Origin of the sequence: Burkholderia sp. RS01 (genome assembly GCF_039748055.1) — a bacterium.
Lineage (GTDB): Bacteria > Actinomycetota > Actinomycetes > Actinomycetales > Micrococcaceae > Arthrobacter.
On sequence record NZ_JBDLAK010000006.1, the window covers coordinates 55,525 to 169,920 of the forward strand.

Sequence of the window (114,396 nt, forward strand, 5' to 3'; positions counted from 1 at the left end):
TTGCCTGGGCCGACGGGGACCTCGACCGGCGGATGCCCGCCGGCCCCGACGGAAACGAGTTCTTTGAGCGCTACGACGCCGCCATCGCCAAGGTGGCAGCCGGGTCCCCGGACGCGGGCGCAGTCGCCGTCGTCAGCCACGGCGCCGCCATCCGCGTCTGGGCAGCCCGCCGGGCAGGGAACATCGACATGGAGTTTGCCGCCAAGCACATTTTGGCCAACACCGGCATCGTGGCGCTGGAGGGCGATCCCGACGCCGGCTGGCAGCTGATCCACTGGGACGCCAGCCCGGTGGGCGGCCTGGCCCTGGCCGACCCCACGGCGGAGGATCCGATGGGCCGGTCCGCCGGCTAGCTGCACGGCACTGGACGTCCCCCGAGAGGGCGGCCATGATGAAAGCAGGCGTGGGGACCGGACCGGCAACCGCGACCCGCGGTGGCATCCCCCGCACTGGAGGCGTACAGGCATGTCACGCGAAACCGTGCCGCGGGGTCAAGCCGCTGCCGCCGGATCCTTCAAGCCCGGAGACACGTTCCTGGCGGACTACTACGAGCACGTAGCGCCCGAGGACCTTCAGAGCTACAGTCCCGAGGACCTGGAGCAGAGGGCCATGTTCCATGCGGGACTGGCGAACACCCGTCCGGCAGGCACAGCGGGCGTCGACGTCTTGAACGAAAGCGATGCCAGCGTCCTGCTGGTGGTTGCAGACGCCATGCCGCACCTGCTCCATTCCCTCACGGCCGAGCTGACCCGCGAAAACGAGTCCATCCGGTTGCTGGTCCATCCCACTTTCCTGGTGCGGCGGGATCCGGGGACTCACGTGTTGCTGGAGGCCCGGCGTGCGTCGTCGCAGTCCGGACCTACGGCGGGAATGGCGGGTACGGCAGGCAACACTGCGTCCGCCGAGGACCCACCGGGGTGGCTGTCCGAAACCTGGGTGGCGGCAGAGATCGGCCGGCTGCCGGGGACACGCGCCATCAAGGAACTCATGGATAATGTGCGGCGGGTCCTGGCTGACGTTCAGGTGGTCGCCGATGACGCTCCCGCCATCCACGCCCGGCTCGGGCATGCGATCGGCTCGCTGGACCGGTTGCCTGCCGGTTCGGCTCCGACTCCGGAGCAGCTCGGTGAGCTCCTGGGCTGGCTGGACCGCGGAAACTTCATGCTTTTGGGCTACACCGAATATGAATACCCGACGGCGGGCGGTCCGGACAGCGTAAAGCTGCGGCCCGGCACGGGGCTTGGACTGCTCAGGGACGACCGGCCCGAAGCCAGCCAGCCGGTCACCGGGCTTCCGCATTCGCAGGTTCTCACGCTCGCCACGTCGGACGTGAGATCGTCCGTCCCCCGCCCGGCGTACCTGGATGAAATCCTCGTTCGGACCTTCGACAGCGAAGGGCAGCCCACGGGTGAGATTCGCTTCGTGGGACTGTTCGCCCCGGGGGCCACCGGCCGGTCCGTGCGGCGCATCCCTGTCATCCGGGACAAGGTGCGTGCAGTTCAGGAACGCTTCGGCTTCACCGAGGTCTCCCATCCCGGCAGGCAGCTGCTGGCCGTCCTCGAGTCCTTCCCCTTGGACGAGCTGTTCCACCTGAGCCTGGACGAACTGGCCCGGCTCTCCCGTGAGATCCTGCTCCTGCAGGCCCACCACCAGACGCGCGTGTTCCTGCGCTCTGACAGCTACGGCCGCTTCGTGTCCGCCTTGGTGTTCCTGCCCCGGCACAGGTACAGCACCGTCGTCCGGCTCCGCATCGAACAGGAGCTCAAGCAGGCCTTCAGGTCCTCCTCGCTCGAATTCGAAGTCCGGCTGAGTGAATCCCCCATGGCCCGCGTTTTCTTCCGGATCCTGCTGCCCGCCGGCGGGATGCCCGACGTCGATCCCGCTTCGCTCGAGCGGAGCATCGTCAGCGCAACGCGTACCTGGGCCGAAGGCCTGGACGAAGCGCTTCGTGACAGGCTGCCCCCCGCCGAGGCCAGCCGGCTGTCGGCGCTGTGGTCCGCCGCGTTCCCCGCCAGCTACCGGGCCGACTTCGAAGTCGAGGACGCGGTGGAAGACATCAGGCGGTTTGAGCAGTTCGACCTGGACGGCACGGGCGGACGGCCGCTGAACGATCCGCAGCTGGCTGTTTACTTCCGGACCGACACGTCCCCGACTTTGGCCGAAGACGCCCGGATCCGGCTCTACCTCACAAGCGCCCAGAGCCTGACGCAGATCCTGCCGTTCTTCCACAACCTCGGCCTGGAGGTGCTGAACCAACGGCCCTTCGACGTGATCCGCGGGAACGGCCGGCAGTTGTTCCTGTACGACCTCGGCGTCAGGTATCCCGCCGGGGTTGACCCGGCCGGGACCAGTGCGCTGCTGGGGGAAGCCTTCAGCGCCGCCGTCCGGGGGGACGAAGAGTCTGACCGCTTCGACGCCCTGGTGCTCCAGGAGGAGCTCACGTGGCGGAAGGTGGTCATCCTGCGCAGCTACGCCAAGTACTTGAGGCAACTGGGAACCATCTACACCTACGGCTTCATCGCCGACACCCTGCTGGCCAACGTGCCCGCCACCCACGCACTAATCAGCCTGTTCCATGCCCGGTTCGATCCCGAACTCGGTCACTCCCGGCGGCTCCAGGATACGGCTGCCGCCCGCTCCGCAGTGGCCGACGCGATCGACGCCGTCCCGTCCTTGGATGCGGACCGATTGTTGCGGACCTTCCTGAACCTGATAGAGGCGACAACCCGCACCAACTTCTTCCGCTACCGGCCCTACCTGAGCTTCAAGCTCCGGCCGTCCGACATTCCCGGAGCACCCTACCCCCGGCCAAAATTTGAGATCTGGGTCTATTCACCCCGCGTGGAAGGCGTGCACCTGCGGTTCGGACCCGTGGCGCGGGGCGGGCTGAGATGGTCGGACAGGCGTGAGGATTTCCGCACCGAGATCCTTGGCCTCGTCAAAGCCCAGACGGTCAAAAACTCGGTGATTGTCCCCACCGGCGCCAAGGGCGGTTTCTATCCCAAAAGGCTGCCCAGTCCAGTCTCTGACCGTACCGCATGGCTCACTGAAGGGGAGGAAAGCTACAAGGACTTTGCCCGCGGGCTGCTGGACATCACGGATAACCTGGACACGTCCGACGTCGGAACGGTGCCATCACGCGGGACCCCCGGGCGGGTCATTTCACCGGAGAATGTGGTGAAGCACGACGACGACGATTACTACCTCGTGGTGGCCGCTGACAAAGGAACCGCCGCGTTCTCCGATACGGCCAACGCCGTGGCATTCGAGTACGGCTTCTGGCTCGGCGATGCCTTCGCCTCAGGCGGTTCCGCAGGCTACGACCATAAGCAGATGGGCATCACGGCCCGCGGCGCCTGGGAGTCCGTCAAGCACCACTTCAGCGAACTCGGCATCGACTCGCAGCAGGAAGATTTCACGGTTGCCGGCATCGGCGACATGAGCGGCGACGTGTTCGGCAACGGAATGCTCCTGTCAGACCACATCCGGCTCGTGGCAGCCTTCGACCACCGGCACATCTTCCTGGACCCGACTCCGGACGCGGCCGCCTCGCTGGCGGAACGCCGCCGCCTGTTCATGCTTCCACGATCGTCCTGGGCGGACTACGACGCCTCGCTGATCAGCCCGGGCGGCGGCGTGTATTCACGCCACGCAAAGTCCATCCCCATCACCGCCCCGGTAATTTCGGCGCTCGGGCTCCAGGGCACGACGTCGATGATGACTCCGCCCGAGCTGCTGCAGGCCATCCTGCGCGCGCCCGTGGACCTTATCTACAACGGCGGCATCGGAACCTACATCAAGGCGTCCTCCGAAACGCACGGCGATGTGGGCGACAAGGCAAACGACCCCATCAGGATTAACGGCAACGAGGTCCGGGCCAAGATCATTGCCGAGGGCGGCAATCTCGGCGTCACCCAGCTCGGCCGGATTGAAGCCGCCTTGGGCGGCGTCCTGCTCAACACCGATGCGATCGACAATTCGGCCGGCGTGGACTGCTCGGACCATGAGGTTAACATCAAGATCTTCATCGACCGCATGATCGCCACAGGCAGGATGGGAGCGTCCGAACGAACCGCGTTCCTGCACTCGCTCACGGACGAAGTGGCACGGCTTGTGCTGAAAAACAACCACGACCAGAACACCCTGCTGCTCAACGACCGGGCCCTGGTCCTGAATTGGAGCCCCGGTTTCGAGCGAACCATGGACTGGCTGGAGAACGCTTCCGACCTCGACCGGCGCCTGGAAGGACTGCCCGGCACAGAACAGCTCCATGCGCGGCTACTGACCGGCAAAGGCCTCACCACACCCGAACTGTCGGTGCTGGCGGCCTACGCGAAGATCGAACTAGCCAAGGAACTGAACGAAAGCAACGTCACCGAGGACCCCTGGTTCGAACGGGTGCTCCGCAGCTACTTCCCGCATCAGCTCGCGGACCGCTTCGGCCCGGAACTCAATGCCCACCCGCTGCGCCGGCAGATCATATGCACCGTCCTGGCCAACGACATGATCAACCTCGGCGGAATCACCTTCGCCTTCCGGACCATCGAGGAAACCACCGCCACCGCCGCGGCTGTTGCCCGGGCATTCGTTGCAACCCGTGAAGCCTACGACCTGCAGTGGTTCGTGGACCGGGTGGCCGAGCTGCCCCCGGTGTTACCCAGCGAACACGCCGCAGAGCTGACCCTGCACATGCGCCGGATCCTCGACCGGTCAATCCGCTGGTACGTCACCCACGACCATCGCGACCAGCCCGTTGCCGAGGCCCTCGCCCGGATTATGCCCACGCTGGAGCTGCTGCGGAACAGGACCCGGGACTTCCTGCGCGGTGACAGCATCGACCTCGTCGAGGAACGGCAGGCACATTGGGACGGCATCGGGCTGCCCCCTGACCTGGTACGCCGCGCCGGCGCCCTCCTCGAAAGCTTCGGGCTGCTGGACATTTCCCTGATATCGGAACACATCGATGAACCCATCGAACGGATCATGGACCTGTACTGGACAGTGTTTGCGCGGATCGGCGCACTCAAGTTGCTGCTGCGCATCACGGCTCTTCCCCGGGAGAACCGGTGGGAGGCACTCGCCCGGGCAGCACTGCGGGACGACGTCTATTCAGCCGTTGCCGACATGACGATTTCGGTGATGGAGATGACGAAAGGCGCTGACTCCGAAAGTGCTGATTCCATCGAGCGGATCGTTGCCTGGGAGCGCGGGCACCAGGAGCAGCTGGCGCGGATCAAGGACACGTTCGCGGAGGCCACCAGGCCCGGGCAGACTGACATCCACTCGATCTCCGTGGCCCTGAAGCTGCTGCGGACCCTCGTGCGGCGGTAGGTCCGGGGCGCACGCCGTGTAACGTGCACTGTTCTCCAGTCCCTTACCCGCAGGAAACACCGCGGTAACGGCGCGATTCTAGGCTTGACCTGCATAACCCTTCGGCGAATCGAGGCAGCGATGCAGACCAACCCCAGGCTCAACATCAGGAAAGTCAGCTGGTCCAACCCCGTGGGTGCGGATCTGCGGGCGGCGCAGCAGGCGGAACTCGATGCCCGATTCGGCCGGGCCGACCACGAGCCCGGTCCAAAGCCGTCAGAAGTGGACACCGCAGTGTTCCTGGTGGCGTACGACAAGGGGTCCGGGCAGCCGGTGGGCTGCGGCGGGCTGCGGCTGCTCGATTCGCAGACTGCCGAGATCAAACGCCTGTACGTTCTGCCCTACACCCGCGGCTCGGGCGTGGCCAGCTCGATCCTGGCGGCCCTCGAGGCGGAGGCGTTCGCGCAGGGCATCACCCGCGTCACGGCCGAGGCCGGTTCCGCCCAGCCTGACGGCCGCAACTTCTACCAGAACTCCGGCTTCGAGCAGGTGCCCAACTTCGGCCCGTACATCGGCGTTGAGCACTCGTACTGCTACGCCAAGAGCATCGATTCCCATAGCGCGGCGCACACGGCCATGGCCTGAGTCAGGGCCGGTGGTGCGGGGCAGGGCCGGTGGGTGCGGGAATGGCGCAGCGCCGTCACACTCAGAGCCGGGCCGCCGCCGTCGGCTAATCTCGCGGTATGGAAACTGCAGACATCACCTTCCGCACCCGCAAGTGGGTCCGCCCTGAGGATCTCAACGCCAACGGCACGCTGTTCGGCGGAAGCCTGCTGAAGTGGATCGACGAGGAAGCCGCGATCTACGCCATCCTCCAACTCGGCAACGGCCGCGCCGTCACCAAGTACATTTCCGAAATCAACTTCGTCAGCTCCGCCGTCCAGGGCGACCTGATCGAGATGGGCCTAACCGCCACCCGCTTTGGCCGCACGTCGCTGACCATGCGGGCCGAGGTGCGCAACATGATCACCCGCCAGAGCATCCTCACCATCGAGGAGATCGTCTTCGTGAACCTCAGCCCCCACGGCAAGCCGGAACCTCACGGCTACACGGAGATCACCTACGACCGCGACCGCATCCCCACGCACCACCTCACCGAGACGCTCGAGCAGGACTGACGGGCCGCCGTCGTCCGTCTCCCGCCCCGCCTGACCGGCCCCGCCCCGCCTGACCGGCCCGCCCCGCTTGACCGGCTCCGGCCAAGGCCGGTTGAGCGGCGGAGGGCCGCTCGTGCGTTCGACGGCGGCTGCCGGACTCTAGCGGGCGGCGAGCGTGAGGAGGCGGTCGCGGAGCGGCTGGGCGCGTTCGGCGAGCGCCAGGCCAGCCATGGCCGAAGAAGCAACCCGTAGCAGCTGCGTCCGGAGAATCCTCTGCCGGTTGTAGGACCTGAGTGCCTCGGCCACCGGCTGCGCGTTCAGCAGTTCGGCCAGCGCCGCGGCGTCCACGAGTGCCTCGCAGGCCCCGCGTCCAAGGTTGGGAGTCATGCCGTGCGCGGCGTCGCCGATCAGCACAGCGCCGGGCCGGACAAAGCTGGCGAGGGTGGGAACGGTCCAGATCCGCTGGGCGAGGGTTGTTTCCGGCGTGGCTGCTTCCAAAACCCGTCTGACGGCGGGGGCGCTTCCGGCGAATCGCTCCCGGGTCCGCCGCAGCGCCTCGGCGGCGTCAACTCCGGCGGGCCCCAGACCCGAACGGAACGACGCGTACCAGTAGGTCCCCCCGCCCGACGCCGGCGTGATGCCGAACAGCTGCCCGCGGCCCCAGTATTCGCCGCCAGTCTCCGGGGCGACGGGCTCGGCGAGGACACCCCTCAAAGCGAGGTACGGCGTCAGCTTCGCCGCGGCCCGCCTGCCCCAGAACGCGCTGCGGACCACGCTGTGGACACCGTCGGCGCCCACCAGCAGCCCTGCCGCCAGCGGGCCCGACGCCGGAACGTCGTCCACCCGGCCCGCCGCCCGGCGCACGGCGCGGGGCACGGCCGCCTCGAGGATCCTGAGCAGATCGGCCCGGGACACCCCGAGCACGCCGCGCACCGCCGGCGCAGCCCACGAATGTCCGGCGCTGTCCCGCAGGGCCATGCCGCCGAGCCCGGTGCCGGCCGAGCGGATCTCCGGCAGGACGCCGAGTACCGCCAGGGCAGCCTGCGCTTCAGGCCACATGGCCAGTGAGGTCTCCACCGGCGGCACGCCCGGTCGCTGTTCGTGGAGCGTGACGTCGAAGCGCATCGGGTCAAGGCTGGCGACGAGCGCCAGGCCGGCGATGCCGCCGCCGACGATGGTGATGGCGTTCATGGACCGATGTTAAGCCCGACGGCGGCCGGCCGCTTGGGCGGCTTGGGCGGCTTCGTGCGGTTTCATTCGGTTTCCCCAGGACCGGTCCTCCCCCCGCTTAACCGGCCCGGACCAAGGCCGGTCGTGCGGGGCGGGGCCGGTCGTGCGGGGCGGGGCCGGTCGTGCGGGGCGGGGCCGGTCGTGCGGGGCGGGGCCGGTCCTGCGGGGCGGGCGGGGGCGCTGACAGCCTAGGCCGCGGGCCAGCCCGTGTAGGCCTCGGCCAGGTAGGCCTTCCCGTGCCGGGAGGAGACCACCGAGTTGAGCTCGCCGAGCTGGCGTGCCCGGGAGAAATCATCGGCGTCCGCCGGGGTATGCAGCATGGAGGTCATCCAGTAGGAGAACTGCTGCGCCTTCCACACCCGCTCGAGCGCGCGGTCGCTGTACGAATCGAGGAGCGCCGACGAACCGGTCTTGTAGAAGCTGTCCAGGCCCTCGAACAGCACCTTGACGTCGTGGATGGCGAGGTTCAGGCCTTTGGCGCCGGTAGGCGGGACGGTGTGGGCGGCGTCCCCGGCCAGGAACAGTTTGCCGTGGCGCATGGGCGTGTGCACGAAGCTGCGGAATTTCAGCACCATCTTGTCGATGACCGGCCCCTCCTTCAGCTCGAAACCGTTGCCATTGACCCGGCTGCGGAACGCGTCCCAGATCCGCTCCTCGCTCCAGTTGTTCACGTCCTCGTTCGGGTCGCACTGGAAGTACATCCGCTGCACGGTTTCGGTGCGCTGACTGATCAGGGCGAAGCCGTTTGCCGAGTTGGCGTAGATGAGCTCGTCCGAGCTGCGGGGCGCCTCGGCCAGGATGCCGAACCAGGCGAAGGGGTACTCGTGGAAGTACCACTTGCGGTGCGCTTCGGGGATCTGGAAGCGGCAGTGGCTGCGGGAGCCGTCGGCGCCGGCGACGAAGTCGGCTTGCAGTTCGTACTCCGTGCCGTCGGCGTCCGTGAACCAGACTTTGGGCTTGCCCTCGATGTCGTGGACGGTGGTGTCCGTGACGCTGTAGCGGACGTCGCCGCCGTCGGCTTCCCGGCGTGCGGCAAGGTCCATGAAGACGTCAGTCTGCGGATACAGCCAAACCGACTCACCCACGAGGTCCTTGAAGTCGATGCGGTGGCTTTCGCCGTTGAAGCGCAGTTCGATGCCGTCGTGCCGGTCGCCTTCGCGCAACACACGGTCGGAGACGCCGCTGTCCACCAGCATGTTGACGGTTCCGTGTTCCAGGATGCCCGCCCGGACGGTTTCGGAGATCTCCTGGCGGCTTCGGATTTCGATCACCGTGGACTCGACGCCGGCCTGAGCCAGCAGGTGGGACAGCATGAGTCCCGCCGGGCCGGCGCCCACGATGGCGACCTGGGTGGTGATGATCTTGCGTGCTGCCATGATGTTCCTCGCTTCGTCGCGGGGCCCCTCGGCTTGGTGGCCGGGGCCGGAAGGTTGTTCTGGCTAACAGTGTGCGCCGGGGCATGTGTCCGGCGTTACAAAGATTCCATTCATCGGAAATCCGGATCGTCGGCCGACTCCCTGAGCCTTCGTCCGATGCCCCGGGCCGCGGTCTGCAATGCCGGCACCAGCGCCTGCATGCGCATTTCCCGCAGGGGAACGACGACGCCGAGGGCAGCAACCGCCTGTTTCTGGCCGTCCAGCACGGGTACGGCAATCCCCCAGGTATCCTGATCGATCACGCCTGCCAGCTGCGCGTAGCCCTGGCGGGCCGCCTCTCCCAGCAGGGCGCGCAGGTCCTCCGGGGTCACCTTTCCGGCGGGATCGGCAAACTGGTTCAGGTATTTGGCCTGGACGGACCGCGGCTGGTGGGACATCAGGGCCAGCCCGGCCGACGACACGTGCACGGCCATGCGGCCGGCGATCTGCGCCCGGTTGGCCACCGAGCCGCGGCGGGAGAGCCGCTCCACGAAGAGCGCCTCCCAGCCGTCCAGCACCGCCAGGTTCACATTCTGGTTGAGCACGTGCTGGATGTCCTCCATGAACGGCATCGCCGCCTGGCGCAGCGCGAGGGTCGGCGAATTGCGGTTGACGAGCTCCCACAGACGCAGCCCCAGCCGCACGGAACCTCCGGCTCCGGCTTCGAGGAGGCCGTGGTGAGCCAGCTGCCGGACCAGCCGGTGGGCTGTGGTCAGGGGGAGGCCTGCCCGGTCTGCCAGCTCCGAAAGCTGCAGGACAGTGACGCCCTCCGGAAAGGCCGCAATAAGGCGCACCACCCTGTCCACCACGGAGTCGCCGGACGCTGAATTGGCCACGAAGTCCTGCTTCCGTTCAATGGTTTTGGCTGTCCCAGATTACACCCGCGAGTGATACAACTCTCATGTCGCACAGTCCCGGCGGTCCGCTTGGCTACCGGCTGCTGGCTGGTTCCGCTTCCGGAGCGACTCCGGCCGTCCGGCCGCAGCGGCCTCCAATCATAAACAGTTCTCAATCCCGAACAATGAGGTTCCCATGTCAACGCTTTCAGTAGCCCGCCGTTCTCAGTGGCCCGTATGGCTTTGCTGGCTGGCTATGGTGCTGGACGGATTCGATTTGGTGGTGCTGGGCACCGTCATTCCCACCCTGATCAAGACCCAGGAGCTCGGCTTCGACGCTGTGGGCGCGACGTATGCCGCCACCATCTCCCTGGTGGGCGTGGGCATCGGGGCGCTCTTCATCGCACCGCTCTCGGACCGCTTCGGACGCCGCCGGCTGCTTGTTGCCTGCGTGGCCTGGTTCTCCCTGTTCACCATCGCCGTGGTGTTTGCGCCTAACGTTGCCATGTTCGGCATCTTCCGGCTCCTCGCGGGTGTGGGACTCGGCGCCTGCCTGCCCGCAGCCCTTGCCTACATGAACGATTACGCCCCTACGGGCACGGCGGGAAGGTCCACCACCCGGACCATGACCGGCTATCACGTGGGCGCCGTCGCCACCGCCTTCCTCGCCATCCTGGTGGTGCCGGACTGGCGCATCATGTTCGTGGTGGGAGGAATCGCCGGCCTGGTGCTGGTGCCGCTCCTGTGGTTCCGGCTGCCGGAGACCCTCCCGCCTGTCCATGCCGAGCACGGTGCCGACACCGACGGCGCCGACGTCAGCCGCGCCGAAGTCGAACCAGCAGAGATCCGCCGCGCCGGGGCGGCCCGGGCACACCGCCCCTTCGCGGTCCCGGCAGCGGAGCCCGAGGCCGCGCCGGCGTCGCTGCTGGCCACCGACCAGTCCGGCGGGCGCGCCGGCTTCCGCGACCTCACACGCAAGCCGTATCCGCTCGTCGCCCTGGGAATTGCGGTGGCATCATTCATGGGGCTCCTGCTGGTCTACGGCCTGAACACCTGGCTGCCGCAGCTCATGTCCTCCGCCGGGTACACCGTCAGCACGGGCCTGGTGCTGCTGCTGGTGCTCAACGTGGGCGCCGTGGTGGGTCTGATCGTGGCCGGCATCCTGGCTGACCGGCACGGCACCAAGAAAATCGTGCTCCTCTGGTTCGGCCTGTCCGCGCTCTTCCTGGCGGTCCTCAGCGTCAAGATCCAGAGCGAATTCCTGCTCAATGCCGCCGTATTCGTGACCGGCGTCTTCGTCTTCAGCTCGCAGGTGCTCGTCTACGCCTGGGTCAGCCAGCTCTTCCCGGCCCGGCTCCGCGGTACAGCACTCGGCTTCGCGGCCGGAGTGGGGCGTCTGGGCGCCATCATGGGTCCGGCCGTTACCGGCACGCTCGTGGCGGCCGGCATCGCCTACCCGTGGGGCTTCTACGTTTTCGCCGCCGCAGCCGTTCTGGCCGTGCTGGCTTTGGTGACCGTCCCCCACGCGATCGCGCCGGCACCCGGCCAGGCATCCGACGTCGGGCGTTCCTAGGCCGCGCCGGCCGGTCAGGCGGGCCTCGGGCGGCACGGCCGGCCGGAACCGATCCGCTCCCGGGCCGCCAATCCGCCAAGGACGGCGAGTACGCTGTGAACACTAAGCGCACTTACCTTTTGGAGGGTGATCCGATGACGGACCGCATTGCTGACATCTGGGGCGAACGAACACCGTACGGAGCCGGCCAGGCGTGGCCGGAGCGCGTGGACCAGGCCCTTGCCGAGGGGCTGGCCGCGGACGACGTGGACCGGTGGGTGCAGTCGGCCTGCGTCCTGTGCAGCAATGGCTGCGGCTGCGACATCGCGGTCAAGGACGGCCGCATGGTAGGCATCCGCGGCCGGAAAGAAGACCGGGTGAACCGCGGCAGGCTGGGGCCGAAGGGGCTGTACGGCAGCTGGCAGGGCGAGACGCACAAGGACCGCCTGACCCGGCCGCTGATACGGGTGGACGGCCAGCTCGTGGAAACGGATTGGGACACGGCAATGGCCCGCATCGTGGACCGGAGCAGGGACCTGCTCGCCGCCAAGGGACCGCTCAGCCACGGCTTCTACACCAGCGGCCAGCTGTTTCTGGAGGAGTACTACGCCCTGGGAATCCTGGGCAAGGCCGGGATCGGCACGCCGCACATGGACGGCAACACGCGGCTGTGCACGGCCACGGCGGCGGCAGCCCTGAAGGAATCCTTCGGCGCCGACGGCCAGCCTGGCAGCTACACCGACGTCGACGAGTGCAGCGCCATCTTCCTGTACGGCCACAACATGGCCGAGACACAGACGGTTCTCTGGTCCCGCGTGCTGGACCGCCTGGACGGCCCCAACCCTCCGCGGCTCGTCTGCGTCGATCCGCGCGACACGGAGGTGGCCCGCCGGGCCGAGGTGCACCTGCCCGTCCATCCGGGCACCAACCTGGCCCTCATGAACGGGCTGGTTCGCGAGCTGTTCACACACGGCTGGATCGATGAGGACTACATCGCAGGGCACACCGCCAACGTGGAGCAGCTCCGCAGCGTGGTGGATCCGTGGACCCCGGAGAAGGTGGCGGAAACCTGCGGCGTGAAGGCCGCGGACGTCCGCCGCGCCGCCGAGATCTTCGGCACCGAAGACAGGATCCTCTCCACCGTCCTGCAGGGCTTCTATCAGTCGGCCCACGCCACGGCGTCCGCGTGCCAGGTGAACAACCTGCACCTGCTCCGCGGGATGCTGGGCTCGCCCGGCCGCGGAATCCTGCAGATGAACGGCCAGCCGACGGCCCAGAACAACCGGGAATGCGGGGCCGACGGCGATCTGCCGGCCTTCCGCAATTGGGAGAACCCCGAGCACGTCCAGGATCTGGCCCGCATCTGGAACGTGGATCCCGCCATCATCCCGCACTGGGCTCCGCCCACCCACGCGCTGCAGATCTTCCGCTACGCCGAGCAGGGCTCGATCGGGCTGCTCTGGATCTCGGCCACGAATCCGGCGGTGTCGATGCCCCAGTTGAGCCGGATCAGGGACATCCTGCGCCAGGACAGCCTGTTCCTGGTGGTGCAGGACATCTACCTGTCCGAAACTGCGCAGTACGCCGACGTCGTGCTTCCCTGCGCGGCCTGGGGCGAAAAGACCGGGACCTTCACGAACGTGGACCGCACCGTCCATCTGTCCGAGAAGGCCGTGGATCCCCCCGGCGAGGCGAGGAGCGATCTTGACGTCTTCCTCGACTACGCGCGCCGGATGGACTTCAGGGACAAGGACGGCCGCCCGCTGCTGGACTGGAAGGGCCCGGAGGACGGCTTTGAGGCCTGGAAGGAGTGCTCGCGAGGCAGGCCGTGCGACTACACCGGCCTGAGCTACGCAAAGCTGCGCGGCGGCAGCGGCATCCAGTGGCCATGCACCGATGAGCGCCCTGACGGGACCGAGCGCCTGTACACCGACGGCGAATTTCCCACCGCCCCGCAGTACTGCGAGTCCTACGGGCACGATCTTCTCACCGGCGCCACGACCGGCGAGACCGTCTACAAGGCAACCGTCCAGCCGGGAAGGGCCTGGCTCAAGGCCCTCGACTACAGTCCCCCGCACGAGGAGCCCGATGCCGACTACCCGCTGCGGTACACCACCGGCCGGACGGTCTACCACTTCCACACTCGCACCAAGACCGGGCGCAGCCGCCGGCTGAATGACGCCGCGCCCGAGCCGTGGGTTGAAATGTCCGTCGAGGACGCGGCGCGCGCGGGCTGCCGGGAGGGGGACATCGTCCGGGTGACCTCGCGCCGCGGCCGGCTCGAAGTGCCGGTCCGCGTCGGCGACATCCGCCCCGGCACCGTTTTCGCGCCGTTCCATTACGGGTACTGGGACGCTCCCGACGTCGGCGCACCGGGCGGCGATTCAGCCTCCCCTGGTGCGGCTGCTTCGCCCGCCGGGCCCACCCGGGCAGCGAACGAACTCACGATCACCGAATGGGATCCGGTGTCCAAGCAGCCGGTTTTCAAGAATGCGGCCGTCCGGGTGGAAAGGCTGCGGGCCGGCGACGGACCGTCGAAGGCGCCGGACACCGCGGCATCACGCCCCGCCACAGGAGGACAGCCATGAAATTGCCGGTTTACATTGGCCTGCTGGACGAGGCGGAGGCGACACTCGCCGCGTCGTTCCGGGTGGTCGCGGACGGCCATGGGGACGAGCCCGACGTCCATTTCATCCTGCAGACGCTTGCCCAGCAGTGCGACGCCCACCGGGAGGCCCTGCAGCCGGTCATCGACCGCTACGGCGAGGAGGTGGAGGGTGAAGAGGAGCACCGCCTCACGGCCAACGGTGTGACGGGGGTCCGCTCGGGACCGTTGGCCCTGATGCTGGACCTGCAGGACCTCTACGTGCTGGTTCACCACATCGACGTCACCTGGATGATGGTGGGCCAGGCTGCCCAGGGGGACAGGGACAAGGAACTGCAGGCCGTGGTGAAACAGTGCGAGGGGGACTCGGAACTGCAGATCAGATGGCTCAAGACGAGGATGAAGCAGGCCGCGCCGCAGGCCCTCCTGGTGGCGGAGTGAGCACCGCGGGATGACCGGGCCGGGCCCGGCCCCGCCGGGGTCCGCTAGGGCTGCAGCCGCCGGAGCCGCGCCCAGGCTGACGGCGCGAGCACCACCGCAATGCCCACCGCCGCGCCGATCACGGTTTCCACGATCCGGTCCCGCAGCAGGATGCCTGGGGCGGCGGGTGCGACCAGCAGCGTGGAAACGAGTGCCAGCGGCGTCACGAAGACCTGGGCAACGACGTAGTTGCGGGCGATGAAGAGCTCGGCCCCCAACTGGCAGATGGCCACCACCAGCACCATCTGCCACGGCGCCGGGTTGAGCGCGATGATCCCCGCCAGCAGTACCAGGCCCAGCACCGTGCCGATGATTCTCTGGACGCCGCGGCTGATCCGGTGCCGGGTGGTGCGGCCCACGAGCGGCACCACCGCGGCCACCATCGCCCAGTAGTTGTGCCCGAAGCCGAGCCACTGGCCGGCAAGGGTTGCCAGCGTCCCGGCAAGGCCCGCCGCAGCGAGGTAGCCCACGGCTTCGAGCCGGGCAGCCTGTTTCTCCTTCGCGGTGAGCCTGGCAGGCTCCGGCATCTCCCACGGCGTCCGGCGGCTCCGGAGCACACGCGAGGACAGCCCCACCAGGAGGCAGAAGACGGTGGTCACGACGGCCGCCAGCATGCACTGCCACAGCGGCGGCTGGTGGGGGATCGACGCAATCGCGGCAAAGGCGAAGATGTGGAACAGCGAGCCGGCCGGCCGCTGGCGCCAGCGCGCAATGACCAGCGAGCAGGCACCGGCGACGATCGTGGTGGCCAGCACCAGGAGCCACGTGCTGGCCGCGCCGGAGAGCCCACCGGCCTGGACCGCACGGGCCACAAGGCTAGCCAGCAGGATCACCACGAGCATGAGCGAACCGGCCCGGACCTGGATGAAAAGCCGCTTCCGGTGCATCTCGCCGCGGCCGTAGATTCCCGTGAACGCGCCGAAGGAAGCGAAGATTGCGAGATCGAGGCGGCCCAGCAGCACCAGGGTGATCAGCGGGACGAAGACTCCGATTGCGCAACGGGCAGCAACGTGATGATCCTTGTTTGCCGGGGCAATGGTGAACATCTCGGCCAGCATCTTCACGGTCGATTCGCGCCTTTCGTTTGCAGTCTGGAACTGACGACGGCGGCGCTGGCGTGCGCTTTACAGCTTACGTTGGCGGGCACTCCCCTCTGAATGAAAGGGCTGTTACCTGTGTCTCCGGCTAGTGGTGCGGGTGCGCGTCCACCACAACCGCTTCGAACGTGGTGGCATTGGCGACGCCGAATTTCGCGTTCACCACGGCCAGGGAGTCATGGAAGAGGGCGGCCGTGGTCGGGACGTTGAAGTCCGGGCTGGTGATGACCTCCCGCACCGTCCCGGTGGACTCATGGAAGTTGACGCGGATGCGGCTCACCTGGTTGCTCTGGTTCTGCACCACCCACACGACGCTGTCCTTCACCACAACACCGTCGGCGTTGGGCACGGTGATGCCGTCGATCTTCGTGCTTTCCCCGGTCCGCGGGCTGACCGTGTACAGGGCCGCGTTGGCGGAGTGGGCCACGACCAGCCTGCGTGCGTCACGGGAATAGGCGATGCCGTTGAGGTTGAAGGCGCCGGAGAGGTCGGCCGCGGGGCCCTTGAGCGCGAGCGTCCGGACGTCGCCGAGGTCGCCGTCGTCGTCCACCGGTACGAAGTACAGCTCGGCCCGGCGGGAGTTGGTGAACCAGGCGCCGTCGTCGGTCAGTGCGACGTCGTTGATGAACGCCGCTTTGTCCGTCAGCTGGTAGGTCTTGACCGTCTTCTTGGTGTGCGTGTCATAGACGTAGGCCTGGCCCGTGGGTCCGCCGGCAACGAACAGCAGGTCGTTGCGCGTATCGGCCTTGAGGCCAACGGCAACCCGGCCGTCGGGTGCATCGATGAACTTCTTCGCCGTGTCCTTGTGGATGTCGCCACGGTAAATGTCCCCCGTGGCGAGGTCGCCCGCGTAGAACGTGCTGCCCTCGCCGGCCGCGATGCCTTCGGCGCCCTTGGCTCCGTCCAGCAGGATGACTGAGGATTCGTCCCCGGACTGTACCTGCCCGGCGGACGCCATGGGGGCCGGGACCAGGAGTGCGGCGAGGGCGGCTAACCCTGCGGCCGCACGGCGTGTTTTTCCTGAAACTATGCTGAGGGGCATGATGCTCTCCGGAATCGACTTTTCCGTGCGAGCTGGCCGTTGTACGGAGCTCCGCACGCTGGTCTTTTCAGTGTAGGTACGGGGGTAAGCGGCTGGCCATAGCGCCGCGGACCGGGCCTCAGGCGCCGGTCCGGAAATCTTCCCGAGATCGGAACGCGGGGGCAATGCGCCCGTAACAGCTGCCCGGCAGGCTGGCATCATGAAGCCTCACGCACCCATCCCTGCCACGGCTGAACTAAGCTGCGAGGTCTGCGGCCAGATGCCCGAACCTCCCAAAACCCGCCTCACGGTGGCGAACGTCGCCGTCATGCTCCCTATCGAACTGCTGGTGCACGCCCTCGTGGTCCAGACCCACCTGCCGTATCTGGCCAAGGTCCTGGTGCTCACGCTCACCGCCACCGTCCTGGTGATCTGGGTGGCTGAACCGTCCGCGGCGCGGATCCTGCGGCGCTGGCTCCACGCGCCCGCACTGAGGCACCGCCGGCGGCTCGGTGCGGCCCCCGCCCTGTGGCGGGCCCGGACCGTGCTGCGCGACCAGCCCGGTTCCCTGAAGAAAATCACCCGGTCGCTCGCGCTGCTGGACACCAACATCCTCAGCATCCACGTCCATCCGGTCCGGGGCGGCGTCATGGACGAATTCGTGCTGTCCGCACCCGGCGAGCTGACCGAACGCCAGCTCCTTGAGGCATTGAAGGACGGCGGCGGCAGGCACGCCCACGTCTGGCCCACCACGGCGCTGGCCATGGCCGACGGGCAGACGAAGGCGCTGAGCCTGGCGGCACGGATCGCCGCGAGCCCCCAGGAACTTCCGCTCGCCGTCGCGGAACTGCTGTCCGCCCGGATCCTAACGGAGGACGGGGAAACCGCCCGCCAGACGGCCGAAACGAACGACGCCGGCACCCTCCTGAAAATTCCCACCGCCTGGCACGGACCCATCACCTTCTACCGCCCCGGCGAACCGTTCACGCCCGCCGAATCAGCCAGGGCCCACCGGCTCGCGGAGCTCGCTGAGATCCTCGCGCACGTGCCCGACGGACCCGGGGGCACCAGGGAATCGGCCGCGGCGGGCAGCTAACCGCCCGAAAGCCGAAACCCGCCGAAAGCCCGCCTCCTCGCGATATTCCGGCCCGACGCCTCCCACGGACCGCCCGCCCCGCCTCCGGCACCGCCGGATGACGGGGCGGGCGGCCGTCTGTCCGCAGCACAACAGTCACAATCGGTGGTTTCGGCGGCAAAGGGCGTCTTTCCGGAAATTCCTTGACAGTGGCGCCCGTCACTCTTACCTTTGATTTTGGGATCCCAAAACGGGATCCCAAAAGTCCAAGCTTAGACGGACCCGTACAGAGCGGCCTGGCGCTTCCGGAACGCCGCCGCAGGCCATCGCTCACAGATTCCCGCCGCCCAACCCGCGGCCGCACACTCCGCACCACCCAAGATCGTTTCCCCGTCCGCAAACTTCCCCGTGAAGGAGAAGCTGTGTCTCTCCCCAATACTGAAACCGTGACAACCGAAGCCCAGACCACAGATGCCGCCGCCGGCGGCAAAACCGGCAAGGACGGCGTGCAACGGCGCACCAACGTCCGCTGGAAGCTCTTCCTGCTGCTGCTGGTACTCGTTGCCGTCAACTACATCGACCGCGGCTCCATCTCCGTGGCACTGCCCATCATCCAAAAGGAATTCAATATGGCCCCGGAGCTCGTGGGCCTCCTGCTCTCCGCGTTCTTCTGGACCTACGCCCTGATGCAGATCCCGGTGGGCCTGCTCATCGACAAGTTCGGCCCGCGCAAGGTCATGACAGCCTCCTGCGCCGGCTGGGGTGTGGCAACGGCGGCCTCGGGCATGGCCGGCGGCTTCCTGAGCATGTTCATCGCCCGGCTCGGGATCGGTGTCACCGAAGCCGGTGTCATGCCGGCCGGCGGCAAGCTGAACGCCATCTGGATGCACAAGTCGGAGCGCGGCCGCGGTGCCACCATCCTGGACGCCGGGGCTCCCCTCGGCGCCGGACTCGGCGGCATCCTCATCGCCGGCCTCATCGCAGCCACCGGCAGCTGGCGCAGTTCGTTTGTCATCGCCGGTGCCGCCACCGTGCTCATGGGACTCGCAGTCTGGTGGTACGTCCGCGACAATCCGCGCCAGCACCGCGCAGTCAACGCCGCCGAGGCCGACTACATCGAGGCTTCCCACGCCGCCGAAGACGCCGAAGCCGAACTCGACGGCAGCAAGGGCAAGCGCGCCCTGCTCCCCTACCTGAAGTTCCGTTCCTTCTGGGCCATGTGCTTCGGCTGGCTGGGCTTCAACGGCGTGTTCTACGGCCTGCTCACCTGGGGCCCGCTCTACCTCGCCCAGGCCAAGGGCTTCGACCTGAAGACCATCGGCTGGTCCACCTTCGTGATCTTCGGCGCCGGCTTCGTCGGGGAAATCCTGGGCGGCACCCTCGCGGACAAATGGCGGGCCGCCGGCGCCTCGGCCAACCGCGTCATGCGCACCCTCCTGGGAATCTCCTCGGTCGTGGTGATCGGTGGCCTGGTGGGCGTCACCGTGGTGGCGGACCCCACCACGGCTGTTGTCCTGCTCTCCGTGGTCATGTTCTTCCTCCGCTGGGTGGGCCTGTTCTGGAGCATCCCCTCCATCCTCGGCGGCCGGACCAACGCCGGCGTCCTGGGCGGCGCCATGAACTTCAGCGGCAACATCTCCGGCTTCGTCACGCCGATCGCCGTCGGCCTGATCGTCGGGGCCACCGGCTCCTACACGTGGGCGCTGCTGTACTTCGTGGGATCCGCCATCATCATGGGCGTGTCCGTCCTGACCCTGGACTACAACAAGCGGCTTCCCGTCTAGGCCAGCCGTTCAGGCCAGCCACCCAGGCCGGCCGCCCTAAGCTAGGCCTCAAGCACCATCTCCCGCCCGCCGGGAGCGCAATGTCACCGAAGAATCCGAATGGAGCACCATGCTTACCGCCGAAGAGACCCAGGACAAGGAACGCCCCCTCCGCGAGGCCGTCCGGGACACCCTCCGCACCCGGATATTTGAAGGACACTACGCTCCCGGCACCCGGCTAGTGGAACGCGACCTCGCCGCAGAATTCAACGTGTCGCGCCTCCCCGTCAGGGAAGCGCTGCGAATGCTCCGCATGGAAGGCCTCATCAGCGACCGCGGCGCACGCGGCGCCGAGGTCAGCACCCTCAGCCCCAAGGACGTGGAGGACCTCTTCGACGTCCGGCAGTCACTCGAGGTGCTGGCCTGCCGGCTCGCCGCCACCCGCGCCACCGCGGATGACCTGGCCCGCCTGGAAGGCCTGCTCGACGAGGCGGACCGCTGCCTCGCCAAGGGCGCCGTCATGGAGGCCCACCGTGCCAACAGCGAATTCCACGACGCCATCACCGCCATCGCCGACAACAACTTTCTCAAATCCGCGCTGGAACCCCTCCAGGGCCGTATGCACTGGCTGTTCCGCCACGTCAGCGACCTGCCGGAACTGATCCAGGAACACCGCGAGCTGTACGCCGCCATCGCCAGCGGCGATCCCGACCGCGCCGCCGCCCAGTCGGCGTCGCACATCGGCAAGTACCGCGAGCAGTTCCCGGACGACTTCCGGAAAACGGAACCAGCCCTGCACCGGAAGTAATCATGAAACTGCTCGTCATCAACCCCAACATCAGCGACGACGTCACGGCCCTCATCGAGTCGGAGGCCCTGCGCTCAGCCTCCCCGGGCACGGAACTGGTGGTCCGCACGGCCGGCCACGGCGTGGAATACATCGAAACCCGGTTCGAATCACTTATCGCGGCCGGCGCCGTCGCCGAGATCATGGCCGAATACACCGCGGAAGCCGCCGGCAGCCCCGCGGCCTCCGCAAAGATCGACGGCGTCGTGGTGGCGGCTTTCGGGGACCCCGGCATGCCGGCCCTGAAAGAGCTGGCCGACGTTCCCGTCATCGGCATCACCGAGGCGGCATTGTGCGCCGCGGCCCTGCAGGGGCACCGGTTCTCCATCATCGCCATCTCGGACCGGATCCGGCCGTGGTACCTCGACTGCGTCGAACGGTTCGGCCTCGGCGGCCGGCTGGCCTCCATCCGCTCCATCAATGAAAGCCTCAACGCCATCGGCTCCGTGCAGCAGGACTTCAAGGAAACGCTCCTGGCGCTCAGCCGGCAGGCCGTCACCGAGGACGGGGCCGACGTCGTGATCCTTGCCGGCGCCCCGCTGGCGGGACTGGCGCGCGAACTGCGCGGCCAGATTCCGGTCCCCGTGGTGGACGGCATCTCCGCCGGCATCCGCATGGCGGAGGCCGTGGTGGGCCTCCAGTCCGGGCCGCACCGTGCCGGCGCGTTCGCACCCCCGCCGGTCAAGGCCCGCACGGGCCTCTCGGAAAACCTCGACGCCGCCCTCGCGGCCGCCCAGGGCACGCAGACGGCCGCCGCGGCCCAGTCGCGCTAACCCCGCCCCCTAGCCACTTCGCACCAGTCCCACCGGCTATATCCCTTAGGAGGACACCGATGTCCAACACCCCAGACCTTGTCATTGCCAACGCCACGGTGGTCAACAGCTTCGGCCGCCAGAACTCCCACATCGTGATCCGCGACGGCCGCATCGAACAGCTCATCGACGCCGCTGAACCGGTCCCCGCGGCCGCGCGCACCGTGGACGCAACGGGCCGGCTGGTGATTCCCGGCGGCGTGGACGGCCACTGCCACGTCGCGCAGGTGACCGGACGCTTCCGCACCCTGGACGACTACCGCACCACCTCCACGGCAGCGCTGTGGGGCGGCACCACCACCATCATCGACTTCGGCATCCCGCGGGACGCCCAGGAGACACCGCTTGCGGCCGTCCTGCACAAGAAGGAGCTGGCGCAGGAGTCCCGCTGCGACGTCGCCCTGCACGGCGCCGTCGTCAGCTGGGACGAGACCGTGCCCTGGCAGCTGGAGCAGCTGGCCGCGGAGGGCGTGCGGTCGGTCAAGATGTACACCACCAACCGGGGCACCACCATGGCGGACGGGGACACCATCCTCAAGGTCATGCGCGAGATGGTCCGCCTGGACGGCCTCACCTACATCCACGCCGAACACGATCCCATCATCAGCGACTGCACGCAGCAGCACGCCGACGACGGCAGGATCGGAATCGAGCACCTGCACCGGACGCGCCCGGAGCTTGCCGAGGAAGTCTCGGTCAAGGAAACCCTGGCCATGGCCGAGTACACCAAGGCACCCGTGTACTTCGTCCACCAGTCCACTCCGGGGGCGGTTGACCTGGTCGCTGAGGCCCGGGCCCGCGGCCAGGAGGCCTACTCCGAGACCTGCCCGCATTACCTCACCCTGGACGACACAGTGTACGGCTCGGCATTTCCCGAGTGGTACGCCTGCTGCCCGCCCATGCGCAGCCCCGAGACCGTGGCCGCCCTCAAGGAGCGGCTGGCGGACGGCGCAATCCACACCGTCTCATCGGACCACTCCTGCTACGACCTGTCGCAGAAACGGGAGCGCTCGGATGACATCCGCGCCATGCCGCACGGCCTGCCGGGCGTGGAAACGCGGATGCCCGTCACGTTCACGGCCATGGCGTCCGCGGGCGGTTCCGTGGAGGACTTCGTGGAGGTGTTCTGCACCGGCCCGGCCCGCATCAACGCCCTTCCCGGCAAGGGGACCATCGCCGCCGGCTTCGACGCCGACCTCGTGGTTTTCGATCCCGCCGAACAGCGCACGGTCGACGGCGGTGCACTGCACATGGGCACCGATTTCTCGCCGTTCGACGGCCGGACGCTGACCGGCTGGCCCGCCGTCGTCGTCTCCGCCGGGCGGGTGGTGCTGGACGCTGACGGCTTCCACGACCCCGGCCCCGCGGGCCGCTTCGTGGCCCGGAACGGATTCCGGGAGCACCTCGCGGCCGCCCCGCTGCCGTCCAGCGCCACCCCCATCACTCCCGCAACCTTCGCAGCAAAGTAGGAGCAGCCATGCCATCCGCAACACCCAGGACCCGCATCGGCATGATCGTGCCGTCGTCCAACACCTGCCTGGAACCGCAGAGCTACCGCATCCTCGGCGACCGGGAGGATGTCACCATCCATTTCACCCGGATTCCGGTGACCCGGATCGCCCTGGACGACTCGTCGGACAGGCAGTTCGACCCCGCCGTCATGCGGGCGGCGGCCCAGCTGCTCGCGACGGCGGACGTGGACGTCATCGCCTGGAACGGCACCTCGGGATCATGGCTCGGGGCGGACCACGACCGCGAACTCGTCCGGGAAATCCGGGACGCCACCGGCATCCCGGCCACCACGTCCACGCTCGCGTACATGGAGGCGTTCAAGGCGTTCGGCACCGAGCGGATCGGGCTGTTCACCCCGTACACGGAGGACGTCAACCAGGCCATCATGGCGTCCTACGAGCGAGACGGCATCAAGACGGTCGCCCACACCTGCCTGGGCCTGAGCGACAACGAGTCCTTCGGCCGGGTCACCGACGACGAGATGCGCCCGGGCTCGCTCGAAGTGGCGGCGGCCGCACCGGATGCCCTGATCTACCTCTGCACCAACCTGTACGGCGCCAACATAGCCGCGGAGATCGAGGGAGGCACCGGCGTTCCGGTGCTGGACTCGGTGGCCGTGACCCTGTGGCATTGCCTGAAACTTGCCGGGTCCCCCTTGCTCGCACCGAGGTGGGGCAGGCTGCTCGCGGACTGATCCAGTCCGCTGCCCTTGCCACCCCCAGGCGAGGCCGCAGCCCGGGCAAGCAGACGGCGGCGGCCCGCCCACTGGGAGCCGGCCGCCGCCGTCGAACGTTTGCGTCGGGCTTTCCAGGCCCGCGGTCCCTACATCAGGAGCTTGAGCGCCCCGGGATCCACCCTGACGCTCATGTGCCTTCCGGACCCCACGTGGTCGCCGTCGAGCTGGAACTCCTGGTCGTGGTGAAGGGTCACCTCGGCCGACTTGCCCTGGAAGTACTCGGCGGATTCGGTCCTGTTCTTGCGGCGGCCGAAGATGCCCTTCACCACCCCGAGCCAGCCGAGCCGGCCGCGGGGCGCGAGGATGAGGACGTCCAGGACGCCGTCGTCCACCTTCGCCTCGGGAAATATTTCGATGCCGCCCATGATCTGCCCGCAGTTGCCGATCATCACGCTGCGGATCCTGCGCTTCACCGGGTCCCGGCCGTCAACCGTGATGGTGGCCCTCACCGGCTTGCCCGGCAGCTTGCGGATTCCTGCCTCCACGTACGCGAGCCAGCCCATGCGGTCCTTGAGGATGTCCACGGTGTCGGCCATGATCGCGGCGTCATAGCCCACGCCGGCCATGACCAGGAAGACGTTCTCGTCCTCGGACTCGTCAAACCTGCTCCTGACCACGTCCACGGTGCGTTCCGTGCCGTTCAGGACGTCGTACGCGGCGGAGACGGGGTCTGTGATCTCCACGCCCATGTTGCGGGCCAGCAGGTTGCCGGTCCCCAGCGGCACCAGGCCCAGCGGCGTGTCCGTTCCGGCGAGGACCTCCGCGACGCACCGCACGGTTCCGTCGCCGCCGGCGGCAATAACGACGTCGACCCCCGCCTCAAGCGCCTCGCGCGCCTGGCCGGTGCCTGGGTCCTCTTCCGTCGTTTCCAGCCACAGCGGCTCGGCCCAGCCCTGGGTATCACACAGCCTGACCAGCGACGCGCGGAGGCCGGAACCCGCGGCCTTGACAGGGTTGATGACCACAGCGGCCCGTTTCGGCGAGGAGGCGTTATTGGCTGGCATGGTGTCCTTCGACTGCAGAGGGGGCGGATAACCGGGGAATTCACATCGTAGCGGGGTTCGCCGGCTACCCGTAGGGGTCCGGCACCGGCCCGGCGGGGCCGGGCAGTTGCGGCCTCAAAGTGCCTTTACGGCCCCGAGCACCTTGGTCAAGGACTCCTTCGCGTCGCCGAACAGCAGCGTGGTCTGCGGCTCGTACATGAGTTCGTTCTCGATCCCGGCGAATCCGGGCCGGAGGGAGCGCTTGAGGAACACGACCTGCCGTGCGTCCGCCACCTCGAGGATGGGCATGCCGAAGATCGGCGAGCCGGCGGACGTCTTGGCCGCCGGGTTGACCACATCGTTGGCGCCCACCACGAGGGCGACGTCGGCGGTGCGGAATTCAGAGTTGATCTCGCTCATCTCCTTGAGCGATTCGTAGGGCACGTTGGCCTCGGCCAGCAGCACGTTCATGTGCCCCGGCATTCGACCCGCCACGGGATGGATGGCGAAGTCGACCCGGATGCCGCGGGCCTCGAGCGCCAGCGCCAGTTCGGCCGCGGTGTGCTGGCCCTGCGCTACGGCGAGGCCGTAGCCGGGCACGATGATCACCCGCTGCGCGTAGCCCAGGAGCACCGCCACGTCCTCCGCGCTGGACGAGCGCACGGGCCGGTCGCTCACGGCTGTGGATCCCGCCGTCGAATTTCCCCGGAACGCCCCGAACAGGATGCCCGCAACACTGCGGCCCATGGCCGCCGCCATGGCGCGGGTGAGGATGGTGCCCGAGGCTCCCACCAGCGTGCCCGCCACCACCAGGAGGACGTTGCCCAGCACCAGGCCGGAAGCCGCGACCGCCAGGCCGGTGAACGCGTTCAGCAGGGAGATGACGATCGGCACGTCCGCGCCGCCGACGGGCAGCACCAGCAGCACGCCAGCCAGAATTCCCAGCACCAGGAGCACCAGGGCCAGGGCGAGCGAACCGCCAAGAACGACGGCGGCGCCGGAGCCCACCGCCGCGAGCAGCACGGCGCCCATGAGCACGGGCAGCCCGGGGAACACCACGGGCCGGGTGGTCATCAGCTCCTGCAGCTTGGCGAAGGTGATGGCGGAGCCGGCGAAGGACACCGCGCCCACCAGGAGCGTGAAGACGACGGCGAGACGCAGCCAGCCGTCGTCGGCATGCGGCAGCTCGAGCAGCGCCACGAGCGCCGCGGCGCCGCCGCCCACGCCGTTGAAGAGGGCCACGAGCTGCGGCATCTGGGTCATCCTCACCCGCCGGGCCACGGGCGCGGCCACGCCGGACCCCACCGCCATGGCCCCGAGGATCCACGGGACGTTGTCCAGCCTGGCCGAGAAGAACACGGTCACCACGGCCAGGAGCGCGCCGAAGGCCCCGATCAGGTTGCCGCGGCGGGCCGTGCGGGGTGAGTTGAGGCCCTTGAGGGCCAGGATGAAGAAAACGGCGGCGGCGAGGTACAGCAGCGAGGTCAGAGTGGGATCGAGGAGGGTCACCGGACGCTCCCCTCTCCCTCAGGCGACTTGCTGCCTGACGCTTTGCCGTCAGGCGCTTTGCTGTCTGCCGGCCCGCCCCTGGACGATTTCCGCGGCGGTTTTTCCGCCGCGCCCCGGCGGCCCCGGAACATCTCCAGCATGCGGTCCGTCACCACGAAGCCGCCCACCAGGTTGGCGGTGGCGAGGACCACGGCGAGGAGCGCCACGGCGAGGACCCACGGGTGCGCGGCCTGGCCGGCCACGATGATGGCACCCACCAGGATGATGCCGTGGATGGCATTTGCGCCCGACATCAGCGGGGTGTGCAGCGTGCTGGAGACCTTGGAGACCACTTCGAAGCCGACGAAGACCGCCAGCACGGTGATGGTCAGGAGGCTGATGCCGTCCATCACGCCACCCCCTCGTTCTCGGACGCCTTCTCCCCGGAAAGCTCGCCCTCCGGAGGCTCCGACTCCCCGGTGAGCGCCGCGAGGGCCTCCGCGGTCGGCGCGTGCCGCACCACGCCGTCGTGCGTCAGGCACGCACCCGCCACGACGTCGTCGTCGAAGTCGGGAGCGACGGTGCCGTCGCGGGTCATCAGCGCGAGCAGGTTGGCCACGTTCTTGGCGTACAGGCGCGAGGCGTCGGCAGGCATGGCGGACGGGGCGTCCTTCAGCCCCACCAGCGTGACGGTGCCGTGGCCGTCGGCGGTGGGGATGTGGATGTCACGTCCCGGCATGGAGCCCTCCACGTTGCCGCCGGATTCCGCGGCGAGGTCGACGACGACCGATCCGGGGCGCATGCCCTGCACCGTGGCGCGGGTCACCAGGAGCGGGGCGCGCCTGCCCGGGACGGCCGCCGTCGTGATCAGCACGTCAGCGTCGGCGACGTGCGGCGCCAGGAGCTCCCGCTGCAGGGCGCCGCGGTCCGCGCTGAGTTCACGGGCGTAGCCGCCGGAGGCCTCCGCCGTCTCAAGATCCAGTTTGATGAACGTACCGCCCATCGAGGTGACCTCTTCGGCCGAGGAAGGCCGGATGTCGTTGGCCGAGACCCGGGCGCCGAGCCTTTTGGCGGTGCCGATGGCCTGCAGCCCGGCCACGCCGACGCCGAGCACCAGCACCCGCGCGGGCGGGACGGTTCCGGCGGCCGTCATGTAGAGGGGAAAGAAGCGCGGCAGCCGGATGGCGGCCTCGAGCACGCAGCGGTAACCGGCCACCAGCGCCTGCGAGGACAGCGCATCCATGGACTGTGCGCGGGAGATGCGCGGCACCAGCTCAAGGGCGAAGGACGTCACGCCGCCCTCGACGAACGCCTGGACGGCGGCCAGCTCGGTGGACGGCGAGGCCAGTCCGACCGTGACGGCGCCCCGTTTGAGGGAGCGGGCGGTTGCGGGCTCGATCGGGCGGACGTGGGCCAGGACGTCCAGTTCCGCCGGGTCAAGGTCCGGGACGATCCGGGCGCCGGCCTGCCGGTAGTCCTCGTCGCCGTGCCCGGCGGCGGACCCTGCCCTCGACTCGACCAGCACCTCCAAGCCCAGCCCGGCCAGCTGCTTCACGGTTTCCGGCGTCGCGGCCACCCGCCGCTCACCTTCCCGGCGCTCCCTCGGTATTCCTAGCCTCACCCGCCACTCCCCTTCCGGACGAATGCAGCTTCGCTGCTGCACATGGTTGGCTTGAGTCTATGACCCAGCGCGGCTGCGCGGCAGTAGGGCGGCTGCAACCGGCCGGCTACGATCCGCTGCGGTACCTCACGGTGCTGTTGCGGCCGTACCGTTTGGCCCGGTAGAGGGCCTGGTCGGCACGGTCCATCAGGTGCGCCTTTCCGGCGTCGGCCAGCTCGCAGACTCCGGCGGAGACGGTGACCGCGCCCACGACCGCGAACGGCGCGGCGGCGATCGACCGCCGGGCCCGCTCCGCCGCCTGGACGGCGTCCTCGCCGTCGGTCCCGGGGAGCATCCAGACGAATTCCTCACCGCCGAGGCGGGCGAGTACCTCACCCTTCCTGGATGTCTCCCGCAGCCTTGCGGCCACTTCGATGAGTACTTCGTCGCCCGCCGGATGGCCGAACGAATCGTTGACGTTCTTGAAACGGTCGATATCCAGGAGAACCAGGCTCAGCGGGGCCCCGCTGGTGTCGGCGGCCTCAAGCTCCCGCGCCAGGCGGGACTCGAAGGCGCGCCGGTTGAAGAGCCCGGTCAGGGCATCGGTGCTGGCCCTGTGTTCCAGCAGTTCCCACGCCTCGGTGTTTCCGATGGCGATTTCCACGAGTTCCGCGAACTCCGCCAGCCTGTCCAGCATCGAGCCGGACACGCCGTCCTTGGTGCGGGAGGTCAGCACGATGGCGCCCCACAGCTCCCCGTGCACCCGGATGGGGGCGGCTGCGCCGGTCCGGAAACCGCCGGCGAAAAGCTGCTCCCCGACCTGGCCTCCCTCGGGTGAGTACGCCACAATCGCGGGTTTGCCGGTGAACGCGACGGCGGCCGCGGCCGACCTGTCGCCCGGCTCAAATGTCTGGTTTCTGTCCACTTCCGCCGGCAGGCGCGGTGCCATGGCGATGATTCTGGCTGACCTGGAACCGGTGAAACGGACTACAGCCGCTGAGTCCACGGCGAACAGGCGCTGCAGGATCGCGGCAACCCTCGCGGAAATGTCCAGCGGGGCGGCGCTCCGTGCGACGGCGGTCGCGATCTCGTGCAGGGCTGCCCAGGTCTGTTCGCGCTGCAGCCGGTCGGTGATGTCCACCGCCACAACCATCCCGGCCGAGATCCCGTCTTCCGAGTCCACCGGCCTGGCGGTGAGGCGGAACGTCCGCTGCCCGATCTTCCGCTTCCACTGCACTTCCTCCCCCGCCAGCGCGGCGCGGTAGCGCGGCTCAAGCTCGGCGGCGAGTTCCGGGCTGAGCACCTCGTGGATGGTCCGGCCCTCCAGGTCGGCGGGCGTGTGGCCGAAGGCAGCGAGCTCCTGGCCCTCGGCAATGATGTACCGGAGATCTGCGTCGAAAAGCAGGACGAAGACGCTGGGAACGCCGCTTGCGAGTGCCCGGTAGCGTGAAACGTCGCGATGCTCCCGGCGTTCAGCGAGCACCCTGTCAGTGATGTCGGTGACCAGGACGAAGAAGCCCTGGTCGCTGCCATCCTTCACGTCCGGCATGTAGGAAATCTGGGCCTGGCGGGTTTGGCCGGACGCGTTGACAATCGTCTTGCCGAACAGCTGCGGCCTGCCCTCCAGGACGCCGGCGAGGTACGGCAGGTTCGCCCGGTAGGCGTCCTCGCCCACGACGTCGCGCATGTGGAGTCCGCGGACCTGCTCCGGCGTCCGCCCGACCCAGCCCACATAGGCGTCGTTGGCAAGCCTGTTCCGCAGCTCCCGGTCCCAGTAGCCCACCATGGCAGGAAGCCCGTTGAGGACCGCCGAAATATGCCGGTCCGTCGCGGCAACCGGGGCGGGCGGCTCGCCGTCGGTACGTTCTGATTGCCGGTTTTCCATTTGACCAATAGTCACAGCCGGGGCGCCGCCCTACAATCCCCCACACCGGAGGACGGCAGCCCGATCTGCTGCTCCCGCCTAGCGTCCCGTGGAAAAGTCCGAAGAAATCCGCTCCGCGGCGGCCACGATTTCCTTGCGCACCGAGTCCAGGTAGGCCCCGGGGTCCGGCCGGGCCGCCACGCTCTGCGCCTGCAGGGAGACGTTGACGGCGGCCACCACCTTCGGGCCGTGGTAAACCGGCGCCGCGACGGACATGAGCCCCAGTTCCAGCTCCTGGTCCAGGAGGCACCAGCCCTGGGCGCGGACGGTGTCCAGGACGGCCAGGAGCTCCTGGACCGTGCCGACCGCCCGCGGCGTGAGCGGCCTGATCTCCGCCGCGGCCAGATATTCCTTGAGCTTGGCGGGCGGAAGGGCGGCGAGCAGCACCCTGCCCATCGACGTCGCGTAGGCCGGGAACCGGGTGCCCACCGTGATGCCGACGTTCATGATCCGGCGCGTGGTCACGCGGGCAATGTAGGCGATGTCCGTGCCGTCCAGCACCGCGGCCGACGTCGATTCGCCGAGCTTGAGCGACAGCTCCTCAAGGTGCGGCTGGGCAAGCTGGGGCAGGGACAGGCCGGACAGGTAGGCGTACCCGAGCTGCAGCACCTGGGCGGTGAGCGCGAAGGTCTTGCCGTCCGTCCGCACGTAGCCGAGTTCGACGAGCGTGTGCAGGAAGCGGCGGGCCGTGGCGCGGGTCAGGTCGGTGCGCCCGGCCACCTCGGTCAGGGTCATGACGGCGTGGTCGGTGTCGAAGGCGCGGATTACGGCCAGCCCCCGCGCCAGCGACTGCACATACTGGTCACTCGCCGCGGGCGCGTCGGTTTTCGGCGGGCGGCCGGCCCTCGATGCGGTCCCTGCTGCTGCGTCGGTCATGGTTACCAATCCTATTCGCGCGAACGGACGCTTAAGCCCCCGCCCCGAAGCGCGAACTGGCAGCTAATGACCTCAGATCGGGGATTTGAGGGCATAGGCTGCCAGTTCGCGCCGGAGGGTGGTGGTTAGCGTTCGACCGCGGGGGCTGCTGTGAGGGGGACCGGCACCAGGGCCTGGAGCTCCTCGAGGGTGCAGCCGAACGTCTCGCGCACCTGGACGCCGTCCGGGCCGGTGAGGAACACTGCCTTGTCCGTGTACACGCGGGTTACGCAGCCCACCCCGGTGAGCGGGTAGGTGCAGGCGTCCACGATCTTGGAGGCGCCGTCCCGGGTCAGGAGCGTCATCATCACGAACACGTCCTTGGCGCCTGTGGCCAGGTCCATCGCCCCGCCCACGGCAGGAATGGCGTCCGGTGCTCCGGTGTGCCAGTTCGCGAGGTCACCGGTCGCGGAGACCTGGAAAGCGCCCAGAACGCAGATGTCCAGGTGCCCGCCGCGCATGATCGCGAACGAGTCGGCGTGGTGGAAGTAGGACGCGCCCGGGAGCTCGGTGACGGGGATCTTGCCGGCGTTGATGAGGTCGCCGTCGATCTGGTCCCCCTCGGCGACGGGGCCCATGCCCAGCATCCCGTTCTCGGTGTGGAGCGTGATGTCCTGCTCCGGCTCGAGGTAGTTGGACACCAGGGTGGGCTGGCCGATCCCGAGGTTCACGAACGAGCCGGGCTTGATGTCCCGTGCCACCAGCCGGGCGAGGTCGTCGCGGCCCAGGGGCGTCTCGCTGGTCTGAAGGGATGCTGTCTGGATGCTCATTTCAGGCCACCTGTTCTGTCTTGCCGGCGGCGGTGTTCACGCGGACAACGCTGTTGACGTAAATGCCGGGGGTCACGACGTTCTCCGGATCCAGGCCGCCGGTGGGGACGATCTCGGAGACCTGGACAATCGTGTGCCTGGCGGCGGCGGCCATGATCGGACCGAAGTTCCGGGCCGTCTTGCGGTACACCAGGTTGCCCTTGCCGTCGGCCTTGAGTGCCTTGATGAGGGCGACGTCGGCGTGGATGGGGGTCTCGAAGACCTGTCCGCGGCCGTCGATGATCCGGGTTTCCTTGCCCTCGGCCAGCATGGTGCCGTAGCCGGTGGGGGTGAAGAAGCCGCCGATTCCGGCGCCTGCGGCCCTGATGCGCTCGGCCAGGTTGCCCTGCGGCACGAGCTCCAGCTCGATTTCGCCGGCCTTGTACTTGGCGTCGAAGTGCCATGAATCGGACTGCCGCGGGAAGGAGCAGATCATCTTGCGGACGCGCCCTTCCTTGATCAGCAGCGCCAGGCCCTGGTCGCCCTGGCCGGCATTGTTGTTCACCACGGTCAGATCCGTGGCGCCGCAGTCGAGCAGCGCGTCGATCAGCTCGAACGGCTGCCCGGCGTTGCCGAACCCGCCGATCATCACGGTGGAACCGTCCCTGATGCCCGCGACGGCCTCGCCCACGGTGTCAATGAAAGTCAGCATGGTCAGCCCTTAACTCCCGAAGTTACGTTTTCCAGCACCACGGCCAGGCCCTGGCCCACGCCGATGCAGATCGCCGCGACGCCCCAGCGCTCACCGGAGGCCTGCAGGCTGCGGGCGAGCGTGCCGAGGATGCGGGTTCCGGAGGCGCCCAGCGGGTGGCCCATGGCGATCGCGCCGCCGTGCCGGTTCACGATGGAGTGGTCGATGCCCCAGGCGTTGATGCACGCCAGGGACTGCGCGGCGAACGCCTCGTTAAGTTCGACGGCGCCCACCTGGTCCCAGCCGATGCCCGCCTTCGCGAGGGCCTTGTTCGCGGCTTCCACCGGGGCGTACCCGAAGTACTGCGGGTCGTTGCCGTGGGCTCCGCGGCCCGCGATCCGGGCCAGCGGTTCCAGCCCGAGCAGCCCGGCGGCACTCTCGGCACCGATCCAGGCCGCGGAGGCGCCGTCGGACAGCGGGGACGCATTGCCCGCGGTGACGGTGCCGTTCTCGGTGCGGAACACGGTCTTGAGCCCGGCGAGCTTCTCGGCCGAGGACCCGGCGCGGATGCCTTCGTCCCGGACCAGGTCCGTGCCGGGTACCGGGGCCACGAGGTTGTCGTAGAAGCCCTCGTCCCACGCCGCCGCGGACAGGTTGTGGGAATTGGCCGCGAACTCGTCCTGCGCCTGCCGGGTCACGCCGTACTTTTCGCGCAGACGTTCCGTGGCCTCACCCAGGGAGATGGTCCACTCCTTGGGCATGGCCTTGTTCACCAGGCGCCAGCCCAGCGTGGTGGACGCCAGGGTCATGTCGCCGGCCGGGTAGGGCTTCTCCGTCTTGGGCAGCACCCACGGGGCACGGCTCATGGATTCGGCGCCGCCCACCAGCATCAGCTCGGCGTCGCCGGCGTTGATCTGGCGGGAGGCGATGATCGCGGCATCCAGGGAGGAGCCGCAGAGCCGGTTGACCGTGGTGCCGGGGATCGAAACCGGCAAACCCGCCAGCAGCGTGCCCATCCGGGCGATGTTGCGGTTCTCCTCGCCGGCGCCGTTCGCGTTGCCGAACACCACCTCGTCGATCCGCTCGACGTCGAGCTTCGGAGCGCGCTTCACGGCCTCGCCGATCACGTGCGCGGCAAGGTCATCCGGGCGGACCCCGGCGAGGCCGGAGCCGAACTTACCGAACGGCGTGCGAACGGCGTCGTACACAAAAGCCTGGTTCATTACTGTTCCTCTAATTCCGTCTGTGGGTCCCAACTAGGTCGCAGGTCGCGTCGTTATGACGGCTCACAACGACACCTGCTGCTACCTAGTTGGGCGGGGTGGCTGCGTCAAGCGCTGTGTTGTCCATTTCATGGAAGACCTGCTGGGCGGTCTTGAAGGCGGTGTTGGCGGAGGGTACTCCGCAGTAAATGGCGGTCTGCAGCAGGATTTCTTTGATTTCGTCCCTGCTGAGGCCGTTGGTGATGGCGGCGCGGATGTGCATGGCCAGTTCTTCCCAGTGCCCGTGCGCCACCATGGCGGTGATGGTGACGGCGGAGCGCATCTGCCGCGGAAGGCCGGGCCGGGTCCAGATGCCGCCCCACGCGATGCGGGTGATCATGTCCTGGAAGTCCTCGGTGAAGGCGTCCTTCTTGGCGTTGGCCCGGTCCACGTGCGCGTCGCCGAGCACTTCGCGCCGGACCACCATGCCGCCGTCGTAAATTTCCTGGCTGGTGGCGTCCGGCTGGACCACGCCGTGCCGCTCCGTGCCGGTCACTTGGCTGCTCCGCGGGATTCGCTCCAGCTGATGAGGGTCCGCATCAGTTCGGCGACGTGGGCGGGCGCCTCGGCGGGTGCCAGGTGCGCCACGCCTCCGAGCGTGACCGCCGACGCCGTGCCGCCGCCGGCGGTGATGCCGTCGGCGATTTCCTGGGCCGACGACGGCGGCGCAACAGAGTCCTCCGCGCCGGCCACCGCCTGGGTGGGGACAGTGATGCTGCCGAGCTCTTCCCGCACGTCGAAGCCGGCCAGGGCGCCGCAGCAGAAGGCGTAGCTGAACCGGTCTGTGTCGCGGAGCGAGTGCAGCAGGCGGCTGCTCAGCTCGGGTTCGCGGTCCATGAAGCCGGGTGCGAACCAGCGCCCCGCCGAGCCCTGGATCATCACCGGCGTGCCCTGGGTGCGGACGGTTTCCGCGCGTTCCTGCCAGGCTTCGGGCGTGCCCAGCTTGGCCCCGGAGCACTGCACGGAGAGGCTCTTCAACCGGTAGCCGTGCTTGATGCCGAGCTGCAGGCCCGTTGCCCCGCCCAGCGACACGCCGGCGTAGTGGAACCGCTCGCCGGGGGCGATCGAGTCGACAAGTTCGACGACGGCGTCCGCGAGTTCCGCGACGCTGAACGGTTCCGTGGCGGCCGGAGAGACGCCGTGGCCGGGCAGGTCCCAGGCGACAACGTCACAGTCGTTGGCCAGGAGGGAACCGGCCTGCGCCCAGAGCACCGAGGAGGTGCCGAGCGAGGGTCCCACGATGAGGAGGGGTTTGTCCCCCTGGGTGCGCTGGGGAGAAAGCAGCACTGCCTTCAGTGTTGGTCTAGCCACGGGAGTCTCCGTTTCCGTCTTTTTCGGTTGGGGTAGGCGCAAAGTCCGGGAAGGCGGCCAGGATCCGCCGCGAGATCCCGGCGGCCTGGCCGAGGTAGCTGGCCGGATCCAGCAGCTCGTCAAGGCTGCGGTCCGAGAGCAGGTCCGCCGGGACGGCCTCCCGGAGCAGCCGCCGGTAGGTTTCCGCCTGTTCGGCGGCGGGCGCCTGCAGGGTCCGGTCCACCACGGCCTGCAGCTGCTGCTTGCCGTCATCCCCGGCTCCGTTAATACCCAGCAGCGGCGCTACGGCCGCGGACACGCCCTCGCTGAGGAGCAGCGGCCCGGAGAGGTCCAGGTTGCGGCGCATCCCGGCCGGGAAAACCTGCAGCCCTTCGGCCAGTTCGCGGACGTGCCCGGCCGCGCCGAGGGCAAGGCCGAGCAGCTGGCGCAGGGCCGGCCACTCGGTGTGCCAGGCGCCGTCCGGGCGCTCGTCGTTGAAGTTGGCGGCGGCAAGGTGCAGCTGCGCCGCCAGGGCCGGGGCCTGGAGTGCAGCGCTGCGGACCAGCACCGACAGGACCGGGTTCTGCTTCTGCGGCATGGCCGAGGAAACGCCGCGGCCCGGCGCCCGGGGTTCGGCCAGCTCGGCCACCTCGGGCCGGCTCAGGAACAGGACGTCCCCGGCGATCTTGCCGAGCGCGTCCACCACCGCGGCGAGGGCATCTCCCAGCGAGGTGACGGCGAGCCGGTTGGTGTGCCACGGGGCCGGTGTGGAAGCGAGTCCCAGCTGCGCGGCGAGGGCATCGGACAGCCCAAAGGGATCCGACGCGGACCCGGCGGTGAGGACCGTGCCGGCGGCCAGCGTTCCGGCCGCGCCGCCGGTCTGGACCGGAAGCTCCAGCGCCTCGAGCCGGCGCGCGGCGGCGGCCAGGCCGTGGAACCACTGCGCGGCCTTGAGCCCGAACGTGAACGGCAGCGAATGCTGCGTCAGGCTCCGGCCCACGCACAGCGTGGCCGCATGCTGCTCCGCCAGCCGGGCGAGCGCCGTCGTCGTGCCCCTGACATCGGCCAGCAGGGCAGAGACGGTGTTCCGGGCCAGCAGCATGAGGGCCGTGTCCAGCACGTCCTGGCTGGTCAGCGAGGTGTGCACGGCGCGGCCGGCGCCGATTTTGCCGGTGTCCAGGGCCTTGACCTGGGCCCGGAGGTCGGCCAGCAGCGGGATGACCGGGTTGCCGCCGCCCTGCGCCCGCAGCGCGATGCCGGCAACGTCGTAGCGCGACGCGTCGGCCGCGTGGGCCACCACCGCCGCGGAACCGGCCGGCGCCAGGCCGGCCCGGTCCAGCACGGCAGCCCAGCCGGCCTCGACGGCGAGGATTGCCGCCAGCACCGCCCGGTCCCCGGTCAGCGCCGCCACCAGGGGCGACGCCGAGACGGGACTGAGCAGCGCGACGTCGCCGTCGCGGCCCGCTGACTGGGAGTCGGTCACTGTGCGGCACCCTCGGTTCCGGTTCCCTCGAAATCGAGGAAGACGGTTTCGTCCTCGCCCTGCAGGCGGATGTCCCACGTGAGGCCGCCGTCGGCGTCGCGGCGGGCGATCAGCGTCTTGCGGCGCTCCGGGTCCAGCGAGGACAGCAGCGGATCCTTGGCCAGTGCGTCCGTGTTCTCGGGCAGGTAGACCCGTGTGAAGAGGCGGTTCATCAGGCCGCGGGCAAAGACGGCCACAGAGATGAACGCCGCGGCGCCGGGCTCGGTGGGTCCGGGGTTCACCGTGGTGAACGTGTACACGCCGGTGTTGCCTACGGCGCTGCGGCCGAAGCCGGTGAAGGTGTAGCCGTCGCGGACCAGCGAACCGGTCCGGCGGACGATGTTGCCTTCGGCGTCCGGGTGCCAGATTTCCAGGATGGCGTCGGGAATCGGGTGCCCGGCGCCGTCGTACACGGTGCCCTGGAGGCGGATGGAGCCGGGCGAGCCGGGGGCCAGGAGTTCCCGGTCCTTCTCGTAAGGCAGTGCGTAGCCGTAGAAGGGGCCCACGGTCTGGCCGGGTGTTGCGGTGAGTTTACTCATGGTCATCGCCTTCTGCGCCCAGCGCCTCGTTTTCGGTCCAGGTCCGCTTGGAGCCTGTCAGGACGATGTCCCAGTTGTAGCCCAGGGCCCATTCGGGCTCCGTGAGGTCGTGGTCGTAGGCGGCCACGAGGCGGTCGCGGGCGTCCTGGTCCACGATCGACTGGTAGATCGGGTCGAGCGGAAAGAGCTGGTCCCCCGGGAAGTACATCTGGGTGACGATCCGCTGGGTGAACTCCGTGCCGAACAGGGAGAAGTGGATGTGCGCCGGGCGCCAGGCGTTGAGGTGGTTCTTCCACGGGTACGCGCCGGGCTTGATGGTGGTGAAGCGGTAGGAGCCGTCCGGCCCGGTGATGCAGCGGCCCACGCCGGTGAAGTTGGGGTCCAGCGGGGCGGGGTGCTGGTCGCGCTTGTGGATGTAGCGGCCGGACGAGTTGGCCTGCCAGATTTCCACGAGCTGGCCCGCCACGGGGCGGCCGTCGCCGTCGAGCACGCGGCCGGCCACGATGATGCGTTCGCCCTGCGGTTCGCCGTTGTGCTGGATGGTGAGGTCCGACTCGAGGGCGTGGACGTCCTGGTGCCCGAAGGCCGGGGAGTGCAGCTCGATGGTTTCCGGGTCCGCGTGGTGCAGGCTCTTGGTGGGGTGGCGCAGGATGCTGCTGCGGTACGGGGCGAAGTCCAGGCGCGGCTGGGTCTCCTTCGGCGCGCCGTCCTTCAGGGCCCGGGCGTAGGCCTCTCCGAGCGCCTTGATCTCCGCGCTGAGATCCTGCTGCGTTTCCACGCGGGGCGTCTCTGCCGGGACGGCCTGCGGTGCGGTCCCGGATGCGGCAGGTACTGCGTCAGACAGGTCCTCGGTGAGCGCGTCGGCGTTGTACGTCGCTAGATTCACGTCATCAGGCACAGCAGCCTCCTTTCAATCGGTGGTGGTGTTGGTTCGTCGGTTACTTGGTGAGTTGATGCAGGTGGTCGTACTGGACGGCGTGCCGGACCGGGGCGTTGGGCGCCCCGTAGCCGTCGTAGCTGCCGCGGCGCTCCACCATTTCGAAGAAGACGCTGCCCACGGTGGCGGTGTAGAAGTGCAGGAACTCGCCGTCGGCGTCGCGGTCATAGAGCAGGTTGAGGTCCTGGAGCGTGGCCAGGAATTCCGGGTCGAGCCCGAACCGGGCATCCAGGTCCTCGTAGTAGTTCGCCGGGATCTGCAGGAAGGCCAGGCCCCTGTCCCGTGCGGCCCGGGCGGTGGCCACGAGGTCATCCACCGCGAACGCGATGTGCTCCTGGTAGGTCTTGTGCCGGGTTCCGTCCTGCTGGTGGAGCGGCGCCAGGTTCAGCACCAGGCGCACGGCCCGGTCCGAGGTCTGCATGACCTGGGAGCGGACCAGTCCGCTGGGGCTGGCCACCTCGGCGTAGGGCTGCGGCTCCAGGGCCAGGGCGCTCGTGTAGAAGAGGACGGCCTCGTCGAAGTGCTGCCACGGCTGGGCCAGGTTGACGTGGTCGATCACGGCGCCGCGGGCACCGGAGGGTGCTCCGGTGAACTCGCCGAACCCGCGGCCCTCCCCGAATTCGGTGATCCAGGCGGCGGTGCCGTCCGGGCTGCCCTGGCACAGGAAGATCTCGGTGGAGTCCGGGGCGGCGAAGCCCTGGAACACTTCCTCGTTGGCCTGGCTCTTGCGCGGAACAGCGGGTGCCTTGAGCTGCTGGGCGCGGGCCGAGGCAATCACGGGGGAATCGACGTCAAAGCCGATGGCAGCAATACCGGCGGCGGTGGCCGGAGAAAGCGAGCCGGCGGAGTCCCCGGCGGCGGGGGCCTGTTCGTTGATGATGACCCGGGCGTGACCCATGGTCCACAGCTGCACCTCCTTGGTCCGGTGCCGGCCGTTGAATTCGAAGCCGAGCTGCCCCAGGACGGTTTCGAGCGCGGCGGTGTCGGCGGCCCGGACCTCGGCGAAGTTGAATCCGGCCGGCTCGGCGACCTGCGGGAGCGTGGCCAGTTCCATGGGATAACGACGGCGGCCGGCGGCTTTGGCGCCTGCCCCGCCGGTCCCGGTGGTCCCGTTAGCGGCGTTCGCCTCGAGCCACTTGGCGCTCTGCTCCTCCAGCCAGATCAGCGAGCGCATGGCGTCAACGGCGGTGCGGTCGACGTCGGACTGGCGGAAGACGTCGTTGAAGACCTCCAGGGACACGGGTCCCGTGTAGCCGGCGCGGACCACGTGGCCCATGAACTTGGCCAGCTCGAACTGCCCCTCGCCGGGGAAGACGCGGTAGTGCCGGCTCCAGGAGAGCACGTCCATGGAGAGCTTGGGGGCGTCGGCCACCTGGACGAAGAAGATCTTGTCCGGGTTGAAGTCCTCGATGGGCGCGGTGTCCCAGTCGCGGGACAGGATGTGGAAGGAGTCCAGGCAGCTGCCGAGGTTGGGGTGGTCCACCATTTCCACGAGCCGGTGGGCGTGCTCGTAGTCGTTGACGTATTTGCCCCAGGCGAGCGCCTCGTAGGCCACCTTCACGCCGTGGTCCCCGGCCAGTTCTGCCAGCGCGGCAAGCTGCTTGGCCCGGAGGCCGTCGTCGTCGATCGTGGCGGTGGCGACGTTGGAGCAGACCAGGATGGTGTCCATGCCGAGGCGGGACATGAGCCGGAACTTGGCGTCGGCGCGGCGGAGGTTCGCGGCGAGCAGGTCCTCGGTGACGCCGTCGAAATCGCGGAACGGCTGGTAGAGGTCCAGGGTGAGGCCCAGGTCGGCGGCCATTTTCCGGAGGTCCTCCGGCCTCAGCGGGGAGGTGACCAGGTCCTGCTCGAAGATTTCGATGCCGTCGAAGCCCGCGATGGCGCAGGCCTGCATTTTTTCCGTCAGCGTGCCGGAGAGGCACACGGTGGCGATCCCGGTGCGCATCAGACGGTCACCTCTTCGGCGGCGATGAGCTCCAGGAAGTGGGCACGCATGCGGTCGGCGTCGGCCTCGAGGCCGGTGAAGATGCGGAAGGCGTCGGCGGCCTGTCCCACGGCCATGCGGCCGCCGTCGAGAACGGCGCAGCCCCTGGCCCGGGCCTCGCGGACGAGCTCGGTGTCGATGGGGCGGTAGACGATGTCCGCCACCCAGTGGCGCGGTTCCACCAGCGCGACGTCCAGCGGAAGGCCGGGGTGGGCCGCCATGCCCACGGGGGTGCAGTGCACCAGGCCGTCGGCCAAAGGCATGAGCTGCGGCAGCTCCGCCGTCGAACGTCCGGTGATGGTGCGGTCGGGGAAGAAGCTGGAGAGTTCGGCGGCGCGCTCGGCGCTCCGTGCCGGGTCCATGTCCACAAGGTCCAGCGTCTGCACGCCGGCGGTGAGCAGGGCGTAGGCGACGGCGGAACCGGCACCGCCCGCCCCCAGCTGCACCACGCGGCCCAGCTTCGCGTCCGGAAGGCCCGAGGCGAGGGCGGCGGCAAAGCCGGAGAAGTCGGTGTTGTGTCCGATGAAGCGGCCGTCCCGGATGACCACGGTGTTCACGGCGCCCAGCCTGGCGGCGTCGGGGGTGATCTCGTCCAGGTGGTCCAGGACCAACTGCTTGCAGGGGTGGGTGACGTTCAGTCCGTTGAAGCCCATCCGGTAGGCGCTCTGCAGCAGGTCCCCGATGGTCGAGTCCGGGAGTCCCAGCTCGTGCAGGTCGATGGGGCGGTACAGGTAGCGGAGGCCCTGGACGTCGCCTTCGCGTTCATGCATGTGGGGAGTGAGTGACGGCATCACGCCATCGCCAACCAGTCCCACGAGGTAGGACTCAGTTCGATTGCTCATGCGTGCGGGCTCCTTTGACGACGGCACTCGGCTGGCTGGGCGCCCGTGGCGTCGGCCGCTGGCCGGGTGATAGGGATTACAGTACAGCAAAAGTTCATATGTTGCACTCTTGTTCTAGATACGAACAAATCTGGAAATGCGCACCGGGCGATCAGCGCTGGGGCAGCCTGGCGGCCAGCTCCGAAGCTGCCGCCTGGAGCAGCGGAACGAGGGCGAGCAGCGCGTCCAAGCTGAGCCGGAACACGGGAACCGCCGTGGCCAGCGAAGCGAAGGCGACGCCCTGGGAGTTCAGCACCGGCACGGCCACGGCGCGCATGCCGAGCTCGTTCTCCTCGTCCATGACCGCATACCCCTGCCGCCGGACCTGCTCGATTTCCGCCCGGAAGGCGTTGCGGTCCGTGATGGAGAGGCTGGTGAGCGGCTCCAGCGGCAGCTCACCAAGCAGCCGCTCGCGTTCGCCGTCCTCTGCGAAGGCCACCAGCGCCTTGCCCACCGACGTCGTGTGCAGCGCGCCGAGGTGGCCGGGATCGCTGGTGACCCGGAAGGTCTGTGGCCCGTCAACCTTGTTTACGGTGAGGTGGTGCTGGCCGTCGCGGACGGACAGGATGGTGGCCTCCCCCGTCTGATCCGTGACGCGCCGCAGGATGGGCAGCGCGGTGCCGGCGAAGCCGTGGTGGTTGGAAACCCGCTGGCCCAGCTGGAAGATGCGCAGGCCCAGGTGGTAGCGGCGGCCCTCCGGCTCGTAGTCCACAAAACCGTCCCGGGTCAGCGAACCCAGGAGCCGGTACGTGGTGCTGAAGGGCAGCTCGGCCCGACGGGACAGCTCCGAGGCACTCGCGCCGCGGGGTTCGTCGCCCAGCAGCACGAGCAGGCCCAGGGCCTTGCCCACCATGTCCGTGCGGGAATCGTCCTTGCCCGCCTTGGCCGGCTTGGCAGCCGGGTCCAGGCCCTCCGCGGTTGCATCTTCGGGGGACTGGACGTTGGCGTCGTTGCCTGTGGCTTCTTTCACACTCATAACTCGATGTTGCCACAATGTGAGAGCTATTTCTAGATGGTGAATAAGATTCTTGACAGGTGACTGCCCTCACAGTCATCATTGCTGTATCGCACAAGTAGCTCTCACCATGTGGCTACTTAGTCCGGGTCTTTCCAAGGACCTGCCAGCCGCCCCTTCCCCATCACACGGACGGCGGCTGCAACATCCTGATACATCCGCGACAACGTCGTCACACCGAAGGAACACCATGAGCCAGACACTCCCGTCCGCAGAGCCGGGCACCGTTGCCCCGGCCGGGACCCCGAAGAAGGCAGCCCTTGCCAGCTTCCTCGGCAGCGCCGTCGAGTACTACGACTTTTTCATTTTCGGTTCCGCCGCTGCCCTGATCTTCCCCAAGGTCTTCTTCCCGGACGCGGACGCCAATGCGGCGATCATGTCCTTCGCGACCTTCGGCTTCGCCTACGTGGCCCGGCCTGTCGGCGCCGTCATCCTGGGCCACTTCGGTGACCGGGTGGGGCGCCGGAAGGTCCTGATGTTCACGCTGCTGCTCATGGGCGCCTCCACCTTCCTGATCGGCTGCCTGCCGGACTTCAACACCGTCGGCTGGTGGGCTCCGGCCCTGCTGGTGCTGGCACGCCTCTGCCAGGGCCTCTCCGCGGCCGGCGAGCAGGCCGGCGCCTCCTCCATGACCCTGGAACACGCCCCGGACAACCGCCGCTCCTTCTTCACCTCCTGGACCCTCACCGGCACCCAGGGCGGCCAGATCCTCGCCGCCCTCGTCTTCATCCCGGTCCTCGCCCTGCCTGACGAGATCAAGTACGGCATCGGCTGGCGCATTCCGTTCTGGCTCAGCGCCGTGGTGGTGATGGTGGCGTTCTTCATCCGCCGCACGCTGCACGAGCCGCCGGCCTTCGAGGAAGCCCAGAAGTCAGCACAGATCGCCAAGCTGCCCGTGGCCGATCTGCTCAAGTCCCACTGGCGCGACGTCCTCCGGGTCATCTGCTGCGCCTTCATCGCCGCCGTCTCCACCGTGTTCGGCACCCTCGCCATCAGCTACGCCAAGACCGTGGCCGGCGTGGACGGCACCACCACCCTGTGGCTTGTGGTCGGCGCAAACCTGGTGGCCCTGGGCACCCAGCCGCTGTTCGGAAAGCTGGCCGACAAGATCGGCCGAAAGCCCGTGTTCATCTACGGCGCACTGTCCAGCGCCATCCTGACCCCTGTCTTCCTGCTGAGCCTCGAATCCGGCAGCGTCCCGCTAATGTTCCTGGCCGCCATCGGCTTCTTCTCCTGCGGCTACGCAGCCTCGAACGCCGTCTGGCCGTCCTTCTACGCCGAGATGTTCAGCACCAAGGTCCGCTTCTCCGGCCTGGCCATCGGCACCCAGCTCGGCTTCCTGATGGCCGGGTTTGCGCCCGCCATCGTGGCTGCCATAGGCGGCATCAAGCCCGGCGGCTGGGTCCAGATCAGCATCTTCACCGCGGTTATCTGCACCATCGCCGCAGTTTCGGCCCTCACGGCCAAGGAAACCTTCAAGACCCCCACCAAGCAGCTCGGCCTGAAGTAACCCGGCCGGCCCGGGTGCGGCCCGCCGTCGTGACCCCGTTTGCCCCGCAAGCGCCCCGGGACACGGCGGGTCCGCCGCCTTTTCGGCCGGATTAGTTTCAAAGAAGGTCACGACGGCGGCCCGTCCCTTTTGCGAAAAAGGGGCGGGCCGCTGATGTTTAGGTGGCGAGCACCTCGGCGAGGTCGAACTTCACGGGCTCCTCGAGCTGCTCGTACGTGCAGGATGACGGGTCCCGGTCCGGGCGCCAGCGCACGAACTGCGCGGTGTGGCGGAACCGCTCGCCCTCCATGTGGTCGTACTTCACTTCCAGCACCCGCTCTGGACGCAGCGGCGTGAAGGACAGGTCCTTGCCGGCGCTCCAGCGGCTGCCCTCGGCGTTGCGCGGCGTCCGGGCGCCTTCCTCCTGCTTGGCCCAGGCCCACGGGTGCTCGTCAAAGCCGGTCACCAGCGCCTGGAGTTCCTCGAACAGCTCCCGCCGCCGCTGCATCGGAAAGGCGCCCACCACGCCCACGCTGGCGAGTTCGCCGCCGGGCTTGTACAGGCCCAGCAGCAGCGATCCGATGGCGTCGGGTCCGCTCTTGTGCACGCGGTAGCCGGCCAGCACGCAGTCGGCCGTGCGTTCGTGCTTGACCTTGAACATCACGCGCTTGTCCGGCTGGTACTCGCCGTTGAGGGGCTTGGCGATGATCCCGTCCAGGCCGGCGCCCTCAAACTGGTCGAACCACTTTCCGGCGAGCTCCCGGTCCTGCGTCGCGGCGGTCAGATGGATCGGTGCACGCGCGCCGGCCAGCGCCGCCTCGAGTGCGGCGCGCCGCTCGGCGAAGGGCCGGCCGCTGAAGTCGTGGTCGCCCAGCGCCAGCAGGTCGAAGGCCACGAACTTCGCCGGCGTCTGTTCGGCCAGCAGCTTGACCCTGCTCGCGGCGGGATGGATCCGCTGCTGCAGGGCGTCAAAGTCGAGCCGGTCCCCCGATGCGCCCACCAGGACGATCTCGCCGTCGAGCACACACCGCGGCGGAAGGTTGGCCTTCAGCGCCTCCACCAGCTCCGGAAAGTAGCGCGTCATCGGCTTTTCGTTGCGGCTGCCGATCTCCACGTCGTCGCCGTCGCGGAAAACAATGGACCGGAAACCGTCCCATTTCGGCTCGTAGCTCATGGCACCGTCCGGGATGGCGGCCACCGATTTGGCAAGCATGGGAGGAAGGGGAGGCATGACCGGAAGCTGCATACGCCCCATTCTTGCCCGGGGTCCCGCCGGGGCGCTACCCCTCGGAGCCCTCGACACAGTGACCGCCCGCCGGTAGACCTTAACGATGGCAGCCATCGGATTTCACGCGTCGCATGAACAGATCAGCCCGGGACAGCTCCTCAAGGACGTCCAGCACGCCGAGGCCGCGGGCTTTGACGCCGCCATGTGCTCGGACCACATCGAACCCTGGTCCGCCCGGCAGGGGCATTCCGGGTTCGCGTGGTCCTGGCTGGGCGCCGCGCTGGCCACCACCAAGCTCCGGTTCGGCGTGGTCAACGCGCCGGGCCAGCGGTATCACCCGGCCATCATCGCGCATGCCTCGGCCACGCTGGCCTCCATGTTCCCGGGCCGGTTCTGGGCGGCCCTGGGCAGCGGGGAGAACATGAACGAGCACATCACGGGTGACCCCTGGCCGCTGAAGGAAACCCGGCAGCAGCGGCTCGAGGAGTGCGTGGAGGTCATCCGGCGCCTGCACGCCGGTGAGGAGGTCACGCACCACGGGCTGGTCACGGTGGAGCAGGCACGGATCTGGGACGTCCCGGAGCCTCCGCCGCAGCTCATTGCCCCAGCCATCAGCGTGGACACGGCGCGCCGCTCGGCGGCGTGGGCGGACGGGCTGGTCACCGTGAACCAGCCGCACCACAAGCTCAGCGAGATGCTCACCGCCTACCGCGGCAACGGCGGCCGCGGCAAGGCGATCCTGCAGATCCACCTCTCCTGGGCGCCCGACGAGAAGGACGCCGTGGCCATCGCCATGGACCAGTGGCGGTCCAACATTTTCGCCCCGCCAATACCCTGGGACCTGCCCACGGCCGCCCATTTCGACGGCGTGAGCACCGACGTCGGCGAGGAACAGCTCCGGAAATCGGTCAACATCTCAGCCAGCCTTGACCAGCACGCGCAGTGGCTCGCCGAGTACGCCGACCTCGGCTTCGACGAGCTGTACCTGCACTTCGTGGGGCAGGAACAGGCCCGGTTCATCGAGGCGTTCGCGGACAAGGTCCTGCCCCAGCTACGGAAGGTGCGCGTCGCATGAGAATCGCTGAAACATCGGACCTGTGGTGGAAGAACGCCGTGATCTACTGCCTCGACGTCGAGACTTTTTTCGACGACGACGGCGACGGCACCGGCGATTTCGCCGGCCTGACGCAGCGGGTGGACTACCTCGCGGCGCTGGGCGTGAGCTGCATCTGGCTCATGCCGTTCTACCCGTCGCCGGACCGGGACGACGGCTACGACGTCACCGACTTCTACGGCGTGGACCACCGGCTGGGCACCATGGGCGACCTCGTGGAGTTCATCCGCACCGCCAAGGATCGCGGCATCCGGGTCATCGCGGATTTCGTGGTCAACCATACGTCAATCAAGCATCCGTGGTTCCAGGAGGCGCGGAAGTCCGTGGACAACCCGTACCGCGACTATTACGTGTGGCGGAAGGACACCCCGCCGGACACGTCCTCCGAAGTGGTGTTCCCGGGCGAGCAGACGTCCATCTGGACGCAGGACGACGCCACCGGCGAGTGGTACCTCCACATGTTCGCCGAGTTCCAACCTGACCTCAACGTCACCAACCCCAAAGTCCGGAACGAGATCGCCAAGGCCATGGGGCTCTGGCTGGAACTGGGCCTGGACGGTTTCCGGCTCGATGCGGTGCCGTTCTTCCTGGAAACCCGCGGCCAGCCCAAGGACGAGGCGGCCAGGATCGACCCGCACGACTACCTGACCGCCCTGCGCAGCTTCGTCAGCCGGCGCAACGGCAGCGCGGTGCTGCTGGGCGAGGTAAACCTGCCGTACAAAGAGCAGCTGGAATACTTCGGCGGGGCCGAGGGCAACGAACTGAACATGCAGTTCGACTTCATGACCATGCAGCACCTGTACCTTTCGCTGGCCCGCCAGGACGCCCGCCCGCTGGCGGAGACGCTCAAGAGCCGCCCGGCCCTGAATCCCGACAACCAGTGGGCCATGTTCGTCCGCAACCATGACGAGCTCACGCTGGACAAGCTCAGCGACGGGGAGCGCGAGGAGGTTTTCGCCGCGTTCGGCCCCGAGAAGAACATGCAGGTCTACAACCGGGGCCTCCGGCGCAGGCTGCCGCCGATGCTGAACGGCGACGCCGGCAGGATCCGCATGGTGTATTCGCTGATGTTCTCCCTGCCCGGCACACCCGTCCTCTACTACGGCGAGGAAATCGGCATGGGCGAGGACCTGCGGCAGAAGAGCCGCTCCGCCGTCCGCACGCCGATGCAGTGGAACGACGAAAAGAACGGCGGCTTCTCCAGCGCGCTCGTGTCGGACCTCGTGGCACCGCTGGCGCGCGGCGAGTTCGGCCCGAACAAGGTCAATGCCGCGGCCGCCAAGCGGGACCCGGAGTCCCTGTGGAACTTCATCGCCACGCTCATCCAGCGCTACCGCGAATCACCGGAGCTGGGCTGGGGCGATTTCGCGGTCATCGAACAGCCCGAGCCAGCGGTCTTCGCGCACACCTGCAGCTCGACGGGGGCAACCCTGGTGCTGCTGCACAACTTCGGCGAGGACACCGTGAAAGTCAGCGGCAATGCGGGCCCCAAGGACGGCCCGCCCCGGGCGTTCAGGGGCGCCACGCTGCTGGACCTGCTGGGCGGCGACAACGTTCCGCTGGAGCCCGACGGCGGATTCACGGTTGAGCTGGGCCGCTACGGCTACCGCTGGTTCCGGGTACACAAATCCGGCGACAGGCTCGCTCCCTGAGGCCGCTCGCTACAGGCTCCGGCGGAACACCTTCACTTCCCACGGACGCAGCTGCAGGCCGGCCTGCGGCGGGTAGTTCCCCAGCACCTGCTCGGCGTCGCCCCAGGATCTTTCGATTCCGGCAGAGTTCCCGGTGCCGGCAGACTGCTCCGCGCCGGAAAAGTTTCCCAGGACCAGCATCTCCGCGTCCGGAAGCGAGCGCCGGAACGCGTAGACGTGTTCGTCGTCGGGCAGCAGCATGGTGAAGTCTCCGTAGGCCACCACGGGGTCCGCGTGGCGCAGGGCGATGACCTCGCGGTAGAAGCTGAAGACGGACTGGGGGTCGTCCACCTGCGCGGCGGCGTTGATGGCGTTCGCGTTCGGATTGACCGCGATCCACGGGGCCCCCGTGGTGAAGCCCGCGTGGCGGCTGGCGTCCCACTGGACCGGCGTGCGCGCGTTGTCGCGGTTCAGCGGCGCCAGGGCGGCGAGGACGTCGGCGTCCGTGTGGCCCAGGTGGGTGGTGGCCTCGCGGTGGTGGTTGAGGACCTCGATGTCGCGGTAGTCGCTGATGGCGCCGAACGCCATGTTGGTCATGCCCAGTTCCTCGCCCTGGTACACGTACGGCGTGCCGCGGTGCAGATGCAGGACAGCGGCCAGCATCTTGGCTGACAGCTCGCGGTAGTGGCCGTCGTCGCCGAAGCGGGACACCGCGCGGGCCTGGTCGTGGTTCCCCCAGTACAGGCTGTTCCAGCCGCGCTCTGCCAGCGCCTCCTGCCAGCGGCCGAGGGATTTCTTCAGATCCGTCAGCAGCAGCTTCTTGGGCCGCCACTTGTTGCCGCCCTCCTGGTCCAGGGCCACGTGCTCGAACTGGAACACCATGTCCACTTCCCGGCGCCGGGGGTCGGTGAACAGCGCGGCGTCCTCCACGGTCACGCCGGGCATCTCGCCCACGGTGAGCAGGTCCTTGTCCCGGCCGGCGAAGACCTCCTGGTGCATCTCCTGCAGGAACTCATGGATGCGCGGCCCGCAGATGAAGTGGGGGCCGCCGTCGCCGTACAGCATGCCGTCAGCGCGGGGGCCGTCCGGGAGTGACTCAACCTTGGAAATGAAGTTGATGACGTCCATCCGGAAGCCGTCCACTCCCCTGTCGAGCCACCAGTTCATCATGTCGTAGATGGCGGCACGGACGTCCGGGTTCTCCCAGTTGAGGTCCGGCTGCTTCCGCGAGAAGAGGTGGAGGTAGTACTCCCCGGAGGCGGCGTCGTATTCCCAGGCCGGCCCGGAGAACGCGGAACCCCAGTTGTTCGGCTCCGCACCCGGCGCGCCCGGTTCGGCCCCCTCCCGCGGCGGCCGCCACCAGTACCAGTCCCGTTTCGGGTTGTCCTTGCCCGAGCGGGATTCCACGAACCACGGGTGCTCGTCCGAGGTGTGGTTGACCACCAGGTCCATCACGAGCTTCATGCCGCGTGCATGCAGTCCGTCCAGGAGTTCGTCCAGGGTTTCCAGGTCCCCGAAGACCGGATCGATGTCCCGGTAGTCGCTGATGTCGTAACCGTTGTCGTCCTGCGGCGAGCGGTATACCGGGGACAGCCAGACGACGTCGACGCCCAGCGTCTGCAGGTAGTCGAGCCGGCCGATGATCCCGCGGAGGTCGCCGACGCCGTCACCGTCCGAATCAGCGAAGCTGCGGGGGTAGATCTGGTAGACTACCGCACTCTTGAACCATTCCCTGCCCGCCCTGAAGGCTGCTTCTGCTTCGGATTCCTGGATGGTCATTGCTGGTTCCTCCTGGTAGGCGGCCGTGGCGGGGTGCAAGCCCATTGAAAGTCTCACGGCAGATGATTCGGCGGTCAATGCCGGGCCGAAACCGGCCCGGCGCGGAAAACTAACCGGGTGCTAACGGGCAGGAAACCAGGGCGCAACATTCCGGCGCCACACTGGAAGTGCCGGCAATTGCAGGCACCAGCTCCAGCTCAGGAGGCCACGCCATGTTGAAGGAAGCCAAAGCCCACATAACCCGGGTCCGCGCCCTGGACCAGCTCCACCGCGGGGACGAGATCGAAGCCCGCCTCTCGGTGGGGCCCAGCTACGACGACGTCATCATCCGCCGCGGCAGCGTCCAGGAGACAGCGCCGGGCATCGGCGTCGTCTGGATCATGGATCATCACACGGGCATGCGGAAGGCCATCAATACGGACGAGTGCAGCGTTTGGCGCGTCGCCTGAGCCAGCTATCCCCCGGCCACGGACTGAATGATCAGCACTTCCTGGCCGGCAGCGACCTCCGTATCCAGGCCCTGGAGACGCCGGACCTCGTCACCGTTCACGTAAATATTCACGTAGCGGCGGAGGGCACCCGTTTCGTCCCGCAGCCTCCTGGCGAGCACCGGGTAATCCCCGGTCACGGAATCCAGCAACCAGCCCACAGTCACCGTCCCGTCGGCGGGCGCAGTCAGGTAGGACTGCCCGCCGGCGAGCGGCTGGAGGACGCTGGGGAGCACCACGCTGATCTCAGCCACCGCGGATCCTCACGCGGAAGCCGTAGCTGCGACCCGTGCATCGGCAACCACGGCGGCGCGCACGCACAGGACGTCCGGCAGGTGGGACGCCACCTCGGCAAACGATTCGCCTTCGTCAGCGCTGGCATAGACCGAGCCGCCGCGTGTTCCGAAGTACACCCCGGCGGGTTCGGCAGAATCCACCGCGGCCGCGTCACGGAGCACGGCGTTGTATTCTAACTGCGGCAGTCCGGCGTCCAGGCGCTTCCAACTGCCGCCGGCGTCATCCGTCCGGTGCACCGCGAGCTTTCCCTCGGGGGGAATCCGCTCGCCGTCGGCCTTGAGCGGAATCACCCAGGCCGTGCCCGCCCGCCGCGGATGCGTCAGCATCACGAAACCGAAATCGGCGGGCAACCCCTCCGCGATTGACTCCCAGTTCTCGGCATTGTCATCACTGCGGTAGACGCCGTGGTGATTTTGCGCGTAGAGGCGGCCTTCGACGGCGGCGTCCGCCGCTATCTTGTGCACGCACTGGCCGAATTCCGGGTTGGGATCGGGCATGAAGTAGGCGGAAATACCCTTGTTCCGCGGCTCCCAGGACGACCCGCCGTCGAGCGAGCGGTACACTCCGCCGGTGCTCATCGCGACGTGCACGTTGTCCCCGGACGGGTTGACCACGATCGAGTGCGCGGCGGCGCCGCCGTATCCGGCGCCCCATTCGCTGCGGTGCGGGTGGTCCCAGAGCCCGCGGTTCAGCTCGAAGTGCTCGCCGCCGTCGGTGGACTTCCAGACCGAAATCGGCTCGGCCCCGGCCCACACCACTCCGGGGCGGGACTCGGCGTCGGGGTAGATCTGCCAGATGCGTTCCACGGCGGCGTCGGTGCCGTCGGGGAATTTGATCGCGCCTTGTTCCGGTTCGGTCCACGAAGCGCCGAGGTCATCCGAATGGGCAACGGTGGGGCCCCAGTGTTCCGACCTGACGCCCACCATGATTCGGGTGCGGCCGTCGCGCGTGTCGATGCCGATGCTCGGGATCTCGCTCATCAGGAAGTGCGGGCCGGTGAAGGACCATTGCTTCCGGTCCTGGCTGGTCGCCAGCCAGAGGCCTTTCTTGGTCCCGATTGCTAGGACGTAACTCTCAGGGGTAGCCATGCACCCCATGCAACCACTACGGCGGGGAGGCCGCAATGGTTTGGGTGCGGGAGGCCGGGCCGGGTCCGGTCACCGGTCGTGGCGTGCCGCGCCCGTCCCGATCTTGGCAGCGCGGCGGTTCCGCCACCACCTTCGGACCAGGTCAGCCGCAGCGAACAGCCCAGCCAGCGGCGACAGGACGGCCACCGCGTAGACGAACAACAGCCAGAACAGCGTGGCGATGGGCGGCTGGCTCGTGCTGAGCAATGACAGGCCGCCGAACAGTCCCGCCGTCCAAAAGAGCACGACCACCACCAGCACCGCAGCCGCGGGAAAGTACTCGTTCCGCACCACTGCCATCAGGGTTTTCATGCCTGCTCCTCCTGCCTGCCCGTGCGCCCGCCGCCTCCCGGTGAGTCCAGTATGCGACCGGAGGACCGAACCGCCGCGGCGCCACAGCGGCGTGTGATGAACGCAACCACGAAGCGGCCAGATCGAGCAGTCTACCGAACCGGTCTAATCGAACCGGGGAACGACCGCCACCGATCCGATATTCGGCAAGGCGTGCTGTGCGGCGTGCTTGAGGTCCGCGGCCAGCGCCGCCAGTTCGGCAAGATCGCCGCAGCCGCCGGCCGGAATGCTGATTTCCGCGTGCAGCCTGTGGCCGGACCACCGCAGCCGTGACGTGGAGCCGTCTGGGGCAAGCCGCCGCACGATTTCGGCGAGTCTGTCAGTGAGTGCCGGGTTGACGCCGTCCATGAGTCTGCGCCCGATGTCCCGGACGGTTCCCCGGAGCAGGATGGCGATGGCAACGGAGATGAGCAGGCCGACGACCGGATCGGCCAAGGGGAAGCCAAGCCAGGTGCCGACGACGCCGGCGACCACGGCCAGGGAGGTAAAGCCATCGGTCCGGGCGTGGATCCCGTCGGCCACCAGGGCGGCGGAGCCGATTTTCCGTCCGACCCGGATCCGGTAGATCGCCACGAGCTCGTTGCCGGCGAAGCCGACAATTCCTGCGCCCAGCACCCAGCCCAGGTTCTGGATTGGCTGCGGGGCAAAGAAACGATGGACGGACTCGACGGCGGCAATCACGGCGGACAGGGCGATCATGGCCACGATGAACAATCCCGCCAGGTCCTCGGCGCGGCCGAAGCCAAAGGTGTAAGTCCGAGTGGCGGCACGGCGGCCGAGCAGGAAGGCGATCCACAGAGGGACTGCGGTCAGGGCGTCGGAAAAGTTGTGCACGGTGTCGGCCAGCAGCGCGACGGACCCGCTGATCAGGACGATGGCCAGCTGGAAGAGCGACGTGGCGCCGAGTCCGAGCAACGAGACTTTGACCGCGCGGATGCCTTCCGCGCTGGACTCCATGGCTTCGTCGACGGAGTCCGCCGAATCGTGGGAGTGCGGGACGAAGAGTTCCTGCACCCACCCTTTGAACCCTGTGGCGTGGACATGGCTGCGGCCGTGGCCGTGATGGCCGTGACGGTGTCCGCCATCCGCAGCGGGATCGTCATGCGGGTGGGGACGTACGGGCGGTTCGTGGCGCTGTGGGGGCCGGTTCATGCCCGGCCCGCCCCGGGAACATGATGTGGTGCGGCACCATGATGCGGAGCCGTTCCTAAGGCATGCTCGGCCTGATGGATGGCGTCGGCAACAAGCTGCCAGGCGTGACCATCGGCGAGCCGGTAGTAAACCTTCGTGCCCTCCTGCCGGGTGGAAACCATGCGGGCCAGGCGCATTTTGGCCAGATGCTGGGACACGGCAGCCGCGGACTTTCCGGCTTTCTCGGCCAGCGCATTCACCGGCAGCTCGCCATCACGAAGGGCAAGGATCAGCCTGACTCGGGTGGCGTCCGCCAGCATGGCGAAAACCTCGACTGCCAGCTCCACATACTGGCTGTCGGGCCCAAGCGCGCAAGGCTGCGTATCTGCATTCATACGCAAATAGTTGCATAAACTCCCGCGTCCTAGCAAGATTCTCCTGACTGCAGGGTCCGGTTAGGACGGGCTGACCCGTTGCGCTGCGGCCCTGGAAGTTTCGCCGCATACGCCTACCGGGAGGTCCACTCATGAGCCCCGCCCTGCCGGACATCCGCCCGCCCTCCGCACCGCTGTACGCGGCAGGGTTCGTGACAGCCTTCGGCGCCCACAGCGTTGCCGCGGGCATGGGTGCCCAGAGCGCGAACATCGGCCTAACACTGCTGACTCTGGGCGTCCTGCTGGCTGCCTATGACATCTCGGAAGTGTTCCTCAAACCCGTCTTCGGCGCACTGAGCGACAGAATCGGCACCAAGCCCGTCATCGTCGGCGGTCTCCTGGCCTTCGCCGTACTCTCCCTCCCGGGCCTGTGGGGCAGCGATCCCCTCATGCTGGGGCTGGCGCGCCTCGGGCAGGGCGCGGCGGCATCGGCGTTCTCCCCGGCAGCGTCGGCCATGGTGGCACGGATCGCCGGAGGGAAAAGCGCCGGCACCTACTTCGGCCGGTACGGATCCTGGAAGAGCCTTGGCTACGTGATCGGGCCGCTCCTTGGGGCGGGGCTGATCCTCGCCGGCGGGTTCGCCTTGCTCTTTGCCGCGCTCTCCGGGCTGGCGGCAGCGGCGGCCCTCTGGGTCTTTCTCCGCGTCCCCCACCTGGAACCCCTTCCGCGCCAGCGCTACACGGTCCTTGACCTGGCACGCCAGGTCACCGAACGTCGCTTCCTCGTCCCCACGTTGGTGCTCGCGGCGTCGACGGGCGCAATGGGGGCCGCGATCGGCTTCCTTCCCGCGCTGGCCACCCAACACGGGCTGGGCCCGCTCGCAGGAACCGCGACAGTAAGCGTCCTGGCGATGGCCGCACTCCTGGTGCAGCCGAGAATCGGCAAGATGCGCGACCAGCAGCGCATCAGCGACGGCCACGGAATGACCGCCGGCCTCCTGCTCACCGCCAGCGGCGTGGCCCTCATCGCGCTGGCGCCCGGGCCGGTCGCCTTGTTCATCTCGGCCGCCGCAATCGGCGCCGGCGTGGGCGCCGCGACGCCCCTGGGTTTTGCCCATCTGGCCGACACCACACCGCCGGAACGAATGGGCCGGACCATGGGTTCGGCCGAACTGGGAAGGGAACTCGGCGACGCCGGAGGCCCGCTTCTCGTCGGAGGAATCGCCACTGCCAGCGCGTTGCCCTTTGGCCTCGGAGCCCTGGCCCTCCTGGTAGCAGCCGCCAGCGTGCCCCGCCTCACCAAAAACCCTACCGATGCCGAATCTCCGAGCAGCCGGAAACGCGGCTAGCCCATCCGAGCCTTGCTTGGGTGGGTCCGCCGACTGGGTGGCCGGACCGGCGTCGGGGTTTCACACTGGCGTGCCGCCACGGTCTTGGCGCCGCCCGCTGACCAGTCCAAGGCACAGGGCTGCCGCTGCTGCGGAAACAGTTGCGACGATGCCGAAGGGAACAGCATCGTTGGCGCCGCCGATGCCCACGAGGGGTGCGGCGATGCCGCCGAAAGCAAAACGGGCCAGTCCCAGGAGTGAGGAGGCTGTCCCGGCGATGTCCGGGTAGTCCTTGAGTGCGAGTGACGTGGCCGGCGGGCTGGTAACGGCCACGCCGCTGACCATCGTGAACAGGGACAGGACGATGGCGGCCAGAGGCAGGTGCAGGAGTGCCGTCGCAAGCAGCCCCAGGGCGCCGGCGGATGTCATCATCAGGCCGACGGTGAGCGTGCCACGTTCGGACCACCGTTCAGCCAGGCGGCCGGCGATGAACCCGAAGACCATGAAGCCTAGGGAATTCAGGCCGAAAGCTAACGAGTAGCCCTGCGGGGAGAGTCGATACATGCCTTGGAGAATGTAAGTTGCCCCGCTCAGGTAGGAGAATATCGCGGAGTAGGTGAAGCCGGTGATGAGGACCGCTCCGGCGAACACCCGGTCGGCGAGGAGTCGGCGGAAGCCGTTGAGGGCATGGGAGAACCCGCCGGCAACGCGCCTGTTGGCCGGCAGGGTTTCGTGGAAGATCACCAACGATGCCGCCAGGATGGCGATGCCAACGGCCGCAAGGAAAACGAAGACTCCGCGCCAGTCCGTGACCGTTGCGAGCTGCCCGCCGATGACCGGGCCGATGATCGCCGCCAGTCCTCCGAGCACAGTGAGCCGGCCGTAGTAACGAAGCAGCGTGCCGCCCGAGTAGACGTCGCGGCCGGCAGCCTGGGCGATCACTATGCCTACGGCACCGGCCAGGCCCTGGACGAACCTCGCGATGACGAGTGTTTCCACGGTCGGACTGAGTGCACACAAGGCCGATGTCAGGGCGTATGCGCTGACCCCGATCAGCAGCGGCGTTCGGCGGCCGAAGCGGTCCGAAAGCGGCCCTGCGATGACCTGGCCTATGGCCAGGCCCAGCAGGCAGGCAGTAATCGTCAGCTGGGCAACCGACGTCGTGCTTTGAAGCTCAACGGTAAGGGCCGGAAGAACAGGCAGGTAGAGGTCCATGGAAATCGGGCCGAAGATTGTCAGCAGGCCAAGCACAACCGCCAGCGGGCGGCCGACGGTCTGCTCACGTGCGGGCACCGGGGTCTTGATGACTGTCACGCTGGCTCCCTTCTCGGGGTCATGTTTCTGGGCGTCATATTTTGGGGGTCATGCGGCGGCCGGGTTGGGACGGCCGGGGCGGGTGCGGCGGAGGATGTGGGGGGTTCATGTTCAATGCAACAGGGGCGCGCCGGTCCTAGCGAGGGCTCTGCGTATCCGGGTTCTGGCAGTACCTCCCTAGGGTGCGGTGCTCCGGGGTAGCGTGGATGAGTGGACAACAGGTTGGCAGTGCGCGAATTTCTCGCCTCAAGACGCGCCAAAATCACCCCCGAAATGGCCGGGCTGACGCTCTTTGGCGGACGCCGCCGGGTCCCCGGCCTGCGCCGTGAAGAGGTTGCGATGCTCGCCGGCGTCAGCGTGGACTACTACACCAAGCTTGAGCGCGGGAACCTGGCCGGGACCTCCGAAAGTGTCCTCGATGCCATCGCGCGGGCGCTGAGCCTCGACGAGGCCGAACGGGACCACCTCTACAACCTTGCCCGCGCATCCGGCCCGTCCGGCAAAGCCCAGCGGCGCCCCCTCCAAAGCGGGGCAGTCCGCCCGACGCTCCAGTTCATGCTCGACTCCATCACGGGTTCGCCGGCCTTCATCGGCAACCACCACATGGACATCGTGGCCGCCAACCAGCTTGGTTTTGCCCTGTACTCGGAGATGTACCGCGGCGCGGCACGGCCCGCCAACCACTCCCGGTTCATTTTCCTGGATCCCAAAGCCCGGGACTTCTACCCCAACTGGGACCTGGCGGCCAATACCAACGTCGCCATCCTCCGGACGCAGAGCGGGCGCAACCCCTTTGACAAGCGCCTGGCCGATCTCGTCGGAGAGCTGTCCATGCGCAGCGAAGAATTCCGGACGCGTTGGGCCGCCCACAATGTCCGGCGCCACTACGCCGGGACCAAGATTTTCCGGCACCCCGTCGTAGGCGAGCTCGAACTCGCCTACGAAGCCATGGAGCTCGCCGAGGACCCCGGCTTCACCCTCACCGTCTACCCGGCCGTGCCCGGATCCCCATCCGATGAACGCCTCCGCATGCTCGCCAGCTGGGCCGCCACTGAACGAATCCAAGACCTCGCGGACGCACCCCAGCCACAAAGGGTCCATCGCCCCTGAACCGGGGCCATTGGTAGCTTGCAGATAGGTCCGGATACTCATTCGCCATTGCTGATGCAGCAACTGACCAGGCAGTCGGTCAGATCGGTCTCTGATTGAAAAACATGAGCCACGGGCGGGTGAGTATCGGCTACTGGATCGCTTCAAGCCACAGGCAAAAAGGCGCCGCTCGCAGCGCGCTGAGCGCACTGTCATTATGGGCTTTTACCCAGCCCGGCATTCACCGGCTGGAGCTTTATGTCGAGCAGTTGAACGAAGGCTCATGGCGAACGGCACAGCGAAGTGGTTTCATGCGCGAAGGGCTGCTGCGACGTTGGCTAGAAGTCGACGGACGGCGAAAGGACATGTATGTGTACTCCCGCGTTCCTGCGGCCGACACGGGCAACCTGGCGCAGGATTGAACGGCCGTTTGCGGTTTAGCTCTCGAACGAGGCTCGGGGAAACCGACGGGCCGGGAGATCACTGTGAGCGAATAGCTCCCGGAAATCGACGGCGACAACTACTGAACGCTCAACCGGACCCGAACCGCCGAGTGGTGGCATGATGGGCGCATGAGCCGCGTCACGTGCGATCTGACTATCTCCCTCGACGGATTCGCCGCCGGTCCGAACCAAAGCCTGACGGAACCCCTGGGCGAGGGCGGGGAGCTCCTGCACAGGTGGCAGTTCGAAGAACCCGAAGCCAACGCCGCCGAGCTCGAAGGCATCCTCGCGGCCGGCGCCTACATCATGGGACGGAACATGTTCGCGGGGCCCGGGACGTGGGATGAGGACTGGCGGGGATGGTGGGGTGAGGAACCGCCCTATCACGCACCCGTGTTCGTTCTCACCCACCATCCACGCGGGCCCTTGGAGATGCAGGGCGGCACCACCTTCAACTTCGTGACTGACGGGATCGAATCAGCGCTGGCCCAGGCGCGTGGGGCCGCCGGCAGCAAGGACGTGGCCATTGCCGGCGGAGCACAGACTGTCCGGCAATACCTTTCGGCGGGGCTGATTGACGAGCTGCGGCTCCACATCGCGCCCATCGTCCTGGGAGCCGGCGAGCGGCTGTTGGACGGCGTCGCGGACCTCAAGCTTGAGCCCACGGAAGTGAGCGGCACCGGCCTAGTCACCCACGTGCGCTATCGGGTAATCCGCTGAAATCTGACGCCCGATGGCCGGCGGCAGATGAGCTCCTGGCCGATACAGATTCTGGGAACTATGAAGTCCCGCCGGATTGAAGCCGGAATGACGGGGGTTTAGTCGGCGAGGATGTGATAAAGCGCGCGGCGGGTCTCATCGATCTTTTCCATCGCGGCATTGCGTTGTTCCTCGGTTGCCGCGAAGCGGAATTGGTGGATAACTCCCATGAGCTTTGCCACGCTCTGGTGAAACGCGGGACCGGTTCCCTGCGGATCGGTGTTCCACGCGTTGTCCAGTTCTTCGGCGTGGTCAGCCACATACGCCCTCCCCGCATCCGTGAGCGTGAACTCCGTGCGCCGGCCTTCTCCTACGGGTGCGATGAGATCTTCATCGACGAGTTGCTGGAGTGTCGGGTAAACCGAGCCCGGGCTGGGGCGCCACGCTCCGGAGGTTTTCTCCGCAATGGTTTTGATCAGTCCGTACCCGTTGGAGGGTGATTCGGCCAGAAGGGACAGAATTGCCGCACGGACATCGCCCCTGCTGGCCCGCCGCGAGCCACCAGGACCAAAGCCCGGTCCAAACCCAGGCCCAAAACCGGGCCCGAATCCGCGGCCTGGCCCGAAGCCGCCGTGGCCGTGCGGCCCACGATGGCTCCGACTCCGCCCGAAGCGTCCGAACAGCGGTCCGCCATCTGTCAATTTGTTGTCGTGAATGCCTTTCATAGCGGCATCGTCCTTCACTCTCAGTGAGTCGCCTCGTGATCGCCGATCGTTCGGCGATAGTTAACGATATATCGCTGAGTATCGCCGGTCAAGAGCGGAAGAGTAGGACAACTGACGCGCCGGCCAGGCATTTGCCAGATCTCACATGCTTGGCTCTGACTCCGGCCGGACAATGACGAGCATGCTGCAGCCCCCGCCGCTTCGGTAGGGTCCGTGGGGCATGCCAGGTGGACGGCATGCGTACATACCGGGCGTAAAAGTCTTCCCGAGGGTCACATCGGTGAGTTCCCCCGAGAGGATGATGACCTCCTCCCAGTAGTCGTGGACGATCACTCCGCTGGCTATGGTGTCAGCACCGGGCTCATAGCGTTGGAGTAAGGTCGAATCTCCGCTAAGAGGGTCCGTGGCGAGGATCTGCTCCCAAATTCCGCGTTCAGCATCGCCGTTCGTCTTCTGCCAGTCAGCGGGGGGTTCGTGGAACTCCAGCTCTGGTTTGCGCATTGCATCTCCTTCAGCCTCCACCGCCGGGCCGGCAATGTATACACAGAGTATGCGAGGTCTGCAGATGCGCGCACTCTTCTGCCCGATGACGCGCCTACGAGCGGGCTCTCCGGGCTGCGCCAGTTGGCGTCCGCGGTGCCCTACGGCCGTGCTTGGTGCCCGTCGAAGTGGGTAGTGGGCTTGACGCCGGAGATCTTGACGATCATCTCTTCCGTGATGTCACGGAGCTTCTGGTTCCGGTGGCTTGAGACTTTGACCAAAATCTCCATGGCTTCGGCCTGCGTGCAGCCGTTTTGCGCCATGATGATGCCGCAGGCGAGGTCTATCGCGGTGCGGCTGCGCATCGCAGCCTGCAGGTCCTGGGCTGCGTCTTGCGCCGTTCCGACTTTCACGGCTAGCCGTACGGCGCCGCCGGCGATGTCGGCGAACCCTGCGGCTTCCCGGACGATCGCTTCGGTGAAGACACCGGGTGACTTCGCAAAGAAGTTCAGCGCCGCGGCCGAGTCCTCATTCAGTTCCAGCGGCACACCAAGGACGCCCAAGCAGTCTTCCGCGATCAACTGTTCCTGATAGGCGGGCCACCGCGGATCTGTGCGGACATCGTTCAGGAGGACAGGGGCCTTGATCCGAAGTGCCTCGATGCAGGGGCCTTGGCCTATGCGCTGCTCGATCTTGTCCAGAAGGATTGCCCGGGCGCTGCTTCCTCCTACCGTCGTCGTCCCTCTTTGACGCTTGAGCGTGACGCCGCACTCCACCGGCGTCCCCAGACTGCGGCCGATGGTGGCCGCGGCCACGATCGAGAGGCCGCTGAGGAAATCGGCGACCGTTTCCGTACCGATAATCAGGTCCTGAAGCTCAATCATGAGTTCGTGTTCCGGCGAGTTGGGCATGCCCAAAAGTTAAGCCCTATCACGGCCCTCCCACAACTGCTCCGAGTAACGGGGCGGCGCCACGGCCGGTACTGCCCGGGTGAGCCCCTTAGGCGCCGTCGTTCGAGTAGTGGAGCAAAACCACGCCGTTGCCGAACGTCCGCGTCTCCTCGAGCCTGAGGTCCATTCGGACATCAGGGGCCTCGAACAGCGGCCGGCCCTGCCCCAGGACCACGGGATGGACGAGAATGCGAAATTCGTCGATCAGGCCGTGCCGCATGAAAGTGGAGGCCAAATTGGCGCCGCTAAGGGCGATGTCGCCGCCGGGCCGCGCCTTCAGTTCCGCAATTTGTTCGGGCACGACGTCGTGAATCACCGTGGTATTCCAGCCCGCCTGCGTGAGGGTCCGCGAAAAAACGAACTTGGGCATGTCGCGCCAGATCCCGGCGAACTCGAGCATGGGCGCCGAGCTGCCCGGAACCTGGTCGGCCGTGGGCCAGTAATCTGCCATCAGCTCATGGGTGACGCGCCCGAACATGAAGGCTCCCATCGTCCGGAACCGCTCGTTCAAGTGGCGGAGGAGTTCGTCATCCACCAGGTGCCAGCTGATGTCCCGGTCGGCCGTCTCGAAGAATCCGTCCAAGGAAACCGACATCATGAGGATGATCTTGCGCATCAAGCACCTCCGGTGGCGGCGAAAGGCGGCGTGGCCGCCGTCGTACGTTTCAGTGAAGCACTCCCGAACAACGCGCAACAGAACGGAACTATCGGTACCTTACGGAGTAGCTTTTGACGCTGTCAGCGTCTGCGGGTGAGGGCGGCGTAGGAGGTGCGGAGGTGGCCTTCCATCAAGGCGCGGGCACGGTTGTCGTCGCGCTGGGTGATAGCGTCGACGATGAGCCGGTGGTCCTGGAGGCTCCGGTTTAGTTCGTCGGGGGCGTAGTACTGGAACGATCCGGACATCAGCGGTGCAAGGGCGAGGTCCTTGGCGATATTAAACAGCCTCGGGAGGCTGCTGATTCGAAGATGAGCAGGTGGAGTTCGTGGTTGAGTTCGGCGATCTCGGCCCGGTATCCGTCGTGTTGGTTGCGGGCGATTTCCTCCATGCGGTCACACGACGGCACGCTGCCATGATGCGGACGACTTCAGAAACTGACAGGTGAAGTCCCCAACGGTGGCCGAAGAAGCTCCGTCGGACCGCCCCGGTGACCCTTGGTCGGCTTCGCTCTAGGTCCGGGTGCGTCCGCCAGATTGCGAGCCTGACTGGCCGACGCCCCAAATCGTGCGACAGAGCGTGCGGCTATGGCCGCTCGGGCAGGAATTTAGGGCGCTTCGGGGCTCGGTTTCGCAGGGCTGAAGAGCGGCGTTGACTGGAGTATGAAGCGTGGCATGCGCTCACCCCGCTACGCCACGCACTGGGATGAACTGCCCGTCGTCCGCCCTGAGCCGAGGGTGCCTGATTCGATATGGGAGACGCCGTCAGTCCACGAACTCTGATTGGGTCTCGATGAAATCCCATTCGGCTTCGGTCAGAACAGCCAGGGGGGTGTCCGGATGCGGCCCGCCTGCTTCGGCGATACCCTGCATCACGAACAGCGGGAGCTCCGCGGTCCGAAGGTTTTCCCGCAGCCACTCCTTGCTTTTCAGGTCCAGATCCAGCCACCACATGTATATCTGCATGCCTGCCGCCTCTCTACGTCTCAACGCTAGGCCCGCCGTCCGCCGGATTCAAGGGAAATCGGCACCTGTCCAGCACCATTTGGGCCGCCGGCGGCCACGCACGAAACCGCCGGCAGAATGCCCGGCCCCGGGCGAACTCTGGTTATTCATCAGGCGCCGGGCACACAATGAAGTATGTCTCCAGAGCGCTTCAGCGGCCCCCCTCCCCTGCTCGTCGGAGTAGTGCCCGGCCAGCATCCCGAGGTCCTCCAGACAGCCGCCGCCCTGGCCCAGAAGCTCTCCGTCCCGCTGCTTTGCGCCTACGTGGACGAGGCAAGCTACCTCGTGGAGTGGGACCCGGCACGTTCCGCCCACCGCCTCTCGCTCCATCCGGACAAGGACGACGACGACATCCGGTCCCTGACGAATGACCTTAAGTCCACGATCGGCTCCGCCGTACGGAACACGTCCCCCGAATGGATGCTCCGGACACTCGCTGGCGATCCGGCCCGCGCCCTCGGACGGCTCGCGGCCGAGGTCAACGCACCCATGATCATCGTTGGTACCCCCGAGCGGGGCTTCGGCCATCGCCTGACAGAGGTCCTCAACGGCTCGGTCGCAGCCTGGCTCACGCACCACCAGAGCCGTCCCGTGCTGGTGGTGCCGTTCAGGATGGCCGCCCACGAGGACCGGCCCGGGTGACGCGGCAGCGATGAAAACCCGCGGAAATCCGGCCCGGGAAAGTAAAGTGAAAGTAGTTATTCGAGGTGGTGGCAAACATCGTTACCGGCAAGTAAGCTGGTGAGCGCCGGCCAATCAAAAGCCTGCCCCAAAGACTGCTCCGGAGTGCGTATCCCCCAATAACGCACTCCGGAGCTTTTTAATGCCCTCCTGCCACCCGCGAGGCCCGGAGGGCGTTGACAGATACCCCCTAGGGGTATACGTTGACGACATGAGTATTCCCGAAGACCAGGCCCCGGGGGCAGCGATCGGAGAGTCGCCGCCCCAGCACGGCTACACCGCGGACAAAGACGCCTACCTGCGAAGGCTCCGGCGGATCGAGGGCCAGGTCCGGGGTATCGCCCGGATGGTGGAGGAAGACAAGTACTGCATCGACATCCTGACGCAGGTCTCAGCCGTCACCAAGGCATTACACGCCGTGAGCCTGGGCCTCGTGGAGGAACACATCGGCCATTGCGTCGTCGGGGCGGCCTCCGAACCGGACCCCGCCCTGCGCGCCGAGGCGATCGACATCAAAGTGAAGGAGGCAGCAGACGCAATCGGGCGGCTGCTGCGCTAACGGCAAACCCACCACCCACTCCGCTGACCCACCCCGTCAGCGCTGAACCAGGAGCCAGCCATGAGCACCATTTCCACCACCGTCCACGTCTCCGGAATGACCTGCGGGCACTGCGTGTCGGCCGTCAGTGAAGAGCTCGAATCGCTGGCCGGCGTAGAGGAGATCGCGGTCGATCTCAATGCCGGCGGGGTCTCCACGGTCACCATCACGTCCACCCAGGAGCTCTCGCCGTCCGAGATCGGCGAGGCAGTGGCCGAAGCAGGCTACCTTGTGGTGGCCAACGAAGCGTGAGCCGGCATGACAGGGCAGGAACAACGATGAGCACCGAGCATCTTCCAGGGCGCGCCGCCGGGCGGGCGGTCGAACTCGACATCGAGGGCATGACCTGCGCGTCCTGCGTGAACCGGGTGGAAAAGAAGCTCGGCAAGCTCGACGGCGTCCAGGCCACGGTCAACCTCCCCCTGGAATCAGCCCACGTGATGGTCCCGGCCGGAATCACCGACCAACAGATCACCGACCAGGTAGCAGCAGCAGGCTACAAAGCGCGGATCAGACCCGCCCTGCACCCCGCCGCACCGGACATGCCACCAGGCGACGCCGAAGGCCACGAAGACCACATGCAGCACGGCGGCACGGCAGCGGTGCTGAGGCCGCGCCTGATTGTCGCGGCCGTCCTGACGGTCCCGGTGTTCCTCATCTCGATGTTCGCGGCGTTCCAGTTCCCCAACTGGGGCTGGGCGGCCGGAGCCCTGGCCCTGCCGGTCGTCAGCTGGGCCGCGTGGCCCTTCCACCGGGCGGCGGCCATCCATGCCCGCCACCTCACCTCCACGATGGACACGCTGGTGTCCCTGGGCGTGATTGCCGCGTACGTCTTTTCGGCCTGGCAGCTGTTTGCCGATCCGGGCCTGACCGAGCATCCCGGCATGGAGCAGATGGACGGCGCGGGCGCCGGCGGCCTGTACTTCGAGGTCGCCGCGGTCGTCACCACTTTCCTGCTGCTTGGCCGGTTCCTCGAGGCGAACGCCAAGGCCAAGGCCGGGGACGCCCTGAAGGCGCTGCTGAACCTCGGCGCCAAGGACGCTACCGTGCTGGTCAACGGCGCCGAGGTCAAGGTCCCCGCCGATCAGCTTGCCGTGGGCGACGTCGTCGTCGTGCGCCCGGGTGAGAAGATCGCCACCGACGGCGTCGTGATCAGCGGTTCCTCCGCCGTCGACGCCTCGCTCGTGACGGGCGAATCCGTGCCCGTTGAGGTGGGTCCCGGCAGCCCGATCACGGGCGCCACCATCAACACCGCCGGCCGGCTCCTGGTCCGCGCCACCCGGGTCGGCGCGGAGACAACGCTGGCCCAGATGGGCCGGCTCGTGGCCGAGGCACAGACCGGAAAGGCGCCGATCGCGCGGCTGGCGGACCGGATCAGCGCCGTCTTCGTCCCGATCGTCCTGGCGATTGCCGTCTTGACTTTTGCCGCCTGGCTGCTGGCTGCCGGCCCGGACATCAGCGGACCCGAGCTCCGGTCGGCGTTCACGGCAGCGGTGGCCGTGCTGGTGATTGCCTGCCCGTGCGCCCTCGGCCTGGCCACTCCGGTGGGACTCCTGACCGGAACCGGGCGCGGCGCCCAGCTGGGCATCCTCATCAGGGGCCCGCAGGTCCTCGAGGACACCCGCACTGTGGACACCATCCTGCTGGACAAGACCGGCACGGTCACCAGCGGGCAACTTTCCGTCGATTCCACCGTTGCTTTCCCACCGTTCAGCGAGGCGGACGTCCTGCGGCTGGCCGGCGCGGTCGAGGCAGCGTCCGAGCACCCGATCGCCCACGCGATCGCCGCTGCCGCCGGGGCCGCGGTGCCCGTCACCGGCCGCACGGACGACGACGGCGGCCTTCCCGCCGTCGTCGGCTTCCGTTCCGCTCCGGGCGGGGGCGTCGTGGGAACCGTGGAGGGGCGGCTGGTGGCTGCCGGCCGGACCGGGTGGCTGCAGGACGGTGGCGTCAGCCCCCTGCCCGGGCAGCTCGAGGCACTGCGTTCCGCGGAGGACTCGGGCGCCACGGCCATCTGGGTTGCCGTGGACGGCGAGGCTGCGGGCATCGTCGCCCTGCGGGACACCCTCAAGCCGGGATCGGCGGCGGCAGTGGCCCGGCTGAAATCCCTGGGGCTGCGGCCCATGCTACTGACCGGCGACAACGCCGCAGTGGCCGCCCAGGTGGCGGCCGCCGTCGGAATTCCCGCCGGGGACGTGTTCGCGGGCGTGCTTCCCGAAGGCAAGGTGGACGCCGTCCGCCGGCTGCAGACAGCCGGCGCAACGGTGGCCATGGCCGGCGACGGCGTGAACGACGCCGCCGCCCTGGCGCAGGCGGATCTGGGGATCGCAATGGGCTCCGGAACGGACGTCGCCATCGAGGCGGCGGACCTGACGGTCATGGGCAACGACCTCGGGCACGTGGCAACGGCGATCGAACTGTCACGCCGCACGCTGGCCACCATCAAGACCAACCTGTTCTGGGCGTTCTTCTACAACGCGGTGGGGATCCCGGTGGCCGCGCTGGGCCTGCTCAATCCGATGATCGCCGGCGTGGCCATGGCCGCAAGCTCCGTACTGGTGGTGGCCAATTCGCTCCGGCTGCGCCGCTTCGGCACAGCAACGACGCAGCCGCCCAGCTAGGCGCCGGCGCGGCAGGCAGCCGTATCAGGCCGCACCGAAGCGCACGGCCGCCCTGGCCCTGGCCTTCGCCGCTTCCTCTGCGCGGTCCTTCGCCGGCGCGTGCGTCACGAGGGCCTCGAGCAGGTGCTGCGTTGCGTGCGCCACCTCATGCACGGCGCGTTCAAACGCCTCCTCGTTGGCCTTGGAGGGCTTGGTGCTGCCGCTGATCTTGCGCACGTACTGCAGGGCCGCGGCGTAGACCTCCTCGGAGGTGGCGTGCGGTTCGTAGTTGTGGAGGGTTCGGATGTTCCGGCACATACCCCCATGCTAGGCTCTGGACCGCCTGGGATCGACCCTCCGGCCACGCTTCGCGAGGGCGCCGAAACCATGGGGAGGGCTACATGGGGAGCGGTGCCCATCGACACTGTTTCGTGCCGGAGGATAGCTTGTAGGTAATGGATCTTCCGGACGAGCCGGAGGCCGCTGGGGATGCCGACTGGATCGGGTCCGTTGACTAAAGGAGAGATCGAATGGCTATTTGGGGTGCAGACATTACCCAGCTCAAGGCACTGGGCACCAAGCTTCAGTCGGGTTCGTCTGAAATCGAAAAGCAGAAGTCCGCGCTGACCAAGGCGCTGGAGAGCACCGACTGGAAGGGCCCGGACGCGGACAAGTTCCGCAGGGAGTGGCACAGCACGCACGCCGCGCAGCTTGCCAAGATCGCCCAGGCGCTCGAGGAGGCCGGCCGGCAGGCCTCCCGCAACGCACAGCAGCAGGAGGAAACTTCCCGCTAGGGCAGGCAATCACAGGGGGGCCGGACGCACGCGTCCGGCCCTCCTGGCGTTTAACCCCTTGCCCCGCTTGGAGGCTTCCGCTTACGGAACGGGTTCGACGGCGTTTGCGTGGTTGAGCGGCGAGGGAGTGCCGGGGCCGGTCCGCGGCTCGAGTCCCTTGAGTTCGTCCAGCCGGACCAGCACGACCCCGCCCACGATCAGCATCCCGCCGAGGAGCTGGATGGCGCCCGGCAGTTCGCCCAGCAGCAGCCACGCCCAGAGCACGGCAAACAGCACCTCGGTCAGCGACACGAAGGACGCCACTTTCGATCCCAGGGCTCGCGCGGCCATGATTCCGGAGACGTAGGCCAGCACGGTGGCCAGCACCACCAGCCCGCCGAGGGAAACCCACCACGGCATGGCCCAGGGCCCCAGTTTCGTGTCAGCCGTACTGAAGGCCATGGGCAGCAGGCCCGTGGCGGCGGCCAGCCACATGATCGCGGCGCCCACCATAAGCCCTCCGGAGGCCAGGACGATGGGCGGAAGGGTGTCGTTTTCCTTGGCCGTGATGAAGAAATAGATGGCGAGGCAGACTGCGGCGGCAATGCCCCAGAGCACCCCGACGAAATCGATCTTGACGGCGCCCGTCAGGTCGAGCACCAGGACCAGCCCGCCCAGCGACAGGAGCGTTCCGGCGATGGTCAGCGGGCGCGGCCGCTTCCGGCTCGCCGCCCACATCCACAGCACGATCAGCACCGGGGCGAGGTACTCCAGGAGCAGTGCCACACCGACCGACAGCCGGGCCACCGCGTTGAAGTAGAACAGCTGGCAGGCCGCCACGCCGATCAGGCCGAACAGCACGATGGTCACCCAGTTATCCCGCAGCTGGTGCCACCGTCCGCGCAGCGCGGGGATCGCAGGGATGGCCAGGATGAGCGCGGCGCCCGTCAGCCGGGCGGTGACGGCGGCACCCGGGGTCCAGCCGGTTTCCAGGAGAGCCTTGGCGAAGGACCCGGAGAGGCCGAAGACGGCTGAGGAAAACAGGGCAATGCCCAGGCCCGAGGCCAGGAACCCCGACGCCGCGGGGCGGGCCGGACCAGCCGCCGAAACAGGTGCCGACGACGGGGACGGCGCCGTGGCGGATGTCGCGGTAGCAGCCCATGCTGCGGGCGACGCCGGCTGCGGCATTTTGGCGCGATTGCTGGATGCAGGCACGGCTGCCTCCTGTCAGGAGTAAAGTGGGGTGTTGGTAATGACATTACGCCGCGGCACTGTAAGGAGTCAAGATGGTTTTTGCCCCTGACACGGAGGTGGCGCTGCGGACCGTGGTGCGCCTCATCAACAGCGCAGCCAACGGCGAGGAAAAGCTGGCCACTGTGGCGGACCTGGACGAGTTCCTCCGGGCGGAGGGATTCACCGGATCCCGCACACGGGACGCCTCGGAGCTAGCCAGCGTGCACGCGCTGCGGTCAGACCTTGCTGCCCTGTGGACCGCGGACGAGGATACGGCCGTGGCCGGCGTGAACCGGCTGCTGCGCGAAGCCCATGCCCTTCCCCAGCTCCTGAAGCACGACCAGTGGGACTGGCACCTCCATGCCACCACCCGCGAAGCGCCGCTGGCGGACAGAATGGGAACGGAGGCAGCCATGGCCCTGGTGGACGTGATCCGCAGCAAGGAAATGGACCGGATGCTGGTGTGTGCGGCCGATGACTGCAACGCGGTGGTGCTGGACCTCAGCCGGAACCGGTCCAAGAGGTATTGCGACACGGGAAACTGCGCCAACCGCGCCCATGTGGCGGCCTATCGGGCGCGCCGCGCGGCTGGCTAGGGGCAACAGCCCCGAGGTTTCGCTGCTAGGAGGCGCCGCCGTCGGGACTTGAGTCGTCCGAGGGACGCGGCGCAACGGGACCCGGCTTCTGGCCGTGTCCGCCAAGGCCGTGCGACGGCTTCTTGGCCGAGCTGAGGTTAACGCCGGAGCCCTTCCCGAGGTGCTCGGCGTTGTCCTTGTAGCTCATGGACAGCATGGCCGCGATGACCAGGGTGACAATGAAGGCAATGCCCGCGCCCGTGAAGGCGAGGTCGAAGCGGGGAGCGCGCGAGCTGCCGCCGGAGGCGAAGATCAGCACTGCGACAAATGCCACCACAGCCCAAAACGCGGAGAACATCAGGGGTCCCTTAACCGAGGTCCGCAGGTTCCGCGGTTCTCCTGGTTTCTGGTGTGCCACAGTGCTTCCTCCAATGCGGGCGGCATGGATGCGGCCCGCCCGTTGTGATGTGATTGGCCTACTGCCATTGTTCTACAGGGAGTAGAACCCTTACGTTCTAGTTTACGGCCTTGCGGCGGGCGTCCGCGCATCATGCCTGAGCGAAAGACCTGCCAGGATCCAGAGCACGCCGGAGATGATGGCTCCGCCGCCGGCAACGCCCAGCAGCGCGTGCGGGCCTAGGGGTGTGAAGAACGGCAGGGCAGCGGCCGTTCCGAGGCCAACGACACCCGAGGCGAGCCAGTCCCGCGCCAGGACATGACGTCCCCTGAACCTGATGCCTGCATAAAGTTCGGCAGCGGCCACGGCGGCGAGGCCCAAAGCGGCGATAACGGCGAACAGCAGGCTGCCCTGCAGGATCAGGACGCTGACACCTGCGCCAGTGAGGACCGACGCCGCTGCGGACATGGGCCGGCCGGGAGCCGCGTCGCGACGGAAGCCGGTCAGCGGGATGCCCCAGAGCAGGACGGCGCCGGTTGCCAGGAGGTATGCCCCTCCCGCCCAGCTCATCCCCGCTTCGGAGGGAGCCGCCCAGAACACGGTCACGGCGCCGAACGCCAGTGCGGCGGCGGCGCGCAGCAGCACGGGCTTCCACAGTTCCGCCTGGTGGGCGGGCGCGGAGGCTTCAACGGGGTTCACGGGGGAAGTCACCGGTCCAGTTTAGTTCGCCCGCCCGTTTCGTCGAAGCCGGCACCGGCAGCCGGTCCTTCAGACCGGCCCCAGCCCGGGCCGGCCTGTCCCCGGCGGCCGCGAGGACCCGCATCAGGAGCCGAGCACCATCCAGCGGTCCGTGCGTGCCCTGAGCCCCAGCGTCATGGCCCGGGCCAGCATGTAGCCCAGCGAGAACGCCACCCAGACCCAGACCAGCGCCGCGGCGCCGCCCGGTCCCCAGAGCGGAACCGCCAGGAGCATCGGCAGGTAAACGGCGAGATTCACGACGCCGGCAATCGCCAAATATCTGGCATCACCGGCCCCGATCAACACGCCGTCCAGGACGAACACGTACCCCGCAATGGGCTGCCCTGCCGCCAGCACCAGCAGGGCAGACGCGAGAAGTGACTGGACACCGGCGTCGGAAGTGAACAACGCGCCGGCGAACGGGGCTGCCGCGGCGAGCAGCACGCCCGTCACCACGCCAAAGCCGGTGCCCCAGCGGATCATGGTCCGGGTCAGCAGCCGGGCCTTCTCCGGGTTGGAGGCCCCCAACTCCCTCCCGATGAGCGCCTGCGCGGCGATGGCAAGGGCGTCCAGCGCAAACGCAAGGAAGGTAAAGACGGTCATGGCCAGCTGGTGCGCAGCGAGGTTCACGGCACCCTGGGCCGTGACCACCAGGACGGTGGCCAGGATGGCAACCCGGAGGCTCAGGGTCCGGAGCATCAGCCACGAACCCACCTTCGTCATGGCGCGGATCCCGCGCCAGTCAGGCAGGAGCGAAACGCCGTGGCTGCGCGCATTTCGCTGCACTATCAGGAGATAGACGGCCGCCATGGCCCACTGCGCGATGCTGGTTCCGACCGCGGAGCCCGTGACGGACCAGCCCAGGCCGTAGACCAGCATGAGGTTCAGTGCGATATTCAGGGCGAACCCGGCCGTGGCCACCACCAGCGGTGTCCTGGTGTCCTGGAGTCCCCGGAGCACCCCCGTGCCGGCGAAGATCAGCAGCATGGCCACCAGCCCGGGCATGGACCAGCGCAGATAGTCCACCGCGAAGGAACGGACCTCGCCGGCGGCGCCCATCAGTCCCACCAGCGGTTCCGCGGCGACGAAGCCCGCCGCCGCGAGGACGGTCCCGAGCACGAGGGCCAGCCACACGCCGTCGCGTCCGGCGGCCAGGGCCTTGGCGAACTGTCCGTCGCCGATCGCGCGCGCCACGGCGGGGGTGGTGGAGTAGGCCAGGAACACCATCAGGCCGACAGCCGTATGCAGCAGGGCCGAGGCGAGCCCGACACCGGCCAGCTGGGCAACCCCCAGGTGGCCTACGATCGCGGAATCGGCGAGCAGGAACAGCGGCTCCGCGATCAGGGCACCGAACGCGGGGACCGCAAGGCGCAGGATTTCGCGGGCGTGGCTCTTCGATTTCACGGCCGGAACCGCGGTGGAAGGTGAGTGGGGCACCGTTTCAGCCTAGCGGCCGGTGACGGGCGGGCCGCCCTGCGGCCGGCCCGATGACCCGACCCGGTAATATTCCTGCAGTGCAACACACAGAATCGCTGCCACAGCCCGTGACCGTGTCCATTGCCCGCACTGTCCTCCCGGGCCGCACGCGCCAGGCCAGCGCCTGGGCACACGCCGGCCAGGAACTGGCCCGCGAATGGCCCGGCTACCTCGGCTCCGGGTGGGTCCGGTCGGCAGCGGATTCCGACGAATGGCACATGCTGTACCGCTTCGCGGACGCTGACCTCCTCAACGACTGGGAGCAGTCCGAGGAGCGCCGCTGGTGGATCGACAGTGCCGCCGGCCTGGTCGAGATCACCCGGGTGGAGCGCCGCACCGGGATCGAAGGCTGGTTCGCCCAGCCCGGCGATGTCCACCTCGCCGTTCCGGAGACCGTGGTGCCCCCGCGGTGGAAACAGATGGTCAGCATCTTCCTGCCGTTCTTTCCCCTCAGCCTGCTGGCCAACTTCCTGCTGCACCCTGTGACGCAGGACTGGCCGCTGGTGCTCCAGGTGCTTCTGGTCACCTGCATCCTCACCCCGCTCATGACGTACATTTTCCTCCCGGCGGCCACCAGGTTGCTCGGTCCATGGCTCCGGAAAAGGCGATCATAGGGACCCGTACCGTGCGAACCGTCACAATTAGTTGACACTTCAACCAACTGTGCGGGACAGTGGAATGGAAGCAACAGGCGATCCGATCGCCCGCTCCCAAGACCGAACGCAACCAATACGAACGGCGAAATTTCCATGAACCAGCCCACCCTGACCACCACAGCACTGACCGTCCTGCGCGTCATCGTCGGATTCCTCTTCGCAGCGCACGGCTGGCAGAAGTTCAGCGAGTTCACCATCGCCGGCACCCAGGCGTCCTTCGCGAAGATGGGCGTTCCTGCAGCCGAGGCCGCGGCCCCGGTCATCGCCACCCTCGAACTGGCCGGCGGCATCGCCCTGATTCTCGGCGTGCTCGCCCGGGTCTTCGCCGCCCTGCTGGCACTGGACATGCTCGGCGCCTTCTTCCTGGTGCACGCTCCGGCTGGCGTCTTCGCTGCCAACGGCGGGTACGAGCTGGTCCTGCTGCTGGCCGCCGCCGCCCTCGCCATCGCCCTCACCGGAGCCGGCCGCCTCTCGGTGGACCGCGCCCTCTTCGGCCGCACCGGCTCGAAGCTGAGCGTCCTCGCCTAGGGCGTCGCCTCACGGAAGGCCCGACGGCGGCCGCGCACCCACGTGCGCGGCCGCCGTTTTTCGTCGGTTTCGCTTGCGGACGGTTCCGCCTGCGATCCGCTAGGGATCGGCGCCGCTGCTAGCCGGTTACACCAGTCAGCTCATCCGGGACGTGCTCCAGTTCGGCCGACCTGACCACCTTTCCGCTCTTCAGGTCCACGGCGTGGATCTTCTTGGCCGCGGGATCTGAGACGTAGGCCGTGGCGCCCTGCACGAACAGCGTGGGCCGGGGATTCTGCCACACCTCCGGCTCCTGCCAGGCCTGAACAACCGGGATGCTATTCGTCACTGCACCGGTCAGCGGATTGATCACATGAAGGGCACCGTCGGTCCCCAGGACCAAAGCTTCCCCCGCAGGTCCGCGACCCAGGGAGCGGAAGGAATAGCTCGTGCCGAGGTCAACCAGCTTCAGCTTCCCGGAGTCGGTGTTCACCAAGGAAATCCTGGTGGGACGCTCCAGGACGGCGTCTTTGTCCGCCTTGTAGTCCGCGAGTACCACCGGTGACTTCGGCGATCCCGCCTGGTTGCCCATCCGGCCGTACGGGTCGGGGCTGGAGATCTTCGAGAATTTCCCCTCCTTGTAGACCAGCATGCCGTCCTCGCATCCGAACGCAACGGCATCCTCCCCCGCGACGGCCTCGCCGTGCACTCCCGGGCAGTCATCGCTGCGGAGGATCTCGGCACGGGCCCGCCCTTCCGGAGCCACGCCCAGCAGGGCGACACCACTGCGGGCCTCCTCATCGCCCACGGTCACCAGCAATTTACCGTCGGCCAGCTCCACCGCCACGCCGTGGTGGGCAGCGGGGGCGGTGTAGGTGGACGTCGCCGGCAGCCCGGATTCCAGCGCCGCGCCAAGTCGATCGGCCGTGAAGACCTCCACCTGGCCTGATCCGTCACTGAAAAGGACAGTCTTACCGGAATGCCGGACCACATGGCCCGGCATGCTCGCCTCGAACGCACGGCTTGTCAGCTGAGGATCGGCTGCGTAGGAGTGGCCGTGGTCGCCGTGGCGCTCGGTCCACACGCCCGAATCGAAGACGCGGAATGCGTCACCGGCTGCCACGAGGATGTGGCGTCCGTCCCCCGCAGGGCTGAGGCGGTTATACCCGTCCAGTTCCGTCCCGCCGACCGTCTTCAGGGTGGCCGCGTCCAGCACCCCGATGCCGCCCGCATGCGTGAATACGAGCCGCGGTTCGGGCGCCCGCACCTCCCGGGGGCCCGCGTTCTGATGGGCCGCCTCCCGGTCCGACGCCGCACCGGACGGGGTTCCGGCAGTCCGGCCCGCCTCCTGGCCGCAGCCAGCGAGCAGGACGGCGATGCCGAGCGTCCCGGCGAGGAGGCTAAGTCGGACGGGAGCAGGGAGCGGGTGGATGAGTAAAAGATTCATGACACTAATGATAATCATTATCTTTAGTGTTCCGTGTCAGCACTCCACATGTGGCAGTCCGGGAGGCGATTATGTCCGCCCAAAAGCCGGGAACCTGGCCGCATCGGTAAGCTCGGAGCATGAGCGAGACTGCCGCGAATTCAGTGACCCTCCGCTTCCTAGCGGCCCCCACCGACGTCGGCCATAGCGGCTCCGTGGACGCCGGAACAGTCCTGGAATGGGTGGACAAGGCCGCCTACGCCGCCGCCGTGGGCTGGGCCAAGTCGTACTGCGTCACGGCCTACGTGGGGAACATCCACTTCGCGGACCCCGTCAACAGCGGAGACATGGTGGAGGTCGCCGCCACCATCGTTTACACCGGCCGGTCCTCGATGCACATCCGCACCGTCGTCTCCTCCAGCGACCCGAAGGGCGGGCCCGCCACCATGCGCAGCCAGTGCATGGTGATCTTCGTGGCCGTGGGCGAGGACGGCAAGCCCATTCCCGTCAAGCAATTCGAACCCGCCACCGCGCAGGAACTTGAGGAGCGGGACCACGCCCTGGCCCGCATCGGTATCCGCGAACAGATCGTGGAGGCCATGAGCGCCCAGGAATATACCGACGCCGGCACCGCCGAGCGCGTGGTGCTGCGGTTCATGGCGGCGCCAACGGACGTTAATTGGGGCGGGAAGGTCCACGGCGGGATCGTCATGAAGTGGATCGACGAGGCGGCCTATGTCTGCGCGTCACGCTACTGCGGCAAGGACACCGTGGCGGTGTTCTCCGGCGGCGTCCGCTTCTACCGCCCGCTCCTGATCGGCCATGTGGTGGAGGTCGAGGCCAGGCTGGTCTACACCGGCACCAAAGGTATGCACGTAGCAGTACATGTCCGCTCGGGCGACCCCAAGGGCGGTGAACTGAACCTGACCACCTACTGCCTCACGGTCATGGTTGCCCGCGACGCCGAGGGCACCTCCGTACCGATTCCCCAATGGGTGCCCGTTTCGGACGAGGACAAGCGCCTCCACGCGCATGCCCGCCACCTGCTGGAAATCCGTGCCGCCGCGCCGGGAAACAGGCTGCCGAACCACTTGCTGCAGCAGGACGCATAGGCCCGGCTAGAACCCGCCGCCCCCGGCGTCCGCCGCCATGTTGGCAAAGCGCGAGTAGTGGCCCTGGAAAGCAACCACGATGTCCTTCGTGGGCCCGTTACGGTGCTTGGCGATGAGGATGTCCGCCTCACCGGCCCGGGGGGACTCTTTGTCGTAGACGTCCTCGCGGTGCAGCAGGATCACCATGTCGGCGTCCTGCTCGATGGACCCCGACTCACGGAGGTCTGACACCATGGGCCGCTTGTCCTGGCGCTGCTCGGACCCACGGTTCAGCTGTGACAGCGCGATGACCGGGACCTGCAGCTCCTTTGCGAGCAGCTTCAGTGCACGCGAGAACTCCGAGACCTCCTGCTGGCGGGACTCCACCTTCTTGCCGGAGCTCATGAGCTGCAGGTAGTCGAGGATGACGAGTTTGAGGTCATGCTGCTGCTTGAGGCGCCGGCACTTGGCCCTGATCTCCATGAGGGACATGTTGGGGCTGTCGTCAATGAACAGCGGCGCATCGTTCATGCGGCCCATGGTGGTCGCGATTTTGGACCACTGCTCGTCCTTGATGGTGCCCTTGCGGAGGTCCTGCAGCCCGATGGTGGCCTCGGCGGACAGGAGGCGCATGGCAATCTCGTTCCGGCCCATTTCGAGGGAGAACATCACCGTGGCCAGGTTGTTCTTGATGGCAGCCGAGCGGGCAAAGTCCAGCGCGAAGGTGGACTTACCGACAGCAGGGCGGGCCGCGATGACGATCATCTGACCCGGATGCAGTCCGTGGGTGAGCTCGTCCAGCTCGTAGAAACCGGTGGGGACGCCCACCATGCCTTCGCCGCGGTGGCCGGAAGCCTCGATCTCGTCCACCGTGGACTCCATGACGTCCTTCAGGACGACGTAGTCCTCGGCGGTCCGGCGCTCGGCGACGGCGTAGACCTCAGCCTGCGCCTGGTTGACGAGGTCTTCGACTTCGCCGTCCTGGCCGTAGCCCAGCTGGACGATCTTGGTACCGGCGTTGACCAGTCGCCGGAGAACGGCCCGTTCGGCCACGATCTCGGCGTAGTACCCGGCGTTGGCGGCGGTGGGAACGGTCTGGATCAGCTCGTGGAGGTAGGCCGGGCCGCCAATCCTGTTGATCTCACCGCGCTTGGTCAGCTCGTCCGATACCGTGACGGCGTCGGCCGGTTCGCCGCGGCCGTAGAGATCGATGACGGCTTCGTAGATGGTTTCATGGGCAGGGCGGTAGAAGTCCTGGCCGCGGAGGATCTCCACCACGTCCGCGATGGCGTCCTTGGAGAGCATCATGCCGCCCAGGACGGACTGTTCAGCCGGAATATCCTGCGGAGGTTTGCGGCTGCCCTCGGAGCTGCGGGTGCCCTCGATTGAGTCCAGGTGCGTAACTGACAAAGCTGCCGTCCTCCATTGTGTCCGCAGGTCCCGGTGGGGAATCTGCGGCGGGTGTGCCGTATGCCGGGTGGGTGGGCCGTCCAGCGGGACTTGCTGCGCGGCTAGTCCAACTACACCAGCCGGCCCTGACATTTTCCGGCTGACGCCGTGCCCCCGCAGCGACGCCTCATCAACAGGTTTTCCACAGGCAGCACGGAGCATCCGGAGCCTCGGAAATCGTCAGCTTCAGTGTGCCGGGCCGGAAGGGAACCGCGTCCTGATGGGGTGTCTCCGCTACGTTAGCGCCCGCCGGGCAACGCACAAAGCCCACAGTTCTGCACCTCTGTGGATAACCTGTGCACAACGCTCCCCTGCTTGTGCACAGCCTGTGGGTGAAGCTGTGGAAATCAAATTTCTTTCGCGTCTACATAGGCCCTGACCTGCGGAAACACTGCTTCTGCCCTGTGGACTGGATAATTTATTTACGAACCTTCATCCACAGCCTGAAGCCGGTTACTGGGGATACCGGCCGGTAATTTGGGCTTCCGGATGCGCATTTGCGAGGTTCTTGCGGGCAAACTCACAGCCTGGCCGCCGGAGGGCCGTACGGCGACGGGAGCCTCCGCTGTATTCGCGCTCCGGCACATGCTGTGGATACCACGCATCTGGCCTAAGCTCTAACTATGGGCGACGTTCTGATAGTCATATTGCCTGTCCTTATCCTCATGGCTGTCCTCTGGGCCCTGTCCACGGCACTGAAGCCGCGGGATACGGGCATGTCGGAAGCGGAACGCTACCAGATGGATCTGGCCAGGCGCTCACAGGCCCACTACGCCGCCCAGGTCCAGGCCGCGACGGCTGCCCGTGCCCGCGTTGATGCGGCGACGCGGCCCAGCCAGAACGAACAACAGCACACCCAGCAGCAGGACCACGCCCGGGCGGCGCTCCTGGGCCGGCCCGGGTTGGCCGCAGGCCAGGGGCAGCACGCTGTCCAGGGCGCTGTCCTGCCCGGCGGCCAGCTCGATCCGCAGCTGGCCCTCCAGTTGCAGTCCATGGCGCGCAACGGGCAGAAAATCCAGGCAATCAAGCTTCTGCGCCAGGCAACCCACTCCGACCTTTTGACCGCCAAGCAATATGTAGATCGGCTTTAGAACAATGGAATCCCTCGTGATCCCCCTCCTGATCCTCGTGGCCGTCGCCGTCGCCGTGGCCCTCACGGCCCGGGCCTGGGGGCGCCGGCGACAGGCCACCGGGCCGGCCAAGGCACCGCCGGAATCCGCGGAACTGGCGAAAATGGCTGCCGCCAAGCTCTCGGAGGACGAACACCGGCGGCTGTATGCCCTGATCGCCCAGGGCCAGGCGATGGCCGCCATCAAGCTCTACTACGAGGCCTCAGGCCAGGGCCTCCGGGCCTCGCGCGATGCCGTGGCCGCGCTGGCGGCCCACCCGCAGCCGTTCCGCCCGCCGCCCCAGGCGGCCACCGAGGCCGATGCGGACGACGACACCCCGCAGCGCTTCCCTTACCGGTACCGGGCCATCGCCAGCAAGGGCGACGTCACCCGGGAGGTCAGCAGCAACATGCTGAACGACGAGATCTACGGCCGCATCCGTACGCTCGCCAAAAGCGGCAACACGGAAGCCGCAGCCACCGCGCTGACCAGGCACTCGGATATCACCATGAAGCAGGCCCGCGAATTCATCGCGCTGCTTGACGACTAAGCCTCCGGCAGGGAACCCCGCAGCAGCGACTAGAAGTCGAAGAGGTCACCCAGCCAGCCGTCCTTCTTCTTGGGCCGGCGGCGGTCGTAGTCACGGTCATGGCCCTTGCCGTGGCCACGGTCATCGTAGCGGGGCTGCTCACGCCACGGCTCGTGGTTCCGGTACAGCGGAGGCGGGGCCATGCCGACAGCCGGGGCAGGCGCCGGTCCCCCGGCGGCCACACGGTCAATGATCTTGTCCAGCTCCCCGCGGTCAAGCCATACCCCCCGGCACTGGGGGCAGTAGTCGATTTCGACGCCGCTGCGTTCGCTCATGATCAGGTCTACAGAATCAACAGGACACTTCATGTCCGGCACAACGAGCGGATACCGGGAATAGTTCACCCGCGCCCCCGCCTACCGTGCGCCCGCGATGCCCGCCAGCAGCTGTTCAAAGGGCAGGGACTCCAGCGGCGCGGCCTTCCGGCCCGGCTGCGCCCCCTCGAGCAGGTGGCTGAACTCGGCCGCAGCGCGGTCGATCCGCGCGGAAAGGGGCGTACCGCCGTCGTCCGTGTTGCCCCAGTCCTGGGGGCCCGCGAAGACCGCAGTAGCCGCCGTACGCGTGCGCAGGTAGCTGAACAGCGGGCGCATGGCGTACTCGAGCACCATCTGGTGGCGGTCGGTGCCGCCTGTGGCGCCCAGCAGCACGGCCTTACCGTCCAGGGACTTGGGATCCAGGACATCCATGAAGGACTTGAACAGCCCGCTGTAGGAGGCGCTGAAGACTGGCGTGACGGCAACGATGCCGTCCGACGCCTCAACGCCGGCGATCGCATCGGCAAGGCGGGGACCCGCGTAGCCCGTGACGAAATTGTTGGCGATCTCCACGGCGAGATCGCGGAGTTCCAGCACATCCACGGCGACCTCGTAGCCGGCCTCCTCCAGCCGCTGCTTGGCGGCTGCCGCGAGCTGGTCGGCGAGCAGGCGGCTCGACGACGGCACTCCCAGGCCGGCGGACAGAACGGTGATACGGCGGGTCTCCACGGTGGTCTCCTCAGGTTCGACTGCCAGTGACAGTACATGCGTTTGCATCTACCTGCTCAACCCAGGGGACTTCGCATTTATTCCGCCGCTCGCGAGGGGCCGCTCGCGCCCGTGCTCGCGCCCGTCACCGCTCCGCGCCGTTCAGAGGTCCACGGTCCCCCGGATACACGTCACTGAGCTGCCGCCCACCCAGATGTCGCCGCCCTCGGCGTCGATGTGGATGCGCCCCTTGCGTCCAAGCACGGTACCTTGCGCGGCCACGTACGACGACGGCGCATGGCCGGTGCCGATCAGCCACTCCGCGGCTCCTGCGTTGAAGCTGCCGGTGACGGGGTCTTCCGCCACAGCGTCTCCGGGGATGAAAGTCCGGACCTCGAAGTCGGCGCCAGCACCTGCGGCATGCGGTCCGATGACACCGATCTTGAGTCCTTCCATGGCCGCGTAGGCGGGCCGGATGGCCAGCACCCGTTCGGCGGACTCCAGCAGCACGCCGATCCAGTCAGGGCCGTTGACCAGCCAGGATGCGTCCAGCAGCGCCTCGCGGGGCAGTCCGAGGCCTTGGGCAATGCTGCGCAGCTCGGGTTCAGACACCGGCCCCGAACGCGTCAGCGGCGGAGCCGCGAAAGCGAGCCTGCCGCCGTCGTGCTTCACCCGCACGAGGCCGGCGCCACATTCCTGGACGAGCACTCCCTCCTGCTGCGGCCGGCCTCCGGCCTCGAGCCAGGCGTGCGAGGAGCCGAGGGTCGGGTGGCCGGCGAAGGGAAATTCCTCGCTGCCGGTGAAGATGCGGACGCGGTAGTCCGCCTCCGGCTTCGTCGGGGGGAGCAGGAAGGTTGTTTCGGAAAGGTTGGTCCAGTTCGCGAACTGCTGCATCTGCCCGGCGTCAAGCCCACCGGCATCGACGACGACGGCCAGCGGGTTCCCGCGGTACGGTTCGCTCGTGAAGACGTCCACCTGCGTGAAAGGTCGACGGCGGGTGGCTGGGGCGGTTTCATCGGTCACCGCTGCAGGTTACCAGCGTCCACAGTGGCGGGGTCAACTGCCTCTCTTGCCGGCGGAACGCGCCGCGTGGCCTAGCCCCGCACGGCCGTATTCGAGGCAAGTAGACTGCCTCCATGACGGAGAACCAGACGCAGGTGACCGGAGCTTCGGCGGACGAATTCGTCGCCGGGGTGGAGCACCCCGTCCGGCGTCGGGACGGACTCCGGCTGCGGGACCTCATGGCGGAGCTGACCGGCGAGGAGCCCGAGATGTGGGGGCCCACGATCGTGGGCTTCGGCAGGGTGCACTACAAGTACGCCACCGGCCGCGAGGGTGACATGCCGGCCGTGGGGTTTTCGCCCCGGAGAGCCAGCCTTTCGCTGTACGGCCTGACCAATTCGCCGGAGTCCGCCGACTTGCTGGCCCGGCTCGGCAAGCACAGGACGGGCGCGGGCTGCCTGTACGTCAATAAACTCGCTGACGTGGACGAGGCGGTGCTGGCCGAGCTCATCGTGCTCGGCTACCGCTACTGCACCACCGTCGTTCACCGGGCCTGAGCAGCCGTCGGGTGGTTAACGCGGCAACCCCCGCGGTCGGCTTCCCGGAGGAATCCGACGGCGGGGGCTGCCAGCAGTTCAGGACTGCGTAGCGCTCTGGCGTGAAGCCGGAACTGCTACTTACCTGCGACTACGTCGAGTTCGATCACAGCGGCAACGTCGTCGTGAAGACGGACGTTGGCCTGGTAGGAACCGACCGACTTGATGTGTGCCGGCAGTTCAACCTTGCGCTTGTCGATGCGGCCAAGGCCAGCGGCCTCAACAGCGTCGGCCACGTCGGCCTGCTTGACGGTGCCGAACAGGCGTCCGGTCTCGCCGGCCTTGACGACCAGCTTGACCGGCTTGGCGGAGAGTGCAGCGGCCTGCTTCTGAGCGTCTTCCAGGGAAGCGTGCTCGCGGGCAACGCGGGCAGCCTTGATGGACTCAACCTGCTTCTCGCCGCCCTTGGACCAGGTCAGGGCGAAGTTGCGGGGCAGCAGGTAGTTACGTGCGTAACCGTCCTTGACCTCGACAACGTCGCCAGCAGCACCGAGACCGGTTACTTCGTGGGTCAGAATGAGCTTTGCCATGTTAGTTAATCCCTTCCTTAGCCGCGGCCAGCGCCGGAGTAAGGCAGCAGAGCAACTTCGCGGGCGTTCTTGATTGCCTGGGCGATCTTGCGCTGTTCCTGCACCGTGACGCCAGTGACGCGACGGGCGCGGATCTTTCCGCGGTCGGAGATGAACTTGCGCAGCAATGCTACGTCCTTGTAGTCGATGACAGTGATGTCAGCGGCCTTCAAGGGGTTGGACTTTGGTTTGGGCTTACGGAGTTCAGCCTTAGCCATCGTGGAGCTCCTATTCTATGGAGCCCGTGGATATTGATCCACGGGATGGTGGTGGTCCGCCGGCGGCATTCACCATGGTGCCTTCGGCACCCGGGCGGTTCCGGCGTCGGACCTTTAATTTGTTGTTTTAGAAGGGAGGTTCGGAATCCGGGCCGTTGCCCCAGCTGCCGCCCGCATTGCTGACCCCGGGCGTGGCCCAAGGGTCTTCCTGCGCTGCTGCGGGCTGGTTGCCGCCCCAGGTTCCTCCGGCGTTGCCGCCCTGGTTTGCACCCTGGCCGCCACCGAATCCACCGCCGCTGTTGCCTCCGCCGAAGCCACCCTGGCCACCCTGACCGCCGGAGCGCTGGGTGCGGTTGACCTTGGCGTTGGCGTAGCGCAGGCTCGGGCCGATTTCATCGACTTCGAGCTCGATAACGGTGCGCTTTTCGCCTTCTTTTGTTTCGTAGGAACGGCTCTTCAGGCGGCCATTTACGATCACGCGCATGCCCTTTGTCAGGGACTCGGCGACGTTTTCGGCTGCTTCGCGCCACACCGATGCGCGGAGGAACAGGGTTTCCCCGTCCTTCCACTCATTGGACTGGCGGTCGAAGGTGCGAGGCGTGGAAGCGATGGTGAAGTTCGCTACTGCCGAACCTGACGGTGTGAACCTCAGTTCGGGGTCATTGGTGAGATTACCGATGACCGTAATAGTGGTTTCGCCTGCCATCTACTGCCTCCTTGTTCGTTCCTGCGGGGTAAAGAATAAAAGCCGGGAGCTGAAATTACTCAGCAACGACCTTCTGCTCTTCGGGGCGGGTGATCTTGGTGCGCATGATGGTCTCGTTGAGACTCAGCTGGCGGTCAAGTTCCTTGGCGGTTTCCGGCTTGGCGGTGAAGTTCACCACGGCGTAGATACCTTCGGACTTCTTCTTGATGTCATAGGCGAGGCGACGACGGCCCCAGATGTCAACCTTTTCGATGGTTCCACCATCGTTGGTGATGACATTCAGGAACTTCTGAAGCGACGGCTCTACGGTACGCTCTTCGACCTCGGGGTCGATGATTACCATCAATTCGTAAGGACGCATATGTGAACCCACCTCCTTTGGGCTAAGCGGTTACGGCATTTCCGTAACAGGAGGTTCATTTGCGATGCCGTGCGCACCCGGCAGCCAAAACGGAGGCAGGGCGCAGCACAGACTTCAATATCTTAGTGCATCGGAGCGGGTTTCCGCGATTCGGGCCGGGCGGAGGGCGGCTGGCCGGCTCGGCGGAGATGCCGGCTAAAGGGTGCTGCTGTGCCATGCCGTCCAGTTTCTGTCCGAGTACCGCTGTCCCAGCAAATCTATGTTCCGGCCTGGATCGTGGCCAGCATCCGGCAGGCCCATGTGGATAACTCCAGCCGGACGGAATACTGGAGCCATGACGATGCTGAAATCCTTGCTTCTTTTCACGCTGGCCGCCGTGGCAGAGATCGGCGGCGCCTGGCTGATCTGGCAGTCAGTGCGTGAGGACCGGGCCTGGTGGTGGGCGGGGCTGGGCGTGGTGGCCCTGGGGATCTACGGCTTTGTGGCCGCCTTTCAGCCCGATGCAAACTTCGGCCGCGTGCTGGCTGCCTACGGAGGGGTCTTCATCGCGGGCTCTCTGGCCTGGGGCGTGGTGCTGGATGGCTTCCGGCCGGACCGCTGGGACGTCATCGGCACCGCAGTATGCCTGGCCGGCGTGGCCGTGATCATGTTCGCCCCGCGCCAGGGCTGAACCAGGCCGGGCCGGCCCTGGCGCGGGGCCCATCCACCGCGCGGCCCATCCACCCGGGACGACCAGGGCCCGGGACGACAAAACCGCCCGTCCCGGGCCCTGGTGGGCCCGCCGGACAGGCGGTCTCGTGTTGGAGCAAAAGCGGTTGCGGAGAACTTACGACGCCGGCCCGGTCCCCGCGCCGACGCCTTCAACCTCGGGAGCGGCCGTTGCGGCCGGAGCGCCAGTCCCTGCCGGGACGGCCTCTGTACCGCCCTTGCGGTAGCGCCACAGGCCGATACCCACCACGACGGCGGCCAGGGCGATGGACAGCAGGAGCGATTCACGGGTGGAATCCAGGATCATCATGCCGATGATGAGGGCAACGATGCTGCCGATCGACAGCCAGGTCAGGTACGGGAACAGCCACATCTTCAGCTCAAGATCCTTGGCTGCCGCTCCCATGCGGCGGCGCAGGATCAGCTGTGAAGCGGCGATCACCAGCCAGACGAACAGGGCGATGGCACCGGATGTGTTCACCAGGAACAGAAATACCGTGTCCGGGGCGATGTAGTTCAGTCCCACGGTGATGAAGCCGACCACCGTGGAGGCCAGCACAGCCGCAGCGGGCACGCCGCGCTTGGAAATCTTCATCCAGGACTTGGGTGCGTCACCCCGGCGGGAAAGTGAGAAGAGCATGCGGCTGGCCGTGTAGAGGCCGGAGTTCAGGCAGGACAGCACCGAGGTGAGCACCACGATGTCCATGATGGTGCCGGCCCCCGGGATGCCGAACAGCTCGATGACGGCGACATACGGGCTCTTGGCGACGGTGGCGGAATTCCACGGCAGCAGGGTGACCACGATGGCAATGGAACCGATGTAGAAAACCAGGATGCGCCAGACGGTGGATTTCACGGCCTTCTTCACGGCGTCCACGGGGTTTTCCGATTCGCCGGCGGCGATGGTGGCGATCTCGGCTCCGAAGAAGGAAAAGACCACCACGAGGATTCCGGCCAGCACGGCTCCCGGGCCGTTCGGCAGGAAGCCGCCGTTCTCGATCAGGTTGCTGATGCCCGGGGCCGGAACCCCCGGGATCAGGCCCAGGATCGCCGCAATGCCGAAAATGAGGAACAGGACGATCGCGGTGACCTTGATGGAAGCGAACCAGAACTCGAATTCACCGTAGGACTTCACCGAGCCGAGGTTGGTCAGGGTCAGCAGCACCATGAGCACCAGGGCCCAGACCCACTGGTCGATGCCCGGCACCCAGCGGTGCATGATGGCCGCGCCGGCGGTGGCCTCGATGCCCAGCACGATGATCCAGAACCACGCATAGAGCCAGCCGATGCTGAAGCCCGCCCAGCGCCCCAGTGCCTTGTCCGCGTAGGTGGAGAAGGACCCGGTCTCGGGATTGGCGGCGGCCATTTCGCCCAGCATCCGCATCACCAGGATGACCACGATCCCCGCGGCCATGTATGCCAGCAGGATGCCCGGACCTGCCTGCTGGATTGCGGCGCCGGAACCCACAAACAGCCCGGCGCCGATGACGCCCGCGATGGCGATCATGGACAGGTGCCGGGGTTTCAGGGATTTTGAGAGTTGCTGGTCAGCGTGCATGGATGCGCCGTCCTCTTGTTGATTTCAGGTCTTGGGGTGGGGTCGGGCCGGTTTGGGGCGTGTGCCGCGGACCACATGTGCGTTTCACACTAAAGGAGCCATCGGTCGGACCGGGCTGTGCAGTGACACAGTTTACAAGCCCGGAAAACGGACATTCTCCCAGCCGCAGGCATAACTAAGCAACAAGTGTTGTTCAGAGGACAATTCTGTAACGGGGCTGAAATGTTCGGCCGCGCCGGTTACGGCTCCGCGGGCGTGCCGAAGAACAGTTCCGTGACGCGGGCGAGGCGGTGCGGATCCTCCACCCCGCAAAGCTCCCTTGCCGAGTGCATGGAGAGCAGGGGCACGCCCACGTCCACGGTCCGGATGCCCAGCCGGGTCGCGGTCAGCGGCCCGATGGTGGAGCCGCAGGGCATCACGTTGTTGGAGACGAACTCCTGGTAGGGGACGCCGGCCTCGCCGCACAGCCGGGCCCAGAGTGCGGCGCCCGCGGCGTCGGTGGCATACCGCTGGTTGGCATTGATTTTCAGCAGCGGGCCGCCATTGAGAACGGGCCGGTTAACGGGGTCGTGCCGCTCAGGATAGTTGGGATGGACGGCGTGGCCCGCGTCGGCAGAGACACAGAACGACGCCGCAAACGCCTGCCGCCGCTGGCCCGCCGACGCACCCAGTCCGTCCGAGATGCGGACCAGGACGTCTTCGAGCACGGGCCCGCACGCCCCCGAGCGCGAGGCCGACCCGATTTCCTCATGGTCGAAGGCCGCCAGCACGGCGATCGGCGCCGGTCCGGACCCGCTGGTTGAGCCTGTTGAAACCGCCGGGCTCTGGCCATTCGCATCCGCATGCGCAATCAGCGCCGCCAGTCCGGCATGCGTGGCCGAAAGGTTGTCCAACCGCCCGGAGGCGAAAAACTCGCTCTTCGCCCCGAAAACCGCGGGTGGCTGCGTGTCTGCAATGACGACGTCGTACCCGCCGATCTGTTCCGGATCAACCGGCGCCCCGCCCCCTGCGGCGCCGCGGCCCGGACCGGCGCCGTTGCCTGACACCCGCTCGGCCAGCAGCGCGAGGAGGTCCTCGCCGGCCGGATCGCCGAGCCCGAACACCGGGTTCATGTGCTGCTGCTTGTCCAGGGTGAGTCCGTCGTTTACAGCCCGGTCCAGGTGGATGGCCAGTTGCGGAAAGCGCAGCAGCGGGCCGGTGGCGGTGAGGTGCTGGGTGCCGTCGAGCATGACGAGGCGCCCGGCGAGCTGCAGTTCGCGGTCCAGCCAGGAGTTCAGCAGGGGCCCGCCGTAGACTTCCACGCCGGCCTGCAGCCACCCGAACCTGCCCGTGGTGGGTTTGGGCTTGAGTTTGAAGGACGGCGAATCGGTGTGCGCGCCGAGGATGTTGAAGCCCGTGGTGGGGCCCGCGCCCTCCGGCGTCACCCACGCGATCAGGGCGCCGTCGCGGATCACATAATACTTGCCCGCGGCAGCATCCCAGGCCTGCAGCTCATCCAGGCCGGTGAAACCGGCCGCCTCCAGCCGCCGGGCACCTTCGTGAGCGGCGTGAAAGCTCGACGGCGCGGCGCTGACATAGTCGCCGAGGTCCCGGATGTGGTCTGCGGCAGAGGTGTGGAGAGGCATGGCTCCGAGTCTAGCGCCGCCCTGGACGGAGACGGCCTAGACGGTGACGTTCAGGCCCGCCGTGTAGCCGGCCGAGACGGAACCGGACATGGCGGCCAGCTGGTAGATGCCGCCGTCGTCGCCGAAGACGTTGTCCGACTTCAGCGTGGTGTTGGGGAAATTCCGGGCGCTGGTCTCATAGCCGGCAGAGGCGTAGACCTCCCTGCAGGCAGCGTCGGTCAGCGCGATCTGCGAGACCGCGAGCACCTGCCCGGCCGCCGTGGCGTTGTTCATGGATTGGAAGACTTCGAAGTGGATGTGCGGCCAGCGGCCGTTGTAGGCACCCGGGTAGATGGTCTTGAACGTGACCTGGCCGTTGGCGTCTGCCTCCTGCACGCCGCGGAGATAGTTCTCGTTTTCCAGCCCGGAATCGTACAGGGAGTACTTTCCGTCCCGGTCACAGTGCCAGGCGTAGACGGCGGCGCCAGCCAGCGGAACACAGCCGTTGGCGTTCTCGAGCAGCGTCAGCGTGACGGTGAGCGGCACGCCGTCGACCTTCGTGGTCGACGTCCCGAAGCTGGAGGTGATGTCCTGCCGCACCACGCCGGACGCCTCGAGTGCATTCGGCCCGTTGGACCCGTCGCCCGGGTAGGGCCCGGCTGTCTCCTGCGGGATCTCCACGCTGCACTCGGCGATCGCCCGGGTCACCGTGGGGGACGCGGCGGCGGAGGACGACGCGGAGGCCGCCGGCGCCGTCGCCGGCGCTGTGGATCCGGCGGACGCGGACGACGTTCCGGTGGTGGCTGCGGAACCGGAGGAACCGCCCGGTGTGCACGCCGCCAGCGCAGCTGCCGCCGTGCCTGCCCCAAAGAACATCCCCAGGGACCGGCGGGTCATCAGCGTGGAGAGGTCGAACTCGAGGCCGCGGTCGTGGTTGGGGTGGGGCTCATGCGGAGCGTCCTGCCGGCCGGGGGTGCGGGGTGAAGGAGTCATGGCTCCATGAAACTCGAGGCAGCTATGGCCTGTATAGGGCCATCCTGTGTGGAGGCTGTGCGCGTGCCGGGTCAGCAGTCCGGGTCAGTAATCCGGGTTGCTCGGTGTCACGAGGCCGGTCTCGTAGGCATAAACCACGGCCTGCACCCGGTCGCGGAGGTGCAGCTTGGTGAGGATCCGCCGCACATGGGTCTTCACCGTGGCTTCTGAAAGGAAGTACCTGTGCGCGATCTCCGCGTTGGACAGACCCTCGGACATCGCCTCCAGCATTTCGGTCTCCCGCGGCGTGAGGTCCTCGAGCAGCGGATCACGGTGGCCCGGCGAAGCGGAGGGCGCATCTGCGGGCACCCCGTTGCCCCGGACGTACGTTTCCAGCAGGCGCCGGGTGATGCGGGGGGCCACGACGGCGTCGCCGCTCGCCACCACCCTGACGGCCCGGACCAGGTCGGCGGGCGCCACATCCTTGAGCAGGAAGGCCGACGCTCCTGCCTGCAGGCCGGCGAAGGCGTATTCATCGAGGTCGAAGGTGGTCAGGATGATGATCCGCGAGCAGGCGCCCGAGCCCGCGATGGCGCGGGTCGCCTCGATGCCGTCGAGGACCGGCATCCGGACGTCCATGAGGACCACGTCCGGGGTGAGCTCGCGCACCCGGGCAATCGCCTCCGCTCCGTCGGACGCCTCGCCGACCACCTCGAGGTCGTCTTCCCCCTCAAGAATCAGGCGAAAGCCCATTCGAAGCAGCGGCTGGTCATCCACCAGCAGAACCCGGATGCGTCCGTCGTCGTTCATTCGTCCCCCTTGTTTCCGTTCAGTTGCAGCACGGCCCGCACGCGCCACCCGCCGTTGACGGCACGGCCCGCCTCCACGGTACCGCCGTAGATTCCGGCGCGTTCCTTCATCCCCGGCAGACCCTGTCCGGATCCAAGGGATCCGGCACCGTGTGTTCCGGTGCCAAGGGACGCGGAACCGGGGGATGCCGTGCCGGCGGAGCCCTCGGCGGTGCCCCTGCCGTCGTCGATCACTTCAATGGTGACGGTGGAATCGTCCCGGACCACCAGGACGTCCACCCGGCTCAGTGCCCGGCCGTAACGCAGGACATTGGTGAGCGACTCCTGCACGATCCGGTACACGGTGAGCTGGAAGGCAGCGTCCTCCGGCAGCGCCGGGCCCGTGTGCGAGTAGTGGACCGGCAGGCCCGCTGTGCGGAAGCCGTCGAGCAGCTTGGCGAGGCTGTCCCCGGCTGCCAGCGGTTCGCGGGGCGCCTGTCCGGCGGCCGTGTCATCGCGAAGGACGCCCAGCACGCGGCGCATGTCCGCCAGGGCGGTCCGCCCGGTCCGGGACAACTCGGCCAGCACGTCCGCGGCACGTTCCGGATCCTTCCGGACCACGACGGCGGCTCCGTCCGACAACGTGATCATCACGGTCAGCGAGTGCGCCACGACGTCGTGCATCTCCCGCGCTATCCGGTTCCGCTCGTTGACGGAGCCGAGCCGTGCAGCCTGCGCGGCCCAGGCCGCGACCTCCTGCTCGTGCTCCCTGCGCTGGCGCACCGAGATCCCGATTCCCGTGGCAATGACGTTGGAGAGCGCGATGCTGGTGCCCGCGGCGATGCTCGAGATGAGCTGGAATTCCTCCGGAGACGCCGCGGAGCGCGGCAGTTCCCGCTCCAGCGGGCCAACCGCCGCGAAGAAGTACAGCAGCGCCAGCGGCGCGGTCACAAGGGCCAGCGTGACCAGGGCGAAGCGCCGGGTGTGCACCACGGCAACCGCGTAGAGCGAGAACCACAGCCCCGCCGAAACGTTGGAACCCCACGGATGCAGCAGGGTGACCGCCACTTCCACCGCCGCGATGACGGCCACTACGGGGACGGGATATTGCCGCCGGAAGTACAGGGCAAGCGCGACGCCGGCGAGCAGCGCGGGCGGCAGCCAGCCACCGGCCGTCACGGAGTCCACTACTGTGGGCGTCACCAGCAGGACGTAGCAGGCCACCACCACCGCATCCATCACCCGCGGATGCCGGTGCAGGTACCGGCGCACGCGGCCGCGCCGACGGGCGGCGATCTCGGCGAAGGACGCGTCAGCCGGGCCGGCTGGCGCGTCCTTCACGGAAACAGCTTCACTCATGGGTTGAGCCTAAAGGTACGCTCCGGACTATACGTCGCGCTTCTTGAGCAGGACCATGGCCAGCCCCACCGGCACCAGCACCCAGGCGCCCAGTACCAGGGCGGCCTGCCAGACTTCGAGCGTCTCCGGAACGTGTTCCACCGCGGTCAGCGGACTGATGGTGTTTCCGGGCAGGTACTTGCGGGCCTCCACGAAGAAGTCGCCGGGGATCAGCTGGAAGGCAATGGGCGCCACGAAGAACAGGCCCACGAGGCTCATGATGCCGCCGGCCGAGTTGCGGACGATGGTGCCGAGCGCCATGCCGATCGCTGCCACGGCCGCTACGTAGGCGCTGTTGACGAGCAGCAGCTTGACCGACTGCGAGCTGGCAAGGTCCAGTTTGAGGCCGTAGTTGTCCAGGATCGGCACCGAGACCAAGCCGGCCACGTAAGTGGACACCGCCGTCAGGAGAAAGGCACTGACCATGACCACTACGAGCTTGGCGACAAACGCCGGGAGCCGCTTCGGAACGGCAGCAAACGTGGAGCGGGCCATGCCGGTGGTGAATTCGGAGCTCATCAGCAGCACGCCGAGGGACCCCAGGATCAGCTGCGCGAAGGCGATGCCGGACGTTGGCACGGTGACCGCCAGATCGCCGCCCTGGGCAGCGATGGCTTCGGCCGCCTGGGGGTCGGAACCTGCCGCGTCCGCGAACTGGCCTGTTCCCCAGGCTGACAGCGCACCGAACCCGACCATGACCACGGCCGTGGAGGCGAGGAGGACCAGGGTGGACAGCAGGGTGCGGAACTTGATGAATTCGGAGTTCAGCACCCGGAAAAATGTGGGGCCGGGACCAATGCCGGCGCCGGCCGGGCGGCCCGCATCGCTAGGGGCAGCACCGTTTGCAGTGTGCGCGCCGCGGCGGGAAGGGGTGGAATCCAAGGTGGTTGAGCTCATGACTGGTGGCCTCCGGACTGGGCGGGAACAGGGGCTCCCGTGGTGATCAGCGAGTGGTATTCGACCTCGTCCTTGGTCAGCTCCATGTAGGCCTCTTCAAGGCTGGCCTGGAGCGGAGTGAGTTCGTACACCATGACGTGGTTGTCGAGGGCAGTACGGGCGATCCGGCGCGGATCGAGCCCCTTGACCTCGAGGAGTTCGTAGTCCTGCACTTCAACGGAAACGCCGGCTCCTGCGAGGGCATGCATGAGCTGGTCCGGCTGGTCCGTGCGGACGCGCGTGCGGCTCTGTCCCTTGCCGGTGATGAGGTCCTTGATGGGGGCGTCGGCGATGATCTTGCCGCGGCCGATCACGATCAGGTGGTCCGCTGTCAGGGCCATCTCGCTCATGAGGTGGCTGGACAGGAACACGGTGCGGCCCTCCGAGGCCAGGAACTTGACGAGGTTGCGCACCCAGACGACGCCTTCCGGGTCCAGCCCGTTGACGGGCTCGTCCAGGATGATGGTCTGCGGATCGCCCAGGAGCGCGGCGGCGATGCCCAGCCGCTGCCCCATGCCGAGCGAGAAGCCCTTGACCTTCTTCCGCGCGACGTCCGCCAGGCCCGTCATCTCGATGACTTCGTGGACGCGCTTCTTGGGGATGCTGTGGGTGGCTGCCATGGCCAGCAGGTGGTTGTAGGCGGAGCGGCTCGTGTGGACGGCCTTAGCGTCCAGCAGCGCCCCGATCTCACGCAGCGGCGCGACGTGGCGCGCGAACGGGACGCCGTTCACGGTGACCCTTCCCGCCGTCGGCGTATCCAGCCCCATGATCATGCGCATGGTGGTTGATTTGCCGGCTCCGTTGGGGCCCAGGAAGCCAGTGACTTGGCCGGCTTGGACAGTGAAGTTGACGCCGCCGACGGCGGTTTTGTCGCCGTAGACCTTCGTCAGGCCTTGTGCCTCGATCATGGAAGCGTTCCTTTGCGTAGCTGCGGGATGCTGTCTGGTGTGCACGTTCCACGCTACCGACGCGGACAGCCGAATTCGCCGGTCTCAGGGATGATTCAGGGGCGAATCAGGGTAGCCCCCCTCATCCGATCGGATGAGGGGGCGGAGGTCAGCCGTCGCTGTGCGGAGAGTAGTAGCGGAGCGCGCCGCGCTTGAGCGTGAATTCCGCGGCGCGTACCCCCGGCATGGCTTCGCCGTCCACAGCGAGCACCAGCGGGCCCGAATCGGACTCAATCCGTACCCGCGTGGCCTCGGCCAAATGGGTGATTTTGGACGTTGCCACGGTGCCGGTCAGCACAGACCAGAGCAGGCGGAGGCGGGCGAAGGATTCGTCGGCGGTGATCATCCTGACGTCCAGGACGCCGTCGTCCAGCACGGGACGGACCAGCGGGGCGTGGTCACGGGGGTAGTAGCGGCCCCGGCCAAGGTACATGATCCACAGCTTGTGGCGTACGCCGTCCACCGTGAGCGTGGTGGGCTTCTCCAACGCGAACGTGCGGAACATCGCCACCACCCCGGCCAGGGGTTTGCCGAGGGCGGGCTGGAGGTGCTCGCGGCGCCGCACGAGGTTGGGGTACAACCCGATGCTGGCGGTATTGAGCATGATGAGCTCCACGTTTTCCGGGTCATCGGCGAGCCCCCGCTCCACCGCAACCGCGCCAACGTCAGCCAGTGCCGCCTCGCCCTTCGCTGCGGCCGACACCGCTTCGGTGAGCGTGGGGGTCCCGGCATCGCGGGCGAAATGGTTGAGTGTTCCGCCCGCCAGCACCAGCAGGGGAAGGTCGTGGGCGACGGCGGCCGCAGCCGCAGTGCCCACCGTTCCGTCACCTCCCCACACGCCCAGCGCACGGGTGCCGGGCCTGGTCGCCGCAGCCTCCATCAGGGCGGCGACGTTCTGGTCCGGCGCAATGGTCGTTATATGCGCTTGCGGGAATACTTCCAGCAACGCTGCCGAAGTTTCCTCGGTGAACGACCCGCCCAATGTGTTCACGGCGATACTGAGGCCTTCGCCGCGGGGGACTGCCGCCGCCTCCACCTCGCAGCGCGTCGTGGGTGGAAACGGCGGCCGGACGGGCCACCATTTCCTCGTCACGAAGGCTGACGCTGCTCCAATCGCCGAACCGAAGAGGACATCGGACGGCCAGTGCGCGCCGGTATGCACCCTGGAGTAGGCAACTCCGGCCGCCACCGGCGCCACCGCCGCACCCAGGACCGGCTGCACGAAGCCCGCGCCGAGGGCGAAGGCAATGGCCGAGGCTGAATGGCCGGACGGCATCGATGAACTGGTGGGCTGCGGGTTCACAAAGCGGAACACGGGCAGGTGCTCCGGCAGCGGCCTCCTGCGGGGCAGCACGGTTTTGAAAACGAGGTTGGTCACGGCGGAGGCAACGCCCTGGGCTAGCAGGCCATGAACCGCGGCGCGCCTGGTGCGTCCGGGAATAGCAGCTGCCACGGCGGCTACGCCGAACCAGAGCTTGCCATTGTTGGCTGCGGCGGAGAGCCTGCGGAAGAAGGTGTCGTGGTGCCCGCCGGGAAAGGCCGACACCGCCCGCATCAGCGTTCGGTCCAGTCCGGCCACCCAGCCAGGTCCCCTTCGCAGCATTCTTCGCATTGCCCCACCCTACCGCCGGGTAGCCCGCCGGGCACGGAGGTTCAGTGGCTGCCGGAGGGGAGGCGTGCGGTCCGAACCCGCTATCGGCGGGTCACCGCCGGCCGCGTCACCGCCTGGCGGACAGCGGCTTGGCGGCGCCGGCAAGCAGCAGGGCAACCAGGATGGGCACCCCGATCGCGAGGAGTGCCAAGTGAATCCCCGTGAGGTCGCCAAGGTAGCCGAGCAGCGGGGGCCCGGCCAGGAACGCCACGTAGCCGATGGTGGAGACCACCGAGACCCTTGCGGCCGCGTGCTTGGGGTCGTCGGCCGCGGCGGACATTCCCATCGGGAACGCGAGGGCGGCCCCCACTCCCCACAGCGCCGCTCCGACGGCCGCCAGCCAGATGTTGCCCGCGAAGACGAACAGGCCCAGACCGGCCGCGGCTGCGGCCATGCTGGCACGCAGCACGGCCACCCGCCCGTACCTGTCGATGGACGTGCCGCCAAAGAAGCGCATCGCGGTCATGGCCAGGACAAACAGTGCGAAGAGCAGGGCACCGGTGGATTCGGAGGTTCCGAGTCCGTCCACCGCCGCCTTGGCGATCCAGTCATTGCCTGCGCCTTCGGTCAGCGTCGCGCCAAGCACCACTACGCCGATCAGGAGCGTGCGGCCGTCGCGCCAGGCGGACGGGCCGCGGGCGGGCTTGGGCTCACCGTCGGCAGGCTGGTCGGGAATGGCATGCGGCAGGAAGTACCGGGGCGTGACGAAGGTCAGCACGGCCACGGCGGCGGCGATGACCATCAGGTGCTGGGGCAGACCCACGCCGATGCCGGACAGTCCGGCCCCGATGAGCGCACCCACAAAGGCCCCGCCGCTGAACGCCGCATGGAACTTGGGCATGACGGTCCGGCGGAGCCTGTGCTCGACGTCGGCCCCTTCAACGTTCTGGGACACATCCCACAGCCCGACGCCCATGCCGAAAAAGAAAAGGGCCACCGCCGTGCCCGGAACGGACTCCGCGAGCAGCGATACCGCGATACCCACCCCAGCCAGCGCGGCCAGGAAACCGCCCGCACGGACGCTGTTGGCGGTGCCGATCCGGTTGATCACCAGACCGGCGGTGGGCAGGGCGATCAGTGAACCCACTGCAGTGCACAGCAGGAGCGTCCCCATCTGGCCGGAGGATATGTGCAGGATCTCCGTGACAGCCGGAATCCGGGCGGCCCAGCTGGCAAACACGAGGCCGTTGGCGCCGAAAATGATGAAGGTTGCCACCGCTGCGGCGGATACCTGGCGGTCGGCGAGCTGCTGGGTGGACGTCATCCGACAACTCTATCGATGCCCCGCCGGCGGGGCCGCAGCGCCCGGTTTACCGGGCGCGTTCCACGCGCTTCTCGTCCCAGACCGGCTCGGCGGACTCGTACACCCTGCCGTCGGAGCCAAACACCAGGAAGCGGTCGAAGGTCCGGGCAAACCAGCGGTCGTGCGTCACCGCCAGGACGGTTCCCTCAAAGTGGTCAATCGCCCGCTCCAGCGCCTCGGCCGAGTGCAGGTCCAGGTTGTCCGTCGGCTCGTCCAGGAGCAGCAGGGTGGCTCCGGACAGCTGCAGCAGCAGGATCTGGAAGCGGGCCTGCTGGCCGCCGGACAGGGATTCGTACTTCTGCTCCGACTGCCCCGCGAGCCCGTAGCCGTCCAGCGCACCAGCCGCGGCCTCGCGGCCCAGGCCGGAGCGATGCTCGTCGCCGCGGTGCAGGATATCCAGCAGGGTACGGTTCAGCAGGTCCGGGCGGACGTGGGTCTGGGCAAAGAAGCCGGGGCGGATACGGGCGCCGAGTTTCACGGTCCCCTCGTGCGGCACTTCGGCGATTTCGACGTCGGACACCGGCAGGTGCTCGCGTTCCGGATCGGTGCCTCCGGTGGCGAGCAGGCGCAGGAAGTGGGACTTCCCGGAGCCGTTGGAACCCAGCACGCCCACGCGGTCGCCGAACCAGATTTCGGTGGAGAACGGCTTCATCAGGCCGGTCAGCTCAAGCTTTTCCGCCACCACGGCGCGCTTGGCCGTGCGGCCGCCCTTGAGCCTCATCCGCACGTTCTGCTCGATGGGCAGCGCCTCCGGGGGCCCGATTTCCAGGAACTTGGCCAGGCGGGTCTGGGCGGCGTGGTACCGGTTGGCCATGTCGGAACGGAACGCCGCCTTGTTCTTGTACATGTTGACGAGTTCCTTGAGCTTCACGTGCTCCTCGTCCCAGCGTTTGCGCAGCTCCTCGAAGCGGGCGTTGCGGTCCGCCCGGGCCTCCACGTAGGAGCCGAAGCCGCCGCCGTGGACCCAGGCGCCGGCTCCGTTGATGCCCGGCTCGAGGGTGACGATGCGGCCCGCGGCGTTGTTCAGGAGCTCGCGGTCGTGGCTGATGAAGAAGACAGTCTTCTTTGACTCGTTGAGCTTGCCTTCCAGCCAGCGCTTGCCCGGGACGTCCAGGTAGTTGTCCGGTTCGTCCAGCAGGAGCAGCTCGTCGGGGCCGGCGAAGAGTGCCTCCAGCACCAGGCGCTTCTGCTCGCCGCCGGAAAGGCTCGACGCCGGGCGGTGCTGCGCGCGGTCAAACGGCAGTCCCAGCGCGGCCATGCAGACTTCGTCCCAGACCGTCTCAACGTCGTAGCCGCCGGCATCTCCCCAGTCCACGATCGCCTGGGCGTAGGCCATCTGGGTGGGTTCGTCGTCGTCCTCCATCATGGCGAGTTCCGCGTCGTCGACGGCGCGGGCGGCGGCGGCAAGCCCGGGAGGGGCGGCGGACACCAGGAGGTCCTTGACGGTGGAATCGTCCCGCACCTGGCCGACGAACTGGCGCATGATGCCCATGTTCCCGGAGCGGCCAATGACACCCTCGTCAGGCGTGAGGTCGCCGGCGATGATCCGGAACAGCGTGGTCTTGCCGGTGCCGTTGGGCCCGATGAGCGCCGTCTTGGTGCCGTCCGGGACTTTGAATGTCACCCCGTTCAGCAGCTGGGTGCCGTCGGAGAGGAAGTAGTCAATGCCGGAAACGTCAATATGGGCCACGCCGTCCATCTTCCCACGGCGCCTGCCCGGGCCCCGCCCGCCCGGTCAGCCGGGGCCCAAAACGCTCCGTCAGCCAGCAGCTGTCAGGAACTTCTTCAGGAGCGGCCCGGACGTTGTGGCGCCGAGGCCGCCGTCTTCCACGAAGACGGCCACAGCCAGATCGCCGTGCACGGCGATGATCCAGGCGTGGGTCTTGGGCGGGTTGGCATTTCCGAACTCCGCGGTGCCGGTCTTGGCCCCCACAGGCTCGCCCGGCACCTCGGCCAGGAAGCCAGCGTGGCCGGACGTCACCACTGCGCGCATCATGTCGGCCAGCGAGGCGGCCTCCGCCTTGGTGATGGGCGTCTCGGCGGACTTGGCCGGTGCTTCGGCGGTGACGGTCGACGACGGCGACGCACCTTCCGCGGGCTGCGTGCCCGCCGCTCCGCTTGCCGCGGGTGACGCGCCCGGGGCGGCTTCCTGGACCAGCACGGGCGAGACCGGCGAGCCCTTCGCGACGGATCCGGCCATGATGGCCGCGGCGAGCGGCGACATCAGGACCCTTCCCTGCCCGATCATGGCCGCGGCGTGGTCGGTGCCCTCGGCCTCGCCCGGGACGGAGCCAAGGAAGGCCTCCGCACCCAGCTTCGGCGCCTCAACGGCCACTCCGAGCGACGTCGCTGCCGACTCGAGCTGCGCCTGCGACACCTTTTCCCGCACCGAGATGAAGGCCGTATTGCAGGAGTGCGCAAACGCATCACGCAGGGTGACGGAACCGAGCGAATCGGCGGGATAGCCCTCCGCGTTCTTGAACTTCCGCCCGTCAACGGTGAGGGTGGGCGTGCATTCCACCTTTGAATCCGGGGTGAACCCGTTGCGGAGCATGGCCAGCGAATCCACCACCTTGAACGTGGACCCCGGCGCATACTGGCCCAGCATGGCCGTGTTGTAGCCGTTGCTTCCGGGTCCCGAAGCCGCGCTCAGCACGGCTCCGGTGGACGGCCGGAGCGCCACGATCGCGGAGGCAGGCTTGATGTCGGCGAGGGTGTCCTCGGCGAGTTGCTGCAGCTTGAGGTCGAGCGTGGTCTTCAGCGGCGTGCCCGCGGTGGCCTGGATCTCGAACACCGTCCGCCTCGGATCCGTCTGGGCGGCCTGGATTTCTTCTTTGGTGAGGTCCGCGCGCTGCACCCGGACCGCAATGCCGTCCTTGCCCCGGAGCTGGGCGTCGTACTGCTGCTGCAGGCCGCCGGTCCCGGTGACGTCGCCGGCGGTCAGGGCGCCGTCGGACTTTTCGATCTGCTCCGCGCTGGCCTCGCCCACGGTGCCGAGCACGGCGCGGGCAAAGTTCCGCGTGGGAGCGAGGGGCAACTTGTCCTTGACGGCCCGGCCACCCGGAATGGCTTCGATCTGCGCATCAGTAACGGTGCGGCCGCTGGTATCCCGGAGGGTGATGGCCGGAACGAAGGCCTCTGCTCCGGACGCCTCCACCTGCTGCACATAGGCGTCCGGATCAACGCCCACCAGCTTGGCCAGCTTGGTGGCGGCATCGGCGGCATCGGCCGTGCCAAGCTGCGGCTTGTCGATGCCGACGTTGACCACGGGACGGTAGGTGACCAGCTGGGTGTCCTGCGCGCCCAGAATATCGGCGCGCTGCGGGGTCTGCGTGGCCTTGCTCAGGATCTCGCCCTCGGCAAGGTCGGGCACCAGCATGCCGGGAGACCAGACTGTCAGCCACTTATCTCCCGATTTCCGGAGGTCAGCGGAAACGGTGTACTTCCACTCGCCGGTTGCGATCTTCCAGCTGTAGTTGAGCGGAACGCGGGCCGTGTCGCCGTCGAGCTGCAGCTGTCCGGCTTCCACGGACGGCTTCTCAGGCGCGAGGGCCTTGAAGACCTGCTGCAGCTGGTCGTTCGCAACCCCGGAATCACGGCCGTCGAACGCCACGGGACGGAGGTCCAGCCCTGCCACCGCCGAGGCAAGCTGCTTGGCCGCGGCGTCGGCTCCGCCGCGGCCGTCGTCGCACGCCACCAGGGAGGCGCCGAAAATGAGACCAATAAGGGCAAGTGAAAGTTTTTTAGAGTTCCCCACCGCGCTATTATGCCCCTTTCCGGGGCCAGTGCCGGTCACACGACCCGCCCCGGGCGCGAACGCGGACGGGCGGCGGCTCAGAGGCCCAAACGCGGCATAGCCAGTCCGAATATGTCCTTTAGTGCATACTTCGCCGCGTGGAAGCCGGGCATGCCCGTCACGCCTGGCCCGGGGGGCGTGGAGGACGAACACAGGTAAACGCCGCGGGCAGGTGTGCGCCACGGGACGGGGGAAGCCACCGGGCGCTGCAGCAGCCCGCGGATGTCCAGCAGCCCGGCGCTGAAGTCCCCGCCGACGTAGTTTTGGTTGTAGGCCGCCAGCTCCGCCGCCGTTGTCACCTTGTACCTGACCACGACGTCCCGGAATCCGGGTGCGAAGCGTTCCAGCTGGTCCATGACCGCTTGCCCCATGTCCACGGTGGACCCGGCCGGAACGTGGCAGTAGCTCCACAGGATGTGCCGGCCGGCCGGCGCCCTGCCGGAATCGACCAGGGACGGCTGCGACACCAGGACATACGGCCGTTCCGGGTGCTTCCCCTGGGCAACGTCCGCCTCGGCCTGGGCTATCTCCGCACGCGTGCCACCGACGTGGACCGTGCCGGCATCATCCAGGCCGGGCCCGGCCCACGGCACCGGCCCGGAGAGGATGAAGTCCACCTTGCACGCGCCATTGCCGAAGCGGAAATCCTCCAGCGAGCGAAGGTATCCCGCCGGCAGCCGCGCCCCGGCGATGCGCGCCAGGGCAGGCGGCGCCACGTCCAACAGGACGGCCTTGGCGGGCTCCAGCTCCGAGAGCGTTGAAACCAAGGAATCCGTTTCAATCACGCCCCCGTGAGCCTCGATGTCCGCGGCCAAGGCAGCCGCAATCGCCGACGACCCGCCCACGGGTATGGGCCAGCCCTGGGCATGGGCCAGCGAATTGAGCAGGAGGCCCGCGCCGGCCGACGCGGGAGAAGGCAGCCGGGACACGGCGTGGGCGGCCACGCCTGTGAGCAGGGCCGGTGCCCGGTCTTCCCGAAATCGGAAATTCCACAGCGGGGAGCCCTGTTCCAGCGTTCGGAGGCCCATGATCGCGGCGGCCAGCGGATGACTTGGAGCCCGCAGGAGCTGATCCGACGCTGTTTCCACGATGCCGTCGAGGTGCTGCACGAGAGGAGCAATGAGCCTCCGGTAGGCATGGCCGTCACGCCCCAGTTCGTCAGCCGTCCGGTCCAGGGACCGGTATGCCAGTGCTGACCGGCCGCGGTCCAGCGGCGAACCGAACTGCACGGCGGGAAGCTTTAGTTCGATCCGGCGCTGCAGCTCGAAGGCCCGGAAAAACGGCGAGGCCAGTGCCATGGGATGAACGGCCGAACACACGTCATGCCAGTGGCCCTCCTCAATGACTTCGGAGGTCCGGGTTCCGCCGCCAATGTCCTGGGCTGCCTCATGGACGTGCACCTTGAGCCCCGCCCTGGCCATCACCACGGCTGCGGCGAGCCCGTTGGGGCCAGAGCCGACAACGGCGACGTCAGCCATCGCGGAGGCCTGCCCGCCAGGGCACCAGGGACGCCGACGGGCGCACCAGATCCACCCGGATCCAGTCGGAAGCATTGTTGAACGGCCCGCCGTGCGGATCGTCCATGAAGTGCCGGCGGATGGGATCGTAACGCGGGTCCCAGATGTCCCAGGCAACGCGCGCCATGAAATATGCAGTAGCGAGCATATGTGCCGCCACGGCCAGGACGTAGTAGGGCATGTCGATGTTGTGCTGTGAAACGCCACCGCTGGTCACTTGGCCAAGATACATCCAGATCGCAGCCCAGTGCAGCCCTTCGATGCCCTGCCAGATCAGGAAGTCGCGCCACTTCGGCCGCGCAAGCGCCAGCAGGGGGACCAGCCAGATCACGAACTGCGGGGAGTACACCTTGTTGGTCAGGATGAAAGCCGCAACGATCAGGAAGGCCAGCTGCGCCAGGCGCGGGCGCCGGGGGGCGGCCAGGGCCAGGACAGCAATGAGGACGCAAGCCACAAGGAATACGTTCAGGGCCAGCGTGTTGATCGCTTCGGGTGTCAGGGGTGTCCACCGGACGCGCTCAGCCACCAGGTTGTAGGCGAACCACGGCGAGCTGAACCCGGCGGGGCGCTCCTGGGTGAACTCGAAAAAATACTTCCAGCCGGCGGGGTCCCGTACCGCAACGGGCAGGTTCACAGCCAGCCAGGCAACGGCGGCGGCCGCTGCCGTGACCAGGAAGGCGCGGATTTTTCCGGTACGCAGGGCCAACAGGAAGATCGCGCCGAAGACGAGGACGGGATAGAGCTTCGTGGCCGTCCCCAAGCCGATCAGGATCCCGGCGAGGACCAGCCGCTCCCTTGAAAAGAAATACATGCCGAGTGCCAGCAGGGCCACGGCCCACATGTCCCAATTGATCACGCCGGCGAGGACGATTCCCGGCGCCAGTGCCACCATCGCCGCATCCCAGGGACGCTTCCGGGTCATCCGCGCGGTTGCCAGGACCGTGACGATCCAGACAGCAGTGATCAGGGTGGCATTGACGTCGAAGTATCCGAGGATCCGGGCATCGGTGACGCCCTGGCCCGGGACCAGCAGGGCCGTGATCCCGGCGATGATCCCCATTAGCACGGGGTATTCAAACAACGTCCCCGGAGTAACGAAGGGGAACGCCCCATCGCCGATCCCGCGGTTGCGGAACAGTTCCGGAAAGTCGGAATAGCACGTGGAGTAGAACTGGGACGGCGTCTCCCATCCGTTCACCCGGCAGTAGTCCTTGATGACGATTCCCAGCAGGGCGGCCAGGACGGTGAGGATGATGAGCACGCGCTCCACCGTGAAGAAACCGGGGGAGACTATTCCGGGGGCAGATCGGTGGCCCATGGGCCCGCCGATCAGTTCGGTGAAGTTCCTGAGGAACCGGTCGCTACGGCTCGGCACGACGAGGCGCGCCCGCTTTCGATGGGGCGGCGTCTGTGTCTCCTGCATGTGTTTGAGCTTACCGGTGGACGTGCCGGGCACCCTGACGCACCAAGCCGGCGGAACCGGTTATGGACTTGAACAGCGCCCGTATAGGCTCAACGCACCGGCTTGCTCACAGGGGGACTCGTCATTTCACGCCAAATCTTTCGCGACCTTCCACGGCGCGGGCGGCAATCTTCCGGGTCGCTAAATCCCAAAATCGCACCGGCATCCATCGCGGTCCTGGGGTTCCTGGTGGCCTTCACCGGATCGTGGATTCCGTCGTTCTGGAATGACGAAATCGCAACCATCTCGGCCGCTGACCGGTCACCGGCCGAACTGTGGACGCTGCTGCAATCGGTGGACGCCGTTCATGGGGCCTACTACTTCTTCATGCATCTGTGGACGTCCGTCTTCGGAACTTCCGAGGTTGCGCTCCGTGTTCCGTCGGCGATGGCTGCCGGTTTGGCCTGCGGTGGCACTGTACTCATCGGCCGAAGGGTCGGTTCGAACGCCATCGGCATCGCGGCCGGACTCGTGCTCGCGGTACTTCCGCGCATGGTGTGGGCCGGCACGGAAGCCCGGCAATACGCCGTCTCTGCGTTGATTGCCGTCTGTCTGACCCTGCTGCTGGTACGCGCCTGGGAGTCCAACCGCGTCCTCGACTGGGTCCTCTACGGAGCGTGCGCCTCGCTCGGCGTCTTCGTCTTCATGTTTTTCGCCCTGGCTATCGTTGCCCATGCTGTCGCAGCCTTGGTGTTGCGGAGGCGCGTTCTCGCCACGCTCCTTACCTCGGGGATCGCGGCGGCGGTGGTTCTGCCGTTCCTGTTGGCAGCCATGAAACAGACGGCGCAGGTGGCGTGGATTCAGGACCGTTCCCTGATCCAGAACCTCACCGTCGCTGCCGTCAAGCAGTATTTCTACGGCGACGACAGGCCCACAGGAAACCTGCCGCCGCAGTGGGTGTTGGCGGTCGTCGTCGTTCTGGCCATTACGCAGCTGGCCCTCATTGCGGTCGGGGTGGCATACGCCGCGAGGTCCGCGGATCTGCGCACCTTGGCCGTGGTTTGCCTGAGCGGCGTTGTCATCCCCATGGGCGGGCTTCTTGTCATCAGCGTCCTCGCCCAACCCGTCTATGTGGCCCGGTACCTGACCTTCACGGCGCCGGCGTTTGCTCTGCTTGTCGGCCTCGGACTGGAAAGGCTGCGCCAGCTGGACAAACTGCGGCAGCGCCGCATCCGGCTGCTCCCCATCACAGCGGCCGTGGTCATCGGAGCGAGCCTCGTGCCGCAGGCGACACTGAAGAGCTTCATCAATGAGCCCGGTGACACCGAGCGGCACATCGCCGCGATCATTGCGGCGGAGTCCGGGCATCCCGCCAGCGTCGTGTACCAACGGCCGGAGCAAAGGGACGCCGCCCTGGCGTATCCGGAAGCGTTCGCGGACGTGCGCGATCTTTCGCTGGATTCGGCCCCGGCGGCATCCGGCACCCTCTGGGGAACCAACGTTCCGGTGTCCCGGCAGCAGTTGGTCGGCCGTGGCCAGGTTTGGTTCGTGGGCGCCGGGGGAGATGACCACGCGGACCTATCCGTGTTCGCGGCCGCAGGCTGCAAGGAAGGCGAACGGCGCCTCTCCGAGCGGCTGCTTCTCGTATCCTACAAATGCCCGTAAACGCGGCGAGAGCCCGCGCGTAGCCGCGCGGGCTCCCTGCGGAGCGTGATGGCCAAAGCAATCCATCAGTTCCTCCTTGCTGGGCAGGAAATTGGTGGACGCGGCGTCAGCGCATGCTGCTCATTTGCTGGTGCATTAATACGTAGACGTCTTCCCGGTTCTGGTCTAGCAGCCGGTCGTTGAACCGGGGCTGCTGGTTCAGTCCTGAGTTCCGGAGGGAAAGTACTTCCTTGAGCCTGCGGAGCATGGCGTTCACCTCCTTTCGTTGTGGGCTGGTGGGGCGGCTGGCGGCGTCGGCGGCGACGACGACGGTGGTACTGCTGGGTGTCATGTCGGATCCTTGGGCTTCGGGCTGAAATGAGGCGGGTTTACCGATGGACAGGGATCGGTAAATTCGGGCATGGCAATTAAGGCCACTTGAATTCTTCAAAGAATGGCCAGGAATGGGCACAGGAATGCCCGGTGCATTGAAAGAGAATTCCGCAAAAGCGGTAAATGGCCCCCGAAGCGGTAACGCCGCAGATCCCAACAAGAAGCAGGGTTCCGAATTATGGGGGTGCTGCGCAACCGCGGGGTTCCGCTACATCAGACCGCCGTGGCCCGGAAATCCCCCAGGAAGGGGGATTAGGTTCCTGCTAGCGCCTCCCTGGTGCAGGCACCAGGTGCGTGAGGATCAGGAGTGGGCGGGTCCGTGAAGAGGGCGCGGGCCAGCAACGAAGGCCGGGAACGCGGTGATGGTCAACTTCCATCCGCTAGTCAAAGCAATCATTTTCCCAACCTCCTTTTCTGCTCTGCCGTTGCACCAGCTGACTGGCCGGACAACGCGCGCCGTGACCCTGGCAAGCCGCACTGGGATCAGAAATAAAATTACACCAAGAATGGCGTCCTTGACTACTTAATCCCTAAACGAATTGGAGATTCATCAGGAATCTATTTCTTAGAGGCCCCAGCGGACAATGGCAGGCGTCCGTTTGTCCCAACCGAGCGTGCACACTTTCGCGGTGCCAAGAATGAAGTGCCTGCCCTCTTCCGGGGCGAGTTCAAGCCACCGTGCGGTGAGGATCCTCGAGAAGTGGCCGTGGGCCACGATCAGGACATTGTCCAGGCCGGACTCCGTGACGCGCGCCACGATTTTGTCGGCCCGGGCCGCCACGTCGCTCAGCTTCTCGCCGTTCGGAACGCCGTGCGTCCAAATCAGGTACTCCGGGTTGTCCTTCCGGATCAGGTCCGAGCTGATGCCTTCGTAGTCGCCGTAGTCCCATTCGACGGCCAGCGGCTCGTGGACGGCATCGGGGAAGCCGGCGAGTTCCGCGGTACGGCGTGCACGGCGCAGCGGTGACGTCAGCACGAGGTCGAAGTCCACGCTGTCCAGAATCTTCCGTGCCTCGACTGCCTGCTGTTCGCCCTCCACCGTCAGGGGAAGGTCAGTCAGCCCGGTGTACTGGCCGCTCTTGGACCATTCGGTTTCACCGTGCCGCAGTATCCAGAGCTGGGGACGGGCGATGTTGGCGGCGTTCACTTAGGACTCCTCGGTTGGGAAAGGTTCGACGGCGGCGGGAGACTTGGCGGGGTCCGGCGCCGTGGCGCTCGGAGCGGCGGGCTCCGGTGCTTCGGGGGCTGATTCGGGCTGCTGGGCCCACCAGGCGCGCAGCCGGGACTCGGCGACTGCCGCATCCAGCGGGCCGTGCTCCATCCGTTCCTCCAGCAGGTACTTGTACGCCCTTCCCACAACAGGTCCGGGCTTGAGCCCCAGCAGGGCCATGATCTGGGCGCCGTTCAGGTCCGGCCGTACAGCTTCCAGGGATTCCTGCTCGCGCAGAGCCTCGATCCGTGCTTCGAGATCGTCGTAGGCGAAGGACAGCCGCTCGGCCTTGCGCTGGTTGCGCGTGGTGACGTCCGACCGGGTCAGGCGGTGCAGGCGCTCCAGCAGGGGGCCGGCGTCGGTGATGTAGCGGCGGACGGCAGAGTCGGTCCAGCCGGCCTCGCCATAGCCGTAGAAGCGCATATGGAGTTCCACGAGGCGTGCGACCGCCTTGATGGTGTCATTGTCGAAGCGGAGGGTCTTCATCCGCTTCGCAGTGAGTTTGGCCCCCACCATGTCGTGATGCCGGAAGCTCACGGCGCCGCCCGGTTCGAAACGGCGCGTAGCCGGCTTGCCGACGTCGTGCATCAATGCGGCGAACCGCAGGATGAAGTCCGGGCCGGGCACCGCGCCGTCGTCGTCCGTCTCAAGGGATGCCGCCTGCTCCAGTACCTGGAGGGAGTGCTGGTACACGTCCTTGTGGCGGTGGTGTTCGTCGGATTCAAGGCGCAGCGCGGACACTTCGGGGAGCACGAACTCGGCCAGGCCGGTGTCCACCAGCAGGTCCACGCCCACGCGCGGGTGCCTGCCGCAGATGAGCTTGACGAGTTCTTCGCGCACCCGCTCGGAGGAAATGATGCTGATGCGTTCCGCCATCTGGGTCATGGCAACCCGGACGTCGTCATGAACGGCCACGCCCAACTGGGAGGCGAAGCGTGCAGCGCGCATCATGCGCAGGGGATCGTCGGAAAAGGACGCCTCGGGGGCGCCGGGCGTGGCCAGCACCGAGGCGTGGAGGTCGCGGACGCCGCCGAAGGGATCGATGAGCTCCATCGACGGCAACCGCAGCGCCATGGCGTTGATCGTAAAGTCGCGGCGCAGCAGGTCATCGGTGAGCGAGGACCCGAAGGCGACTACGGGCTTGCGGGACTCCGGATCGTAGGCCTCGGCGCGGTAGGTGGTGATCTCGATCTGGAAGCCGGCCTTGCGCATGCCGATCGTTCCGAAGGCGCGCCCGATCTCCCAGAAGTTGTCCGCCCATTTCTTGATCAGCGCGACAGTCTGGTCCGGGGTGGCGTCGGTGGTGAAATCAAGGTCCGGGGACGTGCGGCCCAGGAAGAGGTCGCGGACGGGTCCGCCGACGAGTGACAGCTCATGGCCGGCGTCCACGAACCGCTGCCCGAGCTCCAGGACCACCGGGTCCACCTGGAAGTCGACGGTGTGGAGATCAGTCTTTTGATGTGCGTGCGCCATAGTTACTTAAGCTTGTCAGAAAACCATCCCCAACCACACCAAATGGCGGTCATTGAGGGACGTCGGCGGGAAAGTCCGTCACATGCAGTCCACTTGGAAGTCATGTTCCGGTCATCACCAAGGGGCAAGAGTCGTTAGAGTGGACTTCATGGCCCATCCCGTACCGAGCGCTCCCGGCAGGAGGACGAACCCACCGTTGCCATCGGCAATAGGTGCCCACGTCGCGCCCGCCCCGCACTCGGCGCCGGCCTCCCTTCCCACCGTTGAGGAAATCTCCGCCGGTGGCGTCGTGGTGGACACGTCCGACGGCGAATTGAGGGTGGCGATCATCGCCCGCCTTAATAGGGGCGGACGCCTTGAATGGTGCCTGCCGAAGGGGCATCCCGAAGGCCGGGAAAACAACGAGGAAGCTGCTGTCCGCGAGATCGCCGAAGAGACCGGCATCGACGGCAAGATCCTGGCCCCGCTGGGAAGCATCGATTACTGGTTCACCGTCAGCGGGCACCGCGTGCACAAGACCGTGCACCACTACCTGTTGCAGGCGACGGGCGGCGAGCTCACCATCGAGAACGATCCTGACAAAGAAGCGGTGGATGTTGCCTGGATTCCCATTCACGAGCTTGCCCGCAAACTCTCCTTCCCCAACGAGCGCCGCATCGCGGACCTCGCCCGCGAAGTCCTGCCCGAGCACCTCTGAACGGCCAAGGCCACGTACCGGCGCCCCGAAGATTACGGCGTTCGGCGTACGCGGGTGAGACGATGAAGACGATGTCAGCAGCCAATCCATCTTCCGAGCATTCCGCGCGGCAGGGCGAAACACCCTCCGGTGTGGTGCCCTCCGGCGAGTCCGGCCCTTCGCAGTCCGGAGCGGCGCAGTCCGGCGAGGCCCGCTCCAGCGCCGTCATGGCCGCCGGCACCCTGGTCTCCCGGATCCTGGGGTTCGGCAAGACGTGGATGCTCGGTGCCGCCCTCGGCCTGGGCTCCACGGTCAATGACACGTTCATCAACGCCAACAACCTGCCTAACCTGATCTTCCTACTCGTTGCCGGCGGCGTGTTCAACGCTGTGCTGGTCCCGCAGATCATCAAAGCCAGCAAGGCTCCTGACAGGGGAGCGGACTACATCAGCAGGCTGCTCACGCTGGCCGTCCTTGTGCTGTTGTCCCTGACGCTGCTGGTCACGCTGCTGGCCCCCTCGGTCATCGAGCTGACCACCCAGGGCTACTCGCCGCAGCAGAAGTCGCTGGCCGTTGCCTTCGCCTTCTGGTGCCTGCCGCAGATCTTCTTCTACGGCCTGTATGCCCTGCTGACCCAGGTCCTCAATGCCAATGGCGCCTTTGGGCCCGCCATGTGGGCGCCCATAATGAACAACATCGTGGCCATCGCCGGCCTCGGCATGTTCATCTGGATTTTCGGCGCCAACGTGACCAATACGCATTCGCTGGACAACTGGGGCGACTCCCAAACGTTCTTCGTCGCCGGGTTCTCCACGATCGGCGTGATTGCCCAGACCGCCATCCTGCTGGTCCCGGTGTTCCGGCTGAAGCTGGGGCTCCGCCCACGGTTCGGCTGGCGCGGAGTGGGGCTCGGCCACGCCGCAAGACTAAGCGTCTGGACGCTCCTGACGGCCGCCGTCGGGCAGTTGGCGTTCCTTTACGTCATGCGCATCGCCACCATTCCCGGTACCGAGCGGCTTCGGCTCCAGAAGGCGGGGGACAACGGTGGCGCCGCGATGCTGCCCGGCAACGCCGTGCTCGAGGTGGCCAGCCAGCTGTACCTGCTGCCGCACTCGATCATCGCGCTCTCCCTGGCCACCGTGCTGTTCAACCGCATGACCCGGGCCTCCCAGGACGGGAACCGCGACGAACTGCGCGATGCCCTGTCGCACGGCCTGCGGACCATGGCCGTGGCGACCGTTTTCGGGGCCTTGGCGCTGTTCGCCCTGGCGGGTCCGCTGGGCATGTTTTTCTCCGGCGGACACTCCACCGACGGTGTCCTGCTGGCGCAGACCCTCACCATCCTGGCGCTGAGCACGCCGTTCATGAGCGCGAACTTCATGATGTCCCGTGTCTTCTACGCGAACGAGGATGCCCGGACTCCGTTCTACATCCAGCTGGTCCTCGCGCTGGTCAATGTTGTGGCGGCATTTTTCATCCAGTTCCTGCCGTACAACCAGATCATTTTTGCCATCGCCATCCTTTACACGGCAGGCAACATCCTGTCCGTGATCGTGAGCGCGTTCTTCCTGCGCCGGCTCCTGGGGCATCTCGACGGACCCCGGATCGCCAACTCGTACATCCGCATGGGCTACGCCGCCCTCGGTTCGGCTGTGGCCGGCGTAGGCGCCCTGTGGCTGCTGGGCAGCTACAGTCCCGTTGGCTTCGCCTGGAGCAGCCGCCCGGCCGCACTGGTGACCATCGTCGTCGTCGGGCCCATCATGCTGACCGTTTATCTGCTCCTGCTGAAGCTGTTCCGCGTCACCGAACTGCGTGATCTTTTGCGGCCTCTGCTGGGACGCCTGGGCCGCGGCGGCGGTGCGCAGGCGGCTGCCACGGCATCCGCTGACGCGGGGCCCGCTGGTGCGGACTCGGCGGGCGGTGCAGCCGCGTCTGCTGTAAGGCGTCCGAGGCCGGAGCGCGCCACGATCTCCGTGGACACCGGCCTGATCCCAAGAATTTCCGGCGAATTCGATGCGGCTTCCTTCCGCGCCGGGCCGGCTCCCCAGCCGGAACCGGAACCAGCACACGACGGCAGGTCCGCGGACGAGCCCGCCTCCTACTTGCCGGAAGAGGACGTGCCCAGCACCGCCCGCGGGAACGCCCTGCGGGAACAGATCCCGCTCCCCGGACGCCGGACATTCCAGGGAACACCCGGCCAGAACCCATATTTCAAGCACAGGCGGAAGAAGAAAAAGTAACGGCAGGGGGACTTGTCCAGCCCTGTCTCCCTCGGCCGTTGCACCGCATCGGCTAGGATCGGAACAGAACAAGGGTAGTTGCAGGTCAGGGGTCAGCCGGCTTGCTGGAGGTTTTCCCACGGCGAGAATTCGCCGGGCCCGCGCAATTCCCGGACAGCCTAGGAGGAACACGTGTCCCACCCGATCGATGTCGGATCAGTACTTGGCGGCCGCTACAAGGTCACGGCCACAGTACTGACCTCGCATGACCAGGATCTGGTGCTGGACGGTGTCGACCAGGTGCTGAACCGCCCGGTCAGCATTCTGGTGGCCGGCCCGCACAATGCGGATCAGGTAGCCCAGAGCGCCCGTGAAGTGGCCACCGGCGAGCGTCCCGGGAGCGTGCAGATCCTCGACCTCGGCGTGAGCGACGCCACCACCTACCTCATCACCAATCACACGTCCGCTGCGGACCTGCTGGACCTGGTGGTTTCCTCCAACCCGCCATACGTTGAACCGTTCTTCACGGACACCCTCGGCAGCGAGATCTTCGGCCAAGCCCGCTCGCACGAACCGGAAACGTACGACGACGACGAAGAGATCGACGCCGGCTACATCAACTACGGGGACAACCAGCCCCGGCAGGCTGAACAGCATCGCGGCGGTGTGCCCAGCCCGGCAGCCGGCCGCACCGCCGCGGGCACAGCTGAACACGGAACAGGGGCCCAGGCTCCCACTGCGCCCGTGCGCAAAGCCCCCGTCGTGCCTCCTCTTCCGCCGGCCCGCCCGTCCGCGACTCCTGCTGCCGGAGCCGCTGCAGGCGTCGCCGCAGCGGCGGCTGGCGCGGCCGCTGCCGGGCAGGGACGGCAGCAGCCCGGTTCCGCCGAGAACACTGCTCCGCAGCCCGTTCAGCGTGAGAACGTGGAACAGGCATTGCTGCAGCGCGAGACCAATCGCTCCCCGGAAGCGGCATCCGGCTCACGCGACGGCGTCGGTTCGGAAACGGGCCAGGACGCCCCCAAGGTGTCCCTGTGGTCCAACGACGACTACGACTACGCCCCCGAGGACCAGCACTCCGACGACGAACCCGTCGAAACTGAAACGGACAGGCGGGCGGGAAATTTCCCCGCCGTGGCAAGGACCAGCAGTGTGCCCGCTGCGGCGGGCTATGACTACGACGATGACGACGACGAACCGCAGCGCGAACCCCGTTCCATGCGCTGGCTTGTCGGGGGACTGCTGGCAGCGGTCCTGATCGTTGGACTCATCTTTGCCGTGACCAACCTTGGCAGCCTCTTCAAGTCCGCGCCGCAACCGGAAGCGACGGCAGGATCAACCGTGCCGCCGTCGTCGGCTGCGCAGTCCGGCACCGGGTCACCGACCCCGAGCACTGCTCCGGCAGCTGGGCCGCCGTCCATTGAGGGCATCACCCGCCAGGGCAGCTTCGACTTCGCCTCGACGTACGACGCCGATCTCAAGAAGGTTTTCGACGGCAACGCAGCGAGCTACTGGTCGGACATGGAGTTCGCCACGGAGGATTGGGGCGGCCTGGCTCCGGACGGTGTTCCCCTCGTGGTCAAGCTGAAGAGTCCCTCTAAGGTCTCCTCCATTACGTTGAACCAGTTGGGTGCGTCCGGCGGAAGCATCAGCGTGTTCACCAACGACCGCCCGTCCCTCGACGGCGCCAAGCAGGTGGGCTCCAACAGCTTCACCTCGCCCGATCTCACCATGCCGCTGGCTGAACCGGTCACTGCGCAGTACGTGATCGTGACCATCAAGACCCTGCCCAAGCTCGCCGCACCCAAGACCCGATACGGGTACGGCCTCCGGCTTGCCGAAATCAAGGTCCAGTAGGCATTTCGGTAGGCCTGGCACCCGCCCCTCGCTGTTCGTGTAACAGGAAGGCCTTGGCTCTCTCCGAGACGGTAACCTTGGGGGACGTCCTGTGATGGTGTGTGCGTGCAGGCAATGCGTCTTCACCGGCCCTCCACCACGTCTGGAATATTCGGCACCGCCAAGCAGTTGTGCCATGTGGCCGGCCGCAAGGCTGGCGGATCGACTAAGGAAGAGGTTCACCGTTCAGTGAGCAACGCAGAAAACAGCGCCTCAGAAGTACGTGATGTCATCATCGTCGGCTCGGGTCCGGCAGGCTACACCGCCGCCGTGTACACGGCACGCGCGAACCTGAAGCCGCTGCTTCTGGCCGGTTCCGTCACGGCCGGCGGCGAGCTGATGAATACCACGGACGTCGAGAACTATCCCGGTTTCCCCGAAGGCATCATGGGTCCGGACCTGATGGAGAACTTCGAAAAGCAGGCCGCCCGCTTCGGGACGGAAATCCAGTTTGAGGACGTCACGGCCCTGGAGCTCGACGGCGACATCAAGACGGTCACCATCGCCACGGGGGAGACCTTCCGGGCACGCGCCATCATTCTGTCCACCGGTTCGGCGTATCGCGAGCTCGGTCTGGCGAACGAGAAGCGCCTGTCGGGCCACGGCGTAAGCTGGTGCGCAACCTGCGACGGTTTCTTTTTCAAGGACCAGGACATCGCCGTCATCGGCGGCGGCGACTCTGCCATGGAGGAGGCGCTGTTCCTCACGAAATTTGCCAAGTCCGTCACTGTCGTTCACCGGCGGGATACGTTGAAGGCTTCCAAGATCATGGGCGACCGCGCCCAGGCTCACGAGAAGATCAACTTCGTCTGGAACACGGCGGTTGAGGACGTTCTGGGCGGAGATAAGGTCACCGGCCTGAAGCTGAAGAACCTGATCGACGGCTCCGAATCTGAGCTGGCCGTCACCGGCGTTTTCGTCGCCATCGGAAACGACCCCCGCACCGAACTGGTCAAGGACACCCTCGAAATGACCGCCGCCGGGACCATTGCGGTTGAGGGCCGCAGCTCCCGGACCAGCGTCAAGGGTGTCTTCGCTGCCGGGGACGTCGTGGACCCGACCTATCGCCAGGCCATCACAGCTTCCGGTTCAGGTTGTGTCGCCGCGATCGACGTCGAACACTACCTCGCTGACCTTCACGCCTGACCGGCGCTGACCACCGTTCGAAGAGAGAGACAAGGGTTATGAGCAACGCAAAAGACGTAACAGACGCAAGCTTCAGCACGGACGTGCTGGCCGCCGACAAGCCGGTAATCGTGGATTTCTGGGCCGAATGGTGCGGCCCGTGCCGCAAGCTTGGCCCCATCCTGGATGAGATCTCCGTGGAGTATGGCGAAAAGGTCAATGTCGTCAAGGTCAACGTCGACGACAACCCCGCCATCGCTGCAGAGTACGGCATCACGTCCATCCCGGCCGTGTACCTGTTCCAGGGCGGCCAAGTGAAGAGCACGGTCATCGGCGCCAAGCCGAAGCAGTTCTTCGAAAAGGAATTCGCGGACGTCCTGTCCTAGACAGCATCGTACTTCTCTAACGGGATAGCCGACGGCGCTGCTCGGCTGACGCTGAGACAGGCAGCTGAGACGGAGACGGACCGGTGGCCACCACTCCAGGGGAGTGGTGGCCACTTTTGTTTGAACCGGGGAAGTGGACCCAGGCGGTGACTTGTCACGGGGCCGGCACATTTTCTCGGGGCGTGCGGATTTTCACTGGGCGTCATTCGATCGAGGCCTTCCACGTGTCCGGCCTTCCTTGGACTAATCTCCTGCCAGTACAGGCTTTGCTCGGACTGCGGTTGGGGTGCTGTCGGCTGCGTTCTTCTTCTGCGGACAGCTGCCGCACCGCACGGTCGTAAGCCCGTGGGCCGGGTCGGCTCTCTTGTGCCCAATCCACCCTCAAGTGCAACGATTATCCGTTGTGCATCGTCTATATTTTCGCAGGATAGACTTCAGACGTCCGCTGCCACTAGCGTTGGCCAGCGGTACGGCTGGGATGGCTGGCTTCATGGCCTCCGACGTGCATAGCCGTCAATGCATGAGTACCTACACAGGTTGCAGTGGTGGGTGCAGTTCGTTTCACGTGAAACATCGCACGCCGGTCCCTCGTCCCTATCAAAGTGGTTCGTACCCAGGGCGGCGATTCGATACTCTAACCTAAGAAAGTGCCAAAGAGCACCATGCTGGTCGCCGCCGGCTGAATTATGCGCAGGATCGGGCGGAGTGCCGAGTCTCCACTCTGCCGCCCCAGAGGCTCCACCGACATCCCCAGGCACTACCCCACGTTCTCTGCATATTCCTGCACAGCTTCCTCCACGGCGTTCTCACCGGCCATGGCTGCACATCGCCCGGATCTGCGAGCATGGCACGCCACCGTCGAGCGACCGATTGTGAGGTCCGAAAACATCAGCACTTCGTACGAGCGCGTCGTAGTTTTTGAGCTCCTGCGCGGTTCGGCCGTCCGGCGGAGTTAGCGGTTCTCGAATCCATGTTTCACGTGAAACATGCCGGCCTCCTGCGCGACTACCAACGAAGATGCCCGATTCCCTGAACCGGGCATCTCCTTAAACCGGCAACGACCATGCGAGCCCGCAGCCAGTGAATGCGGGCCACACCAGTTCGGCGGCGTCCCCTCCCTTTGACCACCCGCCCTTCCGAATCCCGGGATCCCACATCAGCCGTCGCCCCTCCTCCCGCAGGTAGGCACGCCAACAATGGGGTCCTGGCATTGGGAACGCGCCGGCAACAGAGGAACCCACAAGTCGGGAGAAACGCACGGTCCGCGCGGGAGCGGCTCGCGGGAAAATGCCGCCCCCATCGAGCGGACCCGCGGTCTACGGGAACAAATCCGGAAACCAATGACATACAACTCGTTTCAGATGATTGGACAACCATCAGGGACGCCTATCCCGTCGACCAGCACATTTGAGGCCGCTACCAGGTCCCAGTGGACCGGATTCGGGAGCCTAGGTGGCCAACGTTAAATCAATCGCCGGGCTTCCTGCCTAGACATTTCTCCTTACTTTCCTTCAGAAGCAGCTGGAGAGGCCGGGACTTCCGCTCCTTGGGCGGGCGGTCATCCGGCACGCCGAGTGGGCGAACTGGCCAGGCCAAGGTCCGCTTCCGGTAGCCACTCAGAGGGCAAAACTGAAGGGACTGCAAGGAGGACTCAACGCTCTCGACCCGCTGGTGGATATCCATTTGCTAGTCCGGCCGCTTCGTACCCGCAACGGTACAAACAGTTCGCGTGGGAGCCGGAGCGTCCCTCACGGAGTCACCTCCACGTCGGCGACAGTTCAGAAGCAGATTCTGCAAACGAGCTGGCCATTCCAGCCGAAAAGATCACCGGACCACCCATCATCTTCTGAGACACCATGGTCCTCCCAGGAGCTGGCCAAGGTGCTACGACGAGGCTTCATTCGTGAGCCGCATATACGAAGTGGCGATGCGAGAGCCACCACAGGACCCCAAGGGCCAGCAGTCTGGCAGTTAGGCAACACCACAAGGCACGCGTTGTTTCACGTGAAACATGCTAATTCCCCAACGGTGGCCCGGCGGTGCGTCGGGTGCCGGAGTCGATGATTTCCCGTCGGTACGGTACTCATGGATCAGCTGGCCAAAACCTCGGTCGCGATCAGTCGCTGTTTCACGTGAAACCGTGATCGTGTGGCGATCCTCGTGGACCACATCAGCGTCTAAGGCGGAGTGCCAGCACCTGCGCTGAGGCATGAGACAAGCGGCTCCAGTGTATGGGCTACATCCACCGTTGCGTGCGGTTGCATCGGGGGCAACGCCATATCATCTGGAAACTGAGCGCGTCACTGGCTCAGTCGGCAGCGGCTCCGCAATTGGGCTCTCCAAGTCCATGCCCCTACGTCGAGCCGCTCGCCTAGCCAAGACACCAGCCACTCCATGTCGCGCGGGTGCATATGTACCGGAACACCACGATTGACCGCCACCGTACTGTCCCATCGGCGTGGCCCATATCGTTGGGGTGTCGGCCTCACAGCTGGAGGCTGCCACCTCCTAGGAGCATCTCCTAGGAGGCGCCGGGCGGCTATTGCAGCCAGGTGGGGCACCGGGCATGGTGCACCGACCAGCGCACGGGCGGCCCTCGCCGGTAGATGCGGCTGCCACCAATAGGCGCTGCCGCACAAGGGGCCGATTTCCACCATCCCGGAATTAGCTGCCACTCGCAGTGCCACACAAGAACCAGGCCCACTACAAGAAGCGGAACGAAGCGCGGAGGCGACATGCCAACCGGCCATCTGCCAGCTCTGCCTTGAGAGAAGCCAGGAGGCCTAGGTACATACCCGGACGGCGGCGTCGTGCCCCCGAACGGAGTCCTAGGGGCTCTGGTCTCCGCGGACAGTGTCGAATAGTTCCGGTGCGGGCCTGCCGATGCCTCTTCGGGCTCGTGAACGGGGCTTGGTCTTCGGCGCGCCTACTAACCGGGCCGTCCTCGGCGCATCAAGGACACATCACCGAAAGAGACCCACCCGTCGGCCGGAAGTCTTCTCTGACGCACCCAACCATCGACAACTGAGGCACGAACCGGCGTACCTCCACATAACGCCCCGCCCACTGCCTGTTGCCCGCCGCCCGCTGCCCGCTGCTGTCCACCCAGTCGCTTCTCTGCCGGGTTCCACATTGATGCAGCCCGTCAGCATCCGAGGAGGCATCGGCGCTAAGCTGCTCACGAGTCAGCCGGTTCAGCAGTCGCATCATAGTCGGCGTCAGTCCATGCCCCAGTCCATGCCCCAGTCCATACATTGGTGTCCTTCGCAGGTCACAGGCCCAGCCCCACACGCACTCGTGCCCAGTGGCCTCAACACTGCCTGGGAGATCCACTGCCCTTTCCACCAATCAGCGCGCGAGGGACCACGGTCATCGCGGATTTGCTCTACCGCTACGCGGCGACAAGCCAGCATTCGCGACTGGAGCATAGCGACCAGAACATGTGTATTCGCCTGCATGGGATTCCGTCACGAACGGCGGCGTCGCCACGGGAAACGGCTCCGCACTCGGGATCTTCGGTTGTGCGTTTGCGGCTTCGCGATGGATGCACTCGTGCGGGCA

At 67.2% G+C, this 114,396-nt stretch carries 107 protein-coding genes and 2 pseudogenes (1 of these 109 only partly in view); 42 read left to right on the forward strand and 67 right to left on the reverse strand.

From position 1 onward, the window contains the following. The 4 genes from ABFP37_RS07460 to ABFP37_RS07475 all read left to right on the forward strand — a co-directional run. Positions 1-353, forward strand: partial view of a histidine phosphatase family protein gene (locus ABFP37_RS07460; protein WP_347033142.1) — the 3' portion only. The gene continues 313 nt to the left of window position 1, outside the view; the window shows 353 of its 666 coding nt (coding positions 314-666); its start codon lies beyond the left edge, outside the window; the stop codon is at positions 351-353. 112 nt (positions 354-465) lie between these two features. After that, a complete protein-coding gene (locus ABFP37_RS07465) occupies positions 466-5,331 on the forward strand; it encodes an NAD-glutamate dehydrogenase (protein WP_347033143.1) in 4,866 nt (1,621 codons plus the stop codon). A gap of 120 nt (positions 5,332-5,451) precedes the next feature. Further along, on the forward strand, positions 5,452-5,955 hold the full coding sequence (locus ABFP37_RS07470) for a GNAT family N-acetyltransferase (protein ID WP_078028334.1): 504 nt from the start codon (positions 5,452-5,454) through the stop codon (positions 5,953-5,955). A gap of 113 nt (positions 5,956-6,068) precedes the next feature. Further along, a complete protein-coding gene (locus ABFP37_RS07475) occupies positions 6,069-6,488 on the forward strand; it encodes a hotdog domain-containing protein (protein WP_347033222.1) in 420 nt (139 codons plus the stop codon). A 138-nt stretch (positions 6,489-6,626) separates the two neighbouring features. On the opposite strand, the gene ABFP37_RS07480 is transcribed toward ABFP37_RS07475, so the two are convergent. The 3 genes from ABFP37_RS07480 to ABFP37_RS07490 form a co-directional block, all read right to left on the reverse strand. Then, positions 6,627-7,658, reverse strand: coding sequence for an FAD-dependent monooxygenase (locus ABFP37_RS07480; protein ID WP_347033144.1), 1,032 nt, complete (start codon positions 7,656-7,658; stop codon positions 6,627-6,629). Between the two features lie 227 nt (positions 7,659-7,885). Then, on the reverse strand, positions 7,886-9,073 hold the full coding sequence (locus ABFP37_RS07485; RefSeq protein ID WP_347033145.1) for a 4-hydroxybenzoate 3-monooxygenase: 1,188 nt from the start codon (positions 9,071-9,073) through the stop codon (positions 7,886-7,888). Between the two features lie 110 nt (positions 9,074-9,183). Further along, entirely contained in the window at positions 9,184-9,948 is a 765-nt protein-coding gene (locus ABFP37_RS07490; RefSeq protein WP_347033146.1) for an IclR family transcriptional regulator, read from the reverse strand. 196 nt (positions 9,949-10,144) lie between these two features. Between ABFP37_RS07490 and ABFP37_RS07495 the strand changes: the two genes are divergently transcribed. The 3 genes from ABFP37_RS07495 to ABFP37_RS07505 all read left to right on the forward strand — a co-directional run bounded on the left by ABFP37_RS07495 (position 10,145) and on the right by ABFP37_RS07505 (position 14,546). Then, on the forward strand, positions 10,145-11,521 hold the full coding sequence (locus ABFP37_RS07495; RefSeq protein ID WP_078028339.1) for an aromatic acid/H+ symport family MFS transporter: 1,377 nt from the start codon (positions 10,145-10,147) through the stop codon (positions 11,519-11,521). A 134-nt stretch (positions 11,522-11,655) separates the two neighbouring features. Beyond that, positions 11,656-14,088 carry a nitrate reductase gene (locus ABFP37_RS07500; RefSeq protein WP_347033147.1) on the forward strand — a complete coding sequence of 811 codons (2,433 nt, stop codon included), beginning with the start codon at positions 11,656-11,658 and terminating at the stop codon, positions 14,086-14,088. After that, entirely contained in the window at positions 14,085-14,546 is a 462-nt protein-coding gene (locus ABFP37_RS07505; RefSeq protein ID WP_078028341.1) for a hypothetical protein, read from the forward strand. The genes ABFP37_RS07500 and ABFP37_RS07505 overlap by 4 nt, the downstream gene beginning before the upstream one ends. 44 nt (positions 14,547-14,590) lie before the next feature. On the opposite strand, the gene ABFP37_RS07510 is transcribed toward ABFP37_RS07505, so the two are convergent. Beyond that, positions 14,591-15,643 (reverse strand): FUSC family protein, encoded by a 1,053-nt coding sequence (locus ABFP37_RS07510; RefSeq protein ID WP_347033223.1) that lies wholly within the window; start codon positions 15,641-15,643, stop codon positions 14,591-14,593. Between the two features lie 127 nt (positions 15,644-15,770). Beyond that, positions 15,771-16,724 (reverse strand): SMP-30/gluconolactonase/LRE family protein, encoded by a 954-nt coding sequence (locus tag ABFP37_RS07515; protein ID WP_078028343.1) that lies wholly within the window; start codon positions 16,722-16,724, stop codon positions 15,771-15,773. Between the two features lie 199 nt (positions 16,725-16,923). On the opposite strand from ABFP37_RS07515, the gene ABFP37_RS07520 reads away from it, so the two are divergent. From ABFP37_RS07520 to ABFP37_RS07545, 6 genes are all read left to right on the forward strand, one after another. Beyond that, positions 16,924-17,799 carry an amino acid-binding protein gene (locus tag ABFP37_RS07520; RefSeq protein ID WP_078028344.1) on the forward strand — a complete coding sequence of 292 codons (876 nt, stop codon included), beginning with the start codon at positions 16,924-16,926 and terminating at the stop codon, positions 17,797-17,799. 485 nt (positions 17,800-18,284) lie between these two features. Beyond that, complete coding sequence (locus ABFP37_RS07525) at positions 18,285-19,562, forward strand: MFS transporter (protein WP_347033224.1); 1,278 nt, start codon at positions 18,285-18,287, stop codon at positions 19,560-19,562. A 109-nt stretch (positions 19,563-19,671) separates the two neighbouring features. Beyond that, on the forward strand, positions 19,672-20,349 hold the full coding sequence (locus ABFP37_RS07530; RefSeq protein ID WP_347033148.1) for a GntR family transcriptional regulator: 678 nt from the start codon (positions 19,672-19,674) through the stop codon (positions 20,347-20,349). 2 nt (positions 20,350-20,351) lie between these two features. Beyond that, the gene (locus tag ABFP37_RS07535; RefSeq protein ID WP_347033149.1) at positions 20,352-21,161 is read left to right on the forward strand and encodes an aspartate/glutamate racemase family protein; all 810 of its coding nucleotides are present in this window, start codon (positions 20,352-20,354) and stop codon (positions 21,159-21,161) included. A 59-nt stretch (positions 21,162-21,220) separates the two neighbouring features. Continuing rightward, positions 21,221-22,669, forward strand: a complete 1,449-nt coding sequence (locus ABFP37_RS07540) for an amidohydrolase family protein (protein ID WP_347033150.1) — start codon at positions 21,221-21,223, stop codon at positions 22,667-22,669. An 8-nt stretch (positions 22,670-22,677) separates the two neighbouring features. Continuing rightward, complete coding sequence (locus tag ABFP37_RS07545) at positions 22,678-23,406, forward strand: aspartate/glutamate racemase family protein (RefSeq protein WP_347033151.1); 729 nt, start codon at positions 22,678-22,680, stop codon at positions 23,404-23,406. Positions 23,407-23,534: 128 nt separating this feature from the next. Here the strand turns inward: ABFP37_RS07545 and ABFP37_RS07550 are convergent, their stop codons facing one another. The 17 genes and pseudogenes from ABFP37_RS07550 to ABFP37_RS07630 all read right to left on the reverse strand — a co-directional run bounded on the left by ABFP37_RS07550 (position 23,535) and on the right by ABFP37_RS07630 (position 41,189). Next, complete coding sequence (locus ABFP37_RS07550) at positions 23,535-24,452, reverse strand: diacylglycerol kinase family protein (protein WP_347033152.1); 918 nt, start codon at positions 24,450-24,452, stop codon at positions 23,535-23,537. 114 nt (positions 24,453-24,566) lie between these two features. After that, a complete protein-coding gene (locus tag ABFP37_RS07555; protein ID WP_078028349.1) occupies positions 24,567-25,940 on the reverse strand; it encodes an NAD(P)(+) transhydrogenase (Re/Si-specific) subunit beta in 1,374 nt (457 codons plus the stop codon). A 116-nt stretch (positions 25,941-26,056) separates the two neighbouring features. Further along, positions 26,057-26,329: pseudogene (locus ABFP37_RS07560) on the reverse strand (NAD(P) transhydrogenase subunit alpha); the annotation flags it as partial. Then, positions 26,329-27,582 (reverse strand): Re/Si-specific NAD(P)(+) transhydrogenase subunit alpha, encoded by a 1,254-nt coding sequence (locus ABFP37_RS07565; RefSeq protein WP_347033153.1) that lies wholly within the window; start codon positions 27,580-27,582, stop codon positions 26,329-26,331. The pseudogene ABFP37_RS07560 and the gene ABFP37_RS07565, both read right to left, overlap by 1 nt. A gap of 64 nt (positions 27,583-27,646) precedes the next feature. After that, positions 27,647-29,404: a diguanylate cyclase gene (locus ABFP37_RS07570; protein ID WP_347033154.1), complete on the reverse strand. Its 1,758-nt coding sequence runs from the start codon at positions 29,402-29,404 to the stop codon at positions 27,647-27,649. 78 nt (positions 29,405-29,482) lie between these two features. Next, positions 29,483-30,319, reverse strand: a complete 837-nt coding sequence (locus ABFP37_RS07575; protein WP_347033155.1) for an IclR family transcriptional regulator C-terminal domain-containing protein — start codon at positions 30,317-30,319, stop codon at positions 29,483-29,485. A 125-nt stretch (positions 30,320-30,444) separates the two neighbouring features. Beyond that, entirely contained in the window at positions 30,445-31,128 is a 684-nt protein-coding gene (locus ABFP37_RS07580; RefSeq protein ID WP_078028354.1) for a 3-oxoacid CoA-transferase subunit B, read from the reverse strand. 1 nt (position 31,129) lies between these two features. Beyond that, positions 31,130-31,819, reverse strand: coding sequence for a 3-oxoacid CoA-transferase subunit A (locus tag ABFP37_RS07585; RefSeq protein WP_347033156.1), 690 nt, complete (start codon positions 31,817-31,819; stop codon positions 31,130-31,132). 2 nt (positions 31,820-31,821) lie between these two features. Then, complete coding sequence (locus ABFP37_RS07590) at positions 31,822-33,021, reverse strand: thiolase family protein (protein WP_347033157.1); 1,200 nt, start codon at positions 33,019-33,021, stop codon at positions 31,822-31,824. A gap of 85 nt (positions 33,022-33,106) precedes the next feature. After that, positions 33,107-33,556 carry a 4-carboxymuconolactone decarboxylase gene (pcaC, locus tag ABFP37_RS07595; protein WP_347033158.1) on the reverse strand — a complete coding sequence of 150 codons (450 nt, stop codon included), beginning with the start codon at positions 33,554-33,556 and terminating at the stop codon, positions 33,107-33,109. After that, positions 33,553-34,371, reverse strand: coding sequence for an alpha/beta fold hydrolase (locus ABFP37_RS07600; protein WP_347033159.1), 819 nt, complete (start codon positions 34,369-34,371; stop codon positions 33,553-33,555). The genes pcaC and ABFP37_RS07600 overlap by 4 nt, the downstream gene beginning before the upstream one ends. Next, a complete protein-coding gene (locus tag ABFP37_RS07605) occupies positions 34,364-35,833 on the reverse strand; it encodes a lyase family protein (RefSeq protein ID WP_078028358.1) in 1,470 nt (489 codons plus the stop codon). The genes ABFP37_RS07600 and ABFP37_RS07605 overlap by 8 nt, the downstream gene beginning before the upstream one ends. Further along, positions 35,830-36,411, reverse strand: coding sequence for a protocatechuate 3,4-dioxygenase subunit alpha (gene pcaG / locus ABFP37_RS07610; protein ID WP_347033160.1), 582 nt, complete (start codon positions 36,409-36,411; stop codon positions 35,830-35,832). The genes ABFP37_RS07605 and pcaG overlap by 4 nt, the downstream gene beginning before the upstream one ends. Further along, positions 36,404-37,126 (reverse strand): protocatechuate 3,4-dioxygenase subunit beta, encoded by a 723-nt coding sequence (pcaH, locus tag ABFP37_RS07615; protein WP_347033225.1) that lies wholly within the window; start codon positions 37,124-37,126, stop codon positions 36,404-36,406. The genes pcaG and pcaH overlap by 8 nt, the downstream gene beginning before the upstream one ends. 223 nt (positions 37,127-37,349) lie before the next feature. Continuing rightward, positions 37,350-39,293, reverse strand: a complete 1,944-nt coding sequence (locus ABFP37_RS07620; RefSeq protein ID WP_347033161.1) for a TIM barrel protein — start codon at positions 39,291-39,293, stop codon at positions 37,350-37,352. After that, on the reverse strand, positions 39,293-40,174 hold the full coding sequence (locus ABFP37_RS07625; protein ID WP_347033162.1) for a shikimate dehydrogenase: 882 nt from the start codon (positions 40,172-40,174) through the stop codon (positions 39,293-39,295). The genes ABFP37_RS07620 and ABFP37_RS07625 overlap by 1 nt, the downstream gene beginning before the upstream one ends. 151 nt (positions 40,175-40,325) lie before the next feature. Further along, positions 40,326-41,189 (reverse strand): IclR family transcriptional regulator, encoded by an 864-nt coding sequence (locus ABFP37_RS07630; protein ID WP_347033163.1) that lies wholly within the window; start codon positions 41,187-41,189, stop codon positions 40,326-40,328. A 229-nt stretch (positions 41,190-41,418) separates the two neighbouring features. On the opposite strand from ABFP37_RS07630, the gene ABFP37_RS07635 reads away from it, so the two are divergent. Beyond that, on the forward strand, positions 41,419-42,738 hold the full coding sequence (locus ABFP37_RS07635) for an MFS transporter (RefSeq protein WP_078028363.1): 1,320 nt from the start codon (positions 41,419-41,421) through the stop codon (positions 42,736-42,738). A 157-nt stretch (positions 42,739-42,895) separates the two neighbouring features. Here the strand turns inward: ABFP37_RS07635 and ABFP37_RS07640 are convergent, their stop codons facing one another. Further along, entirely contained in the window at positions 42,896-43,972 is a 1,077-nt protein-coding gene (locus ABFP37_RS07640) for an ATP-dependent DNA ligase (protein ID WP_347033164.1), read from the reverse strand. A gap of 76 nt (positions 43,973-44,048) precedes the next feature. On the opposite strand from ABFP37_RS07640, the gene ABFP37_RS07645 reads away from it, so the two are divergent. Next, positions 44,049-45,020, forward strand: coding sequence for a TIGR03885 family FMN-dependent LLM class oxidoreductase (locus tag ABFP37_RS07645; protein ID WP_347033165.1), 972 nt, complete (start codon positions 44,049-44,051; stop codon positions 45,018-45,020). Beyond that, positions 45,017-46,711 (forward strand): alpha-amylase family protein, encoded by a 1,695-nt coding sequence (locus tag ABFP37_RS07650; protein WP_347033166.1) that lies wholly within the window; start codon positions 45,017-45,019, stop codon positions 46,709-46,711. The genes ABFP37_RS07645 and ABFP37_RS07650 overlap by 4 nt, the downstream gene beginning before the upstream one ends. A 9-nt stretch (positions 46,712-46,720) precedes the next feature. Here the strand turns inward: ABFP37_RS07650 and ABFP37_RS07655 are convergent, their stop codons facing one another. Further along, on the reverse strand, positions 46,721-48,469 hold the full coding sequence (locus tag ABFP37_RS07655) for an alpha-glucosidase (protein WP_078028367.1): 1,749 nt from the start codon (positions 48,467-48,469) through the stop codon (positions 46,721-46,723). 212 nt (positions 48,470-48,681) lie between these two features. Between ABFP37_RS07655 and ABFP37_RS07660 the strand changes: the two genes are divergently transcribed. Further along, positions 48,682-48,918, forward strand: coding sequence for a hypothetical protein (locus tag ABFP37_RS07660; protein ID WP_056623862.1), 237 nt, complete (start codon positions 48,682-48,684; stop codon positions 48,916-48,918). 5 nt (positions 48,919-48,923) lie between these two features. On the opposite strand, the gene ABFP37_RS07665 is transcribed toward ABFP37_RS07660, so the two are convergent. The 4 genes from ABFP37_RS07665 to ABFP37_RS07680 form a co-directional block, all read right to left on the reverse strand. Continuing rightward, entirely contained in the window at positions 48,924-49,211 is a 288-nt protein-coding gene (locus ABFP37_RS07665) for a MoaD/ThiS family protein (RefSeq protein WP_078028368.1), read from the reverse strand. 9 nt (positions 49,212-49,220) lie between these two features. Continuing rightward, positions 49,221-50,342: a glycosyl hydrolase gene (locus tag ABFP37_RS07670; protein ID WP_347033167.1), complete on the reverse strand. Its 1,122-nt coding sequence runs from the start codon at positions 50,340-50,342 to the stop codon at positions 49,221-49,223. A gap of 69 nt (positions 50,343-50,411) precedes the next feature. Then, on the reverse strand, positions 50,412-50,693 hold the full coding sequence (locus ABFP37_RS07675) for a hypothetical protein (RefSeq protein WP_078028370.1): 282 nt from the start codon (positions 50,691-50,693) through the stop codon (positions 50,412-50,414). A gap of 144 nt (positions 50,694-50,837) precedes the next feature. Continuing rightward, the gene (locus ABFP37_RS07680; protein WP_347033168.1) at positions 50,838-51,746 is read right to left on the reverse strand and encodes a cation diffusion facilitator family transporter; all 909 of its coding nucleotides are present in this window, start codon (positions 51,744-51,746) and stop codon (positions 50,838-50,840) included. 27 nt (positions 51,747-51,773) lie between these two features. Here ABFP37_RS07680 and ABFP37_RS07685 point away from each other — a divergent pair, with 27 nt between their 5' ends. Further along, positions 51,774-51,908: a hypothetical protein gene (locus ABFP37_RS07685; RefSeq protein ID WP_347033169.1), complete on the forward strand. Its 135-nt coding sequence runs from the start codon at positions 51,774-51,776 to the stop codon at positions 51,906-51,908. On the opposite strand, the gene ABFP37_RS07690 is transcribed toward ABFP37_RS07685, so the two are convergent. After that, positions 51,881-52,258: a metalloregulator ArsR/SmtB family transcription factor gene (locus tag ABFP37_RS07690; RefSeq protein WP_347033170.1), complete on the reverse strand. Its 378-nt coding sequence runs from the start codon at positions 52,256-52,258 to the stop codon at positions 51,881-51,883. The genes ABFP37_RS07685 and ABFP37_RS07690 overlap by 28 nt on opposite strands. Positions 52,259-52,389: 131 nt before the next feature. Between ABFP37_RS07690 and ABFP37_RS07695 the strand changes: the two genes are divergently transcribed. Beyond that, positions 52,390-53,586, forward strand: coding sequence for an MFS transporter (locus ABFP37_RS07695; protein ID WP_347033171.1), 1,197 nt, complete (start codon positions 52,390-52,392; stop codon positions 53,584-53,586). Positions 53,587-53,646: 60 nt separating this feature from the next. Here ABFP37_RS07695 and ABFP37_RS07700 read toward each other — a convergent pair whose 3' ends face one another. Next, complete coding sequence (locus ABFP37_RS07700; RefSeq protein ID WP_078028374.1) at positions 53,647-54,879, reverse strand: multidrug effflux MFS transporter; 1,233 nt, start codon at positions 54,877-54,879, stop codon at positions 53,647-53,649. A gap of 210 nt (positions 54,880-55,089) precedes the next feature. Here ABFP37_RS07700 and ABFP37_RS07705 point away from each other — a divergent pair, with 210 nt between their 5' ends. The 3 genes from ABFP37_RS07705 to ABFP37_RS07715 all read left to right on the forward strand — a co-directional run bounded on the left by ABFP37_RS07705 (position 55,090) and on the right by ABFP37_RS07715 (position 57,131). Next, positions 55,090-55,989: a helix-turn-helix transcriptional regulator gene (locus tag ABFP37_RS07705; RefSeq protein WP_078028375.1), complete on the forward strand. Its 900-nt coding sequence runs from the start codon at positions 55,090-55,092 to the stop codon at positions 55,987-55,989. 104 nt (positions 55,990-56,093) lie between these two features. Continuing rightward, positions 56,094-56,390, forward strand: a complete 297-nt coding sequence (locus ABFP37_RS07710) for a GNAT family protein (RefSeq protein WP_078028376.1) — start codon at positions 56,094-56,096, stop codon at positions 56,388-56,390. A 150-nt stretch (positions 56,391-56,540) separates the two neighbouring features. Beyond that, entirely contained in the window at positions 56,541-57,131 is a 591-nt protein-coding gene (locus ABFP37_RS07715; RefSeq protein ID WP_347033172.1) for a dihydrofolate reductase family protein, read from the forward strand. A gap of 98 nt (positions 57,132-57,229) precedes the next feature. Here ABFP37_RS07715 and ABFP37_RS07720 read toward each other — a convergent pair whose 3' ends face one another. The 7 genes from ABFP37_RS07720 to ABFP37_RS07750 form a co-directional block, all read right to left on the reverse strand. Continuing rightward, positions 57,230-57,853: a PadR family transcriptional regulator gene (locus tag ABFP37_RS07720; RefSeq protein WP_347033173.1), complete on the reverse strand. Its 624-nt coding sequence runs from the start codon at positions 57,851-57,853 to the stop codon at positions 57,230-57,232. A 123-nt stretch (positions 57,854-57,976) separates the two neighbouring features. Next, the gene (locus tag ABFP37_RS07725) at positions 57,977-58,336 is read right to left on the reverse strand and encodes a cupin (RefSeq protein WP_347033174.1); all 360 of its coding nucleotides are present in this window, start codon (positions 58,334-58,336) and stop codon (positions 57,977-57,979) included. Positions 58,337-58,476: 140 nt separating this feature from the next. Next, a complete protein-coding gene (locus tag ABFP37_RS07730) occupies positions 58,477-59,226 on the reverse strand; it encodes a GAF and ANTAR domain-containing protein (RefSeq protein WP_078028465.1) in 750 nt (249 codons plus the stop codon). A gap of 88 nt (positions 59,227-59,314) precedes the next feature. Continuing rightward, positions 59,315-59,881 (reverse strand): dihydrofolate reductase family protein, encoded by a 567-nt coding sequence (locus ABFP37_RS07735; RefSeq protein ID WP_078028380.1) that lies wholly within the window; start codon positions 59,879-59,881, stop codon positions 59,315-59,317. 122 nt (positions 59,882-60,003) lie between these two features. Next, positions 60,004-60,168: an FCD domain-containing protein gene (locus tag ABFP37_RS07740; protein ID WP_260680958.1), complete on the reverse strand. Its 165-nt coding sequence runs from the start codon at positions 60,166-60,168 to the stop codon at positions 60,004-60,006. Then, complete coding sequence (locus tag ABFP37_RS07745) at positions 60,168-60,329, reverse strand: hypothetical protein (RefSeq protein WP_260680957.1); 162 nt, start codon at positions 60,327-60,329, stop codon at positions 60,168-60,170. Before ABFP37_RS07745 ends, ABFP37_RS07740 begins: the two co-directional genes overlap by 1 nt. A gap of 355 nt (positions 60,330-60,684) precedes the next feature. After that, positions 60,685-60,885, reverse strand: coding sequence for a hypothetical protein (locus ABFP37_RS07750; RefSeq protein WP_078028382.1), 201 nt, complete (start codon positions 60,883-60,885; stop codon positions 60,685-60,687). 174 nt (positions 60,886-61,059) lie between these two features. Here ABFP37_RS07750 and ABFP37_RS07755 point away from each other — a divergent pair, with 174 nt between their 5' ends. From ABFP37_RS07755 to ABFP37_RS07770, 4 genes are all read left to right on the forward strand, one after another. Continuing rightward, entirely contained in the window at positions 61,060-61,566 is a 507-nt protein-coding gene (locus tag ABFP37_RS07755) for a universal stress protein (protein WP_347033175.1), read from the forward strand. Between the two features lie 250 nt (positions 61,567-61,816). Continuing rightward, a complete protein-coding gene (locus tag ABFP37_RS07760) occupies positions 61,817-62,164 on the forward strand; it encodes a metal-sensitive transcriptional regulator (protein ID WP_078028466.1) in 348 nt (115 codons plus the stop codon). A 60-nt stretch (positions 62,165-62,224) separates the two neighbouring features. Beyond that, on the forward strand, positions 62,225-62,455 hold the full coding sequence (locus ABFP37_RS07765) for a heavy-metal-associated domain-containing protein (protein WP_078028384.1): 231 nt from the start codon (positions 62,225-62,227) through the stop codon (positions 62,453-62,455). 26 nt (positions 62,456-62,481) lie between these two features. After that, complete coding sequence (locus tag ABFP37_RS07770; RefSeq protein ID WP_347033176.1) at positions 62,482-64,824, forward strand: heavy metal translocating P-type ATPase; 2,343 nt, start codon at positions 62,482-62,484, stop codon at positions 64,822-64,824. A gap of 24 nt (positions 64,825-64,848) precedes the next feature. On the opposite strand, the gene ABFP37_RS07775 is transcribed toward ABFP37_RS07770, so the two are convergent. Beyond that, complete coding sequence (locus ABFP37_RS07775) at positions 64,849-65,121, reverse strand: DUF2277 domain-containing protein (protein ID WP_078028386.1); 273 nt, start codon at positions 65,119-65,121, stop codon at positions 64,849-64,851. A gap of 212 nt (positions 65,122-65,333) precedes the next feature. On the opposite strand from ABFP37_RS07775, the gene ABFP37_RS07780 reads away from it, so the two are divergent. Continuing rightward, positions 65,334-65,597: a hypothetical protein gene (locus tag ABFP37_RS07780; RefSeq protein ID WP_078028387.1), complete on the forward strand. Its 264-nt coding sequence runs from the start codon at positions 65,334-65,336 to the stop codon at positions 65,595-65,597. A gap of 81 nt (positions 65,598-65,678) precedes the next feature. Here the strand turns inward: ABFP37_RS07780 and ABFP37_RS07785 are convergent, their stop codons facing one another. Next, positions 65,679-66,791, reverse strand: coding sequence for an EamA family transporter (locus tag ABFP37_RS07785; RefSeq protein WP_347033177.1), 1,113 nt, complete (start codon positions 66,789-66,791; stop codon positions 65,679-65,681). A gap of 71 nt (positions 66,792-66,862) precedes the next feature. Here ABFP37_RS07785 and ABFP37_RS07790 point away from each other — a divergent pair, with 71 nt between their 5' ends. Next, positions 66,863-67,405, forward strand: coding sequence for a CGNR zinc finger domain-containing protein (locus tag ABFP37_RS07790; protein ID WP_347033178.1), 543 nt, complete (start codon positions 66,863-66,865; stop codon positions 67,403-67,405). Positions 67,406-67,430: 25 nt separating this feature from the next. Here ABFP37_RS07790 and ABFP37_RS07795 read toward each other — a convergent pair whose 3' ends face one another. The 3 genes from ABFP37_RS07795 to ABFP37_RS07805 form a co-directional block, all read right to left on the reverse strand. After that, entirely contained in the window at positions 67,431-67,742 is a 312-nt protein-coding gene (locus ABFP37_RS07795) for a hypothetical protein (RefSeq protein ID WP_347033179.1), read from the reverse strand. 162 nt (positions 67,743-67,904) lie between these two features. Then, positions 67,905-68,492 (reverse strand): hypothetical protein, encoded by a 588-nt coding sequence (locus ABFP37_RS07800; protein WP_347033180.1) that lies wholly within the window; start codon positions 68,490-68,492, stop codon positions 67,905-67,907. Between the two features lie 111 nt (positions 68,493-68,603). Then, positions 68,604-69,956, reverse strand: coding sequence for an MATE family efflux transporter (locus ABFP37_RS07805; protein WP_347033181.1), 1,353 nt, complete (start codon positions 69,954-69,956; stop codon positions 68,604-68,606). A gap of 77 nt (positions 69,957-70,033) precedes the next feature. On the opposite strand from ABFP37_RS07805, the gene ABFP37_RS07810 reads away from it, so the two are divergent. Next, positions 70,034-70,609, forward strand: a complete 576-nt coding sequence (locus ABFP37_RS07810) for an antibiotic biosynthesis monooxygenase (protein WP_347033182.1) — start codon at positions 70,034-70,036, stop codon at positions 70,607-70,609. Positions 70,610-70,744: 135 nt separating this feature from the next. Then, positions 70,745-71,179, forward strand: a complete 435-nt coding sequence (locus ABFP37_RS07815; protein WP_078028394.1) for a DoxX family protein — start codon at positions 70,745-70,747, stop codon at positions 71,177-71,179. A 118-nt stretch (positions 71,180-71,297) separates the two neighbouring features. On the opposite strand, the gene aztD is transcribed toward ABFP37_RS07815, so the two are convergent. Next, complete coding sequence (aztD, locus tag ABFP37_RS07820) at positions 71,298-72,605, reverse strand: zinc metallochaperone AztD (RefSeq protein ID WP_347033183.1); 1,308 nt, start codon at positions 72,603-72,605, stop codon at positions 71,298-71,300. A 119-nt stretch (positions 72,606-72,724) separates the two neighbouring features. Here aztD and ABFP37_RS07825 point away from each other — a divergent pair. Together ABFP37_RS07825 and ABFP37_RS07830 are read left to right on the forward strand one after the other, a co-directional pair. Beyond that, a pseudogene (locus ABFP37_RS07825) lies at positions 72,725-73,000 on the forward strand (acyl-CoA thioesterase); the annotation flags it as partial. A 183-nt stretch (positions 73,001-73,183) separates the two neighbouring features. Then, positions 73,184-73,696 carry an acyl-CoA thioesterase gene (locus ABFP37_RS07830; RefSeq protein WP_347033226.1) on the forward strand — a complete coding sequence of 171 codons (513 nt, stop codon included), beginning with the start codon at positions 73,184-73,186 and terminating at the stop codon, positions 73,694-73,696. Between the two features lie 6 nt (positions 73,697-73,702). Here ABFP37_RS07830 and dnaB read toward each other — a convergent pair whose 3' ends face one another. Beyond that, the gene (dnaB, locus tag ABFP37_RS07835) at positions 73,703-75,085 is read right to left on the reverse strand and encodes a replicative DNA helicase (protein ID WP_078028396.1); all 1,383 of its coding nucleotides are present in this window, start codon (positions 75,083-75,085) and stop codon (positions 73,703-73,705) included. A gap of 662 nt (positions 75,086-75,747) precedes the next feature. On the opposite strand from dnaB, the gene ABFP37_RS07840 reads away from it, so the two are divergent. Continuing rightward, complete coding sequence (locus ABFP37_RS07840; protein ID WP_078028397.1) at positions 75,748-76,215, forward strand: hypothetical protein; 468 nt, start codon at positions 75,748-75,750, stop codon at positions 76,213-76,215. Between the two features lie 16 nt (positions 76,216-76,231). Further along, entirely contained in the window at positions 76,232-76,783 is a 552-nt protein-coding gene (locus ABFP37_RS07845) for a hypothetical protein (RefSeq protein WP_347033184.1), read from the forward strand. 29 nt (positions 76,784-76,812) lie between these two features. On the opposite strand, the gene ABFP37_RS07850 is transcribed toward ABFP37_RS07845, so the two are convergent. The 3 genes from ABFP37_RS07850 to ABFP37_RS07860 form a co-directional block, all read right to left on the reverse strand. Then, the gene (locus ABFP37_RS07850; protein WP_347033227.1) at positions 76,813-77,130 is read right to left on the reverse strand and encodes a zf-TFIIB domain-containing protein; all 318 of its coding nucleotides are present in this window, start codon (positions 77,128-77,130) and stop codon (positions 76,813-76,815) included. Positions 77,131-77,178: 48 nt separating this feature from the next. Beyond that, positions 77,179-77,805, reverse strand: coding sequence for an FMN reductase (locus tag ABFP37_RS07855; RefSeq protein WP_347033185.1), 627 nt, complete (start codon positions 77,803-77,805; stop codon positions 77,179-77,181). A 141-nt stretch (positions 77,806-77,946) separates the two neighbouring features. Next, positions 77,947-78,807 carry a PhzF family phenazine biosynthesis protein gene (locus tag ABFP37_RS07860; RefSeq protein WP_185982362.1) on the reverse strand — a complete coding sequence of 287 codons (861 nt, stop codon included), beginning with the start codon at positions 78,805-78,807 and terminating at the stop codon, positions 77,947-77,949. Positions 78,808-78,920: 113 nt separating this feature from the next. On the opposite strand from ABFP37_RS07860, the gene ABFP37_RS07865 reads away from it, so the two are divergent. Next, on the forward strand, positions 78,921-79,343 hold the full coding sequence (locus ABFP37_RS07865; RefSeq protein ID WP_078028399.1) for a DUF1801 domain-containing protein: 423 nt from the start codon (positions 78,921-78,923) through the stop codon (positions 79,341-79,343). A gap of 116 nt (positions 79,344-79,459) precedes the next feature. On the opposite strand, the gene rplI is transcribed toward ABFP37_RS07865, so the two are convergent. The 4 genes from rplI to rpsF form a co-directional block, all read right to left on the reverse strand. After that, complete coding sequence (rplI, locus tag ABFP37_RS07870) at positions 79,460-79,912, reverse strand: 50S ribosomal protein L9 (protein ID WP_078028400.1); 453 nt, start codon at positions 79,910-79,912, stop codon at positions 79,460-79,462. A gap of 17 nt (positions 79,913-79,929) precedes the next feature. Beyond that, complete coding sequence (gene rpsR / locus ABFP37_RS07875; RefSeq protein ID WP_003800144.1) at positions 79,930-80,169, reverse strand: 30S ribosomal protein S18; 240 nt, start codon at positions 80,167-80,169, stop codon at positions 79,930-79,932. A gap of 127 nt (positions 80,170-80,296) precedes the next feature. Further along, positions 80,297-80,875, reverse strand: coding sequence for a single-stranded DNA-binding protein (locus tag ABFP37_RS07880; protein WP_078028401.1), 579 nt, complete (start codon positions 80,873-80,875; stop codon positions 80,297-80,299). Positions 80,876-80,930: 55 nt separating this feature from the next. Continuing rightward, positions 80,931-81,236, reverse strand: coding sequence for a 30S ribosomal protein S6 (gene rpsF, locus ABFP37_RS07885; protein ID WP_015939036.1), 306 nt, complete (start codon positions 81,234-81,236; stop codon positions 80,931-80,933). Positions 81,237-81,570: 334 nt separating this feature from the next. On the opposite strand from rpsF, the gene ABFP37_RS07890 reads away from it, so the two are divergent. Continuing rightward, positions 81,571-81,906, forward strand: coding sequence for a YnfA family protein (locus tag ABFP37_RS07890; protein WP_347033186.1), 336 nt, complete (start codon positions 81,571-81,573; stop codon positions 81,904-81,906). Between the two features lie 156 nt (positions 81,907-82,062). Here the strand turns inward: ABFP37_RS07890 and ABFP37_RS07895 are convergent, their stop codons facing one another. From ABFP37_RS07895 to ABFP37_RS07955, 13 genes are all read right to left on the reverse strand, one after another. Then, positions 82,063-83,502, reverse strand: coding sequence for an amino acid permease (locus tag ABFP37_RS07895; protein ID WP_347033187.1), 1,440 nt, complete (start codon positions 83,500-83,502; stop codon positions 82,063-82,065). A 239-nt stretch (positions 83,503-83,741) separates the two neighbouring features. Further along, positions 83,742-85,127 (reverse strand): M18 family aminopeptidase, encoded by a 1,386-nt coding sequence (locus tag ABFP37_RS07900; RefSeq protein WP_347033188.1) that lies wholly within the window; start codon positions 85,125-85,127, stop codon positions 83,742-83,744. A gap of 36 nt (positions 85,128-85,163) precedes the next feature. Next, on the reverse strand, positions 85,164-86,099 hold the full coding sequence (locus tag ABFP37_RS07905; RefSeq protein WP_347033189.1) for an intradiol ring-cleavage dioxygenase: 936 nt from the start codon (positions 86,097-86,099) through the stop codon (positions 85,164-85,166). An 84-nt stretch (positions 86,100-86,183) separates the two neighbouring features. Next, positions 86,184-86,888 carry a response regulator transcription factor gene (locus ABFP37_RS07910; RefSeq protein ID WP_078028406.1) on the reverse strand — a complete coding sequence of 235 codons (705 nt, stop codon included), beginning with the start codon at positions 86,886-86,888 and terminating at the stop codon, positions 86,184-86,186. Beyond that, a complete protein-coding gene (locus ABFP37_RS07915) occupies positions 86,885-88,225 on the reverse strand; it encodes a sensor histidine kinase (protein WP_347033190.1) in 1,341 nt (446 codons plus the stop codon). The genes ABFP37_RS07910 and ABFP37_RS07915 overlap by 4 nt, the downstream gene beginning before the upstream one ends. Positions 88,226-88,252: 27 nt before the next feature. Continuing rightward, positions 88,253-89,161, reverse strand: a complete 909-nt coding sequence (locus tag ABFP37_RS07920; RefSeq protein ID WP_347033191.1) for a hypothetical protein — start codon at positions 89,159-89,161, stop codon at positions 88,253-88,255. Further along, a complete protein-coding gene (locus tag ABFP37_RS07925; RefSeq protein ID WP_347033192.1) occupies positions 89,158-90,108 on the reverse strand; it encodes an ABC transporter ATP-binding protein in 951 nt (316 codons plus the stop codon). Before ABFP37_RS07925 ends, ABFP37_RS07920 begins: the two co-directional genes overlap by 4 nt. A gap of 148 nt (positions 90,109-90,256) precedes the next feature. Continuing rightward, the gene (locus ABFP37_RS07930) at positions 90,257-91,759 is read right to left on the reverse strand and encodes a phosphatase PAP2 family protein (protein ID WP_347033193.1); all 1,503 of its coding nucleotides are present in this window, start codon (positions 91,757-91,759) and stop codon (positions 90,257-90,259) included. 106 nt (positions 91,760-91,865) lie between these two features. Then, positions 91,866-93,062, reverse strand: coding sequence for an MFS transporter (locus tag ABFP37_RS07935; RefSeq protein WP_347033194.1), 1,197 nt, complete (start codon positions 93,060-93,062; stop codon positions 91,866-91,868). Positions 93,063-93,108: 46 nt separating this feature from the next. Next, positions 93,109-94,791, reverse strand: a complete 1,683-nt coding sequence (locus ABFP37_RS07940) for an ATP-binding cassette domain-containing protein (protein WP_347033195.1) — start codon at positions 94,789-94,791, stop codon at positions 93,109-93,111. Between the two features lie 69 nt (positions 94,792-94,860). Beyond that, on the reverse strand, positions 94,861-96,858 hold the full coding sequence (locus ABFP37_RS07945; protein ID WP_347033196.1) for a penicillin-binding transpeptidase domain-containing protein: 1,998 nt from the start codon (positions 96,856-96,858) through the stop codon (positions 94,861-94,863). A 77-nt stretch (positions 96,859-96,935) separates the two neighbouring features. Continuing rightward, positions 96,936-98,375: an NAD(P)/FAD-dependent oxidoreductase gene (locus ABFP37_RS07950; RefSeq protein ID WP_347033197.1), complete on the reverse strand. Its 1,440-nt coding sequence runs from the start codon at positions 98,373-98,375 to the stop codon at positions 96,936-96,938. Continuing rightward, entirely contained in the window at positions 98,368-99,837 is a 1,470-nt protein-coding gene (locus ABFP37_RS07955) for a glycosyltransferase 87 family protein (RefSeq protein ID WP_347033198.1), read from the reverse strand. Before ABFP37_RS07955 ends, ABFP37_RS07950 begins: the two co-directional genes overlap by 8 nt. Before the next feature lie 228 nt (positions 99,838-100,065). Here ABFP37_RS07955 and ABFP37_RS07960 point away from each other — a divergent pair, with 228 nt between their 5' ends. After that, on the forward strand, positions 100,066-101,481 hold the full coding sequence (locus tag ABFP37_RS07960; RefSeq protein ID WP_347033199.1) for a glycosyltransferase family 39 protein: 1,416 nt from the start codon (positions 100,066-100,068) through the stop codon (positions 101,479-101,481). Between the two features lie 106 nt (positions 101,482-101,587). Here ABFP37_RS07960 and ABFP37_RS07965 read toward each other — a convergent pair whose 3' ends face one another. From ABFP37_RS07965 to ABFP37_RS07975, 3 genes are all read right to left on the reverse strand, one after another. Then, positions 101,588-101,812, reverse strand: coding sequence for a hypothetical protein (locus ABFP37_RS07965; RefSeq protein WP_347033200.1), 225 nt, complete (start codon positions 101,810-101,812; stop codon positions 101,588-101,590). 606 nt (positions 101,813-102,418) lie between these two features. Then, on the reverse strand, positions 102,419-103,000 hold the full coding sequence (locus ABFP37_RS07970; protein ID WP_347033201.1) for a histidine phosphatase family protein: 582 nt from the start codon (positions 102,998-103,000) through the stop codon (positions 102,419-102,421). Beyond that, positions 103,001-104,536 carry a CCA tRNA nucleotidyltransferase gene (locus ABFP37_RS07975; RefSeq protein ID WP_078028416.1) on the reverse strand — a complete coding sequence of 512 codons (1,536 nt, stop codon included), beginning with the start codon at positions 104,534-104,536 and terminating at the stop codon, positions 103,001-103,003. It lies immediately after the preceding gene. A 196-nt stretch (positions 104,537-104,732) separates the two neighbouring features. Here ABFP37_RS07975 and ABFP37_RS07980 point away from each other — a divergent pair, with 196 nt between their 5' ends. The 5 genes from ABFP37_RS07980 to trxA all read left to right on the forward strand — a co-directional run bounded on the left by ABFP37_RS07980 (position 104,733) and on the right by trxA (position 110,835). Further along, positions 104,733-105,233, forward strand: a complete 501-nt coding sequence (locus tag ABFP37_RS07980; protein ID WP_078028417.1) for an NUDIX hydrolase — start codon at positions 104,733-104,735, stop codon at positions 105,231-105,233. Positions 105,234-105,304: 71 nt separating this feature from the next. Beyond that, positions 105,305-107,452, forward strand: coding sequence for a murein biosynthesis integral membrane protein MurJ (gene murJ / locus ABFP37_RS07985; RefSeq protein WP_347033202.1), 2,148 nt, complete (start codon positions 105,305-105,307; stop codon positions 107,450-107,452). 171 nt (positions 107,453-107,623) lie between these two features. Beyond that, positions 107,624-109,285, forward strand: coding sequence for a hypothetical protein (locus ABFP37_RS07990; RefSeq protein ID WP_347033203.1), 1,662 nt, complete (start codon positions 107,624-107,626; stop codon positions 109,283-109,285). A gap of 228 nt (positions 109,286-109,513) precedes the next feature. Further along, entirely contained in the window at positions 109,514-110,470 is a 957-nt protein-coding gene (gene trxB, locus ABFP37_RS07995; protein ID WP_078028419.1) for a thioredoxin-disulfide reductase, read from the forward strand. Positions 110,471-110,508: 38 nt separating this feature from the next. After that, positions 110,509-110,835, forward strand: a complete 327-nt coding sequence (trxA, locus tag ABFP37_RS08000) for a thioredoxin (protein WP_078028420.1) — start codon at positions 110,509-110,511, stop codon at positions 110,833-110,835. The last annotated feature ends 3,561 nt before the right edge of the window (positions 110,836-114,396 follow it).

Coding starts and splice junctions, on each gene's coding strand:
- ABFP37_RS07465 (WP_347033143.1), top strand. CDS start 466: ATGTCACGCGAAACCGTGCCGCGGGGTCAAGCCGCTGCCGCCGGATCC.
- ABFP37_RS07470 (WP_078028334.1), top strand. CDS start 5,452: ATGCAGACCAACCCCAGGCTCAACATCAGGAAAGTCAGCTGGTCCAAC.
- ABFP37_RS07480 (WP_347033144.1), bottom strand. CDS start 7,658: ATGAACGCCATCACCATCGTCGGCGGCGGCATCGCCGGCCTGGCGCTC.
- ABFP37_RS07485 (WP_347033145.1), bottom strand. CDS start 9,073: ATGGCAGCACGCAAGATCATCACCACCCAGGTCGCCATCGTGGGCGCC.
- ABFP37_RS07495 (WP_078028339.1), top strand. CDS start 10,145: ATGTCAACGCTTTCAGTAGCCCGCCGTTCTCAGTGGCCCGTATGGCTT.
- ABFP37_RS07500 (WP_347033147.1), top strand. CDS start 11,656: ATGACGGACCGCATTGCTGACATCTGGGGCGAACGAACACCGTACGGA.
- ABFP37_RS07505 (WP_078028341.1), top strand. CDS start 14,085: ATGAAATTGCCGGTTTACATTGGCCTGCTGGACGAGGCGGAGGCGACA.
- ABFP37_RS07510 (WP_347033223.1), bottom strand. CDS start 15,643: ATGCTGGCCGAGATGTTCACCATTGCCCCGGCAAACAAGGATCATCAC.
- ABFP37_RS07515 (WP_078028343.1), bottom strand. CDS start 16,724: ATGCCCCTCAGCATAGTTTCAGGAAAAACACGCCGTGCGGCCGCAGGG.
- ABFP37_RS07520 (WP_078028344.1), top strand. CDS start 16,924: ATGAAGCCTCACGCACCCATCCCTGCCACGGCTGAACTAAGCTGCGAG.
- ABFP37_RS07530 (WP_347033148.1), top strand. CDS start 19,672: ATGCTTACCGCCGAAGAGACCCAGGACAAGGAACGCCCCCTCCGCGAG.
- ABFP37_RS07535 (WP_347033149.1), top strand. CDS start 20,352: ATGAAACTGCTCGTCATCAACCCCAACATCAGCGACGACGTCACGGCC.
- ABFP37_RS07540 (WP_347033150.1), top strand. CDS start 21,221: ATGTCCAACACCCCAGACCTTGTCATTGCCAACGCCACGGTGGTCAAC.
- ABFP37_RS07545 (WP_347033151.1), top strand. CDS start 22,678: ATGCCATCCGCAACACCCAGGACCCGCATCGGCATGATCGTGCCGTCG.
- ABFP37_RS07550 (WP_347033152.1), bottom strand. CDS start 24,452: ATGCCAGCCAATAACGCCTCCTCGCCGAAACGGGCCGCTGTGGTCATC.
- ABFP37_RS07570 (WP_347033154.1), bottom strand. CDS start 29,404: ATGGAAAACCGGCAATCAGAACGTACCGACGGCGAGCCGCCCGCCCCG.
- ABFP37_RS07575 (WP_347033155.1), bottom strand. CDS start 30,319: ATGACCGACGCAGCAGCAGGGACCGCATCGAGGGCCGGCCGCCCGCCG.
- ABFP37_RS07580 (WP_078028354.1), bottom strand. CDS start 31,128: ATGAGCATCCAGACAGCATCCCTTCAGACCAGCGAGACGCCCCTGGGC.
- ABFP37_RS07585 (WP_347033156.1), bottom strand. CDS start 31,819: ATGCTGACTTTCATTGACACCGTGGGCGAGGCCGTCGCGGGCATCAGG.
- ABFP37_RS07590 (WP_347033157.1), bottom strand. CDS start 33,021: ATGAACCAGGCTTTTGTGTACGACGCCGTTCGCACGCCGTTCGGTAAG.
- pcaG (WP_347033160.1), bottom strand. CDS start 36,411: ATGAGTAAACTCACCGCAACACCCGGCCAGACCGTGGGCCCCTTCTAC.
- ABFP37_RS07620 (WP_347033161.1), bottom strand. CDS start 39,293: ATGCGCACCGGGATCGCCACCGTGTGCCTCTCCGGCACGCTGACGGAA.
- ABFP37_RS07625 (WP_347033162.1), bottom strand. CDS start 40,174: ATGAGCAATCGAACTGAGTCCTACCTCGTGGGACTGGTTGGCGATGGC.
- ABFP37_RS07630 (WP_347033163.1), bottom strand. CDS start 41,189: ATGAGTGTGAAAGAAGCCACAGGCAACGACGCCAACGTCCAGTCCCCC.
- ABFP37_RS07635 (WP_078028363.1), top strand. CDS start 41,419: ATGAGCCAGACACTCCCGTCCGCAGAGCCGGGCACCGTTGCCCCGGCC.
- ABFP37_RS07640 (WP_347033164.1), bottom strand. CDS start 43,972: ATGGGGCGTATGCAGCTTCCGGTCATGCCTCCCCTTCCTCCCATGCTT.
- ABFP37_RS07645 (WP_347033165.1), top strand. CDS start 44,049: ATGGCAGCCATCGGATTTCACGCGTCGCATGAACAGATCAGCCCGGGA.
- ABFP37_RS07650 (WP_347033166.1), top strand. CDS start 45,017: ATGAGAATCGCTGAAACATCGGACCTGTGGTGGAAGAACGCCGTGATC.
- ABFP37_RS07655 (WP_078028367.1), bottom strand. CDS start 48,469: ATGACCATCCAGGAATCCGAAGCAGAAGCAGCCTTCAGGGCGGGCAGG.
- ABFP37_RS07660 (WP_056623862.1), top strand. CDS start 48,682: ATGTTGAAGGAAGCCAAAGCCCACATAACCCGGGTCCGCGCCCTGGAC.
- ABFP37_RS07670 (WP_347033167.1), bottom strand. CDS start 50,342: ATGGCTACCCCTGAGAGTTACGTCCTAGCAATCGGGACCAAGAAAGGC.
- ABFP37_RS07675 (WP_078028370.1), bottom strand. CDS start 50,693: ATGAAAACCCTGATGGCAGTGGTGCGGAACGAGTACTTTCCCGCGGCT.
- ABFP37_RS07685 (WP_347033169.1), top strand. CDS start 51,774: ATGGCTGCGGCCGTGGCCGTGATGGCCGTGACGGTGTCCGCCATCCGC.
- ABFP37_RS07690 (WP_347033170.1), bottom strand. CDS start 52,258: ATGAATGCAGATACGCAGCCTTGCGCGCTTGGGCCCGACAGCCAGTAT.
- ABFP37_RS07695 (WP_347033171.1), top strand. CDS start 52,390: ATGAGCCCCGCCCTGCCGGACATCCGCCCGCCCTCCGCACCGCTGTAC.
- ABFP37_RS07710 (WP_078028376.1), top strand. CDS start 56,094: ATGAGCCACGGGCGGGTGAGTATCGGCTACTGGATCGCTTCAAGCCAC.
- ABFP37_RS07715 (WP_347033172.1), top strand. CDS start 56,541: ATGAGCCGCGTCACGTGCGATCTGACTATCTCCCTCGACGGATTCGCC.
- ABFP37_RS07725 (WP_347033174.1), bottom strand. CDS start 58,336: ATGCGCAAACCAGAGCTGGAGTTCCACGAACCCCCCGCTGACTGGCAG.
- ABFP37_RS07730 (WP_078028465.1), bottom strand. CDS start 59,226: ATGCCCAACTCGCCGGAACACGAACTCATGATTGAGCTTCAGGACCTG.
- ABFP37_RS07735 (WP_078028380.1), bottom strand. CDS start 59,881: ATGCGCAAGATCATCCTCATGATGTCGGTTTCCTTGGACGGATTCTTC.
- ABFP37_RS07740 (WP_260680958.1), bottom strand. CDS start 60,168: ATGTCCGGATCGTTCCAGTACTACGCCCCCGACGAACTAAACCGGAGC.
- ABFP37_RS07750 (WP_078028382.1), bottom strand. CDS start 60,885: ATGCAGATATACATGTGGTGGCTGGATCTGGACCTGAAAAGCAAGGAG.
- ABFP37_RS07755 (WP_347033175.1), top strand. CDS start 61,060: ATGTCTCCAGAGCGCTTCAGCGGCCCCCCTCCCCTGCTCGTCGGAGTA.
- ABFP37_RS07760 (WP_078028466.1), top strand. CDS start 61,817: ATGAGTATTCCCGAAGACCAGGCCCCGGGGGCAGCGATCGGAGAGTCG.
- ABFP37_RS07765 (WP_078028384.1), top strand. CDS start 62,225: ATGAGCACCATTTCCACCACCGTCCACGTCTCCGGAATGACCTGCGGG.
- ABFP37_RS07770 (WP_347033176.1), top strand. CDS start 62,482: ATGAGCACCGAGCATCTTCCAGGGCGCGCCGCCGGGCGGGCGGTCGAA.
- ABFP37_RS07775 (WP_078028386.1), bottom strand. CDS start 65,121: ATGTGCCGGAACATCCGAACCCTCCACAACTACGAACCGCACGCCACC.
- ABFP37_RS07780 (WP_078028387.1), top strand. CDS start 65,334: ATGGCTATTTGGGGTGCAGACATTACCCAGCTCAAGGCACTGGGCACC.
- ABFP37_RS07790 (WP_347033178.1), top strand. CDS start 66,863: ATGGTTTTTGCCCCTGACACGGAGGTGGCGCTGCGGACCGTGGTGCGC.
- ABFP37_RS07795 (WP_347033179.1), bottom strand. CDS start 67,742: ATGTTCTCCGCGTTTTGGGCTGTGGTGGCATTTGTCGCAGTGCTGATC.
- ABFP37_RS07815 (WP_078028394.1), top strand. CDS start 70,745: ATGAACCAGCCCACCCTGACCACCACAGCACTGACCGTCCTGCGCGTC.
- aztD (WP_347033183.1), bottom strand. CDS start 72,605: ATGAATCTTTTACTCATCCACCCGCTCCCTGCTCCCGTCCGACTTAGC.
- ABFP37_RS07830 (WP_347033226.1), top strand. CDS start 73,184: ATGAGCGCCCAGGAATATACCGACGCCGGCACCGCCGAGCGCGTGGTG.
- ABFP37_RS07840 (WP_078028397.1), top strand. CDS start 75,748: ATGGGCGACGTTCTGATAGTCATATTGCCTGTCCTTATCCTCATGGCT.
- ABFP37_RS07850 (WP_347033227.1), bottom strand. CDS start 77,130: ATGAAGTGTCCTGTTGATTCTGTAGACCTGATCATGAGCGAACGCAGC.
- ABFP37_RS07865 (WP_078028399.1), top strand. CDS start 78,921: ATGACGGAGAACCAGACGCAGGTGACCGGAGCTTCGGCGGACGAATTC.
- rplI (WP_078028400.1), bottom strand. CDS start 79,912: ATGGCAAAGCTCATTCTGACCCACGAAGTAACCGGTCTCGGTGCTGCT.
- rpsR (WP_003800144.1), bottom strand. CDS start 80,169: ATGGCTAAGGCTGAACTCCGTAAGCCCAAACCAAAGTCCAACCCCTTG.
- ABFP37_RS07880 (WP_078028401.1), bottom strand. CDS start 80,875: ATGGCAGGCGAAACCACTATTACGGTCATCGGTAATCTCACCAATGAC.
- rpsF (WP_015939036.1), bottom strand. CDS start 81,236: ATGCGTCCTTACGAATTGATGGTAATCATCGACCCCGAGGTCGAAGAG.
- ABFP37_RS07890 (WP_347033186.1), top strand. CDS start 81,571: ATGACGATGCTGAAATCCTTGCTTCTTTTCACGCTGGCCGCCGTGGCA.
- ABFP37_RS07895 (WP_347033187.1), bottom strand. CDS start 83,502: ATGCACGCTGACCAGCAACTCTCAAAATCCCTGAAACCCCGGCACCTG.
- ABFP37_RS07900 (WP_347033188.1), bottom strand. CDS start 85,127: ATGCCTCTCCACACCTCTGCCGCAGACCACATCCGGGACCTCGGCGAC.
- ABFP37_RS07905 (WP_347033189.1), bottom strand. CDS start 86,099: ATGACTCCTTCACCCCGCACCCCCGGCCGGCAGGACGCTCCGCATGAG.
- ABFP37_RS07910 (WP_078028406.1), bottom strand. CDS start 86,888: ATGAACGACGACGGACGCATCCGGGTTCTGCTGGTGGATGACCAGCCG.
- ABFP37_RS07915 (WP_347033190.1), bottom strand. CDS start 88,225: ATGAGTGAAGCTGTTTCCGTGAAGGACGCGCCAGCCGGCCCGGCTGAC.
- ABFP37_RS07920 (WP_347033191.1), bottom strand. CDS start 89,161: ATGAGCTCAACCACCTTGGATTCCACCCCTTCCCGCCGCGGCGCGCAC.
- ABFP37_RS07925 (WP_347033192.1), bottom strand. CDS start 90,108: ATGATCGAGGCACAAGGCCTGACGAAGGTCTACGGCGACAAAACCGCC.
- ABFP37_RS07930 (WP_347033193.1), bottom strand. CDS start 91,759: ATGCGAAGAATGCTGCGAAGGGGACCTGGCTGGGTGGCCGGACTGGAC.
- ABFP37_RS07935 (WP_347033194.1), bottom strand. CDS start 93,062: ATGACGTCCACCCAGCAGCTCGCCGACCGCCAGGTATCCGCCGCAGCG.
- ABFP37_RS07950 (WP_347033197.1), bottom strand. CDS start 98,375: ATGGCTGACGTCGCCGTTGTCGGCTCTGGCCCCAACGGGCTCGCCGCA.
- ABFP37_RS07955 (WP_347033198.1), bottom strand. CDS start 99,837: ATGCAGGAGACACAGACGCCGCCCCATCGAAAGCGGGCGCGCCTCGTC.
- ABFP37_RS07965 (WP_347033200.1), bottom strand. CDS start 101,812: ATGACACCCAGCAGTACCACCGTCGTCGTCGCCGCCGACGCCGCCAGC.
- ABFP37_RS07975 (WP_078028416.1), bottom strand. CDS start 104,536: ATGGCGCACGCACATCAAAAGACTGATCTCCACACCGTCGACTTCCAG.
- murJ (WP_347033202.1), top strand. CDS start 105,305: ATGTCAGCAGCCAATCCATCTTCCGAGCATTCCGCGCGGCAGGGCGAA.
- trxA (WP_078028420.1), top strand. CDS start 110,509: ATGAGCAACGCAAAAGACGTAACAGACGCAAGCTTCAGCACGGACGTG.